Raw genomic sequence first — 114284 nt, 5'->3', positions numbered from 1 at the left:
GGGTCCAGCGCTTCGCCGGGCCGCACTTCCGCACAAGGCGTGTGAGGTGTGTGGGGGCCGCCCGCACCCTGCGCGGGCGAGGCGATCGGGCCGGTCGTAGTGTGCGCGCCCGCCGTCGGGGGGCCGTCCGCGCGGGTCCGTGCCATCTGTGTCATGCCGTCGCTCCGGTCGGGTTAGGCTGCGCGCGTGGCGACGCCGGGCGGAAGCCGTTTGGCCTCCACCAGTTTCAGCGTCGCCGACACGCTGCCCTCGCGTCCGTCCTCGAACTTGACGCGCGTCTCGATGAACTGCTCCGGCACGCCCGCATAGAGCGCATCGACGAGCACCGCATACTTCTCCGCGATGAACCCGCGGCGCACCTTGCGCGTGCGCGTGAGCTCATCGTCGTCAGGGTCCAGTTCCTTGTGCAGGATCAGGAAGCGCGCGATCTGCGAGCCCGCCAGCATCGGATCGGCGGCAAGGTCCGCATTCACCTGCGCGACGCATTCCGCGATCATGGCGATCACATCCGGCTGTCCCGCGAGATCGACGTAGCCTGCATACGGCAGATGGCGCCGTTCGGCCCAGTTCCCGACCGCGTCGAAGTCGATATTGATGAAGGCGCAGACGTGTTCGCGTCCGGCGCCGAAGGCCACCGCCTCCTTGATGTACGGAAAGAACTTGAGCTTGTTCTCGATGTACTTCGGCGCGAACATCGAGCCGTCGGCGAGCTTGCCGACGTCCTTCGCGCGGTCGATGATCTTCAGGTGGCCGTCGGCGTCGATCACGCCGGCGTCGCCGGTCATGAAATAGCCTTCGTCGTTGATCGCCTCCCGCGTGGCGTCGGCGCGCTTGTAATACTCCTTGAGCAGGCCCACGCCGCGCACGAGCACCTCGCCGTTCTCGGCGATGCGGATCTCCATGCCGGGCGCCGCCGGTCCCACGGAATCGAACTTCACCTGTCCGTCGGGCTGCAGGCACACGTAGGCGCAGGTCTCGGTCTGCCCATAGAACTGCTTGAGGTTCACGCCGATCGAGCGGTAGAAGCGGAACAGGTCGGGACCGATCGCCTCGCCGGCGGTGTAGGCGACGCGGATGCGGCTCATGCCCAGCACGTTGCGTAGCGGACCGTAGATCAGCACCGCGCCCACCGCATAACGCAGCCGATCGGCCAGCGCGACGGCACGGCCGTCCAGCAGGTCGGCGCCGCAGCGGCGCGCGACGGCCATCGCCCAGTGGAACAGCTTGCGCTTGATCCACCCCGCATCTTCCATGCGGATCATCACCTGCGTGAGCAGACCTTCGTAGATGCGCGGCGGCGCGAAGTAGTACGTCGGGCCGATCTCGCGCAGATCGGTCATCACCGTCTCGCGCGACTCCGGGCAGTTGACCGTGAAGCCCGCCACCATGGCCTGCGCGTACGAGAACAGGTTGTCGCCGACCCATGCCATCGGCAGGTATGACAGCACGTCGTCGCCGGGACCGAGTCCGTCGAACCCGCAGCCGTTTTGCGCGGCGCCGATCAGCCCTTCATGCGCGTGGCACACGCCCTTCGGCTTGCCCGTGGTACCGGACGTATAGAGGATGATCGCGGTATCGCCGGGCTGGCCCGCGGCCACCGCTTCGTCGAACAAGCCGGGATGCGTGGCATCGTATTCCCGCCCGATTTCCTGCAGGCGTTCGTACGACAGCAGCGACGGATGATCGTAGTCGCGCAGGCCGCGCGTGTCTTCGTAGATCAGATGCCGCACGGCGCGGCCGCGGGCGGCGAGCTGCGCCTCGACTTCCAGCAGCTTGTCGACCTGCTCCTGGTCCTCGACGACAGCGAAGTCGATCTCCGCGTCGTCGAGCACATAGACCATCTCGTTGGCGATCGCGTCCTGATAAAGCGGCACGGGCACGCCGCCGAGCGCCTGCGCGGCGGTCATGGCCCAGTAGAGACGCGGCCGGTTGTCGCCGATCACCGCGAGGTTCATGCCCCGCTTGAAGCCCAGCGCGGCGAGACCGCACGCAACTTCGCGCACCTCCCGCGCCACCTGGGCCCAGTCGTGGGTCTGCCAGATGCCGAGGTCCTTCTCGCGATAGGCCGGATGCGACGGGCGTTGCCGCGCGTGCTCCAGCAGTAATCGCGGGAAGGTCGCCGCCGACGGCGTCGCTGCAAACGACTGCTGCATCGCTTCACCTCCTGTGCCGCCTGTGGGGGCACGCCCGGGTATCAAGCCATTGGCGCGGTGGCTATACTGGGCGATGCCGTGCGCTCTGCCGCACCGCATCAATTGCCCGCCGTGCCTTGTCCTGTCTGGCACGCGCCCCGCTGTCCCTGTGATGTATCGGTACGATAGCCCATGGAATTTGGCGGGGTTGTCGCGCCGGTGACAATCTCGGGTTAATCCCTACGGGAGAGCCGCGCCGATGCAGAATGTCAGCACCAACGATTTGATCGACCGCTGCGTATGGGCCCGCGATCTGAGCGCGGCACAGCGCGAACATGTCCGCGCCGTGACAGTGGTGCGCGAGTACGAACAGGGCGACTACGTCGTGCACAAGGGCGATATGGCCGAACACTGGCTCGGCGTGGTCGAGGGCATCGTCAAGATCACGACCGTTTCGCCATCGGGCAAGTCGGTGACCTTCACGGGCGTGCCCACCGGCGGCTGGTTCGGCGAAGGCGCCGTGCTCAAGTCGGAAGTACGGAAGTACGACGTGATGGCCCTGCGCCGCTCGCGCATCGCCTTCATTCCGCGCGAGACGTTCCAATGGCTGCTTGAAACGAGCCTGCCGTTCACGCGCTTCCTGCTGACGCAGTTCAACGAGCGGCTTGGGCAGTTCATCGCCGCCGTGGAATACGAACGGCTGCTAGACATCGACTCGCGCGTCGCGCGCGCGGTGTCGTCCCTGTTCAACGAGCAGCTCTATCCGGGCCTCGGCAACACGATCGAGATCTCGCAGGAGGAGATCGGCCTGCTCGCGGGCATCTCGCGGCAGCGCGCGAACCAGGCGCTCAAGGTACTCGAGCAGCAGGGGCTCGTGCGGGTGGACTATGGCGTGATCGAGGTACTGGATCTGGAAGGGCTACGGCAGTACGGCGAGTAGACGCACCCTCGGCGCGCTCAAGGCGCTCGAGGCGCTCAGCGCTTGCCGCCCGCCTCGCGCAGGAACGCCAGCGCGCGCGGTTCGCTCACGTACGCCGAATTCACGCGCACCCATGGCGTCGTTTCGCCACCGGGCCGGAAGAAATTGCCCGGCGCGATCTTCACCTCATGCCGCTCGCCGATCGCCAGCAGTTCGCGCGAGTCCTCGATGCCCCGCGGGCGCGTCCACAGGAAGTTGCCGCCCGCCGGTTCGCAGAATACTTCCCAGCCGCAGTCGGCAAGTGTGTCCACCGCATGCGCGGTGACCTCGCGCGTGCGCAGCCGCAGGCGGTCCACGTACTTGCGATACGAGCCGCGCTCCAGCAGGCAGGCCGTGACGGCTTCCGCGAAATAGGACCCCGCCACGCTTGTGAGCACCTTCACATCGGCGAGCGCCTTGATCAGCGGCTTGCTCGCGACGACGTATCCCACGCGTAGCGCGGCGGAGATGGTCTTCGAGAATCCGCCGATATAGATCACGTGCTCGAGCTGGTCGAGCGTGGCGAGCCGATCGGTGAACTGCGTCTGGAAGTCCGAGAAGATGTCGTCCTCGACGAAGCGGAAGTCGTGCCTGCGCGCGAGCTCGAGCAGCCGGAACGCGACGCGCGGCGCGAGCGTCGAGCCGGTCGGGTTCTGCAGGATGCTGTTGGTGAAGAACAGCTTGGGCTTGTGCTCGCGGAGCAGCGCCTCCGCCGCGTCGGGATCGGGACCGTCCGGCGTCTGCGGCACGCCGACCAGCTTGACGCCATGAAGCCGGAGCAGGCCGAACAGGTTGTAGTAGCCAGGATCTTCGACGAACACGGTGTCGCCGGGCTTCAGCAGATGACGCACCACGAGGTCCATCGCCTGGCTCGCGCCATTCGTGATCAGCACCTGCGAAATCTCGGCCTCGACGCCCACCTGCCGCACGCGGTTCAGCACGTGCTGGCGCAGTTCGGGCAGGCCCAGCGGCGTTGCGTAATGGATGAGGCTGTCGACATCGTGCCGCGAGACGTGGCGGATGGCCGCGGTCAGTCCGTCGATGTCGCGCCACGACTCGGGGACGAAGCCGCCCGCGAGCTTGAGCCTGCCGTAGGGGTGATGGAACTGCTCGATGATGTGGTCCGACAGATCCTCGGCGAGGCTGGGATCGGACCAGCCGCGCATCGCGCGGCCGGAGAGCGGGCTGTCCGCGACATAGAAGCCGGAGCCCTGCCGCGAGTCCAGCAGCCCCTGCGACACAAGGCGATCGTAGGCTTCGATGACCGGAAAGCGGCTGATGCCGTGGTCGGCGGCAAGCTGGCGGATCGACGGCAGCTTGGCGCCGGGCCGCGCTTCGCGCGAGCCGATCCACGCGCGGACCGCGTTGACGATCTGTTCGGTCAGCGGCACGCCGGTCGTGGCGTCGAGCGTCAGCTTCATGAATCCCCTTGCTTTGTCGTCCAGCACATCAACTGTCAGAGAAAACTACTGAACAGTGCATCTAAAACTGTTCGGAACTGTACATGGGATTGTAGTGCAGGCCATGAATAATGGCAGCATGGCTCCGCTGTCGCGGCGCCTTGGCTGCAGAAGGAGATTGGCCATGCGAGAACTGAGGACATTCGAATTGAACGAACCGGGCGCGCTCGTGAACTGGCGCGCGGCGCACGATCAGCGCGTGCTGGCGCTGGAGGGCATGCTGTGGCTGACGGTGGAAGGCATGCCAGCGGATATCTGGCTCCGGCCGGGCGCCGAGCACATATTGCGCGAAGGCGAGATGGTCTGGCTGTCCGGCGAGGGCGGCCCTGCCCGCTTCGTCCTGTCGGAGCCCGCCGCGCGCTGGTCGACGTGGCGCGTGCTGCGGCTTGCGCGCCGCGCGGTGGCGCGCATGACGCGCACGGTCGCCTACGGCGCCTGCCCGCGCGTGTCGTGATCGGCGTTCGCCAGGCGGGCAGTCGAAAACTTGCGCGCCGTCCAAACGTTACGTTTACGTAAGCGTCAAGTAACGTCATATAATCCACCGAACCCGGCCAGAGCGACCCCAGATGTCGCCGGCCGGCGGTTGCCCAGTCACAGACCGAGCGGTGGAGACCATGACTGATCTTTCGGATGTCAGCAGGACGGCGGCCCAGCCCGCGTCCGCGCAGGATGCCAGCCGGACCCCGGCCAACAAGGTGCGCTTCGTCACGGCGGCTTCGCTGTTCGATGGCCACGACGCGTCGATCAACATCATGCGGCGCATCCTGCAATCGCATGGCTGCGAGGTGATCCACCTCGGCCACAACCGCTCGGTGCGGGAAGTGGTGAACGCCGCGCTGCAGGAAGACGCGCAGGGCATCGCGATCTCGAGCTATCAGGGCGGGCACGTCGAGTACTTCCAGTACATGATCGACCTCTTGCGCGAGCATGGCGGCGAACACATCCAGGTATTCGGCGGCGGCGGCGGCGTGATCGTGCCCGAAGAAATCCGCGCGCTCCAGGCGTACGGCGTCGCGCGCATCTACAGCCCCGAAGACGGACAGCGCCTCGGCCTCGCCGGCATGATCGCCGACATGGTCCAGCGCTGCGATATCGACCTCACGCGCTATGCGCCCACCACGCTCGACGGCGTTCAGGCGGGCGACCGCCGCGCGCTGTCGCAACTGATCACCGCGCTGGAAAACGGCAAGGCCGATCCGGCGCTGGTCAGCGCCATGCACACGCAGGCGAAGGCCGCGAAGGTCCCCGTGCTTGGCATTACGGGTACGGGTGGCGCCGGCAAATCGTCGCTGACCGACGAACTGATTCGCCGCTTCCGCCTCGACGAGCGGGACGCGCTGTCGATCGCCGTGATTTCGATCGACCCGTCGCGCCGTAAATCCGGCGGCGCGCTGCTCGGCGATCGCATTCGCATGAATGCCATCGACCATCCGAACATCTTCATGCGTTCGCTGGCCACGCGCGACGCGGGCTCCGAGATTTCTCAGGCGCTGCCCGACGTGGTGGCGGCGTGCCGCGTGGCGGGCTTCGACCTCGTGATCGTGGAGACGTCCGGCATCGGCCAGGGCGACGCGGCGATCGTGCCCCACGTGGATCTGTCACTCTATGTGATGACGCCCGAGTTCGGCGCCGCGAGCCAGCTCGAGAAGATCGACATGCTCGACTTCGCGGACTTCGTCGCGATCAACAAGTTCGACCGCAAGGGCGCGCAGGACGCGTGGCGCGATGTGGCCAAGCAGGTGCAGCGCAATCGTGAGCAGTGGCATGCGAAGCCCGACGAAATGCCCGTTTATGGCACGCAGGCGTCGCGCTTCAATGACGACGGCGTGACGATGCTCTATCAGGGCCTGCGCGAAGCGCTGGCCGCGCACGGGTTGCCGGCACCCTCGGCCGGCACGCTGCCGAAGCCGGCGGGACGCATCTCGACGGGTCAGAACGTGATTGTGCCGCCGGCACGCAACCGTTACCTTGCCGAGATTGCCGACAGCGTGCGGGGCTATCACCGGCGCGTGGCCGAGCAGTCGCGGCTGGCCCGCGAACGGCAGCAGCTGCGCGAGGCGCATCGCATGCTCACGGCCTCCGAAAGCGGGAACGGCGATGATCGCCTCGTTGCGCTTGCGGCGGAACGCGATGCCGCCATGGGCGCGGTCGAACGCAAGCTTCTCGCGATGTGGCCGCAGATGCGCGCGGCCTACAGTGGCGACGAGTACGTCGTGAAGATCCGGGACAAGGAGATTCGCACGGCCCTCGTCACAACGACACTGTCCGGCACCAAGATCCGCAAGGTCGTGCTGCCGCGCTTCGAGGACGACGGCGAGGTGCTGCGCTGGCTCATGCGCGAGAACGTGCCGGGCAGTTTTCCGTACACGGCGGGCGTCTTTGCGTTCAAGCGCGAGAACGAGGACCCGACGCGCATGTTTGCCGGCGAGGGCGACGCCTTCCGCACGAACCGCCGCTTCAAGCTGGTCTCGGAAGGCATGGACGCCAAGCGGCTGTCCACCGCGTTCGACTCCGTCACGCTGTATGGCGAGGACCCGCATCTGCGGCCGGACATCTACGGCAAGGTCGGCAATTCGGGCGTGTCCATCGCCACGCTCGACGACATGAAGGTGCTCTACGACGGCTTCGACCTCACGAGCCCGAGCACTTCGGTGTCGATGACGATCAACGGGCCCGCCCCGACGCTGCTGGCGATGTTCATGAACACGGCCATCGACCAGCAGCTCGAGCGCTTCCGCGCCGACAACGCGCGCGAGCCCACGGCCGACGAGGAAGCGAAGATCCGCGCCTGGGTGCTGCAGAACGTGCGCGGCACGGTGCAGGCGGACATCCTCAAGGAGGATCAGGGCCAGAACACCTGCATCTTTTCCACCGAGTTTTCGCTGAAGGTGATGGGCGACATCCAGGAGTACTTTGTCCACCATCAGGTGCGCAATTTCTATTCGGTGTCGATCTCCGGATATCACATCGCCGAGGCCGGCGCGAATCCGATCTCGCAGCTTGCCTTCACGCTGTCCAACGGCTTCACGTATGTCGAGGCGTACCTCGCGCGTGGCATGCATATCGACGACTTCGCGCCGAACCTGTCGTTCTTCTTCTCCAACGGCATGGACCCCGAGTACAGCGTACTGGGCCGCGTCGCGCGCCGCATCTGGGCCGTGACGATGCGGGACAAGTACGGCGCGAACGAGCGCAGCCAGAAGCTCAAGTACCACATCCAGACCTCGGGCCGATCGCTGCATGCGCAGGAGATCGACTTCAACGATATCCGCACCACGTTGCAGGCGTTGATCGCCATCTACGACAACTGCAATTCGCTGCACACCAACGCGTACGACGAGGCCATTACCACGCCAACGGGAGAATCCGTGCGCCGCGCGCTCGCGATTCAGCTCATCATCAATCGCGAGTGGGGCGTGGCCAAGTGCGAGAACCCGAATCAGGGCGCGTTCCTGATCGAGGAACTCACGGACCTCGTCGAGGAGGCGGTGCTGCGCGAGTTCGAGCGCATCGCCGAGCGCGGCGGCGTGCTCGGCGCGATGGAGACGGGCTATCAGCGCGGCAAGATCCAGGAGGAGTCGCTCTACTACGAGCAGCTCAAGCACGACGGCACGCTGCCAATCATCGGCGTCAACACGTTCCGCAATCCGGAATCGGACCCCGTGCCGCAGACCATCGAACTCGCGCGATCGAGCGAGGAAGAGAAGCAGAGCCAGCTGCGGCGGCTCGAGGCCTTCCAGCGCGACCACGCCGCCGACGCGCCCGCGATGCTTCAGCAGCTGCGTGAAGCCGTCATCGAGAACCGCAACGTGTTCGCCGTGCTGATGGACGCCGTGCGCGTGTGCTCGCTTGGCCAGATCACGCATGCGCTGTTCGAGGTGGGCGGACAATATCGCCGCAACATGTAAAAGGCGGGTTTCGGCAAGGGGAGCGCTGCGCTACACTCGAAGGCTGCGCCCCCTGCCATGAACCCGTCACGAGATTGCCATGTCTTACCAATCCCCTGAATACAACGCCGCCAACATCTTCGCGCGCATCCTGCGCGGCGAACTGCCCTGCTACAAGGTCTATGAAGACGCGCACACCATCGCATTCATGGACATCATGCCGCAGGCCGACGGCCACACGCTCGTGGTGCCGAAGGAAGGCGCGCCCGACATCCTGACCCTCTCGCCGGAAGCCGCCGCCGCCGCGATCCACACCACGCAGCGCATCGCGCGGGCGGTGAACAAGGCATTCTCGCCGGACGGCCTGCTCGTCACGCAGTTCAACGGCGAGGCCGCGGGCCAGACCGTGCCGCATATCCATTTCCACGTGCTGCCGCGCTACACGGACCAGTCGTTCCGCCGCCATGCGCGCGAACAGCAGGAAGCGGACGTGCTGAAGGACCACGCGCAACGACTCATCACCGCGTTGTCGGAACTGAACGGCTGACGCCACGATCGACACGCGCATCCATTCATCGAAGGGATCCAACATGCAGATCAAGACAGTGGGCATCGTCGGTGCCGGCACCATGGGCAACGGTATCGCGCAGGCATGCGCGGTGGCGGGACTCGATGTGGTGATGGTCGACATCAATGACGCGGCCGTGCAGAAAGGCATCGCCACCGTGGCGGGCAGCCTGGACCGGCTGATCAAGAAGGAAAAGGCGACGGAGGCCGACAAGACCGCGGCGCTGTCGCGCATCCAGGGCAGCACTGCCTACGATGACCTCAAGCGCGCCGACATCGTGATCGAGGCGGCCACCGAGAACCACGAGCTCAAGGTCAAGATCCTGAAGCAGATCGACGCGCTGGTCGGCGACGGCGTGATCATCGCATCGAACACGTCGTCGATCTCGATCACGAAGCTCGCCGCCGCGACGGCGCGCGCCGATCGCTTCATCGGCATGCATTTCTTCAACCCGGTGCCCATGATGGCGCTGGTCGAACTGATCCGCGGTCTTGCAACGAGCGATGCCACGCATGCGGCCGTGGAAGACCTCGCGAAGCGCCTCGGCAAGTATCCGATCACGGTGAAGAACAGCCCGGGATTCGTCGTGAACCGCATCCTCTGCCCGATGATCAACGAGGCGTTCTGCGTGCTCGGGGAAGGCCTGGCATCGGCCGAGGAGATCGACGAAGGGATGAAGCTCGGCTGCAATCATCCGATCGGCCCGCTGGCGCTGGCCGACATGATCGGCCTCGATACGATGCTCGCGGTGATGGAGGTGCTGTACACCGAATTCGCCGATCCGAAGTATCGGCCGGCGATGCTGTTGCGCGAGATGGTCGCCGCCGGATACCTCGGTCGCAAGACCGGGCGTGGGGCTTACGTGTACAGCAAAGCGTAAAGAAGGCGCAAAAGAAGGCCGGGCAGAGCCTCGACTCCACCCGGCCTTTTTTACGCCCCCGCTTCAATCGACCTGCGCGTTGCTCTTCTTCACCACCTCGGTCCACTTGCGGACCTCTCCATCCACGAAGCCCTGCAACTGCCCGGGCTCGAGCGTATTCGCCTCCAGCCCCTGCGCCACCAGCTGCTGATGTACCGCCGGGTCCTGCAGCACGTTCGAGACGGTCTGCAGCAGTTTGGTCCGCGTCGGCGCATCGAGGCCCGCCGGCGCCGCGAGGATGAACCATGCGGTCAGGTCGAAGCCTGGATAGCCTGATTCCGCGACGGTCGGCACGTTCGGTGCCGCCGACGAGCGGCGCTGGCTGCTGGCGGCCAGCGCGCGCAGCTTGTTCGCCTTCAGGTACGGCAGCACCGCCACCGGGTGATAGAACATGAAGTCCACCTGTCCGCCCAGCACGGCCGTCAGTGCCTGACCGCCTTCCTTGAACGGTACGTGCGTCATGTTCACGCCCGCCATCGACTTGAGCAGCTCGCCGGCGAGATGGCCCGAGGTGCCGTTACCGGCCGACCCGAACGACAGCTTGTCCGGATTGGCCTTCGCATAGGCCACGAGTTCGGCGAGGTTCTTGTAGGGCGCTTCCGCGCGCACCACGAGCAGCGTCGGCGTGTAGCCCGGCATGCCCAGGTACGTGAAGTCCTTGTCCGGGTCGTACGGCAGCTTGCGATACAGCGCCTTGTTGATCGCGTGCGTGCCGACGGTGCCGAGCGTCAGCGTGTACCCATCCGGCTTCGACTTGGCGACGAAGTCGGTGCCGATCGCGCCGCCCGCGCCCGCGCGGTTTTCCACCACCACGGGCTGCCCGAGCTTCTTCGCCATGCCTTCGCTGACGACGCGCGCGATCAGGTCGGTGGAAGTGCCTCCGCCGAACGGCACGATCATCCGGATCGGACGCGTGGGATAGTCTTCGGCGTGGACCGGCGCGCTCACCAGTCCCGATGCCATGAGGCATGCGGCCAGCGCCGCGCGTATGGTTTGTTTCATGTCTCCTCCGTCGTGCGGTGGTTGTTATTCAGGTACGGCGTTTCAACTGCGCGCGAATCTCCTCGTCATGTTCGCCCAGCAACGGTGGCGGCGTCACGTCCAGCGCGCGCTCGCCATCGAACGACACCGGGCTGCGCACCGTGCGAAACTCCCCGAGCGTCGGATGCTGGCCCGTGACCAGCAATTCCAGATGCCGGGCCTGCGGGTCCTCGAGCGCCTCGCTCGTGTCATACATCGGCGCATGGGGCACGTCCTCCGCTTCGAGCCGCGCGCACCACTCCGCGCGCGTGCGTTGCCGGAACAGTTCGCCCAGCAGTTCGATGAGCGTCTCCTGATGATCGATGCGCGCCTTGCGTGTCGCGAAGCGCGGATCCTGGAACAGATCGGGCCGCTCGATGGCATTGGCCAGACCCTGCCAGAACTTCTCGGGCGACGACATGTGCAACGCGACCCATTTGCCGTCCGCGCATTCCAGCACATACGACTGCGACACGCTCGGCCGGCTGTAAGGCCCCATGACCTCGCCCGCGGAATAGTAATGCGTGAAGGCGTCCAGATTGAAGTGGCTCATTGCCTCGAGCATCGACACCTCGACCTTGCGGCCGACGCCGGTCCGGTTGCGCTCGTAGAGCGCGCCGAGGATGCCGTAGGTCGCATAGAAGCCGGTCATCGAATCGGCGATGGCGGGACCGACCACACGCGGATTAGCGGGGTTGACGAGCAGGCCCAGGAAGCCGCTCGCCGCCTGCGCCACGGTGTCGTAACTCGGCCGCCTGGCGGCCGGGCCCGTCGCGCCAAACCCGCTGATCGCGCAATAGATCAGCCGTGGATTGATCTCGCGCAGGCGCGCCTCGCCCGCATTGAGCCGCTCGGCCGCGCCGGGACGAAAGTTCTGGATATAGACGTCCGCCTCGCGAATCAGCTGGTCGAAAACCTCGAGATCTTCGGGGTTCTTGGTATTGAGCGTGAGGCTACGCTTGTTGCGGTTGTACGTCTGGAAGTGCGGGCTGTAGAGGCCGCCTTCGAAGGCACGGAACGGGTCGCCCGTCTCCGGCTGTTCGATCTTGATCACGTCGGCACCGAGGTCGCCCAGCAGCATGCCGCAGGCGGGACCCGTGATGAAGGTGCCTTGTTCGAGGACCTTGAGGCCCGCGAGTACTTTGCTCATGGTGTCTCCGAAATCGATATCGCTCAGGCGTCGCGGTCGAAGCCGGCCGGCGTGTCGCCCGTGTAGACGAGTTCCCGCGTGGCCTGGTACGACAGCGCGAAGCCGATCGACTGACGCAGCTCCTCGCTGAGGTGGGCGATGAGGCCGCCCGTGCGCGCGAGGATCGGCACGCCCTTGAGCGCATTGAGCGGAAAGCCCACGCCGAGCAGCACGGCCGGGATCGCGGCCGATACGTTGAGGCGCAGGTCCTTGCCGACGATGTCCGGAATCACGGTCTCGATCGCTTCGGCGATATCGACGTACACGGTATCGGCGCCGGCCTCGCGCGCCACGGCAAACAGCGCGGCCACGCGCGGGTCGCGCGATTTGTGCAGCGGATGGCCATAGCCCGGAATCGCGCGGCGCTCGGCGCGATAGGCGGTGATGACCGCGCGCGCGGCATCGTCGATCGACTCGCCGTTCTGTACGCGTTGCAAGACCTCGTGCAGCATCACGCCCGCGGTTTCCGATGCACCCAGAATCACCGAGCCGCAGCCGAGGATGCCCGCGGCCACCGCACCCTGCAGCGCATCGGGTGCCGCGGCGAGCGTCATGCGGCTGGCCTGCACGCTCGGGACAAGGCCATGCTCCGCGATGGCGACCAGCGTGGCGTCGATCACGCGCACGGCCGCGCGCGTCGGGCGTTCGCCGGTGACGAGGAAGTAGAAGTATTCGGTGAAGCTGAGCTTGCCGATCAGGTCCCGGCACAGGTCCGCGCCGCGCACGACGATGGTTTCGGTGTTGGAAGTGCTGATCGCGGTACGCGGAATGGTTTCCTTGCCAATCTTCATGGCGCATGTCTCCGTGCATTGTTGTGGCAACCAGTCTATGGGGTGCGATGCACAGATAACAGTGATGAATTTCTCTGCTATGCATCGACACCATCGATGATGACGCGCTACCATCGCGGCATGGAACTCCGACACCTTCGCTACTTCGAGGCGCTGGCCGACACGCTGAGCTTCACGCGCGCCGCCGAGCGCATGCACGTGACGCAATCCACGCTATCGCACCAGATCCGGCAGCTGGAGGAGGAGATCGGGCAGGCGCTGTTCAACCGCATCGGCAAGCGCGTGACGATGACCGAGGCGGGAGAGACGCTGCTGCTGCATATCGGTCCGGCGCTGAGGCAGGTCGATCAGGCATTGCATGCGGTGCGCGACGAGCAGGGGCCGCTCGCGGGCGAGATCCGCGTGGGCGCGACCCACAGCTTCAATATCCGCCTGATCCCGCAGTGCGTCTCCTCGTTCCTGACGCGCTATCCGTCCGTCCGCGTGATCGTGGAAGAGCTGTCGGCCGCGGAGATCGCCGCCCGTCTCGCCAACGGCGAGCTCGACCTCGGCGTCTCATACCGTCCCGCGCAGACCGATGCGTTGCGCTTCGAGCCGCTGTACAACGAGGAGCTGAAGCTCGTGGTTGCCGCCAATCACCCGATGGCGGGCCGCCGGCGCGCGCGCATGGTCGAACTGCATGGGCTGCGCATGGTGCTGCTGCCGCGGTACTTCGCCACGCGGCAACTGCTCGACGAATGCTTTCGCGCGGCGGGCGCGGAGCCTTTGGTCATTGCGGAACTGAATTCGATCGCGCCGATGCTCGAGCTGGTGCGGCAGGCGGGGGTGGGATCGGCGGGGGGACTGGATATTGCGGCAGTGATCGGCGAGAGCGCCGACCTCGGCAACGAAGACTTGCGCTTCATCCCGCTGGAAAGCCCGACGCCGCAGCGGACGCCGGGATTGCTGTGGCGGCGTGGGGCGCCGCGGGCGGTAGCGGTGAAGTACTTTGCTACCGCCGTGCGGCGCGTGGTGGAGTCGATGGAAAAACGCTGAGGGCGACTTTACTTCGCCACCGGCATCGTGAACTCCGCACCCTTGGCGATGCTGTCCGGCCAGCGCTGCATCACGCTCTTGTAGCGCGTGTAGAAGCGGACGCCTTCCTCGCCGTAGGCGTGGTGATCGCCGAACAGCGAGCGCTTCCAGCCCCCGAACGAGTGCCACGCCATCGGCACGGGAATCGGCACGTTGATGCCGACCATGCCCACCTGGATCTGGCGCGCGAACGCGCGGGCGATGCCGCCGTCGCTGGTGTAGCAAGACACGCCATTGCCGAACTCGTGCGCGTTGACGAGCGACACGGCCTCGGCAAAGTCATGCACGCGCACCACCGACAGCACGGGCCCGAAGATCTCTTCCTTGTAGATCGTCATGTCCGGCTTGACGTGGTCGAACAGCGTGCCGCCGACGAAGAAGCCGTTGGCGTGGCCATCGACCTTGTGGCCGCGGCCGTCGGTCACGAGCGTCGCGCCCTCTTCCACGCCCTTGGCAATATAGCCTTCTACCTTTGCCTTGTGCGCGCCCGTCACGAGCGGACCCATTTCGGCGTCGGACTCCATGCCGTTGCGTATCTTGAGCGCTTTGGCACGCTCGGCCAGACGCGGTACGAGCTTGTCGGCGACATCGCCCACCGCCACCGCGACCGAGATCGCCATGCAGCGTTCGCCGGCCGACCCGTAGGCCGCGCCGATCAGCGCGTCGACGGCCTGATCGAGGTCCGCATCGGGCATCACCACGAGGTGGTTCTTCGCGCCGCCAAGGGCCTGCACGCGCTTGCCATGCTTCGTGCCTTCCGTATAGATGTACTCGGCGATCGGCGTCGAGCCGACGAACGACAGCGCCTGCACGTCCGGATGCGCGAGCAGCGCGTCGACGGCCTGCTTGTCGCCCTGCACGACATTGAACACGCCATCGGGCAAACCCGCCTGCTTGAGCAGGTCCGCGATCAGCAGGCTCGGCGACGGATCGCGTTCGCTCGGCTTGAGCACGAACGTGTTGCCGCAGGCCAGCGCGACCGGGAACATCCACATCGGCACCATCACCGGGAAGTTGAACGGCGTGATGCCGGCCACCACGCCAAGCGGCTGGCGCAGGTTCCAGTTGTCGATGCCGCCGCCGATGTTGTCGGTGAAGTCGGTCTTCAGCAGATTGGGAATACCGCAAGCGAATTCCACCACCTCGATGCCGCGCGTGACTTCGCCCTTCGCGTCGGAGAACACCTTGCCGTGCTCGCGCGTGATCAGCGCCGCGAGGTCGTCGTGGTGCTTGTCGAGCAGTTCCTTGAACTTGAACAGGATGCGCGCGCGGCGCAGCGGCGGCGTTTCCGCCCACGCGGGCGCGGCGGCCGTGGCCGCCGCCACGGCGGCATCCACATCGGATGCCGTGCCGAGCGCGACGCGTGCCGCGACCTCGCCGGTGGCGGGGTTGAACACGTCGCCGAACCGGTCGCTACCGGCCTTCCGGATGGCGCCGCCAATGTAGTGATGGATCTCGGTGATCTGCTTGTTTTCTGCGATGTTCACTGCAATGTCCCCTCGGTTTCCGGATTACTTCACGTCCTGCAGCGCGGCGCGCACGGTATCGAACAGCTGGTCGATCTCGGCCTCCGAGATGATCAGCGGCGGCGAGAACGCGAGGATGTCGCCCGTGTAGCGGATGAGCACGCCGCGCTCGAAGCATTTGACGAACGCTTCGTAGCCGCGCGCGCCGGGCGCGCCCGGACGCGATTCGAGTTCCACGCCGGCCATCAGGCCCAGGTTGCGGATGTCCTTCACGTACGGCGCGCCACGCAGGCCATGCACCGCGCTCTCGAACTTCGGCGCGAGTTCCGCCGCGCGCTCGAACAGCTTGTCGCGCTTGTACAAGTCGATAGCCGCGATGGCGGCCGCGCAGGCCAGCGGGTGGCCCGAATACGTGTAACCGTGCGGCAACTCGATCGCGCCCGGGCCCGCGCCGTTGACGACGGCGTCGTGCACCTCGCGGCGGACCGCCACCGCGCCCATCGGCACCGCGGCGTTGTTGATGGCCTTGGCCATCGTGATCAGGTCCGGCGTGACCTTCAGGCGCTCGGCGGCCGTGGCGGCACCGAGGCGGCCGAATGCCGTGATCACTTCATCGAAAATCAGCAGGATGCCGTGCTTGCTGGTGATCTCGCGGAGCTTCTCGAGATAGCCGACCGGCGGAATCACGACGCCCGTGGAGCCGGCCACCGGCTCCACGATCACGGCCGCGACGTTCGACGGATCGTGCAGCGCGAGGATGCGTTCGAGGTCCTCGGCGAGGTGCGCGCCCCATTGCGGCTGGCCCTTCGAATACCCTGCCTCGGCGATGTTCAGCGTGGCGGGCAGATGGTCGGTGTTAGGCATGACGTTGGCCGACCAGATCTTGCGGTTCGGACCGATGCCGCCGACGCCCATGCCGCCGAAGCCCACGCCGTGATAGCCGCGCTCGCGGCCGATGATCTTCACACGCTGGCCTTCGCCACGCGCGCGGTGATACGCCAGCGCGATCTTCAGCGCGGTATCGACGGACTCGGAACCGGAGTTCGTGAAGAAGATGCGGTCGAGACCCTGCGGCATCAGGCTGGCCACCTTGGTCGCGGCCTCGAACTCGAGCGGATGCCCCATCTGGAACGGCGGCGCATAGTCCAGCGTGGCGGCCTGCTGCGCGATCGCTTCCACGATCTCCTTGCGGCCGTGGCCGGCGGCGACGCACCACAGGCCCGCGCAACCGTCGAGCACCTGGCGGCCGTCATGGGTCGTGTAGTACATGCCGCTCGCCGAGGCCAGCAGGCGCGGGGCGGCCTTGTACTGCCGATTGGCGGTAAACGGCATCCACAGCGATTCGAGGTCGGGGATCACGGTCTTGGCGGCGTCCATAGGGTTCTCCAGATGTCGGTGTCGGTTCGGGGGGCGATTCAGTGCAGTCACTCTACCGGCGCGTGGCGGACCACAGAATATACGGTTGCCAGATCGCGCGCTCACCGTATCGTTTCGGCGCCCTGAACTGTACAGGTCCGATGTCGTCATGTCCGCCCGGCGCTGGTGCGGATGCACGCTCCCGTGGCACGTAATCGCGCCCGTAATCGCGCCTGCATGCGCCAATCTGGGCACCACTCGCGCTGCGGCGCACCATCGCAAGCGTCTCCCCACAGGGGCGCGAGTCCAGCTAAACTGTGCAGGTCTTCGCGCCGGATACCGTCCCGCCCATGCCCGCTCCGAGTCTCGCCCCGCATCTCGCCATTCACCTCGCCCGCAGCCGCCGCGGCACCGACACGCTGACCGACCAGATCGTCGCCGGCATCGTCGCGCTGATCGACAGCCGTGCGCTGCGCGCGGGCGCGGCCGTGCCATCGGTCCGGCGGCTCGCGCAGCAGCACCAGGTGAGCACGTTCACGGTGGCGGAAGCCTACGCGCGGCTGACCGCGCTAGGTTATTTGAGCGCGCGGCCGGGATCGGGCTATACGGTCGCGCATCGGCACACGCCCGCCGGGCAGGCGCGCACGCCGCAGTGGCAGGCGCCCGAACTCAATGCGGCCTGGCTGCTCGCGGACGTGTTCGCCGATCATTCGGTGCCGATCAAGGCCGGCGCGGGATGGCTGCCCGGCGACTGGCTCAACGAGGAAGGCCTGCATCAGGCCATGCGCACCGCATCGCGCGTGCCGGCCGGACAGGTCTCGGGCTATGGCCATCCGTATGGCTTCGCGCCGCTGCGCGAGCACATCGCCACGCATCTGAGCCAGTACGGCATGCCCGTGCAGTCGCAGCAGGTGGTGCTTACGCAGGGCGCGACGCAGGCGCTCGACCTTGTCGTGCGCACGCTGCTGCGGCCCGGCGACACGGTGCTCGTGGAGGCGCCCTGCTACTGCAATCTCCTCCAGATCCTGAAGCTCGCGGGCCTGCGGGTGGTCGGCGTGCCGCGCACCGCCGCGGGCCTCGATACGGATGCGCTCGAGGACGCCATCCGCACGCAGTCGCCACGCGCGCTCTTCGTCAACACGGTGCTGCAGAACCCCACGGGCGCCACGCTGACGAGCATGACTGCCTACCGCGTGCTGCAACTGGCCGAAGCCCACCGGTTGCTCGTGGTCGAGGACGACATCTATCGCGAACTCGCGCCTGCCGGCTCTCCGATGCTGGCCGCGATGGACGGCCTGTCGCAGGTGGTCTACGTCAACGGATTCTCGAAGACGATCGCCCCGTCGGTGCGCGTCGGGTACCTCGCCGCGAGCCCCGATCTCGCCAAGGCCTTCGCGCAGACGAAGATGGCCGTGGGGCTGACCTCATCGGAGGTGACCGAGCGGCTCGTGTATTCGGTGCTCACGGGCGGCCATTACGCGCGCCATGTGACCGCGCTCGGCGAGCGGCTGCGCGCGCAGCAGGATCTCGTCACCGAGAAACTGGAAGCGCATGGCATGGAGGTATTGCTGCGGCCGGAAGGCGGGATGTTCGCGTGGGCACGGCCACGCTGGGAGGATGGGGGAAATGCAGGGCAGGGGCAGGCGCTGGCCGCCCGTGCGTTGCGGCATGGCATCTGGCTCGCGCCGGGCGTCTACTTCGAGCCCGACGGCAACGACTCGCCGTGGATCCGCTTCAATGTCGCGACGAGCGATGCGCCGCAGTTGTGGTCGTTCCTCGACGCCTGCCGCGCGGGGCAGGACGCCGAGTCGAGCCTGGCGACCGCCTGAATCAGAAGCGGTAGCGCACGTAGCCCGTGTAGAAATTCGCGCCCGGGTTCGGTTCGCGAATGCCCGCGTTGGAGATGTGCTGGAAGCGGAAGCCCGCTTCGGTGTTCTGGTTCTTGCCGAAGGCCACGCCCACGCCGATCATGTCGCCGAACTGGAACGCGCTGCTCATGTTGTGTTCGTCGGACGTGTGCGTATGGGTCAGCAGGCGCAGGCCCAGGCCGCCTTCGATGAACGGCACGAACGCGCTGCCGCGTTTTTCCACGCGCAGGATCGGGGTGAAGCCGAACTCCTGGAGGTTCTGCGGATTGGTGCCCCCGCGCGACTGCCAGTGCGCGATATTGAATTCGACCTGCACCCGGAACAGCCAGCTGTCGGGATTCCCGTACTGCAGCGGCGTGTTGAAGTTGATGCCGAGCTCGTACTTGTTGACGTCGTGACTCGTGTCTCGGCCGTATGCAACGTGGACACCCGGATCCGTGAACCACGGCGCGGCTTGCGCGGCGGTCGAGGCGCCCGCGGCAAGCGCGGCGGCCACGAGGCAGCGGACGGCGAGGGAAACGGACGATGCGCGCGAGGCAGGCGCGCAAAGGGAACGCTGTTGTAGTTGTGAATGCATGAGAGAGCGTCGGCGATGAAGAGAGGACCCGGCAAAGGGGACGACAAAAAGCCAGACATGCCGAGGCTCTGCGAGACATCGCGCGCGGGGAATGGGGCATGGGTGGATGTCCCCATGGCCCCATGGTGTCAGCGCCCGGTCCCTCCCAGAATCCGGTACGTCAGGCCCAAAGCCGCTCCGCCACCCAGTTCGCGAATACACAGATCGAGAGCCAGACGGCGAGGCAGCCTGCAATAAAACGGTACGTCATCGGTATTTCTTCTTGTGAGGTTCTTCGTGAGACGCGCGATTATACATTCATTCATGGATGTATGTTCAGCGCCTACCCCTGCGGAACTTCACAAAGAAACGATGATGCCAGCGTGTGAGAAACCGTGCACGCGAGCGGTCAAATTCTCTTTTCAAAAATTTTGTTCGTACCGCTACAAATGCACGATGGCGCGCCGCCTGGCGCGCCATCGGAGTCCCCGTCTGGAAAGATCCGAACCCTTTCTGGTATTACCTCTTGAGGAAAGGAAGCACTTCCTCCAGTAACCGCTCGGGAATTTGCTCGGCAATGTAGTGGCCGCTTGGGAGTGCGTGGCCCGTGACATGCCGCGCAACCTTGCGCCACTCCTCGAGCGGCTGGAAGCATTGGCCGACGGCGCCGTCCGCGCCCCAGAGCGCAAGCATCTCGCACTCGACCTGGCGGCCCGCTTCGAGGTCTTCGCGGTCATGTTCGAGGTCGATGCCGGCGCTCGCGCGATAGTCTTCGCACAGGCCATGCGCGGCGCCGGGCAGCTTCAGGCAGCGTAGATACTCCGCCATGGCGGCATCCGTGAACGGCGCAAGCCCGGCGCTGCGCGTGCCCATGGTCATCCGCAGATAGAGCGCGGGATCCGCCTCGATGAGCGTTTCCGGGAACGGGGCCGGGCGAATCAGGAAGAACCAGTGATAGTAAGCGCGCGCAAATGCTTCATTGGTCTGGGCGTACATGGCGAGCGTGGGCGCGATATCGAGCGTAACGAGCTTCTCCACCGCCTGCGGATGGTCCAGCGCGAGCCGGTGCGCCACGCGGCCGCCGCGGTCGTGGGCCAGCACGCGGAAGCGCTCGAAGCCCAGCGCGCGCATCACCGCGAGCTGGTCGGCCGCCATCGCGCGCTTGCTGTAGTTGCTGTGGTCGGGCAGGCCGGCCGGTTTGTCGCTGTCGCCATACCCGCGCAGGTCCGTGGCCACCACGGTGAAGTGCCGCGCGAGCTCGCCCGCCACCTTGTGCCAGATCACGTGCGTCTGCGGATGGCCGTGAAGCAGCAGCAGGGCCGGCCCCTGCCCACCCACCACCGCGTGAATCCTGACGTCGCCGCAGTCGAAGCTGCGCTCGGTGAATCCTTCGAACATCTCGTCTCCTTGCCCCGGCTCGGATTGCGCCGATGGCGGACAGTGTAATCACGACGGTGGCCGATATAATGCCCCACATCGACTTTCATTCAGTCACTGGTTTCACGAATCGATGGATCCGTTCTCCGACGTCGCGTTTTTCGTGCTGCTGGTCAAACGCGGCAGTCTGGCCGGCGCCGCGCAGCAACTCGGCATCACGCCCTCCGCGGCCAGCAAGCGGCTGGCCGCGCTGGAGGCGCGCCTCGGCGTCCGACTGCTCCAGCGGACCACGCGGCGGCTCTCGGTCACGCCCGAGGGCGAGTCCTACCTGGCGCAGGGCGGACGCATCCTGGCCGAACTCGAAGAACTGGAACAGGGGCTCGGCGGCAGCCGCGTCGCGCCGCGCGGGCTGCTGCGCGTCAATGCCTCCCTCGGCTTCGGGCGGCGGCACCTCGCGCCGGCCATCGCCGACTTCCTCGTGGCGTATCCCGACGTCGAGGTCCAGCTCCAGCTTACCGACCGCGCGCTGAGCCTGGCCGAGAGCGGCCACGATGTCGGCATTCTCGTCGGCGAGCCTCCCGATGCGCGTCTCAACGCGCGGCGGCTCGCGGCGAATCGCCGCCTTCTGTGCGCCGCGCCCGCCTATCTGGCCGCCCATGGCGAGCCCGCGTCCCCGCGTGCGCTGCAACGTCACCGTTGCCTCGTGATCCGGGAGAACGAGTCGGCCTACGGCACATGGCATCTGGAATCGGGCGGGCACCACGAAACCGTAAAGGTGCGCGGTCCCGCCGCGACCAACGATGGCGAAGTCGCCGTCGGCTGGGCTCTGCAGGGCCACGGCGTGCTGCTGCGCTCGGAATGGGAGGTGGCCCCGCTGCTGCGCTCGGGACGGCTGCGGCAGGTGCTGCCGGACTGGACCTCGCCGCCCGCGGACATTCATGCGGTCTATCTGGGCGGCGACAAGCTGTCCGCCCGCGTGCGCGCGTTCGTCGATTTTGTCGCGGCACGCTTCGCGGGGCACGATGAGGGCGCCACGTATCATGGATGGTGACCGGCGACGGAGGGTGGCGCGCCTCGGGTGGTGACCACCGCGCCCGCGGCTCAGGGCACGAGCAGGATCGCGCCTGTCGTCTCCCGGCGCTCCGCCGCTTCATGCGCGCGCGCGACATCCGCAAGCGGAAAGCGCTGGCCGATCTCGACCTTCACATGCCCGGCCGCGATCGCATCGAACAGATCTTTCGCGTTGGCGCGGAAGCGCGCCGCGTCCGCGTTGTGCGGAAACACCGAGGGCCGCGTCAGGAACAGGCAGCCCTTCTTCGCGAGCAGCTCGGGCTCGATCGCCGGCGCCGGACCCGACGCCGCGCCATACAGCACGACCAGGCCGAACGCCTGCGCGCAATCCAGCGAGCCCAGAAACGTCGACTTCCCCACCGCGTCGTAGACCACGCGCACGCCCGTGCCGCCGCTCGCGGCACGCACCTGCCCGACCCAGTCGTCCTGCGAGTAGTCGATGGCCACGTCGCAGCCCATGCGTTTCGCGATCTCGCACTTGGCGGGGGACCCCGCGGTGCCGATCACGAACGCGCCGAGAGCCTTGGCCCAGCTGCTCAGAATTTGACCGACGCCACCGGCCGCGGCATGCACGAGCACCTTGTCGCCGTGTTGGATCGCGTAGGTATGGCGCACGAGGTATTGCGCGGTCATGCCCTTGAAGATGATCGCGGCGGCCTGCTCGTCGGACACGTTGTCCGGCAACGCGACGAGCTTGTCGGCCGGCACGTTGCGCGCTTCCGCATAGGCGCCGAGACCGGCGTTCATGTACGCCACGCGCACGCCCGGCGCGATGTCGGTCACGCCCGGACCGACCGCTTCCACCACGCCCGCCGCCTCATGGCCGAGACCGGTCGGCGAGGGCAGCGGATAAATGCCGCGGCGCTGGTACGTGTCGATGAAATTGAAGCCGATCGCTGTCTGCCGGACGCGCACTTCGCCGGGGCCCGGATCGGGCAGCTCGACCGCTTCGAGCCGCATTACCTGCGGGGCGCCGAATTCATGAAGGCGTACGGCACGAACGGTGGTCGGCATGCTGGTCTCCTTTGGTCTGGACGAGTCTGATCGCTGAGCGATGGATCCGGGATTATCGAGCGATTCCGCAAATCTTGCCGAAGAGAATCCGCACAGCCGATCGTCCCCGAGCAGCGATCAATCCAGCTGCGCGCACATGCACAGCGCCGAGCCGCTGCTCTGCCTTCGGAAAGCTTCGGAGTCGCGCACCTCCGCCGGCAGGTGCGAGGCCTGCACGAGCGAGAAACCGTAGCGCGCGAAGTAGTCGGGACAACTGGATGTGAGCAGCACGGCGCGCCGGCTGCCATTGGCGCGCGCGCGCATCATGGCGGCGCGCACGAGATGGGTCGCGATGCCCTGGTCGCGGCATTCGTGCAACACCGCGACCGAACGGATCATCGCGGTATCGCCGAAGCGTTCGGCACACGCGCATCCGACCACGCGCGCCTCGAGCACCGCCACGTGGAACTGGTCCACGAGCAGCGCCACATCCCCCGCCGGCAGGCCGCATCGCTCCAGGACGGCCTCGATGGCAGGGATATCGGCCGCCTGCGCGGCACGGATCTGCATGTCTTTGATCATCGGGAGCCTCGATATCGCTGAACGCTGTGGACGATATTCACCATGGAAGCCCAGCATGGATGCTGCATCCCACGTCGTACGACAACGCACGACGCGCGGCCAATCCAGACGCGCGCCAGCGAGCGGTGACATGCTGACAATCGCGGCGCGCGGCCTCACAGTAGCGCAATCGGCCGCAGCTTGCCAGAGGCAAATGCACACTTGTGGTTCACGGTGGCCCGCCGTGCATCCCGTTGCGGATTTCGTACGGGGAACGAGCACGAACCGCGCCAGAAACGTAGAAAAAACGTGGGTAGAAAGAAGCGAAGGGGGGAGAAGGAGAGGTAGAAGGAGAAGGAGAACGCAGAGAAAGGAAGCGATGGAGGCGGGGATACGGAATCGAACCGTCGTAAACGGCTTTGCAGGCCGTCGCATCACCACTCTGCCACCCCGCCCCGGATGGCGTCCGCATGGACGCGCGATGTGTTGCGGGCCGCAGTGTAGCCGAAGATGGAGAATCGTGCAGGAACGCGCGCGGCTCAGTGACCCCCGCCGATCTCGCCCATTGCCGACTGCTGGTAGTTCTGCAGGCCAACCTTGCGGATCAGTTCGAGCTGCGTCTCGAGCCACTCGATATGGTCTTCGGTATCGTCGAGGATCGGCGTCAGGACATCGCGCGAGACATAGTCGCCGATCGACTCCAGATACTTGATCGACTCCTTGAGGTTTGTCTGGGACACGCGCTCGAGCTTGAGGTCGCAGCCGAGCATCTCCTCGGTGTTCTCGCCCAGCAGCAGCTTGTCGAGGTCCTGCAGATTGGGCAGACCGTCGAGCATGAGGATGCGTTCAATGATCTGATCCGCGTGCTTCATCTCCTCGATCGACTCGTCGTACTCGTGCTTGCCGAGCGCGTTGAGTCCCCAATGACGGTAGATGCGCGCATGCAGAAAATACTGATTGATTGCCGTCAGCTCGTGCTTCAATTGGGTATTCAGCAGCTGAATCGCCTTCTTGTCGCCTTTCATGGTCATCCCCGTCTCTTGTCTCTTCATTACCATTTCATGGTAATGGGTCATCTCGCAAGATCAAGTGGGGATTGGCATTGCGGGCATAACGCGGCATTTTCCGTGGATATTTCCCCGCAAATGCATCTGATTTTGATTCACGTATCGATTCACGTTTGCGGATAAAAAAAGGCGTTCCGAAGAACGCCTTTTTTCAATTACGCGCCGCTCGCGCGATAACGATTACGCAGATCGCGGATCAGGTCGTGATTGCGCAGCACGCCCTGGTACTGGCGCTCGATCAGCGCGCGGATGTCGAAGCTCAGGTCCGCGTCCTGCAGCGCGTCGCCATACTTCTTCTTCGCGACGTCCTCGCCCTTCTCCGTCTCTTCGAGGATCGCGAGGTCCGAGCGGTCCGACACGGCGCTGCGCAGGCTCACCCAGCCACGGTGCAGGGCACCGGCCACGCTGCCGTGGTCCTCGGGCTTGCCGCCGAGGGCGGCGACCTGGCTTTGCAATTCACGCACGGCTGCGCCACATTCGGTGGCGCGGCTCGAGAACAGCGTCTTGAGCTCTGGATTCTTCGCGTCTTCGGCTGCCTTGCGGAAACCTTCCTCGCCGTCGCGCGACACCTCGATCAGATCGTTCAGCACGGATACGTTGTTGTCAGCCATCGCTCTCTCCTTTCTTGAATTGCGTTGAATTGCGCCCTGCGTCCATCGCGAGGCGCGGCATGCATTCAAGATAGAAGAGCGAGCGTTCGCAAACTGTCGGGTGCGCTCGCAACCCGCTGTCGGTCTTTACCTACACCCTCAGTCCAGCAGGTGACCCATGCGAGACCGCTTGGTGGCGAGGTATTTTTCGTTCTCGGAATTGGAGGGGACGATGTGACGCATCTGCTCGGCGACGACGATGCCGGCATCCTCGAGGGCGCGCTGCTTGACGGGATTGTTGCTCATCAGGCGAATCGACTTGACGCCCCATTGACGCAGCAGATCGGCCGCAAAAGCATAGGTGCGCGAGTCGATGGCCTGACCCAGCGCCAGGTTAGCGTCGACCGTGTCGAGGCCGCCGTCCTGCAGCGCATACGCGCGGATCTTGTTCGACAGGCCGATGCCGCGGCCCTCATGGCCGCGCAGATACAGCAGGATGCCACGGCCTTCCTCGGCGATCTTTTGCATCGCAAGGTCCAGTTGCTCGCCGCAGTCGCAGCGGCACGAACCGAAGACGTCGCCGGTCAGGCATTCGGAATGCAGGCGTGTCAGCACGTTCTCGCCGGAGATGTCTCCGATCGTGAGGGCCAGGTGCTCGGTGCCCGTGTGCGCGCCCTTGAAGGCATGCGCGGTGAACTCGCCGTACCGTGTCGGCAGGCGCGCGGAGCCGATCAGCTCGCTTTCTGTGTCATTCATGTTGTCAATGTAGTGCGGTGACCGCCGAGGCGGCGCATGGCGGCAAGGATACCGCACCACGGGATGACATGCTCGCGGCAAGGGATACCGGTCTGCCCTGCGGCATGCCGGTCCCCCTCTCCATGCGGGAAAGCGAGAAAAACCGTGCGCCTAGGCCGGCACTCGCAGCGCGTCCGGGCGATCCCACCATCGATGCTGCCCGACCGCCTCGAGAAACCCCTTGTGGCCCGCGGCGTCGTCCTTCTGCGCCACCAGCACGCCGGGGCCGCCGAAGCCGCCGAAGCCGCCGTCGAGACCCGCCGCCCGCGCCGCGGCAGCGACCAGTCGCGCTCCGGTGCCGCCCGCGCCGATCGCCTTGTAGTGCTTGTAGGCTTCGTTGACGAACAGCAGCGCGGTGGCGTCCGGAACCGTCGGCGGATTGTCGCCATCGGGCACGTACACCGCGTCGAACAGCACGGAGCCGACCGAGTACAGCGCATGATCGATGGGCAGCGTCGCGCCCTTCGCCGTGGTCACCGCATTCGCGCGTGGGCCGATGATCTTCACCACCGCGCCCTGCTGATCGGCGAGCTTGCGCAGCGAGTCGATGGCGTCGTCCCGCACGCCGTCATTGACGAGCACCGCGATCTGCCGCCCCTTGATCACGCCCTTGGGCTGCGCATCGAGGCTGAGCGATGGCGACGATGCGATGCCGTAGTCGTCGATGGGCACATCGGGGCCGACCGGCACCACGTCGATACCGAGCTTGCCCGCGACCTGATCCGCGAGTTCCGGCGCGATATGCACGAGCTGGCCCACCACACGCTGGCGGATCTCGGGGCTCGACACCTTCGAGAGTTCGAACGTGTAGGCATCCACGATCTGCGTCTGCTCCACCGGCGACTGGCTGCGCCAGAACAGGTTGGCCTGCGAGAAATGATCGGCGGTGCGCCATGTCCGTGGCTAGACGTGGCGAATCTGTGGCGAACCTTTGCCCGTTGGGACCCGGCGCGCGCTATGCGTCCCGCGCACGCGCTCCCTCGCCGCGCATCGCATATGGCCAGCGTTTTTACATCGCCATGTAAATGCTGCGGGAATGCAAGCCTCAGCCGCGCGCGAATGCTTCCACGAGAAAGTCGATGAACGCCCTCGCGCGCGCGCTCTGGTTACGGCGGTCCGCGTAGTACACGAAGAGGTCCGCCGAGGGCAGCGTGAACTCGGGCAGCACCACGCGCAGACGCCCGCTTTCGAGATACTTCGCGAGGTCCCATTCCGAGCGAATCAGGATGCCGTGCCCATCCAGCGCCCAGCCGAGCACGATGTCGCCGTCGTTACTGGACAGACTGCCCTCGACCTTGATGGCCTCGCTGTGATCCTGATGCGTGAAGCGCCAGATGCCATAGGCATCGTCGTTCTGGCGATGAATGATGCAGCGATGCCGCGCGAGATCCGCTAGCGTGCGCGGCATGCCATGCCGCTCGAGGTAACCGGGCGATGCGCACAGGAACCGCCGGTTCGACATGATGCGGCGCGCGGCAAGCCTGCTGTCGGGCAGCGTGCCGAAGCGGATGGCGAGGTCGAAGCCGCTCTCGACCAGATCGATCGGGCGGTCCGTCACCTGCAACTGCACCTCGACTTCCGGGAAGCGGCGCGCGAACTCGGAGACCAGCGGGGCGATCGTGGTCCGGCCGAAGCCGAGCGTCGCGTTGACGCGCAGCAGTCCGCGAGGCGCCACGCCACCGCTCGATACGGCTTCTTCCATCGCGCGTAGCTCGGCGAGGATGCGCGTGGCATACGTGAGGTAGGTTTCGCCCTCGGCGGTCAGGCTTGCGCTGCGGGTGGTGCGGTTGACGAGGCGGACGCCGAGGCGGGCCTCCATCTGCGCGAGCCGCTTGGTCGCCGCGGGCGGCGTCAGATCCAGATCGCGCGCGGCGGCGGCGAGGCTGCCCCGTCGGGCAATCAGCACGAAGAATTCCAGTTCGGACGCGAGATCGGACTTCATGGCCGCATGCGGTATTCACCGTGGGTTACTAGTCAATTGACTTTCGGTGAATTCTAGGCGCATTCCGGGCTCCTATGCTACCGACTCGTTCCCGCCATCCTGGTCCGGCGGGCACCTATGGAGACGTGATGAGAATCGTAGAAATTCGCGAGAAGACGCTGCCGATCAGCTCGCCCATCCGCAATGCCTATATCGACTTCAGCAAGATGACGCTGAGCCTCGTCGCCGTGATCACCGACGTGATCCGGGACGGCAAGCCCGTCGTCGGTTACGGTTTCAATTCCAACGGCCGCTATGGCCAGGGCATGCTGATGCGCGAGCGCTTCATCCCGCGCATCATGGAAGCGGACCCCGACTCGCTCGTCGACGCGACCGGCAACAACCTCGATCCGCACGAGATCTGGGACACGATGTTCACGAACGAGAAGCCCGGCGGCCACGGCGAGCGTTCGGTGGCCATCGGCACGATCGACATGGCCGTGTGGGACGCCGTGGCGAAGATCGAGGGCAAGCCGCTGTTCCAGTTGCTGGCCGATCGCTATGGCGACGGCAAACCGAACCGCAAGGTATTCGTCTACGCTGCGGGCGGCTATTACTATCCGGGCCAGGACCATGGCAAGCTCAAGGACGAGATGCGCAGCTATCTCGATCGCGGCTACACCGTGGTGAAGAAGAAGATCGGCGGGGCATCGCTCGACGAGGACCTGCGCCGCATCGATTCGATCCTGAGCATCCTGCAGGATGGCCAGCGTCTGTGCGTCGACGCGAATGGCCGCTTCGACCTGGACACCGCGGTTGCCTACGCCAAGGCGCTGTCGCAGTACGATCTGTTCTGGTACGAGGAAGCGGGCGATCCGCTCGACTACGAGCTACAGGCCACGCTGCGCAACTACTACGACAAGCCGATGGCCACGGGCGAGAACCTGTTCTCGATGCAGGACGCGCGTAACCTCATCCGCTACGGCGGCATGCGTCCCGATCGCGATTGGCTGCAGTTCGATTGCGCGCTGTCGTATGGCCTCGTCGAGTACCTGCGTACGCTTGACATGCTCAAGCAGCACGGCTGGTCCGCCAGCCGCTGCATTCCGCATGGCGGGCACCAGATGTCGCTGAACATCGCCGCGGGCCTCGGCCTCGGCGGCAACGAAAGTTACCCGGACCTGTTCCAGCCGTATGGCGGCTTTCCCGATGGCGTGAAGGTTGAAAACAGCTACGTGACCATGCCCGATCTGCCGGGCATCGGCTTCGAGGGCAAGTCCGATTTGTATAGCGTGATGCAGGCGTTGTCGGCCTGATATCTCCCCCGATCCCCGCTTGCGATGCAGGCGGGTTTCGTCGTTTGTAGTCCGCAGTACACCCGGCAGTACCACCATAACAATCAGGAGACACCATGCTGAACCCGCGCGCGATCCTTCGCGCCGCAGGCCTCGCTGTGGCCTGTGGTATCGCTTTCACCCCGGCAATCGCCTTCGCCGACTTTCCCGACAAACCCATCACCCTCGTCGTGCCTTTCGCCGCCGGCGGTCCGAGCGACAAGATCGCGCGCGATGTGGCAGAGGCCCTGCGCAAGCAACTGAACCAGACGGTCGTGGTGGAGAACACCACGGGCGCGGGGGGCACCATCGGCACCGCCCGCGTGGCGCGCGCGACGCCCGATGGCTATACGCTGCTCGTCCACCATATCGGCCTGGCCACCGCGCCGTCGCTGTACCGCAAGCTGGGCTACAAGACCTCGGACCTCGAGTTCCTCGGCCTGATCAATGAAGCGCCTTCGACGCTGATCGGCAAACCCCAGCTTGCACCGAACACGCTGGCGGAACTGCGGAAACTGATCTCCGCCGACGGCGACAAGCTCAACCTCGCCAACGCGGGCGTGGGTTCGGCTTCGCACCTGTGCGGGCTGATGCTGCAGAGCATGCTCAAGAGCAAGATGACCTTTGTGCCCTACAAGGGCACCGGCCCGGCGATGTCGGACCTGATGGGCGGACAGGTAGACCTGATGTGCGAACAGGCGACCAACAGCACGCCGCAGATCGAAGGCAAGAAGGTCAAGGCCTACGGCGTCAGCAGCCTCCAGCGCTCCGCCGTTCCCGCGCTGGCCAATGTCCCCACGCTGAACGAAGCGGGACTGCCCGGCTTCAACTTCACGGTGTGGCACGGCCTCTACGCGCCGCATGGCACGCCACCGGCTGTCCTCACCAAACTCAACACCGCCCTCCGCGCCGCCCTGAAAGACCCCGACCTCATCAAACGCGAAGAGGCCCTCGGCATCACGATGATCACCGACGAACGCCTCTCGCCGGCGGGCCACAAGAAGTTCTATGAGTCCGAGGTGGCGCACTGGGGCAAGATCATCCAGGACGCGGGGATCCAGCCGGAGTGAACGAGTAAGGCGATTTCGTAGCGCGGCGATTTACGCGCGCCGCGCCGTTTCATAGAGTTGCTGCCACGCATCGGTCGGCCTGTCGACACGATGCAGAAGGTGAAGGGCCTCTCAGCGGGAGGCCCTTCTTTTTGCGCAGCCGACATGGAACAAGCAGTTCCCATCGACGATGATCGTCATCCTGTACGAAGAGGCCACGGTGGAGGCCGCCACCGGTGCTCGTATCTACGTTCCTCTCGGATACGAACTTCATCACGGCATCGATGAAGTACTTTTGCCCACCGACCCCGGAGCCAAGAACCCAGTCTTCTTCACGAAGAAGTTTGCTGGAAGCCCTGAACACCGGTGGCAAGTACAAAGCGTCCGTCATCAGCCATCCATTGATCCGACTACCTATGTCGTCCGACTCATTCGACGCGCTCAAATCGACCAGCAGCATTACCTGAGGGACATCCTCGCCGTTCGCAACAAGAAGGCTCGAGCGGTGCTGCACCCATGGGCAATCGTAGAGGTGGAGTTCGGCCAACACCTTTCCGTTGGAACATCAAACGGGGATATCGAAGTCGGCAAGCGCTATGTGGATACCGTGCAGTTGTACAGCATGCCCAAGCGGCGACTCGCCATCGTGACGCAAGTCCTCCAGCGAAACGCCGAAGATCTGGTGCAGGTAGTCCCCGTCAGTTCGAAGCAACCCGATGCCGCGGACAAAGCAACCGTCGAGGTGACGTCGCAGTTGGCCAACATGGCGGATTACCGAAAGCCCAGTTGGGCAATCTGCACAATGATCCAGACGATCACCGCCAGCCGTATCATCGCGCCACTCGTAGTGAATTCTCCGCGCCGTCAATCGCGGGACCACACATTCCGCACGGCCGTGCGGGGCCATACGCGTACGCAGTTGAAACAAGCAATACTGTACGGTATCGGTGCAGGAGACCGGGCCGAAGACACCGAGCGCTTGGCTACTGAACGAGCACAATCGTTGCAACTACGATCGGAGATCGAGGCAATGCAGGAGCGGCTGAGACTTTTCTCCCTCTACGAGCGGGTGGCGGCAGACTCGAAGCTGACGCTGGCCGAGATGCAGGAGTTGTTCCCCGTAGACGCCATAACGGGGGACACTGACCACATCTTGTGATCGGCTGCGCCTCGGGCTATACTCGACTCACTTTGGTGATGGGGCCCGGGCAGGACCGGCCATCGCGACGGTTAAGAGCCTCCTGCGTAGCACTACAAAATCCGCCTCCGTGGCGGATTTTGTTATTGAGGCTTTCCAATTTCAATGAGATGAATATCTAGTAAGACCGCGATTGCGATAAGCATCCCATCTAGTTATCTTCGGTTTCGTTTGGTGATGGATCCCGGGCAGGGCCGGCCATCGCGACGGTTAAGAGCCCCCTGAGCGGTACCTTCTGTAGAAAAAAAATGGCCTCCATGTGGAGGCCATTCTTCGCACATTAGCGAGCATTGAATCGGCAAGCAGGCGTTTGAGCTTGTTGTTCTCCTGCTCCAGCCCCTTCAGACGCTGCGCGTCGGACACGGTCATCCCGCCAAACTTTGCCTTCCACTTCCAGTTGTAGTAGTGGCCTCCGAGATGCCGTGTTTGCGGCAAAGCTCCGCGTGCTTCAGCACTGCCTCGGCCTCCTTCAGCACGCCGATGATCTGTTCTTCGGTGAATCGCTTCTTCATGACCGTTCCTCCTGGGAACGGACTCTACACCGTCACGATACTAAACACGGGGAGCAGGTCAGTCCTGCCCCAATTCCACCAATTGAGGCTATCCGGCGCTCAGTCGTTGCCCGACGCGGAGGTGAGCACCGTACTTCGTCACCAGGTTTCAAGTACTGGCTTGATAACAGTTCAGCCTGCTGGACCAGAGAAGGCCATTCTCATCCAGTTGCACCAGGCTTAGCCTCTGCTCCAAAGCATCAACGCACGGTCCAGCAGCTCGCGTCCGCGTATCTCGATTGTCGACTCGTCCCAGATGAGGAAGCGATTAAGCACACCGTTTATCGGTGACACGGAGTGCGTGAGAATCGCATCGCGCTTGGTGGCCCAAGCACTGTTCTTCAAGGCACTATTAAGACTTCCAGTGATAAGCGTCAGGTTACCGAACGTCTGAATCAGCTCGTTTCGGCGCCGGCTTTCGGCCACTCCTGGCGCTGCTTCGTCGGCGAACCACGCATGCTCAACGCCCTGCGAGCCGTCTGCGAGCGGCCAGTGAGGTACCCAACCTTGCGGCATAATGTGCTCGACCGTGAGCGGAGAGTTCGTGCTTACGTTCTCTGATTTGGACGACCGATACGTTTCGCTGATGCGCCAGAGAACGTGTGTCAACCTCAAATTGTTGAGCGACTGGTATGCATTGCGGCTCATCCAAGCTGCGGACACAGCATCGTCGCTGGGCCATTCATCAGTCGCACTCCGGAGTGCCGTCAGGAATGCGCGGACAACCTCGGCGGTAGCTCCTTTGCTGCGTACCGTCCGCGTAAGAGCCATAAAGATTCTGTTGTAAGCCTTCGTCTCACCGCCACAAACGGCTCGACGCACGAGATAACTCTCGAGCATCTTGGCCGTTTCCGCCATGTCAGCGTCACTGGCGTTCAAGTCGAGCATTGCCAGTAACGGCGGGTAGGCCGTACTGACATCAAAGAGGTTCAGGAAATGGGCCAGGTCACCAAGTAAAGGAGATTCGTGAGAAACCGAAATCTTCCGGAAATTGTCACGCTGCCGGGCAAGTTCCGAAAGCTCGTCCTGGACGCTTGAGAAAGGCTTATCACGCTCCACCCAGTGCTTGTACTCGACGAATAGGTGCTTGATTGGGATGTCCCTCGCCTGCTTGCTGGCGAGGTAGTGCTGGATGAAAAGGTCGCTTCGGGGTCGACGCAGTCGACCTTGTGTCACCTCTTCGCGCCAGAACGGCTCATCAAACGTTGACCAGTACTGCTCGTAGAGCTCTTCCTGCTTTTCGCCATATCTAGCGGCCCGCAAGAAGATGTAGTTTCGCAAGAGGTCCGCCGGCAGAAGCGGCTCGCCTCTCGCATTAAGCGTTTCGAAGATGACCTGTGCGTCATCTCCGTCGCCCAGGTCAATCGCTACGACTTTCAGCGCTGTCTTGAGCGCTTCAAAGCATGCTTCGACGCGATGCTCCATCGCGATGTCTTCGCCAACCGGAGGCTCGTCTGGCGAGCCCTTGAAGTAGGCAAATATCTGCTCATGGAAGAAGAGATACGCTTCAACCATGCGGGGCCGGGGATTGTACTTTCTCGCGTACGGTCGACGAGTGAGAGGATGAATCTTCTCGAGGGACGGTTTCGAGCCCGCCGTCAGCACGTCCATGAACTGCGAACGGTCGGAGAGAGTCGGCCAGACCTTGAACTTCTCAACTTCGGGTTCAGCCATCCGGCCCGAGTTGAGGGTGTACTTCTCGCACTCCTCGGCGAACTCTTCGAGACCTTCCTCGCGACAGAAGTCGCGAAATGCCGCGAGGAAAATCTGCAGCGTGGTCAGACGCTGTTGGCCGTCAATTACGCTCCGTCTCTCGACGCGACCGACATGCGTCTGCTTCTGGTCCAGCACCATTGCACCCAGAAAGTGGACTGGCGCGTCCCGACGGTCCTCAATAAACTCAGTGAACTTGCGCGATATATCTTCCCAGAGAGGCTCCCACTGATGCTCCTGCCCCCAGACATACTGCCGCTGGAACATTGGGATTTCGAGTCGCATCTTCCTTTCGAAGATGTCCAGCAGCGCGATGGCATTTGCATCCATTTTTGGTCTTTTTGGTTTCGTTTGCTTCTGTTAATTGTCTCAGATGAGGTCGTTCAAGACCTCATCAAACTCATGATTAGATACTGGGTGAGCGCCTATAAGCTCTTCCAGACGGGACCTAGTCACTAGCAAAACCTGGTTTGCCTCAGCCTGAGTCACCGCGGCACGCGTAAAAGCTTGGTTTGTCACAGCGAGTCTACGGAATTGTGTGCCACGGAACCGCGCTTGATAGCGCGCGGCGCCTGCCGTTACCTCTTTGATGGCGTCCCAGCCAACTTCGGCAGACTTCGAGCTCTTGCACTGGAGCAGCTCTCCTCCCCGGCCTCTGAGAGCAACGACGTCGATTCCTCCGTCTCCACCAGCCTTGGGTGTCACAGTGGCCTGGAATCCTTGCTTGTTCCATAAGAGGCAGCAAAAAACCTCAAAGGCCTCACCATCCATGCGGTCGACGTCATCCATCGTAAGGTATCGCTTCGGGATGGCCGCGGCGGCGCCACCCTCATCAACGAGCTCCTTGAAGCTTGCGTCTTTGCCGGCGCCATTCAGCATAGCCGTCAACCCTCCGTCATCGAGGGTTGCTCCCGCCAGACCTGCTTTGCGCTTGAGAAGCTCATCTAATCTGACTTCAAACGTGTTGAAGTCGTCGGCAACTACGGTCGGGCAATACACGAAGACATCCCGCTCCTGCCCAATGCGAAACGCCCGGTCGGTCGCTTGAGCCTCCTTGGAAGGGTTCCAGGCACGGGTGAAGTGGAAAACGTGATTTGCCGCGGTAACGTTCAATCCAGCGCCAGCCGCAAGGGTAGATAGGATGATGACGTCGAATCCCGGCTTTGACGAAAACTTGTCTATGTATCCTTGACGGCCCTGAGAATCGCCGTTGATGATGTACGGGCGGATACCGAAGGTCTCTTTGAGGAAGTAGTACAGCGCTGCCTGAGCCTCGCGAAGCTCCGTGAACACAATGGCTTTTTCACCTGCCGCTTTGACCTCAGCGAGATGCTCAAGAAGCCAATCCAATTTTGGCGAGTTGGCAAGATGCACTTCTCGTCCAGACCTATCGACGAGGAATTTCGTGCCCGGCAGACAGTACGGCTCGGCGCAAACCGCCTTCATGAGATGTAACGCACCAAACGACAACTGTGCGCGCTTTCGCCCATTTGCCTCCTTGGCGGCGTCCTGAAGTTTCTTCAAGCCACCTTTGTAGAGGATGCGCTGGTGCTCTGTGAGAGCAATTTCCAGACGTTCTTCAGTGTCAAGCGCAGGCTTAAACTCCAGCTTGGTCTGCGCGGCCTTCTTCATCGCGAAGTACTTCAACGGCAGGTCAGCCGCAATATCAGCCTTCGTGCGACGCAATGTCTGGGGTGCGATGGCAGTCTGGAGACGCTTGAGTGTGTCCTTCTGTTCATCGGTCTCACATTCAATCGGGCGCCGATAGGTCTTGCCAAAGTCCTCCAGGGCACCCAACAAGCCCGGCTGGACCAAGTCAAATAGACACCAAAGGTCGGCCAGCGAATTCTCCACCGGTGTACCCGTACACGCGATGCGGAAATCGGCCTTCAGCTTTTTCGCTGCGAGCGTGACTAACGTCCCTGGGGTTTTGATGCGCTGAGCCTCATCGCAAATGAGAAATGCAAAAGGCTGCTTGGCCAGCGAGAACTCGTATGAGGTCAGTACCTCGTACGTGGTGATAATAACCTTCGCCGTTCCGACCCAGCTTGGCTTCAGCAGGTCCTCAATGCCCTTGTCCCGGAGCTGGCTGTCAATGAGGCTAGGCGGTTGCTTACGTTCCTTCAGTTCATCGCCGTAAAGAACCAAGACTTCCGGAAAGGAGTCATTGAAAAACTTCTTGGATTCGTTGGCCCAGTTTTCGAGAAGGCTCTTGGGTGCGAAGATGACCGAGGGAGCGGCATTGCGGTTGCCCTCATAGTACCAAGCGAGTACCGACAGCAGTTGCAGTGTCTTCCCCAACCCCATGTCGTCCGCCAACAAGGCACCACGGCACTCGGCGGGAGCCTTCGAAACCAGGTGCTGAAACCAAGCCACACCGTAGTGCTGGTGCCTCTTGAGCTCAATGCCAGGTCGCAGACACTTGGGCAACTGGGCTTGCCAGTCGTCCGGCAGCGCCAGCGATGTCCTGCGCTCCTCGAAATAGTCAACGTCATGGAAATTGGTCTTGACCAAGAGCGTTTGACGGGCCTTCTTTTCCTTTTTCGCCTGAGAGGTATTCTCTTCTTCAACTCTCTCTTGGGCTTCGACCATACTCTTGAAACTATCAGCGAGCGTCCGCGCTTGTGCGGTGGCAATCGAAGTCGGCAAACTGGAATTTTTGACGTCTGGAAGCCCCTTTTCCTCGGCCTCCTGCACCTGCTTGTCGAAGTCCCGCACCCACTCCTTCGTGAGAGGCACCAGCACCTGGCCTTCGTGCCCTTGCAGGGTCACCTTGACCATCGGCGTCAGGTCCGATGGCAGCCAACCGCTATCCCCCTCTTCCTTCTTCTCCTTCTGGAAAACGGGAACGTAGATGGGCTTGGCTGCGCCAATCCCCTCGACACGTCCACTATAGCCGTCTAGCTCATAGACGTCGTCGAAGCTGATTCGCTCGGCTGGCTGTGTACGCCAGAGGTGGGCCAACTGAAGTCCCTGCTCAAGCTGCACGGTCGATTCTGCATCGAGGGTCAGGTCGTACTCGTCCCAGGGAAACCGTTCCCGGTCTTGCTCCAGCGCTTCCTTGAGCGTCAGGAGGAACGCATCCAGTTCGTCAACAGTCTTGCAGGCTTTGCAATCAGTTCTAGCCGAACCGTCCCCGAAATGCTCCGTGACCACGAGTTCGACCGCATTTAGTCGTCCGTTCTCGGTCCTAGCGACAATGTTGAATACTGCCGCCACCGCGCCGGCCTCCGCACGGTCTGCCTCGAACTCATCCGTCTTTAGTACTTCGTGTGCTGCGTCACCAAGGAATGCGAACGGATTGTGGACAAACTTCTCAGCCTTCGCCCCGGCTACGCGGCGGTTAGGCATCTCACGTTTGATAACGTTGAGCACTTTCCGAACTGGCTCGGAGATGACAACTCGTATGCGCCCCGAGCCCCGCGTGAGGTCGTAATGGGGCTGAACCGAGTTGAACCCGTCGAAAGCAGTCAACCAACCGTCGGGAGCTCCCTCAAAAGTTGGAGAAACGGTCAGTACTCGCCCGAATGGTGTGTCGTGCTTTGAAAGAGGGAGCCGCAGCGTGTCGGGAGTCAGAACAAGGGTCGTCTCGAGGTAGGGGCTCGCATAGAGGGCTCCAGCCCGGTCAGCAATTCGGCGAATTCGGCCCCAGGCTAGCTCCTGGGCGTGTTGCGTCCTCTCGCTATCATCTCGGTTGCGAAATGCGGATACCTCTGCTGCCGTAGCCCATGCAGCGGCCGACAGCATCTGCGACTCGCCATGCACTGTCGCCACCGCACCATCCAAGCGTTCCAGGTGAACTTGCTTGGCGCCATCGGTCCATCCTGTCACCGTAAGCTCGAAGTCTTGACCGGACAGCGTTCCCGAGCTGTCAAGCACAGGACGCAATGGCCCTTGCGGAGGAAGGCCTAGTAGCTTAAGTGCGCCGACGTGTTCCGCAGAACCCTGCAAGTCATAGAGGTCACCCCATGGAATTAGGGCTCCCTTACGGTCTAATCGACAACGGTTTTCTGCTGCAAGCTGGGCCAGATATGCCCCCAAGACGGAGTCATCCGGACCGGCTTCATGTATGGCATCGAGTAATCCGTCGGCCGTAGACTCCGCCAATTCCCGCGCGAACTCAATACGCACCCCCTCCAGTTTCCAGGAGGTCATCAAAGTCGGTTTATCGGCCTTGGCTGCGGCCGCCCGCTTAAAGAAGTCGAACAGCCCCATCAGTTCTCCGGGAGGTACCAAGCCTGCCTGTTGTTTGCCCACCTGAAGCCCAGCGCCTTTAGCTCCGAGCCGAGTGTCGTCCTCTGCAGCGGGTCCTCAACCCAAAGCCTGCCGCCGCTTGCGTTGTTCCGCCTGTCATCTATCGATGCGCCACGGAAGCGAGCTACCAATGTCCGCAGCGCTGCCATGTCCGGGCCTGTGGACGTGGCCACCGCACGTCCTGATACTGCTCCGGAACTCGTAGTTCGACTCCCAGCCGCCGAAGTAGTAGCAGCGCCAGCAGTCGAGACTCTTTGCGCCTCCGCGCGGTCGGGCCGAATTCCCAATTGACGAAGTTCGACCTCTGCTCTTTCACCCCACCCTTCTCGATGCACGATTCTAAGAGCGCAATCTACGTTTTGGCGGTAGCCGGCGGCCAAGTCAGCTGTACCTCCCTCGTAGTGCCGGTCATAGGGCTCGAACGGAAGCTGGTCGGCCTGGTAGACGTAGCATGCATTCGGCTTTTTGCTGAACTCGATGATGAGATAGGAGCCAATCTGCATCATGAAGGCATCCACCTCAGGTTTGCTCGTTAGCTGCGCATATGCGCCCTCCTCTCGAGCAATCAGGTCCCGAATTCCGGGGTTGCTGCGCTTGAGTGCCATCGTGTCGGCACCAAACACCAACCTCGTCCAAGCGATTTGCTTGAGATACTTTGACCAGAAAGCAAGTCGACCTTCGTCCGCGTTGTTTCTGGCAGCCAATATGTCGAAGAAGTCCTTCAGATTTCGCTCATTTACCCAACTGAGCACCATCTTCCATACCGGGTCAGGGACTCTGTTCCAGGCTGTGGCTATCCCTGCTGCTTTCAGCTTCGGATTCTTCCACACCGTGGGCTGACACACGTAGTCCCGTAGCCGTTCGTCTTGCGGGGCACCCTTGCAGGCGTGGTACCGAATGAGAAGGACTTCCAACGCCTCATCGCGGAAGCCAGGCTTTCCTTGGATTAGCTTGAGTAGTTGGGGAATGAGTCTTCTGAACTCCGCATCGCTCTCCGCAGTCGCGCGCCGCACCACTCCAAGGACCAGGGCGTGCCAGAACCAGCTCGACGGCGGAATACCCAAATCCTCAGCGAGTTGGTCGGTGGGCCCGGTTTCGCCTCGAAGATATAAGTTCGAATACTTGTCGACGGGCTTCGCTGAGAGTACCTCTGATTCCTTGCGAAGGACGTTGACCCAATCCGGAACCTGGTTCTTCCCAGCCTGTTTGTCAATCAGGGGCCAAGTCCTCTCGAGGAATGACCGAAGGGCCTCCCAGCCGGACCGAGTCGTATCATCTTTCGCAAGATTCGGGTCGAAATTAAAGTATGAGTACAGCAGTCCGTGCCAAGTAAGTCGCCAAAGGTCTCCACGCTTAGCCTCGGATTCGTACAAGCCCAAAAGCGCCGGGAACCGCCTGCCCCCTAGCACCATCGCGCCATCCTGCTCGCGGATAGGCTCGCCAATGGCAGAGGCCACCAAGTCTCGTTGCCATGAGTCGAGCTCCTTCCCTCTGAGAAAGCTCAGCGCAGCAGCGTATGCGTCTTCTTTCCTGGGCTTCGCTGCTGCAAAACCTTGGAAGATGCGTTCTGCTTCCCGGGTTGGCTTCTCAACGAGCTCAGGTTTGCCAAACTCACCGGAAAGCAACCCCATCGACTCGATGGCGGCGATGAGGTCCCGATTGAGCTGGTGCAGCGCGGCAGCAGCTAGCACTTTCCGAACTCCTTGCCTTTGAGCACGTCACTGGCCTCTGGCTGCCTTTCATCCAGCCCCCAAAAATCCACCTTGAACTCAACCCGCCGGCTCGCTGCTTTGTCCTTCTTAATGGAGTTGAAAGAGTAGCCTCCAACCAGGAACAGCTCCTGGGCCTTTCTGAGCTGCTCCGAGGTCAGAGCGTCACCAGATGAAGTACTCTGAAACAGAGCACAGACCACGCTGCGACTTCGGTCTAGGCTCAACTGCAGGTTATAGAGGTATGTCCCATCCTCGTCCGTGAAGCCCTCAACCACGACGCTTCGCATCCAGCGTTTGCCCTCGGGGGTGTCTTTCGCCTTCAGCAAGACTGGAATGTAGCTACGCAAGAACTGCCCGGCTGGAACGCTTATGGTGTAGCTGCCGCTATCAAAGCGAACCTCTTTGCCTAGGTCGATACGGTAGTTCTGTTGGTCAACGCCCACGCCACGGCTCTTCGGGTCATTAGCAATCATTGCCATGACTTTGTTGATAGCCGCAGCTCGCTCGATGGTCGCACGTGTCGCTGCGTCAATGCTTTGTGTTACTGCAACCAGCGTCACAGCCATCACCACGAGGAAAAGCACCATCAGCGCGGACATCAGGTCCGAGAAAGAAATCCAGAATGGACTCTCCCCTTCATGTTTGCTTCCTCGCTTGAGGAAGATTCGTGCGAACATGTCAGGCCCTCTTCATGCGCTGAACAGCATTCGCTAGTTCCTGCACAACCCCATTCAGATGCCCGGTGCCCTGTGCGAGATGGCGGTCGGTCTCAGCTATTGTGGACTTCACTTGGCTGACCAGGGAATTACCAAAATCGGCGAACGCCTTCACCAACGCCGCGTTGACTTGGTCCAGGTGCAGGCGAGCCTCTTGCTCTGACTTCCGCATCGCTTCGGCACTCGCCTTGATGCTGGAAACAAGCTCTTGGGACACACCAGCCTCCCTCTTGACCGTCTCTATGAGCCCCATCAGGGCAGCTACCTGAGTGTCGACGGTCTTCCTGGTCGAATCGTACTGCTCGAACCCACGTTGCACCGCAGTCGATGCCACCTGCAACGAAGCAGCGGCCGACGACAGCGTGTCGGCGACTTTGGTCGAACGCTCGAACACAGCCGAAACCGCGCCACCGGCGGTCTCGAAGCGCTGAGCTGCGGAGCCCATGGTCAATGCGCCTTGATTCATGCCATCGATTGCGCGAAGCGACACCATTCCAAGTGCGTCGACATTCTGTTGAGTCTTCGTGACCTGCTCCGAAACCGCGCCCAGCAGAGTCTCAACCTGTGTAGTCAAGCCGCCGACCAACTGATTGGTCTGGGTAGCGAGCCGGTCATTCCTTCCGGTCTCCTCTGCAGCTGCGGCTTTGCGCGTGCCCTCTAGGCTCTCCATGGCGACAGCCACTTCGCTGAGGACCTTCATCACCGCCTCGTCCATGGCCTGCGTGGACTTATTCTGCTCCTCAGTCACCAGTCGTCGGAAGTCCTGGACGAACTCGCGCATTTGGTCCGTAAGAAGCTGCTGGTTGTCCGCAGCCTTCTTCATGGCGTCCTCAAGCGTGCCGCTCATCTGATTGGCGGCCTGCTCGTTGGTCTGTTTGATGTCTGCAAGGAGTCCCTGAAGCGACGACTGAACAGCAGACATCGAGTCCATTGAGCGCTGCATCTGTTCGTTGATGCTGCGCATTTGCCCACCGAAGGTGTCTTCCAGCTTGGCCATGAAGCCGGTGAGCAGTGTTTCAAGCATTGAATTGACCTGCTCGCCATTACCACGTGCCGTGACTTCCATTGCCTCGCCAACGCGCTTCATCGGTTCCGCAATTGCCGAGGAGATAGACTCGCCAATATGCTTACCGAGTGCCAAGGTTGACGCTTCCTGGGCCGCAATCTGACGGTCAACCAGGTTGGTCATCATCTTGTGGAGGTCCTCCACAAGAGCGTCCTTCAATTGAGCGGTGCTGGTAGCGTTTTGCTCCGACGACTTGACCAATCGAGCCAGATACTCCTCGCCTGCGCCAGTCGAGTAGAGGCTGTCGATGGTATGAGTGAGGTGCTCAACCAGCCGATATAAAAAGGCCAATACGAGACGACTGATGAAGACTACCAGCATTGCGCAAGCAATCGCCGTCCCCGAAGCGACGAAGGCGTGCTGAACACCAAGCAGCAATGGACCCAGACCGTTTACTGCATCCTCAATGGGGGTCGGCTTGAACTGTTGAAGGCCATCCAAAAGTCCCGCGAAGGTACCAATGATGCCCAACCCGGTCAGCACACCGGGAAGATGCCGCGTGAAGTCGTCGAACAGGCGCCCATCAACCAGCACGTCGCGAGTAAACATCGACTCGGCGGGCACGGTCGCACGGACTTCAGTCAACGCTGCGCCGCCAGAGCCTGCTATACGCAGCTCATGCAGTGTGTCGGCGTACTCCGTCCAGAGATGCTTGAGTGGCTCCCAGCTGAACGCGCGACCAACCTGGGCAGGGTCGGGAGCGCCGTGGTCCTTGCGGAGCGAGCGAATTGCCCGAAGGGCCGACCAAATTTGCCACCAAACTTGAGTTCCCTTGAATGCATAGCCAACCAGGAAGGCTACTGTCAGCAGCGCGACAATAAGGAACACATATAGCGGTACACCGTGGAGGCTGGCAAGCGATGGATGGATTACCGCCAGCAGCTTCGTTATTGCATTCATGCCTTCTTTTTCCCCGTGGAAACAGCCTTTCTCTGGCTACCAACCTCATCGTCGCTAATGCCGTGCGTCCGGCAATAGTCGTCCACCAAGACTTCAAACATATTTGTCAGGCTCCTGCGCTCCCGCGCAGCGGCCGTCTCGAGCTTCCGCTTCATCGCGGGAGTGACCCGAAAGCTCAGGGCCACAGTCTTTTCTGCGTCCATGGACGGCATTAACGTTTGCATAGCGAACCACCATATATTCCACCCTTCAAGAAGTCCAACCCCCGAACGGGGTAGCCAGAACAGATGGGCCAGCGCGGCAAGACTCTCGCAACGTCAAGATGGGCACCACACGATCGCCGGGTTGGCGTTATTCAAAACTGTTCCGCCATAGTGTGGCCAGACTCCCGACAGAGCGCGGCAAAATGATGCATATCAGTCACTCATAGACAAAAAAATGGGCCGACCTATGTAGGTCGACCCTCGCTTTTTGCTATATGCCAACTCGGCGGGAACAGTTAGATAAATGGCGTCTGGCTGCGGTTCGTAAGGAGTTTCTTGTGCTTGTTATGCGAATCTTCCGCTGGGCATTATGCAAATCTGTTTGTAGATGACAACAGCGTGCAGCAACACTAACCCGCCTTACTCCACCGTCACCGACTTCGCCAGGTTCCGTGGCTTGTCCACGTCCGTGCCACGTGCACATGCCGTGTGGTACGCCAGCAATTGCAGCGGCACCACGTGCAGGATCGGCGAAAGCGCGCCGTAGTGCTCGGGCATGCGAATCACCTGAATGCCGTCCGACGACTGGATGTGCGTGTCCGAGTCCGCGAACACATACAGGCGGCCGCCACGTGCGCGGACTTCCTGGATGTTGGATTTCAGCTTCTCGAGCAGCGCGTCGTTGGGGGCGACCGTCACCACAGGCATGGCTTCGGTGACCAGTGCCAGCGGGCCGTGCTTCAGTTCGCCTGCCGGGTATGCCTCCGCGTGGATGTACGAGATTTCCTTCAGCTTCAGGGCGCCTTCCAGTGCGATCGGATAGTGCAGCCCACGGCCGAGGAACAGCGCGTTTTCGCGTCGGGCGAAGTCTTCCGACCACGCGATGATCTGCGGCTCCAGGGCCAGCACGCCGTGCAGCGCGGCCGGCAGGTGGCGCAGGTTGGTCAGTGCCTTGGCTTCGTCGTCTTCGCTCAGGTAACCGCGAACCTTGGCCAGCGCCAGCGTCAGCATGTACAGCGCCGCCAGCTGCGTTGTGAAGGCCTTGGTCGAGGCCACGCCGATCTCGGTGCCGGCGCGCGTGAGGAAGCGCAGTTCCGTCTCGCGGACCATCGCGCTCGTGGCGACGTTGCAGACCGCGAGCGTATGCGTATGCCCCAGCGACCGCGCATGGCGCAGCGCGGCCATCGTGTCGGCCGTCTCGCCCGACTGCGAAATCACCACCACCAGCGCGCGCGGGTTCGGTACCGTGTCGCGATAGCGGTATTCGCTGGCGACCTCGACCTGCGTCGGGATCTTGGCGATCGACTCCAGCCAGTACTTGGCCGTGCAGCCCGAGTAGTAGCTCGTGCCGCAGGCAAGGATCAGCACACTGTCGATTTGCGAGAACACGGACTCCGCGGTCTCGCCAAACATCGCCGGCGTGATCGCGTCCACGCCCTCGAGCGTGTCGCCAAGCGCGCGCGGCTGTTCGAAGATTTCCTTCTGCATGAAATGGCGGAACGGCCCGAGTTCGACCGCGGCCGCGTGGGCTTCCACCACACGCACTTCACGCTCGACCACATGGTCCGACCCATCGCGAATCGTCACGCCGTCCAGCGAGATCTCGGCGACGTCGCCCTCTTCCAGATAGACGATGCGGTTCGCGGTACCGGCCACGGCCAGCGCATCCGACGCGAGGAACGCTTCGTTCTCGCCCAGCGCCACCACCAGCGGCGAACCGGCACGCGCGCCTACCACGCGCTGCGGCTGGTCCTTGGCGATCACGGCGATTGCGTACGCGCCATGCAGCCGCTTGGTGACCACGCGCACGGAGGCGAACAGATCGCCGCGCGTCGCGCTGCTCGGATACGTGTAAGCCTGATGAATCAGGTGGGCCACGACTTCCGTATCGGTCTGCGACTCGAAACCGTACCCCGCCGCGCGCAGCTCTTCACGCAGCGGCTCGTAGTTCTCGATGATGCCGTTGTGGACAAGCGCGATCGTCTCGTCCGAGAAATGCGGGTGAGCATTCAGCGTGTCGGGCTTGCCATGGGTCGCCCAACGCGTATGCGCAATCCCCGTCTGGCCGCCGAGGCCCGACGACTGCGTCTGCGTGTCGAGATCCGCCACGCGCGACACGGTGCGCGCGCGCTCGAGCATCTCGTCGCGCACGATGGCCACGCCACAGGAGTCATATCCACGATACTCGAGGCGCCGCAGGCCCTCGATCATGACCGGTACGATATTGCGGGTAGAAACCGCGCCGACAATGCCACACATTTTTGAACCCCCGTAATTTGCTTGCGTTACTTCTTTGCCGGCTTGACCGGACGCGTCCACCCGTCCAGCGTCATCTGCTTGGCGCGCGACAGCGTCAGCTTGCCTTCCGGCGCTTCCTTGGTCAGCGTCGTTCCCGCGCCAATCGTCGCGCCACGCCGCACGGTCACCGGCGCCACGAGTTGGGTGTCCGAGCCGATGAACACATCGTCCTCGATCACCGTGCGCAGCTTGTTCGCGCCGTCGTAATTGCAAGTGATGGTACCCGCGCCGATATTGACGCGCTGCCCCACCGTCGAGTCCCCCACGTAAGCCAGGTGATTGGCCTTGCTGTGGTGGCTGATCTGGCTGTTCTTGACCTCGACGAAGTTGCCGATGTGCACGTCTTCACCGAGCTCGGTGCCCGGGCGCAGGCGCGCGTACGGCCCAATGCGTCCGTCCGGCCCGATTGTTGCTTCGTCGATATGGCAGAAAGGTTGCAGACGCGAACCCTTGCCGATCTTCGCATGACGAATCACGCAATGCGCGCCGACATGAACACCGTCTTCCAGATGCACGATGCCTTCGAACACGCAGCCGACGTCGATCGTCACATCGCGGCCGCAGGTCAGCTGGCCACGCACGTCGATGCGCGCGGGGTCGAGCAGCGTCACGCCGCTCTCCAGCAGTTGCTGCGCGATATTGCGCTGGTGGATGCGTTCGATCTCGGCAAGCTGGACCTTGCTGTTGACGCCCAGCGTCTCCCACAGCGCGGCAGGCTGTGCCGACACGACTTCCACGCCGTCCTGCACCGCGCGTTCGATGGTATCGGTGAGGTAGTACTCACCCTGCGCGTTATCGTTGCGCAGCGTCGAGAGCCACGAGCGCAGACGCGCCGTGGGGCAGACGATGATGCCGGTATTGATTTCGCGGATCGCGCGTTCGTCGTCGCTCGCGTCCTTCTGCTCGACGATGCGGGTGATGCTGCCCGCCGCGTTCCGTACGATGCGGCCGTATCCGGTAGGATCGGACATCTCGACGGTCAGCACGCCCAGGCGTTCGCTGCCCGCCGCGTCCAGCAGCGCCTTGAGCGTGGCGGCGCTCGTCAGCGGCACGTCGCCGTACAACACCAGCGTCGGCTGGCCGTCGTCGATCAGCGGCAGTGCCTGCATGACCGCGTGGCCCGTGCCCAGCTGCTGGGCCTGTTCGGCAAACTGGACGTCGCTGGCGCCGACCGCCGCGCGAACCTGCTCGGCACCGTGGCCCACCACGACGACGAGCTTCGTCGGCGAAAGCGTGCGAGCGGTTGCAATGACGTGGGCCAGCATGGGCTGGCCGGCAACCGGATGAAGTACCTTGGGCAGCGCCGAGTTCATGCGCTTTCCCATGCCCGCGGCAAGAATGACGATATTCACAAGGAGGTCCTAAGTGAGTGTGTCCGGAGAGAAACTTGAAAATCCGCGCCACGGATCGTTTCACCGTCCAATGCGGCGAAATCGTTGTCAGGACTGGGTTGCGGGACGTTCTGCGGCCCCAGTAAACATGCGCGCCGATTCTAGCATGGCGGGTTATGCCCGACGTCCCGTGGTTTCCGATTCTCACAAAACGCAACATATGCAACGACAGCGCATTTTTTCATGGTTTGCAGCTATTACCGCCTGTGTGGTCCTCGTGGCACTGGGCGGTTGCAACGCAATGAAGCTCGGTTATCAGCAGGGCGACCGGCTGGCATATTGGTGGGTGGACCGGTATGTGGACGTCTCCGACGCCCAGGAGCCGCCCACGCGCGAGGCCATCCAGCGTTTCTTCAGCTGGCACCGGCGGCAGCAACTGCCTGAGATCGCCACCGTGCTGACGCGTGTCAAGGGCGAAGTCGCCCAGCCCGTCAACGCCGCGATGGTCCAGCAGGTCCAGCAGGACACGCAGCGCCTGGGCCGCCAGGCGTTCGAGAACGCGGTGCCCGACCTCGCCAACCTGCTGCTGACGCTCACGCCCGAGCAGACGGACCGGATGCAGGCCAAGTTCGACGAGAGCAACGCCAAATACCGCAAGGAGTTCCTGCGCGGCAACGAGGCGGCGCGGCTCGATGCGCGCTTCGACAAGGTGATGGAGTACGCAAAGCTGATCTACGGCCGGTTCTCGACCGAGCAGGAGCGCGCGATCCGCGACGCGATGGGGCCGTACATGCAGGGGGCGGATGCCCGCTACGCGCAGCGCGTGCAGCGGCAGAAAGAGTGGGTGGCGCTGGCGAAGGAAGTCCAGAGCACGCATCCGCCCAAGCCGCAGGTGGAGCAAATGCTGCGGCGGTATGCGGATCACTGGCAGCGCCCGGGCAAGGACAGCAATCAGGCCGGCGTGGACCTGACGGTCACGATCGCCAACCTGACCACGCCCGAGCAGAAGGCCCACGCGGTGGACCGGTTCCAGAAATGGATCGACGACACGCGCTCGCTGATTCGCGAGGGCAACAACGGGGCGCCCTCGCAGGCGTCCAACAACTGAGTGTTTGAGACGGCCGCTTGAAATGCGGCCGTCCCGCTCAGGCCGATATCGGACTGATATCAGGTCGATTTCAGGCTCAGGCGATGGCCGGCGCGCGCGCAACCCGGCGCACCGGCAGCAGCCCGAACAAATCCTTCGGATCTGCCTGCCGCGGCACTAGGTCGAGCGTCTGCCCGAGGCCGAGCGCGTCCGCGCTGTCACGCAGATAGCGCAGCGCCGAGTAGTCCTCGAGCGCGAACCCCACCGAATCGAACACGGTGATCTCGCTCGCCTCGGTCCGTCCGGACAAACGCCCCGCCAGAACCTGCCAGAGCTCGGTGACCGCGAAGTCGGCCGGCATCTGCTGGCAATCGCCCTCGATGCGGCTCTGCGGCTCGTATTCGACGAACACGCGCGCGCGGCGCAGCACATCCGGATGCAACTCTGTCTTGCCCGGGCAGTCTCCGCCGACCGCGTTCAGATGCATGCCCGGCGCGAGCATGTCCGGCGTGACGATCGTCGCGTAGGCCTTGTCGGCGGTCACCGTCGTCACGATGTCCGCGCCGCGCACGGCCTCCGCGGTACTCGCGCACGGCACCACCACGAGTCCCTCGATGTCCCGCAGGTTACCCGCCAGCTTGCGCGTGGCGGCCGCATCGGTGTCATACACCCGCAGCGTGCGGATGCCGAGCAGATAGTGGAAGGCCAGCGCCTGGAACTCGGCCTGCGCGCCGTTGCCGATCAGCGCCATCGTCGCCGCATCCTGCCGCGCCAGGCGGCGCGCCGCCACGACGGAAGTCGCGGCCGTGCGCAGCGCGGTGGTCAGCGTGAGTTCGGACAGCAGCAGCGGCATGCCCGTGGAGACGTCGGCAAGCGTGCCGAAGGCCATCACGGTCGGCAACCCATCGGCGGTGTTGGCCGGATGGCCATTGACGTACTTGAAGCTGTAGTGGCTGTCGTCCGCGATCGGCATCAGCTCGATCACGCCGCGCGCCGAATGGGCGGCGGTGCGCGCGGTCTTGTCGAAGTCCTGCCAGCGCAGGTAGTCCTGCTCGATATAGCGCGCCATGTGCCGCAGCACGTGGGGCAAGCCTTGCGTCGCCACGATATGGGCGACATCGGCGGGAGAAAGGAAGCGGGTCATGATCCGGCAGTCAATGCAGTGGTAACCGGATGCATTGTTCCAGCGGCGCGTGCCACGCAGAAGCCACCGTTTCGAACGAAAACGCCGCCCGGCTGACATTTCGTCAGCGGGCGGCGATCGTTTATGTCAGAGGCTCAGACGCTGGCAGGGTTGTCAGTGCTGGCGACGCGACTGTCACCGCGCTCGAACCGCACGAACTCGATGCGATTCTCCTCGGCGCTGCCCGCGAACTGCAGCGGCTGTTGCGAGTACGTGGTCTCACCGAACAGCGAGGCCTCGTCCACCTTGGCCAGGCCCGTGGCCAGCCCCGTGAACGGGAACAGATCCGTATCGGCCAGATGGGACGGCACCACGTTGCGCAGCGACGCGAAGATGTTGTCGATGCGGCCGGGATGCTCGCGCTCCCACTGCTGCAGCATCTCGCTCACCTTCTTGCGCTGCAGGTTTTCCTGCGAGCCGCACAGATTGCACGGGATGATCGGGAATGCCATCGCGCGCGCATAGCTCGCGATTTCCTTCTCCGGGCAGTAGGCGAGCGGGCGAATCACGATATGCTGGCCATCGTCGGTCGCGAGCTTGGGCGGCATCGCCTTCATCTTGCCGCCGAAGAACATGTTCAGGAAGAACGTCTGGACGATGTCGTCGCGGTGGTGCCCCAGCGCGATCTTGTTCGCCCCGAGCTCCTTCGCCGTGCGATAGATCACCCCACGGCGCAGGCGCGAGCAGAGCGAGCAGGTCGTCTTGCCCTCGGGCACCTTCTCCTTGACGATGGAATACGTGTCCGCCTCGACGATCACGTACTCCACGCCCGTGGACTTCAGGTATTCAGGCAGCACGTGTTCGGGAAAGCCGGGCTGCTTCTGATCCAGATTCATCGCGATCAGCTTGAACTGGATGGGCGCGCGCTTCTGCAGCGCCATCAGGACCGACAGCATCGTGTACGAGTCCTTGCCCCCGCTCATGCACACGAGCACGGTATCGCCGTCCTCGATCATGCCGAAGTCGCCAATGGCCTTTCCGGTCAACGACTGGAGGCGCGTTTCGAGACGATAGAAGTTAGCGGAGTGACTCATAGGGCATTGCTGTGGGGGTTCGGGCGGGCCAGTATTCTACTTGACCCCCTCGAAACGTTCAGACGGGCTTGATGTGGAAGACCTCGACGCCCACCGAGTCGCAATCGGGATAGACGTCCGGCTTCTCCGTGGACACGCGTACCGCCCGCACCTGCGGATGCTGCAGCATCGCGCGCGCGAGGTCGTCGCACAGCGTCTCCTGCAGATGGATATGGCCCTGCGCCATGCGCGCGGCCACGGTGCTGCGCATGAAGTCGTAATCCACGACCTCGTCGAGCTTGTCGGCGTGCGGCGTGCATTCGGCCAGCGGCACGAACAGGTCGATATTGACCAGCACACGCTGCTCGCCTTTCTTCTCGAACTCGTGCACGCCGATGTTGATCTGCACTTCATAGTTGCGCAGGAACATTCGGCGGCAGTCGGTCAGGCTGGGATGGGATAGTGCGGCGAGCATGGTCATGAGGTCATTCTGTAAGGAACATCACGTCGCGGTGCAGCGGCATCAGATGCTGCCCCCCGTCGACGTACAGCGTGGTGCCGGTCACCGCGCGCGCCGCGGCCAGATAGGCCACGGCCTGCGCGATATCCTCCGGCGTGGAAGACTTGCCGAGCGGCGTCATCTGATGCGCGCGGCTGAAGCCGGTGCCGGTCTGCTCGCCGGACACCATGGTGATGCCGGGCGCGACGCCCACCACGCGCAAGCGCGGCGCTAGGGCCTGCGCCAGCTGCATCGTGGCCGTTTGCAGCGCGGCCTTGGACAGCGTGTACGACAGGAAGTCCGGGTTCAGGTTGTCGAGTTTCTGATCGAGCAGGTTGATCACGACGCCCTTCGGACCTTCGTCGGCATCGGCGGCCAGCGCCTTGTGCATCTCGCGCGCGAGCAGCAGCGGCGCGGCCACATTGGTTCGCATGTGCGTGTCCAGCGATGCATAGGAAAAACTGGTTGCCACGTCGTACTGGAACAGCGACGCGTTGTTGACGAGGCACGTCGGCGTGCCGAGCGCCACGGCGCAGTCGGCGATCAGGCGGCCCGTTTCGGCCTCGTTAGCGAGGTCCGCGCGCAGCACCGCCGCGCGGCGGCCCAATGCGCGGATCTGCACGGCCAGCGCCTCGGCCTCCGCCACCGAGCGGTTGCAGTGCACGGCCACGTCCCAGCCATCGGCGGCCAGTTCGAGCGCGATAGCGCGGCCCAGCCGGCGCGCGCCACCAGTGACCAGCGCGACGCCGCGCGGCGTCGCGGTAGCGTTGGCGATGGAGGTGTCAGGGGTCTGGGAAGCGGGCATTGCTACAATTCGCGGTATGCAGAAAGTCGCTAGTCTACCCCTTCCCCCCCAGGACGCGCTCGAAGCGTCGAATGCCCTTGCCCTGTGTATTGGCGATGCCATCGACGCGGGCGGCGGATGGATCGGTTTCGATCGCTACATGTCGATGGCGCTCTACGCGCCGCGCCTCGGGTATTACAGCGGCGGCGCCGCCAAGTTCGGCCGCGACGCGCGCGATGGCAGCGACTTCATCACCGCGCCGGAGCTCACGCCGTTCTTCGCGCGCACGCTGGCGCGCCAGTTCGCGCCGCTGATCGCCGAACGCCTGCCCGCGGTCATGGAATTCGGCGCGGGCACGGGCCGTCTGGCCGCGGATCTGCTGCTGGCGCTGGAAACCGAAGGCGCGCTGCCGTCACGGTACGCGATCGTCGAGCTGTCGGGCGAGCTGCGCGAACGCCAGCGCCAGACGCTCACCGAGCGCGCGCCGCACCTCGCGGACCGCGTGGTCTGGCACGACACGCTGCCGGAACGCTTCGAAGGCGTGATCGTCGGCAACGAGGTGCTCGACGCCATGCCCGTGCGGCTGTTCGCGCGCGAAGGCGGGCGCTGGTATGAGCGCGGCGTCAGGCGGGAAGGCGCCGCGGGCTTCGCCTATCAGGACCGCGTGCTGGCCGATGCCGAAATCCCCGCCGCGATCGCCGCCATCCCGGGCGACCACGACATGGTCACGGAGACGCACGCGGAGGCCGAAGGCTTCATCCGCGCCGTGGGCGCGATGCTCGCGCGCGGGGTCGCATTCTTCATCGACTACGGGTTTCCGGCCAGCGAGTATTACCACCCGCAGCGTTCGGGCGGCACGCTGATGTGCCACTACCGCCATCACGCGCACCCCGATCCGTTCCTCTACCCAGGCCTGCAGGACATTACCGCGCACGTGAACTTCACGGGCGTGGCCGAGGCGGCGGTCGAGGCGGCCATGCAGGTCGCGGGCTTCTGCTCGCAGGCGCGGTTCCTGATGAATGCCGGCATCACTGAACTGCTGATGACGCTCGACCCCAACGACACGCGCGCCTTCCTGCCGGCCGCCAATGCGGTGCAGAAGCTGCTGTCGGAGGCGGAAATGGGCGAACTGTTCAAGGTCATCGCGCTGTCGCGCGGCATGCGCATGATAGACGGCGACGACCATGACGCCCCCGCCCTCGCCGGATTCCAGCGCGGCGACCGCACTCACTCCCTCTAAGCCATGCTGCGCTGGACGCTGACCATTTTCTTCTGCGTGATCGTACTGTCCGCCACGCTGCCATGGCTGCAGAAGATCGGGCTCGGCCGCCTGCCTGGCGACCTGCGCTTCCGCCTGTTCGGCCGCGAATACGTGCTGCCGTTCGCGTCGACCATCCTGCTGTCGCTGGCCGCGCTGGTGATCGGGCGGCTGCTGTAGCCACCCGTAGCGGCTCCGGGCCACCCGATTTCAGGCCACCCCGAGCCGTTCCGCCACCGCCGCCACGCGGGCCGCATGCACGCGGCTCTTGATCTGCGAGACATCGTCGGCGCATTCCCGCGCAATGGCGCCCGCATCGATCGACGCCGCCGCATCCAGTGCATCCAGTAGCCGCGCCGACTGCGGATAGTCGCGGTCCTCGAAGCCTAGCCGGCCGCGCGCATCGGCCTCGCACGCACGCAGCGCCTCGGCGAACCGCTCGGGCTTGCGCAGCGCATCGCAGCGCTCGAGCAGGCGCGTGACCGCCGCCGCGCCGAACTCCAGCGAACGATGGATATTGCCGTGCTCGCGCGCCACCACGAGCGCGAGCTCTCGGCATTCGTTGGGCACGCGCAGGCGCTTGCAGACCTGCTCGAGCAGCGTCACGCTACGCTCCTCGTGGCCGAGATGGCGGGGCAGGATGTCGGCGGGCGTGGTGCCCTTGCCAAGGTCGTGGACGAGCGCGGCGAATCGTACCGGCAGCGACGCGCCGATCGACGCGGCGTAGTCGAGCACCATCATCACGTGCACGCCGGTATCGACCTCCGGATGATAGTCCGCGCGTTGCGGCACGCCCCATAGCCGATCCAGCTCGGGCATCAGCCGCGCCAGCGCGCCGCATTCGCGCAGCACGTCGAACATGCGCGAGGGCCGTGCTTCCATCAGGCCACGCGCCAGCTCCTGCCACACGCGTTCGGGCACCAGCGCATCGACCTCCCCGGCCTCGACCATCGCGCGCATCAGCGCGACGGTTTCCGGAACGACCGTGAAGTCATGGAAGCGCGCCGCAAAGCGCGCCGCGCGCAGGATGCGGACAGGGTCCTCGGCAAACGCGTCGGACACATGGCGGAACTGCCGCGCGGCGAGGTCCCGCTGGCCGCCGTAAGGATCCACCACCGGACCGACGAGGTTGCCCTCCGCATCGACCGCGCGCGCCATCGCGTTGATCGTCAGGTCGCGCCGCACGAGGTCGTCCTCGAGCGTCACGTCGGCGCCGCAGTAGAACGCAAACCCCTTGTAGCCGACCGCGGTCTTGCGCTCGGTGCGCGCGAGGGCGTACTCGGCCCGGGTCTGCGGATGCAGAAAGACCGGAAAATCCTTGCCAACGGGCTTGTAGCCAAGGCGCTCCATCTCGTCGGGCGTGGCGCCCACCACCACGTAGTCGCGATCCTGGCTCGGCTTGCCGAGCAGTTCGTCGCGAATGGCGCCACCCACGGCGTAGACCTGCATGTCGCGCCGCTCCGTTCAGAGCACGATCGCGTCGTCGCGATCGGGCGTCGTGCGGTACGGTTCGTCGGCCAGCAGGAAGTCGCGCTCCTCGCGCGCGGCCGTCACCCACTCCTGCATCGATGGCAGCGAAAGGATGAAGTCCGCGTAGGCCTTGGCGTCATCGGGCAGATGAATGCCGTATGTCGCGAAACGCGAGACCACGGGCGCATAGAACGCATCGGCGACCGTGAACGTGCCGAACAGGAACGGACCCTTGTCACCATGCCGCGCGCGCAGTTCGCTCCAGATCGCGGCGATGCGATCGACGTCGCGCTGCACGGCGGTGTTCCACCCCATGCCCGGCAGGACCGCCGTCACGTTCATCGGCAGCTGGTTGCGCACCTGCTGGAAGCCGGCATGCATTTCCGCGCAGACCGAGCGCGCGTGCGCGCGCGCCGCGGCATCCGCGGGCCACAATTGCTTCTCGGGGAAACGCTCGGCCACGTACTCGCTGATGGCGAGCGAATCCCACACATGCAGGTCGCCATCGATCAGCACGGGCACCTTGCCGGAAGGCGAATGCTTGCGGATCTCGGTCGCGAATTCCGGCGTGGACAGGCGCACGTTGATTTCTTCGAACGCGATGCCGGCCTGACGCAGCAGCAGCCACGGGCGCAGCGACCAGGACGAATATTTCTTGTTGCCGATGACGAGCTTCATGACGCGGATCCTTGGGGGAGTGTTGTTGCCTGCAGCCGGCCATTGTAGCCAGCGTCACCGCCAGCTATCAAACGAATTGCTCTCGCAACGGTGTGAGTCCGGCTCACATCAGCGGTGGACGCTCCCGCGCATGCCCTGCAGTTGCTCCTCGCGATTGCGGCCGGCCAGCACGTCCGTCATGACCGATTCAAGCGTGGCCGGACGCAGGTTCAGCTCGCGTGCGAGCGGGGCATCCAGGACATTGTCGAGGCGCATGGAATCGAGGTTGTCGCGCGTCATCACCGGACCGCCCGGCATATGCTCCAGCACCGCGGCCTGCACGCGCGCGAGCGCGTCCGGCAGCGCGATGACGGGTCGCGGATGCCCGGATGCCCGGCCCGCGAACCGCACGAGTTCCTCGAGCGTATAGACCTGCGGACCGCCGAGATCGTACGCTCGCCCAATCGTCTGCGGCGTGACCATCGCGTTCAGGAAGGCCTGCACGACGTCCTGCACGAACACCGGCTGGAAACGCGCGTGCGCGCAGGCCAGCGGCACCACGGGCGCCAGCTGCTGCATCTGCGCGAACAGGTTGAGGAAATGGTCGTCGGGACCGAATACGACGGAGGGACGGAACACGGTCCAGTCGAGCCCCGACTCGCGCACAAGGCGCTCGCCATCGCCCTTGCTGCGCAGGTACATCGAGGGGCCGGAGGAATCCGCGCCAAGCGCGCTCATATGGATCAGGCGCCGGACGCCGGTGCGCTGGCAGGACTCGACAATCTGCCGCGGCAACTCCACGTGGGCCGTGGCGAACGCCTCGCCATACGGATCGCCCCGCTCCCCGTGCAGCACGCCGACGAGATTGACCACGATGCCATCGACGCCAAGCGAGCCGATCGCGTCGTCCAGCGCGGCGCCGTCGGCAAGCCCGAGTTCGACCACTTCCACGCGCGGCAGCAGCAACAGGTGCTGCGCGTGCTCGACGTTGCGCGACCCCGCGAGAATGCGCTCGGGGGCGAGAGGACTATCGGGGTTGGAAGCGGGATCGAGCGGCGCGCCCGATGCGGAAGCCGCGCCGGCCAGGCGCGAAATGAGGTGACTGCCGATGAAACCGGCGCCCCCGATGACGAGGACATTGCTGGTCTGCATGGTTGGCTCCGTGTCGCTGATCTACATCAATGCATTCACGCGATCACGGAACCGATATCGAACCGATATCATGCCGCCCGGCGGCGGTTGCCTCAGGGCAGGCTGGTCGTCGTGACCGAGGATGGTGCAACCGAACCCAGTCGATCCTTCAGCGACTGGGGACGGCCACTCATCAATGCAGCATAGTACGTCGCATTGGAGAGCACATTCTTCACATAGGTTCGCGTTTCCGTGAACGGAATCGTCTCTGCAAAGATTGCGCCTTCCACGGTCCTGTTCAGCGAACTGCGCCAGTTTTTCGGCCGGCCGGGGCCCGCGTTATAGGCGGCCGAGGCGAGCGTCCACGAACTGTCGAGGTCCGTCAGCACCATGCTCATGTAATTCGTACCGAGCAAAATGTTGATATTGGGATCCCCCATCATGGACGGCGAGAAGTCGTTCATGCCGATCTTGCGCGCCACATACTTCGCGGTAGCAGGCATGACCTGCATCAGGCCGTGCGCGCCCGCGGAGGATCGTGCATTCATGATGAAGCGCGACTCCTGACGGATGAGGCCATACGCCCATGCCATGTCGAGGCCGACGTCGTCGGTCGCGCGCTGCATGATGTCCCGATACGGCATCAGGAAGCGCAGCGAGAAGTCGTGCTCGGTCCGCGTGCGGTCGGCCGTGTTCACCGCGCGGTCCAGCAGCTCGATACGGCGGGCATAGTCGGCAGCGGCGATCAGCTCACGGTCGCTCATGCCGCGCAGCTCCCAGTTCCACTCCCGATTGCCTTCGAAGCGCAGGTTCAGGTCATAGAACTTCTGCGCGCGCACGAAACCGGGGCGCGTGCGCATGGCCATCGCCTCGGCGTCGCTGACCGTCGTGCGAACCGGCAGCGCGATGCGGTTGCCCAGCTCCTCGCTGGCGAGCTGGCCGTAGAAATTGAACTGGCCGGCAATCGATTCGTACTGGGCGCGCGCTTCGTCCGGACGCTTGTCGGCGGCCAGCGAACGGCCGTACCAATACGTCCAGGCCGGGTCCTTCGCGCGCAGCTCCGGACGCATGAGTTCGATCGACTGGCGCACCTGTCGCCAGTCGCCCTGGCGCAACGCCGCGCGCACGCGCCATTCCTGCGTTTCGTCGGAGAGCCACTGGTTGCCGCCGAGGTCGATCTGGCGGCGGTAATAGCCGGCGGCCTCGGGCGCGAGCTTCTTGGCCGCGTACTGTCCGACCACCCCCCACGCGGCGCCCTGCTCGTCGCGCGACAGGCTCGAGGCGCTGGCGTTCAGATACGCGGCCGCCTGCGACGGATCGTTACGCGCCATCTTCACGATGGTCGCGAGCGTATCGCTGTCGCCGCGCGCGTCCGGCACGGTCGCCGCGATACGCGCGGCCAGCGTCGTGTAGTTCTGCTCGAGTGCCTGGCGCGCCTGGAACGCGACGTCGCTGCGCTGGATCTGCTGGCTCTGCGCGAGGTATCCGATCAGGTCAACACAGCCTTCCCCGTAATAGCGCACGTCGGACAGGGCCGCGCGCGACTCGGCCGCGACGTTCTGCCCCTTGAGCGCGCGCGACAGCAGCGCGTAGCACTCCACCTGCGTGTCGTCCTTGAGCACGAACTTCGGATACTCGGCGTCGAAGTTGGCCCAGTCGCGTTTCTTGCCGAGCACGAGCAGCCAGTCGTTGCGCATGCGGTCGGCGATCGCCTCGCCCTGATACCGCTGGAGGAACGTGCGTACCTGCTCGTCGGGCGCGTCGATGCGCGCGAGGCCGCTGCTGTCGAACATCTGGGGCTTGATGCGGAAGTATTCGACGTACGACGGAATCGGGTAATCGACGAGCGCCGCCGACAGCGTGGCCGCGCGGTCCGCGTCGTTCTTGCGCGCAGCTTCGCGCAGCGCGACGAACGCGTCGTCGGGATTGCCTGGAATCGTGGGCGCCGGCGCCGGAGCGGCGGCCGCCGGGCGTTTCTGCGCATGGGCCGGTGCAGTCAGGAGCGTTGCCCCGATCGCCGCCGAAAATGCGATCCATGCGGCACGCCCGGCATGGCGCAGATATACTCCCTTGAACATGCTTCGTCTTCCTCGTCGATGGCGCGCGGCCGCAAGGTCGCTGGCCGCACCGCCTGATATTCAGTGTGGGTCCCGGGTCGGGACGAACCTGTCCAGACATTTGGCCGAACATTATTGCACGCCATGCCGCCCGCCAAAGCCGCAGACAACCCGCCCGACAGCCCTCAATTCCCATTCAGCGAAGATCGCCGCACGCTGCGCGCACGGCTGCTGGCGGCGAGGGCATCGCTGCCCGGCCGCGACGCCGCCGATGCAAGCATCGCCACGGCGCTCGCCGCGTTGCTCGAGCGCCTTGCCGTGCAGTGCGTGGGATTCTATTGGCCGATTCAGCAGGAATTCGACGCGCGGACGGTCGTGACGCGCTGGCTCGGCGGCATGCCCGGGCGGCGCGCGGCCCTCCCCGTGGTCAGCGCGCCGGCCACGCCGCTCGATTTCCATCTCTGGACGCCCGGCACGCCGATGCGCGAAGGGCGCTACGGCATCCCGGTGCCCGATGGCACCGAGGCGGCAACGCCCGACGCACTGATCATTCCCTGTGTCGGATTCAGCGCCGATAAGTTCCGTTTGGGCTATGGCGGCGGCTTCTACGACCGCACGCTGGCGGCCCTCGCGAAGCCGGGGCCGAGACCCGTAGCCATCGGCATCGGGTATGAAGCGTGCCGCGTGCCGCTGGAAGCCGCGGCACATGACCTGCCCATGGAGTGGATCGTCACCGAGGCGGGGACGATGTAAGACACTCCCGGCGGCGTCTTACAGCTTCAGCCGTTCCCAGATCGCCTTGGTGGCGCCCGCGGTGTTGAGCGTGTAGAAGTGCAGGCCGGGCACGCCGGCGGCCAGCAGACGCTCGCACAGCGCGGTCACCACGTCGAGGCCGAACGCGCGGATCGACTCGCGGTCGTCGCCAAAGCCTTCCAGCCGCTTCGCCACCCAGCGCGGCACTTCGGCGCCGCACATCTCGGAGAAGCGCATCAGCTGCGAGTAGTTCGTGATCGGCATGATGCCCGGCACGATCGGCACCTCGACCCCCTGCGCGCGCACGTCATCCACGAACCGGAAATACGCATCGGCGTTGAAGAAATACTGCGTGATGGCGGAATCGGCGCCGGCCTTGACCTTGCGCACGAAGTTCTCGAGGTCGTGACGCGGCGAGCGCGCCTGCGGGTGGTACTCGGGGTACGCCGCCACCTCGATATGGAACCAGTCGCCCGTTTCCTCGCGGATGAAGCCCACGAGTTCGTTGGCGTAGCGGAATTCGCCGATCTCGCCCATGCCCGACGGCAGGTCGCCGCGCAGCGCGACGATATGGCGGATGCCCGCGTCGCGATACGTCTTGAGGATCTGGCGGATGCTGTCGCGCGACGAGCCGACGCAGGACAGATGGGGCGCGGCATCGATGCCCTCGCGCTGGATCTCCAGCACGGCATCGAGCGTGCCCTGCTGCGTGGTACCGCCGGCGCCAAACGTCACCGAGATGTACTTCGGCTGCAGCGGCGCCAGCTGCGCGCGCGTATTGCGCAGTTTCTCCGCGCCCTCGGCCGTCTTGGGCGGGAAGAATTCGAAGCTGTAGTAACGGTCAGTCATGGAATGTCACGACATAAGTCAGTCGCGGTCCCGCAGCAGGAGGCTGGACAGGATCCACGAGATCACGCTGTACAGGATGGACCCGAGCAGCGCGGCACCAAAGCCCTGCACGACAAAGCCTTGCAGCAGGTTGCCGACGAACAGGAACAACAGCGCGTTGATGATGAAAATGAACAAGCCCAGCGTCAGCAGCGTGACCGGGAGCGTGAGGAGCACGAGGATCGGCCGGATCAGCGTGTTGACGAGACCCAGCACCAGCGCGGCGATCATCGCCGAGCCGAAACCACCGAGTTCGATCCCATTGATGACGTTGCCCACGAGAAACAGCGACGCGGCATTGATGATCCAGACGGCCAGCAATCTCATATCGACTCCATGCTGAAGGGAAAGGCGAATACGGGGCACAAACGAGACGTCGCGCCGTCCGGACCGCCGCGAAGCGGTCCGGACGATGCAGGGCCGATCAGTAGCGGTAGTGGTCGGCCTTGTACGGGCCTTCCTTCTTCACGCCAATGTACGCGGCCTGCTGCTCCGTCAGTTCGGTCAGCTGCGCGTTGAGCTTCTTCAGCTGCAGGCGCGCGACCTTTTCGTCGAGGTGCTTCGGCAGCGTGTAGACGCCCACCGGGTACTTGCCGCTGTCACGCTCCTGCCAGAGTTCGATCTGGGCGATCGTCTGGTTGGCGAACGAGCTGCTCATCACGTACGACGGATGGCCCGTGGCGCAACCGAGGTTCACGAGGCGGCCCTTGGCCAGGATGATGATCTTCTTGCCATCCGGGAAGATCACGTGATCGACCTGCGGCTTGATCTCGTCCCACTGGTACTTCTCGATCGAGGCGATATCGATCTCGTTGTCGAAGTGGCCGATATTGCAGACGATGGCCTGGTCCTTCATCTTGGCCATATGGTCGTGCGTGATCACGTGGTAGTTACCCGTGCAGGTCACGAAGATGTCGCCGTGTTCGGCGGCATAGTCCATCGTCACCACGCGGTAGCCTTCCATCGCCGCCTGCAGCGCGCAGATCGGGTCGATTTCCGTGACCCACACCTGTGCCGACAGCGCGCGCAGCGCCTGTGCGCTGCCCTTGCCCACGTCGCCGTAGCCCGCGACGATCGCGACCTTGCCGGCGATCATCACGTCGGTGGCGCGCTTGATGCCGTCCACGAGCGACTCGCGGCAGCCATACAGGTTGTCGAACTTGCTCTTGGTCACCGAGTCGTTGACGTTGATGGCCGGGAACTTGAGCTCGCCGCGTTGCGCCATCTGGTACAGGCGGTGCACGCCCGTCGTCGTTTCTTCGGTCACGCCGCGGATGGCTTCCAGGTTACGGCTGTACCAGCTCGGATCCGTGGCGAGCTTTTCCTTGATCGCGGCGAACAGGAACGTTTCTTCTTCGCTGGTCGGCTTGGCGATCAGCGAGGCATCCTTCTCGGCACGCGCGCCGAGGTGCAGCAGCAGCGTGGCGTCGCCGCCGTCATCGAGGATCATGTTCGGCGTGCCGCCATCGGCCCAGTCGAAGATGCGGTGCGTGAAGTCCCAGTATTCCTTGAGCGACTCGCCCTTGAACGCGAACACCGGCGTGCCCGACGCGGCGATCGCGGCGGCGGCGTGGTCCTGCGTCGAGAAGATGTTGCACGAAGCCCAGCGCACGTCGGCGCCGAGCGCGCGCAGCGTCTCGATCAGCACGGCGGTCTGGATGGTCATGTGCAGCGAGCCGGCGATACGCGCGCCCTTCAGCGGCTGCGCGGCGGCGAATTCGTCGCGAATGGCCATCAGGCCCGGCATTTCGGTTTCTGCAATCGCGATTTCCTTGCGGCCCCAGCCTGCGAGGTTGATATCGGCGACGATGTAATCCTGCTTGAGGTCGGTCACGGCGTTCATGTTCACTCCGGGTGAAGAGTGGCAACGGTGACGAGTGGAAATGCGCCCCGGGCAGCCATGGACACGAGGGGTGACATCCTCGATGCTGCGGGCGGAAAGGTCGACTCGCCTCCGTGTGTGCCACGGATCAGCGAGCGCCGTTGAAGACATCCGAGCCTGGCGAATGACGCGGGGGTCATCCGTTGCAACGCTCCTCGGAGTGGCGGTATTGTAGCGTGCCCGGCGGCGCCGTGTCGCCAATCCCAGATTTTATTTTGTCGCGCAACCCTATGTCCTCCACGCCACCCCGGCCCCCTCGTCTGCTCACCATCGCCGGCTCCGACTCGGGCGGGGGCGCCGGCATCCAGGCGGACCTCAAGACCTTCGCCGCGCTCGGCGGGTTCGGCATGAGCGCGATCACGGCGATCACCGCGCAGAACACGCTCGGCGTCACTGGCGTGCACGCGATTCCCGCCGACATGGTTGCCGCGCAGATCGATGCCGTGGCGGGCGACATCGGCGTGGATGCGGCCAAGACCGGCATGCTCGGCACCGCGGCGATCGTGGAGGCCGTGGCCGGCGCGGTGGATCGTCACGGGATCCGCAGGCTCGTGGTCGATCCGGTGATGATCTCGACGTCGGGCGCGACGCTCTCCGATGACGCGACGAGCCAGGCCATGGTCCAGCGGCTGTTTCCGCGCGCGATGCTCGTCACGCCGAACCTGCCCGAGGCGTCCTATCTGCTCGGCCGCCGCATCGCGCGGCGCGCGGACATGGAAGATGCCGCGGCGGAACTGCTGGCACTTGGCTGCCGCGCGGTGCTGCTCAAGGGGGGCCATCTGGAAGATGGGGAGGATGGTCGGCTCGACGATCTGCTGATGACGGCGGACGGTATCGTGCGTGTCTTCACCCATCCGCGCATCGACACCCCGAACCTGCACGGCACGGGCTGCACGCTCGCCGCGGCCACCGCGGCGCAACTGGCACGCGGCGATGGTCTCGAAGACGCGGTCGGGGTCGCGCTCGACTACGTGGCCCATGCCATCGCGGCCGGCGCGTCCCTGCGCCTCGGCGCCGGCAACGGCCCGCTCAACCATTCGTTCGCGCCGCGCGCGCTGGGCTGAACTCATGACCCTGCTGGACAACATCGACCTGCGGCACGACGCTGCCGCCGCGCTGTACGTGAAGGAAGAAACGGTGCAGGTTGAATTTGCCGCCGAGCCCGGCGAGCTCGTCAGCCGCGAGGGACCGAACCGCTATCGCGTCGGCGATGCCATCGTCACGGGCAGCACGGGCGACCGCTGGTGCGTGTCGCGCGATCGCTTCGATGCGCGCTATGACGCGTTGGCCGAGCCCGGTGCGTACCGCAACAAGCCCGTACCGGTCCTCGCGAAGGAAATGACCACGCCGTTTTCGATCGCGCGCTCGGCCGGCGGCGACGTGCTGCATGGCAAGGCCGGCGACTGGCTGATGCAGTACGCGCCCGGCGACTACGGCATTACCGAACGCGCGCGCTTTCTTGCGGTGTATCGCCTGGCCTGAAAGCGGGCTTAGTTGCCGCCCGCCGACATCGGCACGAGCTTGAACGCGGCACGGGCCACGCACACGACGTTGCCGCTCGCATCCTTCGCCTCGCCATCGCAGAACGCGATCTTGGCGCCGCGGCGGATCAGCCGCGCTTCGAACGTCAGCTCGCCGCGCGCACCCGCCAGGAAGTGCGTCGACATGTCGATGGTGATGACGCCGACGTCGAGCGGCGCGTGCGAGCGCGCGGCACCGCTCAGCGTGAAGTCGAGCACGGCCATCAACGTGCCGCCATGGACGTCCCCGCGGCTGTTCACGATCTTGTCGCTGGCCGGCAGCCGCGTGCGGCACAGGCCCTCTTCCATATGCATCGGCTGCAGGCCGAGCAGCCGCATCAGCGGCACATCGATACCGAAATAGGGGCGGTCGGGCGTGCCGGGGGCGGCCGGGATGATCTGCGTGTCCAAAGCGAGTCCTCTGTAGTTCCGCACACCGGAACCATGGTCCGCTGCGCGCGACTCAGAGGATATGCGCAATCGGCGCCGCGCTCCAGTACCGGGCACGGCGCCGGCGCAATCAGCGTTCGAACATCGCCTTGAGGCGCGCCACGGCGGCCGGCACATCCGACGCCTCCGTGATCGCGCGCACCACGGCCGCGCTACGCACGCCGACGTCGAGCACTTCGGGCAGGTTGCCTTCGTTGACGCCGCCGATGCCCACGAGCGCGGGCATGACGGGCTGCATCAGTTTCACGTACGCCTGGAAGCGTCCCATGCCTTGCGGCGCGGTCGGCATGACCTTGGTCGTCGTCGGGAAGATCGCGCCGAGCGCGAGGTAGCTCGGGGAGATCGCGGCCACGCGCAGCATCTCCGCATACCCGTGCGTGGACACGCCGAGGCGTAGGCCGGACGCGCGAATCGCGTCGAGGTCCGCGTCGTCGAGGTCTTCCTGTCCGAGGTGGATGCCATAGATGCCGCTGTCGCCGCCGAGCCGCCGATGCAGCTCGATGGCCACGCGCCAGTGGTCGTTGATGAACAACCGTGACGACGCGCCCGCGGACGCACGAGCGGCACGGGCGGCACGTTCCACCTCCGCCCGCACCGCCTCGCCGTCGGGCGACTTGAAGCGCAGCTGCACGGTTGGCACGCCGAGCGGCACCAGGCGTTCGATCCATTCGGCGGTCGGCACCACGGCGTAGAGGCCGAGGTCGGCCGGGCACGGCGCGAACGGCGGCGGCAGTTGCTCCGGCGCAGCCAGCGCGGCGTGGCGCACGCGCGGAAAGCGTTGAAACGCGCTCGGCCATTCGGGCTCGCCCGCCCGCCATGCGCGCGCGAGGCACAGCGCATCGTGCGCGGGGAAGTGCAGCGCGCGCGCCGCGAGCAGCACGGCGACGAACGCGGGCGAGTGGGGCGCATCGCTATCGGCCTGCGATTCGAAGACCCACGTGCCCATCGGCGAGCGCACGGTATCGATCCAGCGGCCGCCCTCGCGTTCGGTGGCGATCAGCGTCGCCCCGGCGAGCGCCACGCGGGCGATCGCCTCTTCCGCCGGTCCATCCTCCGACGGTTCATCCTCCGCCAGCAAGATGTCGTGCGTGCCCAGGGCGGCGGGCGCATCGGCCGCCGGCCATACGCGCCACGGCGTGTCGTCACGGCCGAATGTCGCGCCGAAGCGAGCCAGCAAGGCCTCGTGCAGCGTCGCGTCGAAGATGGCGGCCACGCCAGTCGAATCCTGTTGGGTCATGCGCGATCCTCCGCGCCGGCCGCATGCCAGAACGGCATGCCGACCACGGGTGTGCTCGCCTGCGCGACGTCGCGCTCGGGAATCGGCCCCGCAAGATACGCGGTGCGGCCCGCCTCCACGGCCTGCGCGAACGCGCGGGCCATGTTGACGGGATAAGCGGCCTGCGCGACCGCCGTGTTCAGCAGCACGCCGTCATAGCCCCACTCGAGCACCTGCGCGGCATGCGACGGCAGGCCGAGGCCCGCGTCGACGATCAGCGGCGTGTCGGGCAGCCGCTCGCGCAGCGTGCGCATCGCGAGCGGATTGATCGCGCCACGGCCCGTGCCGATCGGCGCGCCCCACGGCATCAGCGCCTGACAGCCCACGTCGACAAGGCGCCGGCACAGCACGAGGTCTTCGGTGCAGTACGGCAGCACCTTGAAGCCTTCGCGAATCAGCGTCTCGGCCACCGACGGCAGGTTCAGCGTGTCGGGCTGGAGCGTGTAGTCGTCGCCGATCAGCTCGAGCTTGATCCAGTCGGTCTCGAAGACCTCGCGCGCCATCATCGCGGTGGTGATGACTTCCTGCGCGGTAAAGCAGCCGGCGGTGTTGGGCAGCACGGGCACGCCGAGCGTGCGCAGCATTTGCCAGAACGCCTGACCACCGAGGGTCTGGCCCTCGCCGCTGCCGACCGCGCTCTGGCGGCGCAGTGCCACGGTGATCATCGCGGGACGCGAGGCCTCGATCGCGGCCTCCAGGGTTGCCGGCGACGGATAGCGCGCGGTGCCGAGCAGCAGCCGCGACGCGAACGACTCCCCATAGAGCACGAACGGATCGCGCAGGCTATCGGAAGAATATTGGGCGGGTTCGAACGCCATGGTTCAGCCTCCGGTCACGGGTTGCACGAGGTCGATCTTGTCGCCCGCGGTGAGCGGCGTCGCCGCATGCGCGGCGCGCGGCACGAACTGGCCGTTGACGGCCGCCGCGAATGGCGGCGCAATCGCAGCCGCCGCCACCGCGTCCGCGAGGGTCGCGGCATCGGCGAGTTCGAGCGAGCGACCGTTGAGCAAAATTTCCATCATGCGTGTGTCAGTGAATCGTGTCGCCGCCGTCGATGACCGATGCCGCCGGCGTGACGGCCGCGATGGCCGCCTCGTCCACGGCTTCGATCATGCCGGGCCAGCGCAAGGCAGCGGGCACCGCGTGCGCGGCCAGGTCGCCGTTGAGCATCGCGCGCACGACCTCGCACGCGGCTTCGGTCACCGCTGGCGAGATCATCCAGCCATGCCGGTACAGCCCGTTGACGCGCACCACGCGCGCCTGCTGCTCGACGCGGATCGACGGCAGATGATCGGGGCGCGTGGGCCGGCGCTGCACGTTCATCTCGAGCACGCGCGCCTCCCCGAATGCGGGATGGAGCGAATGCGCGGCCGACAACAGCTCCAGCGCGGAACGTACGCTCATCGGCGACTCGTCCTCGCTCTCGATCTCCGTCGCGCCAATGACGTACAGGTCGTTCGGCTTCGGCGCGATGTAGATCGGATAGCGCGGATGCAGCAGCCGAACCGGCCGGCGCAGCGAGACGTCCGGCGCATGCACGCGCACGACTTCGCCGCGCAACCCGCGCAGGCCCGGCATGGTCCCGCCCGACGCGCGCTTGCCCTGCGCCGGGACGTCCGGCCACGCGGCCCGCGCACCGAGTCCGCGGCAATCGAGCACCACATTCGCATGGATGCCGAACGACGTCAGCATGTGCTCGTCGATCTCGCCCGCTTCCCAGACGCACTGCAGCCCTTCGCTCACGGCACAGGCCAGCAACGCCCGCATCGCGCCGCGATTGTCGATCTGCCCTTCGCCCTGCAGCAGCAGGCCCTGCGTGAAGCGGCCCGCGAGATCGGGCTCCACTTCGGCCACGCCACGGCCGTCGAGCGTGCGCATCTGCCCGGCCACCATCTCGGGCGGCGCCACCGCGCGCATGCGGCTCGTGAACATCGCCAGCTCGCCGCGATCGCGCGCGTGCCAGACGACGAGCGTGCCGTTCTGCTGGAAGAACACGGGTTCGGGCAGCTCTTCGATCCAGCGCCGCCACAACGTCAGGCTGGCCACGCCGAGATCGACGATGCGGCGCTCCGCGATGGCCGACTCGGCCAGCGGCGCGAGCATCGCGGCCGAGACGTGCGCGGCGGAGCCGGTGCCGTCGGGCCCGCCACGCTCGACGAGGGCCACGCGCGCGCCGGCGCGCACGAGCAGCCAGGCGGAAAGCCGCCCGGCCAGGCCACCGCCGAGAATGGCGACGTCAAAGTACTGCGGTGCGCTCATTGCGTTACGAGTAGATCTTTCCGCCCTGACGGACGAATTCGATCGACTTCTCCTCCATGCCCTTTTGCGCTTCCGGCAGCGATGCCGCGTAGTCGCGCACTTCCTGCGTGATCTTCATCGAGCAGAACTTCGGACCGCACATCGAACAGAAGTGCGCGATCTTCGCGCCTTCGGCCGGCAGCGTCGCGTCGTGGAACGAGCGTGCGCGCTCGGGATCGAGGCCCAGGTTGAACTGATCCTCCCAGCGGAATTCGAAGCGCGCCTTCGACAGCGCGTTGTCGCGCAGCTGCGCGCCGGGCCAGCCCTTTGCGAGGTCGGCCGCGTGCGCCGCGATCTTGTACGTGATGATGCCTTCGCGCACGTCTTCCTTGTCCGGCAGGCCCAGGTGCTCCTTCGGCGTGACGTAGCACAGCATCGCGGTGCCCATCCAGCCGATGTTCGCGGCGCCGATACCGCTCGTGATGTGGTCGTAGCCCGGCGCGATGTCCGTGACCAGCGGTCCCAGCGTGTAGAACGGGGCCTCGTAGCAGTGCTTGAGTTCCTCGTCCATGTTCGCCTGGATGCGCTGCAGCGGCACGTGACCCGGACCTTCGATCATCACCTGCACGTCGTGCTCCCACGCCTTCGCGGTCAGCTCGCCGAGCGTGCGCAGTTCGCCGAACTGGGCGTCGTCGTTCGAGTCCGCGATGCAACCCGGACGCAGGCCGTCGCCGAGGCTGAACGACACGTCGTACGCCTTCATGATTTCGCAGATCTCGTCGAAGTGCGTGTACAGGAAGTTTTCCTTGTGGTGGGCGAGGCACCACTTGGCCATGATCGAACCGCCGCGCGACACGATGCCCGTCACGCGGTCGGCGGTCAGCGGCACGTAGCGCAGCAGCACGCCCGCGTGGATGGTGAAGTAGTCCACGCCCTGCTCGGCCTGCTCGATGAGCGTGTCGCGGAACATTTCCCACGTCAGGTCTTCGGCGATGCCGCCGGTCTTGTCCAGCGCCTGGTAGATCGGCACCGTGCCGATGGGCACGGGCGAATTCCGCAGGATCCATTCACGCGTTTCGTGAATGTGCTTGCCGGTGGACAGATCCATGATGGTGTCGGCGCCCCAGCGGATCGACCACACCATCTTCTCGACTTCCTCCGCCAGCGACGACGTCACCGCCGAGTTGCCAAGGTTGCCGTTGATCTTCACGCGGAAGTTGCGGCCGATGGCCATCGGCTCCAGTTCCGTGTGGTTGATGTTCGCGGGGATGATCGCGCGGCCCGCGGCGATTTCCTTGCGCACGAACTCCGGCGTGATGTCTTCCGGACGCAGCGGCAGCGCGGCGCCGAGCGCGTTACCCGGATGCTGGCGCAGCAGCGCGCGGTATTCCGCCTTGTCGTACAGCGCCTGCAGGTTCAGCGATTCGCGCAGCGCGACGTATTCCATTTCCGGCGTGACGATGCCGCGGCGCGCGTAGTGCATCTGCGTCACGTTGGCGCCGGCCTTCGCGCGGCGCGGGTTCGTCAGCTGCGCAAAGCGCAGGTGCGCCGTGGCGGGATCGTGCGCGCGCGCCTGGCCATATTCGGACGACAGGCCCGGCAGCACGATCGTGTCGTTGCGCTCTTCGATCCACTTGGCGCGGACGGGCGGCAGGCCCGCCTTCAGGTTGATGTGCACATCCGGATCGCTGTACGGACCCGAGGTGTCGTACACGGGAATCGGCGGATTGGGCATGTCGCCCTTCTCGGTCTTCGTCGACGTCTGCAGGATCGTGCGCATCGGCACGCGCAGGTCCGGACGGCTGCCGGGAATGTAGGTCTTGCTGGAAGCGGGATAAGCGAATTTCTGGTCCAGATCGCTCTCGAGCGATTCGAACGATGCGGCGGGGGCAGTATTTCGGGCCATGAGTGTCGTCCTCTCTCTTGCGGGGATGGACGAAACCAGGAGCCCTGTGAGCCTGCCCGGAGCACTGAATGGATCGGTGCCTGGGACGGGGTCCTGCAGCGCGGCGTGCGTGCGGGACTGGAGCGGTTCGGTTCTGATTGAAACTTCCCACGCCGGTACTAGCCGGATCGGGTTCGAAGGGACTCTCTCAGCCGCACGGCCCATCCGTACGGCACCCCTGTTTCATCCAACGGGGTGAATTTAAGCACAAGGGGGCGCTCGCCGCCACCGGGAAATTTGTTTCAGCAGCATTGCGATGCGGTTTCGAATCCGCCGTCTCTCCGCCAACAGCTCCGCCAGCCGCTTCGCCAGCACGCATGGTGCGCCGCCGCATTCCGGACGCCGCAGTTGCCGTACCATCGTGCCAGCCACGGCTCGGCACAACGCTCAGGGAAATGCCATGACCACTGAAACGCATCGCGTGTTCAATCAGGTACCGGACCTTGCGGACTACAACCTTTTCGAGACCGATCCCGGCCTGCGGGCCGCACTGGCGCGCCTCGGCGGCGAATGGCACGCCGACGCGCTCGCCGCATACGGCGCGCGGCTCGGCGAGCCGGAAGTGCAGCATTGGGCAGCCAACGCGAACCGCCTCACGCCGGAGCTTCATACACACAGCCGGACGGGCGAACGTATCGACAGCGTCACGTTCCAGCCCGACTGGCACGCGCTGCTCGGCCTGCTGCGCGGACAGCAGCTCCAGGCGCTGCCGTTCGCGCAGCCGCGCGCGGGCGCCTGGGCCGCGCGCACGGCCGGATATTTCCTGCAGGCGCAGGTCGAGGCGGGCTCGCTGTGCCCCATCACGATGACCTTCGCCAGCATTCCGGTGCTGCGCAAGGAGCCCGCGCTGTTTGGCGACCTCGAACCGCGCCTGTTCGCGCGCGAGCACGATGCGCGCGACGTCCCGTGGCGCGACAAGGCGTCGATCATGGTCGGCATGGGCATGACCGAGAAACAGGGCGGCTCCGATGTGCGGGCCAACACCACGGTGGCGCTGGCAGTGCGTGGCGACGGACGAGGGGCGGAGTATGCGTTGACCGGCCACAAGTGGTTCTTCTCGGCACCGATGTGCGACGCGCATCTGGTGGTCGCGCGCATGGGCGCGGAAGACGGCCCGATCTCGTGCTTTTTCGTGCCGCGCTTCCGCGACGACGGCAGCAAGAATCCGATCCTCATCCAGCGGCTCAAGGACAAGCTCGGCAACCGGTCGAATTCGAGCAGCGAGGTGGAGTTTCGCGATGCCACGGGCATCCTGATCGGCGAGGAAGGCCGCGGCATTCCGACGATCATCGAGATGGCCACGAACACGCGCCTGGACTGCGTGATCGGCAGCAGCGCGCTGCTGCGCGCCGGGCTGGTGCAGGCTGTGCATCACGCGCGACACCGCATGGCGTTCGGGCGGCGGCTCGCCGACCAGCCGCTGATGCGCAACGTGCTGGCCGATCTGGCGCTGGAAAGCGAGGCCGCCACGCTGCTGATGATGGCGCTGGCCGACGCGTTCGAGCGCGCCGACACCGATCCCCTCGCCGCCGCGTGGAAGCGCGTGCTGACGCCCGCGGCCAAGTTCTGGATCTGCAAGCGCGCGCTGGAGGCAACGGGCGAGGCGATGGAAGTCTGGGGCGGCAACGGCTACGTCGAGGAAGGACCGATGGCCCGGTTGTATCGCGAAGCCCCGGTCAACTCGATCTGGGAAGGGTCGGGCAACATCATGTGCCTCGACGTGCTGCGCGCGCTGCAGCGCAATCCCGAAGACGGCGCGCGCATTCTGCAGGACCTCGCGCGGCTGTCCAACGGCAACCCCGCCGTGCGCGCCGAACTCGCGTCGCTGCAGGCGATGCTGCGCGAGGCGCCCGACCAGCTCGAGGCGGGCGCGCGGCGCTTCGCGCAGGGGCTCGTGCTGACCGCGCAGGCCGCGCTCATGATCGCGCATGCGGACGCGGAAAGCGCCGCGCAGTTCGTTGCGAGCCGCCTCGGCCGCCAGCATGGCCGCGTGTTCGGCACGCTCGACGCGGATCCGGCCACGCTGCAACGCGTCGTCGAACGCGCCTATCCGGCCTGATCGCCCGAGGCAACACGGCGCTGGCCCTCAAGTCCGGCGGGCGCGCACCGTAAACACGGGCGTACGCCCGGCATGTGCATGGTCATGCCACCGGGTATCCATGGCCGCCTCAGCCGTCAAACCCCATGAACATCAGCAAACGTCTGCTTCTTACGCTAACCATCGCGATTCTCGCCCTGCTCTTCGTCGGCCTGGGCGGCATCTGGCAACTCAATAAATCCGAACGGCGCTTCGAGTATTTCAACGACAACACGTTGGCGAGCGTGCGGCACCTGAACGACGTGGTCGATGCCTTCAGCGACATGCGCGTGGCCGCGCTGCACCACGCCATGACCGACGACATCGTCGCCAAGGGCGAGGCCGAACACAAGATCGCCGCAGCCGACAAGCGCTTCGACGAGACGCTCGCGCGCTACGAGCGTGACGACATCTCCGACGAGACGGACCGCAAGCTGCTGGCCGCCGACCGCGACGCCGTGAAGCTGTACCGCGCGGCACGCGTGAAGTTCCTGGCCAAGTCCAACAACAACGACTACGCGGGCTCGCAGGAGATGGCGACCACGGGCGAGCTCAACACGGCCGCGATCGCGCTGCGGAAGGCCATCGACGAACATCTGGCGTACAACGCCAGGCTCGGTGCGGATGCCGTGGCCGAGAATGCCTCGCAGCATCGGTGGTCGGTGCGCGTGTTTCTGATCGTCATCGGCGTGACGGCGCTGTTCCTCGGCGCCATGGCTTTCACGCTGTACCGCCGCATCCATCGCAGTCTCAACGATATCCAGCGCACGCTCGAGTACGTGAGCGAGTCGCTCGACCTCGACCGCCGCGCGCATGTCGGCCGGCTCGACGAGATCGGCCTGACGGCGCAGGCCTTCAACGCCCTGATCGCGCGCGTGTCGCACGCGATGCGCGACGTGCGCCAGTCGAGCGAGTCCGTGGGCGTCGCCGCCGCGCAGATCGCGGCCGGCAACACGGACCTCTCGGCGCGGACCGAACAGCAGGCCGCATCGCTGGAGGAAACCGCATCGAGCATGGAGGAACTCACCGCCACCGTGCGTCAGAACGCCGAGAACGCGCGGCAGGCCAACGCGCTCGCCACGAGCGCGGCCGACGTCGCCGACACGGGCAGCCTCGCGGTCAGCGAAATGGTGGGCACGATGGGCGAGATCAGCGGCAGCTCCACGCGCATCGCCGAAATCACGAGCCTGATCGAGGGCATCGCGTTCCAGACCAACATCCTGGCGCTCAACGCCGCGGTGGAAGCGGCGCGTGCCGGCGAGCAGGGCCGTGGTTTCGCGGTGGTCGCGGGCGAGGTGCGCAGCCTCGCGCAACGCTCCTCCACGGCGGCGAAGGAAATCAAGGAACTGATCGAGGCGTCGGTGACCACGGTGCAGACGGGCTCCGCGCAGGCACAGCGCATGGGCGCGACCATGGACGAGATCCGGCAGGCCGTGAAGCGCGTGGCGGACATCATCGCGGAGATTTCGGCCGCGTCGCAGGAGCAAAGCGCCGGCATCGATCAGGTCAACCACGCGGTGGGACAGATGGATCAGGTGACGCAGCAGAATGCGGCGCTCGTCGAGGAAGCCGCGGCCGCGGCGCAGTCGCTGGACGAGCAGGCGCGCCGGCTCAGCGAGACCGTGGCGCAGTTCCATATGGCGGAGAGCGCCGACCGTGGCTTCGATAGCGTCGGTGGCAGCGAAGGCCGTCGCGCGCGCGCCGCGCTGCCGCGGCCGTCCGCCGCCTGATGCTCTCGGTGCTCGGTTGGGTCGCTCAGTCCGCCTCCGCGACCTCGCGCAGCCTGAGCATCACGCGCGGCGCGTAGCGGATGAGGTCGTGCGCGCGCTCGCCGATCATGATCGCGGGCGCGTTGGTATTGCCCCCGACGAGGGTCGGCATGACCGACGCATCGACCACGCGCAGGCCCTCCACGCCCCGGACCCGCAACTGCGGGTCCACCACCGCCATCGCATCCATCCCCATGCGGCACGTGCCCACGGGGTGATAGATCGTATCCGCATGCGCGCGGATATGCGCGCGCGCGGCATCGTCGTCGCTGCCATCGAGCCGCAGATGGCCCGAATACAGCTCCCTTCCGCCGAAGCACGACAACCGCGGCTGCGCGAAGATTTCGCGCACGATCCGCAGCCCGCTCAGCATGTCGTCCACATCCGCGGGGTCCGACAGATAGCGCGGGTCGATGCGCGGGGCCTCCCGCATGTCGGCCGAACGCAGCCTGACTTCGCCCCGGCTGCGCGGCCGCAGCACGCACACATGGCAGGAATACCCATGGCCGAGATTGAGATGGCGCATATGGTCGTCCGCCATGCCGACGACGAAGTGCAGCTGCAGGTCGGGCTCCAGCAGGTGCGGATGGCTCCGGACGAAGCCGCCCGCCTCCGCGAAGTTGGACGTCAGCATGCCCGAGCGTTCCTGCCGGTAGCGGCGCATCTCTCCCATCAGCCGGCCGATCGCCTTGAACGACACGCCGAACAGATCTGTCGTCGCCACACGCTTGTGCAAGGCGATGTCGATGTGGTCCTGCAGGTTCGCGCCGACGCCGGGCAGGTCGTGCACGAGCGGTACGCCATGCTCGCGCAGATGCGCGGCCGGCCCCACGCCCGAGGCCATCAACAGCTGCGGTGATCCGAACGCGCCCGCGGAAACGATCACTTCGCGCCGCGCGCGCAGCACATGCTCGCGACCATCGCGGAGCACCACCACGCCCACCGCGCGGCGCCCTTCGAACAGGATGCGCCGCACCTGCGTGTCGGTCAGCACATGCAGATGCGAGCGGCCGCCGTTGAAACCGCGATCCGCCACGTTGCCGCCATGCAGATAGGCGCGCGACGCGTTCCATCGCTCGCCGTCGTGCTGCGTGACCTGATACCAGCCCACGCCCTCCTGCTCCACGCCGTTGAAATCGTCGTTGCGCAGGTGGCCCGCCTGCTCCGCGGCGTCGATGAAATGCTGTCCGAACGGATTCGGCGTGCGCAGGTCGCTGACGTGCAGGGGCCCCGTGCCGCCGTGGACCGGATCGTCGTCATGCCCGGCCACTCGCTCGTTGCATTCCGCGCGACGGAAATACGGCAGCACGTCGTCCCACGACCAGCCGTCGCAGCCGGCGCTTGCCCAGTCGTCGTAATCGTTGGGGCGACCGCGCGTGTAGACCATCGCATTGATTGACGAGGACCCGCCAAGACCGCGGCCGCGCGGCTGGTACCCGCGGCGGCCGTCGAGGCCCGCCTGCGGCACGGTCTCGAAGCCGTAGTTCCGCGCGCCGGCGCGCGGGAGGATGGCGGCGGCGGCGGCCGGTATGCGCACGAGCGCGTGGTGGTCGTGTCCGCCTGCCTCGATCAGCGCGATGGTGTCGCGGCCGCTGTCGGCCAGCCGGCCAGCCAACGCACAGCCGGCGGACCCGGCGCCCACGACGAGATAGTCAAAGCTGGTGGTGTCCATCCGTCCCCTCGTGTGCTGGTATTGTCGTCGGGCCGCCACGGTTCCCGGTCACGAAAATTCAGTGTAGGCGCTTGGCGTAAGGCGGTGAAGCGGTCAGCGGGTATTGCGGTGCCCGCGATGTTTGGTAGCGCTCCTCCATTGTCCCCGCGCGGCGGCTGCCTTATGGTGTCGGTCCCGGGAGACGCCCATCAGAAGATGTCCATGAGGAGACGCACATGATAAGAGAACTGCCCGCCACGCCGCTGCTGTCGATGCAGTTCGATGCCATGCGCGCCGCCTCGCGGCACGACCAGTATCCGGCGTGGACCGTGCGTGCAGACCGTCTGCGGCGGCTGCGCGCGCTCGTGCGCGACAACCAGCCCGCCATCGCGGCGGCCATCGACGCGGATTTCACGAATCGGCCGCGGCAGGAAACCGCCTTGCTCGAGGTGTTCCCCAGCATTGCCGGCATCGATGATGCGCTGCGGCACGGCAGACGCTGGATGCGCATGCGGCGCGCGCGCACGGGCCTATGGTTCCTGCCGGGCCGATCGCGCCTGCTGCCGCAGCCGCTCGGCGTGATCGGCATCGTGGTGCCGTGGAACTATCCGCTCTACCTCGCCGTGGGGCCGCTGGTGGGCGCGCTCGTGGCGGGCAACCGTGCGATGGTCAAGCTGTCCGAGTACACGCCGCGCTTCGCCGCGTTGTTCGAGGCGCTGATCGCGCGCGCGTTCGCGCCCGACGAGGTCGCGGTGGTCAATGGCGATGCGGAGGTCGCGCGGCAATTCTGCGCGCTGCCCTTCGATCATCTTCTTTTCACGGGGTCCACCGCCGTCGGCCACGAGGTCATGCGCGCGGCGGCCCGGCATCTCACGCCCGTGACGCTGGAGCTGGGCGGCAAGTCCCCGGCAATCGTCGGCCCCGATGCCGACCTCGAGCAGGCGGTGGAGCGTATCCTCGTTGGCAAGCTCGTCAACGCGGGCCAGACGTGCATCGCGCCCGACTACGTGCTGGTGCCCCATGCCGACCGGCAGCGTTTCGCGGAGGCCGCCATCCGCTGCGTGGCGCGGCTCTATCCGGACCTCGCGCGCAATGGCGACTACACGAGCATCATCAGCGCGCGGCATTTCACGCGGCTACAGTCGATGGTGGGGGACGCCGAGGCGGCCGGCGCGCGGCGCATCGCGCTGTCCGATGCGGTGCCGGACGCGGGCTCACGATGCTTTCCGCCGGAGCTGCTGCTCGACGTACCCGACGATGCGATGGCCATGCGGGAGGAGATCTTCGGTCCGGTGCTGCCCGTGGTGGGGTACGACTCGCTCGACGCCGCCATCGCGTACGTCAACGCGCGCCCGCGTCCGCTGGCGCTCTACGTGTTCGATCGCCGCCGCGCGCACCTCGATGCCGTCACGCGCCAGACGGTCGCGGGCGGCGTCACGGTCAACGACACGCTGTTCCATATCGCGCAGGACGACCTGCCGTTCGGCGGCGTCGGCGCCAGCGGCATGGGCGTCTATCACGGGGAGGCGGGCTTCGATACGTTCTCGAAGCGCAAGCCCATCTTCCTGCAGTCGCGCCTGAACGGCGCCGGCCTGCTCAAGCCGCCTTACGGCAAACGCTTCGAGGCGATGCTGAAGCTGCTGATCCGCTAATGGCGTAGAAAGCGGTTCAGGCGGCCACCATCGGCCGGCCCAGCATCCGCGACAGCACGGCCTCGGGCGAGTGCGTATGGTCGCCGATCGCCTTCGGGTCGAGGTAGATGGTCTGCTCCATCATCGCCTTGCCGCGCATCGCGGCGTGCAACAGCTGGTCGCTAAACACGATCCACGTGGCGCCGGGCGGAATCTGGAATTCCTGCTGCGGCACGGTCTTCTGGTATTCGAGATCGGCCTTGGCCAGATCGTGCAGCTGCAGCATGCGGTGGTCGTACTCCGAGCGCAGCCGCTTGGTCACGTGCAGTTGCTTCATCAACCAGGCCTGCCCGGGCCACATGCCGTGGGTCTTCGGCACGAAGCGCGCGGCAAAATCGGCGAACGGCTCGCCCACGCGCCACATGCGCGGCGCCTCCGGATCGATATTGTGGAACACGCGCAGCAGGCGCTTGCCGCGCATGGGATTCGACGGAAACGCGTCCACATGCAGCCGCGTGTCGTCCTTGCGCCAGCTGACGGGGCGCCCGGCAATCTCGCTCGGCCGCAGCGACGTGCCCGCGCGCGTCATGTACGGCTTGTACTCGGGAAATAGCGCGTGGATCAGCGATTCGCTCGCTTCGGCATAGCGGCGGATCAGCGCGTGGATGTCGGCGAGGTCCTGCGGGCTGCCCTTGGCGCCGCGCACCGCGGATTCATCGGCGCGCAGATTGATGTTCTTGGACTTGCCATCCGACCAGCGGCTGTCGAGGAAGCGTTCCTCGCCGGGCTCGAAGCGGAAATGGAGATTCGGGAAATAGAGTACCGCGCCCTGTTCGAGCTCGCGGCGCAGCTGCGCGCGCGTCTCCGCGGTGACGGCGGGGGCCCAGTCGGTATAGGGCTGCGTGCGGATCAGGTCCAGCTTGCCGGTGGATGTAGCGGTAGCGGCGGCAGTCTGGGCGGGCGTGGCGACGGTCATGGCGAACTCGAAGACTGGAGTTGCCCGGATTCTACTACCGTCGCCGCCCGGGCCCCTCCCCCGGCGGGAGAGGGGCGGGTACCGATTACAGACCGGCGGCGGCGCGCAGCACGGCGGCCTTGTCGGTCGCTTCCCACGAGAATTCCGGCTCTTCACGGCCGAAGTGGCCGTAGGCGGCGGTCTTCTGGTAGATCGGACGCAGCAGGTCCAGCATCTGCACGATGCCCTTCGGACGCAGGTCGAAGTGCTCCTGCACGAGCTCGGCGATCTTCTCGTCGGAGATCTTGCCGGTGCCTTCCGTGTACACGGTCACGTTGATCGGGCGGGCCACGCCGATGGCGTAGCTCACCTGCACCTGGCACTGACGCGCGAGGCCGGCCGCCACGACGTTCTTGGCCACATAGCGCGCGGCGTAGGCAGCCGAACGGTCCACCTTCGACGGATCCTTGCCCGAGAACGCACCGCCGCCGTGCGGCGAGGCGCCGCCGTACGTGTCGACGATGATCTTGCGGCCGGTCAGGCCGCAATCGCCCTGCGGGCCACCGATCACGAAACGGCCGGTCGGGTTCACCAGATACTTGGTGTCCTTCAGCATGTCCGCCGGGATCACGGGCTTGATGATCTCTTCGATCACGGCCTCGCGGATCTGCGCCTGCGTGACGTCCGGGTGGTGCTGCGTCGACAGCACCACGGTGTCCACGCTGTGCGGGCGGCCGTCGACGTAACGCACGGTCACCTGCGACTTCGCGTCCGGACGCAGCCAGGGCAGACGGCCGTCGCGGCGCAGTTGCGACTGGCGCTCGACCAGGCGGTGCGAATAGTAGATGGGGAACGGCATCAGTTCGGGCGTCTCGTCGCACGCATAACCGAACATCAGGCCCTGATCGCCGGCGCCCTGGTTCAGGTAGTCGTCGGAGGCGCGGTCCACGCCCTGGGCGATATCCGGCGATTGCTTGTCGTAGGCGACGAGCACCGCGCAACCCTTGTAGTCGATACCGTAGTCGGTGTTGTCGTAACCGATTCGCTTGATCGTGTCGCGCGCGACCTGGATGTAGTCGACGTTTGCCGACGTGGTGATCTCGCCGGCCAGCACCACGAGGCCCGTGTTGCACAGCGTCTCGGCGGCCACGCGGGCGTACTTGTCCTGCGCCAGGATGGCGTCGAGGACAGCGTCAGAGATCTGGTCGGCGACCTTGTCGGGATGGCCTTCGGAAACCGATTCCGAAGTGAACAGGAAGTCGTTTGCCACGAGTTGTTTCTCCAGGTTGGCAGGTTAGCTATTGCGTGCCAGCCTTGGGAAACGGCGCGGCGACGCTTTAGCGGTATTTTCAGGCCGCGGCCACCGGTCCATCGGACCCGTGTGCCGTAGCATCGCCCCGCAAGTTGTCAGTTAACTCGGCGATAGGCGGTATTATACGCGCCTGCTGGCGCCCTTGCAGCGTATCCATCGTATCCGGCGAACCCGTCCCGGCAGGTTGTATCCCTACCGCCAGCCATTTCATTTGTCCCTGATGGCGTCATGACCTTTCTTTTCTGGCTGATCTCCCGCTTGCCGCTGCGCGTGCTCCACGCGCTGGGCGGTGCCCTGGGTCTGCTGGTAGCGCGGCTGCCGGGCCGCTATGGCCGCCGGCTGACGGAAAACTTCCGCCACGCGTACCCGGATGCCACCGATGCCCAGCTCGCCGAAGCGGCGCGTGCCACGGGCCGCATGATCCTGGAAATGCCGTACTTCTGGAGTCGCCGGCGCCTCACGGTGCCGCTGCATGGCTTTAACGACTATCTCTGGCCGGAACTTGAGAAGCTCCAGGCGCGCGGCAAGGGCGTGATCGTGCTCACGCCGCACCTCGGCTGCTTCGAGGTGTTGCCCCAGTCCCATGCGCTCCTGCGGCCAGTGACCGCGCTGTTCAAGCCGCCGCATCAACCGTGGCTGCGTGAGTTCGTCGAGCGCATGCGCACGCGGCCCAACATGGCCATGGCGCCCGCCAACCCGCGTGGCGTACGCATGCTCGTGAAGGCGCTGCGCCGCGGCGAAGCGGCGGGTATCCTGCCGGATCAGGTGCCGAGCGGCGGCGAAGGCACGTGGGCGCCCTTCTACGGGAAGCCCGCGTACACGATGACGCTTGTGCAGCGCCTTCAGCAGATGAGCGGCGCGCCGATCGTGCTCGTCGCGGCCGAGCGGCTGCCGCGCGGCGCCGGCTACCGCGCCCATCTGCGCCTGGTGGCCGGCGGCGGCATGCTGCCGGACGATCCGTCGGCCGCCGCGGCCATGATCAACGCGACCATCGAGGACTTGATCGCCGTGGCGCCGACGCAATACCTGTGGGGCTACAACCGCTACAAGACCCCGGCGGGCGCGGGCCAGCCCGGCGAGGCTGCCGGCACCGCGGATGCCGAGATGTCGCCCACGCAACCCTCCGAACGCCAGACAAGCTGATGAGCCGTATTTTCACGTGGCTGGGCATCGCGTTCCTGACGCTGCTCGGCAAATTGCCGTACCCGGTCGTCGCCCGCTTCGGCGAAGCGCTCGGCGGCCTGCTTCACAAGCTGCCGCACGGCCGCCGCAAGGTCGTGGAGGCCAACCTGCGCCTGTGCTTCCCCGAGAAGACGGACGCCGAGATCAGGGCGATGTCGCGCGACGTGTTCCGCAACATCTTCCGCAGCTTTGCGGAGCGCGGCATCTTCTGGACCGGCAGCGAGGCGCAGATGCGCCGCTGGGTCCAGATCGACGATCAGGCGGACCTCGTGTCGCTGGACGGCACCCCGCATATCCTCGTGACGATGCACCTGTCGGGCGTGGAGGCGGGCGCGATCCGGCTGACCATCCACCTGCGCGACCACGTTGGCCGCTCGGGCGCATCGCTCTATACGAAGCAGAAGAACGCGCTGTTCGACGACTTCCTGAAGCATGCGCGCGGCCGCTTTGGCGCCAACATGATCTCCCGCAACGACAGCGCGCGCGAGATCCTGCGCAGCCTCAAGAAGGGCGAGGCGCTGCAACTGATCTCCGATATGGATTTCGGCGAGCGCGACTCCGAGTTCGTGCCGTTCTTCGGCGTGCAGGCGCTCACGCTCACCGCCGTGTCGCGGTTCGCGCGGGTATCGGGCGCCAAGGTGGTGCCGATCTACACCGAGATGCTGCCCGACTATCAGGGCTACGTGCTGCGCATCCTGCCGGCCTGGGAGAACTATCCCGGCGAGAGCGTGACCGAGGACACGCGCCGCATGAACGCGTTCTTCGAAGACGCCATCCGCCCGCGCGTGACCGAGTACTACTGGGTCCACAAGCGCTTCAAGCATCGCCCGCCGGGCGAGCCGGAAATTTACTGAGACGGTAGAATCGCTGGCATGAAACTCCAGTTCACCAAGATGCACGGCGCCGGCAACGATTTCATCGTGCTGGACGGCATCCATCAGAAGCTCGACCTGACCGACGCCCAGTGGCGCGCGCTGGCAAGCCGCCATTTCGGCATCGGCGCGGACCAGATCCTGATCGTCGAGCCGTCCACGCGCGACGACGTCGACTTCCGCTATCGCATCTTCAATGCGGACGGCGGCGAGGTCGAGCACTGCGGGAACGGCGCCCGCTGCTTCGTACGCTTCGTTACGGACAAGGGCATGACCGACAAGCGCTCGGTGCGCGTCGAAGTCATGAACGGCGTGATCACACTCACGTTGCAGGACGACGGGCAGGTCACGGTGGACATGGGCGCGCCCGAACTGACGCCCGCGCGCGTGCCGTTCCTCGCCGAAGGCCTGCCGACGCGCGTCGAGGGCGGGGACACGGCGTTCGGCCTCGAGATCAACGGCCGCACCGCATGGTTGTCCGTCGTGTCGATGGGCAATCCGCATGCGGTGCAGGTGGTGGACGATGTGGAACGGTTCCCGGTGCTGCAGGACGGTCCCGTCATCGAGCATCATGCGACGTTCCCCAATCGCGTCAATGCGGGCTTCATGCAGATCGACGACCGCCAGACGATTCACCTCCGCGTGTTCGAGCGCGGTTCGGGCGAAACGCTCGCGTGCGGCACCGGCGCGTGCGCGGCCGTCGTCGCCGGCATCCAGCGCGGCCTGCTGGACTCGCCCGTCAAGGTGCACACGCATGGCGGCGCGCTCTCCATCGCGTGGGACGGCATTGGACAGCCCGTGCGCATGACCGGTCCCGCGACGACGGTATTCGAAGGCACCATTGACCTGACGACCCTGCCCGCGTAACCATAGGGGCGTTGCCTTCGATGGAGCGCCCCTATGTCGCTGGACGATTTCCGCATCACCTCTGGCAAGCGGTTCCGGCTTGCCGACCATGACGCCGACAGCAAGCCGCTGTCGCGCGGCAACAAGAACGCCGACCTGCAACGCCTGAGCGAACTGGGCGAATGGCTCGACACCCAGCAGGACATCTTCTACGCGCAACACAACCGCAAGCTGCTGGTGGTCCTCCAGGGCATGGACACCAGCGGCAAGGACGGCACCGTGCGCGGCGTATTCCGGAGCTTCGATCCGCTCGGCATCCGCGTGGTCAGCTTCAAGGCGCCTACCGCCGAAGAGCTCGCGCGCGACTACCTGTGGCGCGTGCATGCGCAGGTGCCGCGGCTCGGCGAGATCGTGGTGTTCAACCGCAGCCATTACGAGGACGTGCTGATCACGCGTGTGCACGGCTGGATCGATGAAGACGAATGCGCGCGCCGCTACAAGCAGATCCGCGCGTTCGAGACGCTGCTCACCGAGACGGGCACCACGATCGTGAAATGTTTCCTCCATATCTCGAAGGACGAGCAGAAGTCACGGCTCGAAGCGCGGCTGGCCGATCCGGAGAAACACTGGAAGTTCGATCCGAAGGACCTCGAGGAGCGGAAGTACTGGAAGTCGTATGAGGCGGCCTACGAGTCCGCCATCGCGGCCACGAGCACGCCCGAGTGCCCGTGGTACATCGTGCCGGCCGACTCCAAGACCCATCGCAACCTGATGGTCGCCGAGATCCTCGCCGACGTCTTCAAGCGGCTCAAGCCCGCGTATCCGCCCCCGAATCCCGAACTCGGGAAACTGAAGGTCGACTGAGCATACTTCCGGGTCGCTCGAGCCTGGTTATTCGCCGGTTCCGTTGCCCCGATGCACGTCGTGCGTGACGAACGGATGATCGGGCCCCGGCATCGCGAGCCAGTGCGGATGCTTGAGCGTGTCGCGGATATCGTCGAGCCCGCTGGCCCAGTGCTCATGCATGGTCAGCGCGCCAAACTGGTAGTCCTTGGCGCTGCCCTCGAACGACTTGTCGCGGTAGATCAGCTGGATCACGTTGCGGCGCGCGTCGCACGCATGATCGGCCGCCTTGCGGTAGGCGGGATCGTCCCGCCTGGCCGGCGGCACGAGCTTCATCAGTTCGCTGAGCATGCGCCGGTAATTCTGCTGCTCGCGCATGACGTCCGTGATCGCGCGCGTGCGGCTCGAGTACTGGATGTCCTTCTGGCGCTCGGCCACGTCGAGCAGGCTGTGCGGCAGCTTGCCGCGCGCGCTCCACAGGTCCACCTGAAAGATCAGCGCATCGCGCCGCGGCTGCGCGGTCAGCACTTCCTGCAGCGGCGTGTTGGATACGAGGCCGCCGTCCCAGTAAAACTCGCCATCGATCTCGATCGCCGGAAAGCCCGGCGGCAGCGCGCCCGATGCCATGAAGTGCTCGGGCCGCAGCCGCGTGCGCGTGTTATCGAAGTACGCGAAATTGCCGGTGCGCACGTTGACCGCACCCACCGACACGCGCATTTCCCTGGGATGATTCAGTCGGTCGAAATCGGCGAACTGCTCGAGCGTGGCCTTCAGCGGCGAGGTGTCGTAGTAGCTCGCGTTGCCCGCATCGGCGCAGCGTCCCCAGATATCGGTCACCGAACGCGGGCTGAAAAAGCCGCGCTGGCCTTCGATCAGCGCGCGCGCCGCATGGATGCTGTCGAACCAGATGCGCACGGGCTCCGGCCAGTTGGGCGCGGCCTCGGTGAGCAGGTCGACGGGCAGGCCGGGCAGCCACGGCTGCTGGCAGATGTATTCCCAGAACGCGCGCAGCTGCGCCACGCGCGTCTCGGGCGGGTTTCCAGCGATGATCGCCGCATTGAGCGCGCCGATCGAGATACCCGCGATCCAGTTCGGATGGATCCCGCCTTCCGCCAGGCCCTGGTAAACGCCGGCCTGATAGGCGCCTAGCGCGCCGCCGCCCTGCAGCACGAGCGCGCGCACGGCATACGACTCATGCGCGGGGCCATCGGTGGGCTTCGCCTCGGGGGCGCAATGCTCCGGGGGGAGTTCGTCGGGACTGGCGCGGCTGCCCCGGCGGGCGCGGACGGTTTTCGCCACCGCCCCGCGCTTCGATGCGGGCATTTTCTGCGCCGGCGCCAGCATGGCCGGAGATACCGAATCCTGCGGGGCTGGCCCCTGTTCGCCAACCGCCTGTTCGACGGCCGCTACTTCCGATTTTCGCTTCTCCGCCACGCCCTGCTCCCCTTTGTTGTCACACGCCGTAGCGCTGACGATACGCCGAAACGGCCTCGCGATGCGTGCCGAGCGAGGCGTCCTGCGATGCATCGAGATACGCGAGCAAGTCCTGGAGGCTCGCGATCGCGATCACGGGCACGCCATATTCGCGCTGCACGTCCTGCACGGCCGAATGGGTGCCGATGTTGTCGGCGGTGCCGCTCTTTTCCATCCGGTCCAGCGCAATCAGCACGGCGGCCGGCTCGGCGCCCGCGGCGCGGATCATCTGCATCGACTCGCGCACCGACGTGCCGGCCGAGATCACGTCGTCGATGATCACGACCTTGCCTTGCAGCTTCGCGCCGACGAGCGTGCCGCCTTCGCCGTGATCCTTGGCTTCCTTGCGGTTGTACGCAAAGCCCACGTCGCGGCCCATGCCCGCGAGCGCCACCGCGGTGGCCGAGGCCAGCGTGATGCCCTTGTAGGCCGGCCCGAACAGCACGTCGAACTGCACGCCCGAGGCCAACAGGGTTTTCGCATAGAATTGCGCCACCTGACCGAGCATCGCCCCCTGATTGAACAGGCCGGCGTTGAAGAAGTACGGAGACTTGCGACCCGCCTTGGTCACGAACTCGCCGAAGGACAGGACGCCCGCGTCGAGCGCGAAGCGAATGAAGGTCTGGCTGAGGTCGTCGGGGCTCGTTTGCTGCGTCATCTTTTCTCTCTGAATACGAAAATTTCCCGAGATGTTACGGATTATCAGCGCCAACCTCAACGGCATCCGCTCCGCCTCCAAGAAAGGCTTCTTCGACTGGATGGGCAAGCAGGACGCGGACATGGTCTGCGTGCAGGAACTCAAGGCCCAGGCGGCCGACATGACGGACGCTTTCCTCGCGCCGCACGGGTATCACGGCTTCTTCCACTACGCGGAGAAGAAGGGCTACAGCGGCGTCGGCCTTTATACGCGCCACAAGCCCGAGCGGGTGATCACGGGCTTCGGCAACCCCGAGTTCGACAATGAGGGCCGCTACGTCGAGGTGCAGTATCCGCACCTCGCGGTGATTTCGGTCTACGTGCCATCCGGCTCCAGTTCGGAGGAGCGCCAGCTCGCAAAGTTCCGTTTCATGGAAGCCTTTCTGCCGCACCTGCTGCAGCTGAAGGCCAGCGGACGCGAGATCGTCCTGTGCGGCGACGTCAACATCGCCCACAAGGAAATCGACATCAAAAACTGGAAGGGCAACCTCAAGAATTCGGGGTTCCTGCCCGAGGAGCGCGCATGGATCGGCGCGCTGTTCGACAGCCACGGCTATGTGGACGTCTTCCGCCAGCTGGACCCGCGCCCGGACCAGTACACGTGGTGGAGCAACCGCGGCCAGGCCTACGCGAAGAACGTCGGCTGGCGCATCGACTACCACCTGGCCACGGCGAGGATCGCGGAAACGGCAAAGGCCTGCTCGATCTACAAGGACGAGAAGTTCAGCGACCACGCGCCGCTGTCGATCGACTACGACTACCCGCTATAAGCCCTCAGGCGCCGCTTGCGCCACTGCAAACGCCCGCGTCTGTCACGCAACGTCGTTACAATGTGGGTCCCTCGCATTTTTCAGAGTGAGACCGCCATGGTTTTCAAAGTATTCGTCGATGGTCAGGAAGGCACCACCGGTCTCCGGCTGCTCGACTATCTGTCGGGCCGCACCGACGTCGAACTGCTGCGCATTGCCGACGACAAGCGCAAGGATCCCGCGGAGCGCGCGCGCTTCCTCAATGCCGCGGATGTCGCTTTCCTGTGCCTGCCGGACGTCGCCTCGCGCGAAGCCGTGTCCCTGGTGACCAATCCCGACACCTGCGTGATCGACGCCAGCACGGCATTCCGCACGGCCGACGACTGGGCCTACGGCCTGCCCGAACTCACCCGCGGCCAGCGCGAGAAGGTCCGCGCGAGCAAGCGCATCGCCGTGCCGGGCTGCCACGCGAGCGCCTTCGTGCTCGCCGTGCGTCCGCTCGTGGAAGCCGGGCTGCTGCCGCGCGACTATCCCGTGACCGCGTTCTCGCTGACGGGCTACAGCGGCGGCGGCAAGAAGATGATCGCCGAGTTCGAAGCGGGCGGTAACCCGCGCCTCGAGAGCCCGCGTCCGTATGCGCTCGGCCTCGAGCACAAGCACCTGCCGGAAATGCGCGTGCAGGGCGGCCTGTCGCAGGCGCCGATCTTCAACCCGATCGTGGGCAACTTCCTGAAGGGCCTCGCCGTGACGGTGCCCGTGTTCCCGTCGCTGCTGTCGCGCAAGGCCGATGCCGAGGCGATCCTCGACATCTATCGCAAGCACTACGAGGGCGAGCAGTTCGTGAAGGTGCATCCGTTCAACAGCGATGCGAATCTGGACGGCGGCTTCTTCGACGTGCAGGCGAGCAACGATACGAACCGCGTGGACCTGTTCGTGTTCGGCAATGCCGAGCGCCTGAACCTGGTCGCGCGCCTCGACAACCTCGGCAAGGGTGCCGCGGGCGCGGCCGTGCAATGCATGAACGTGCACGTGGGCGCCGACGAGGCGACCGGCCTCGCCGCGTAAGCCTCCGAAAGTAATGAGAAACGCCGGGTTCTCCCGGCGTTTTTTTTGGCTTACTTCCGCGTCGTGCCCGCCACCGGCGGCTTCTTCAGCGGATGCATGCGGTCGTCGTCGCCCTCGTCCACGGGCGCATCGCCGAGGTTGGTCATGTTGGTCTCATGCGCGGGCAGCATCTCCATCGGCATGTCCTTCGCGCGTGCGAACAGCCGCAGCGCCTCCTTCATATGCTGCTCGAGCACCGCGATCCGGCTGCGGCCGGACGGGTGAGTGGACAGCATCTCCTCGCCGGGATCGAGCATCGTCCCCATCTTGCGCCAGAGCGTGATGGACGCACGAGGGTCATAGCCCGCGCGGGAGGCCATGTCGAGACCGATCAGATCGGCTTCCGTTTCTTCCAGCCGCGAGAACTTCAGCGTGATGAGGCGCGCGCTGTTGCCGATGTCCATGTTGCCGAGATTGCCGAAGCCCGTGAGCTGCGACATCACGTTGGCGCCGAGGTTGGTGACCTCCGCCTGCGCCGCGCGCTGCCGGGCATGCTCCTCCAGCGCGTGCGAAATCTCGTGGCCCATGACCATCGCGATCTCGTCGTCGGTGAGCTTGAGCTTGTCGATCAGCCCCGAATAGAACGCGACCTTGCCGCCGGGCATGCAGAACGCGTTGATCTGGTTCGAGTGGATGAGGTTGATTTCCCATTGCCACTTTGCCGCGGCGGGATTCCACCGCAGCGTCTCCGGCAGCAGGCGCTTGCCGATCGCGCGGAGGCGTTGCAGCTGCGGGTCCTGATCGGATGCCAGCGCGCGGCGCACGATCGCTTCCTGCTTGATCTGCTCGTACTCCCGCGCGGCCTGCTGCTCGATCATGTCGCTCGGCACGATCTCGCGAATGCGCGACCTGCGCAGTTCCACCGACACGCCGGGGTCGCCCGGCATCGTCGCGGCGGCGGGGACCTCCACACCCGAGGCCGGTCCCTGCGGCATCGGCGGCATGGTGGGCTCGGCCGGCGCCGTCGGCGTGGATAAGGCCGCCGCCGGCCCTCCTTGCGCGAATGCGGACCTCGTCCCCATGCCGAGGGTTGCGATCATCACCATCGCCACTATCGCAACCGCCGCCGCCATCGCGCGCGGACCGCTCGCGGGCCATCGCTGGCCAGAGGGACGCGGGCGTTGCGGCAGGCGGACAAACACGGAGGAATAGCGGGTCACGGTGCGTGATCTCGTGAGAAATGGGGGCGGCGCGCAGGCGTGGTGCAATAATACACGGCAGCCCTGCCAGCGCTCACTCCCCACGCCCGCGCCCATTCATGACGTTTCAAGCCTACCTCGATATTTTTCGTAATCGCCGGATCGGCGCCATGCTCACGCTCGGCTTTGCCTCGGGGCTGCCGCTGGCGCTCACGTCGGGCACGCTGCAGGCATGGATGACGGTCGAGGGTCTCGACATCAAGACCATCGCGTTCTTCTCGCTGGTCGGCCAGGCTTATATCTTCAAGTTCCTGTGGGCGCCGCTGATGGACCGCTTCACGCCGCCAATGCTCGGCCGGCGGCGCGGCTGGCTGCTGCTCACGCAGATCGGCCTCGTGGCCAGCATCGCGGGCATGGCGTTCTGCCCGCCGCACGAGGCGCTCTGGATGCTGGCCGCGCTCGCGACGCTCGTCGCGTTCCTGTCGGCGTCGCAGGACATCGTGTTCGATGCGTACAGCACGGACGTGCTCCGCACGTCGGAACGCGGCGCCGGGGCTGCCGTCAAGGTGCTCGGCTACCGGCTGGCAATGCTGGTGTCCGGGGGGCTCGCGCTGTATCTGGCCGATCGCGTGATGGGCTGGCCGCAGATGTACCTGTTCATGGCCGCGCTGATGGGCGTGGGCCTGCTCACGCTGCCGTGGGCGCCCGAGCCCGACACGCCCGCACGCGCGCCGCGCACGATGGAGGATGCGATCGTCGGTCCGCTGCGCGACTTCTTCTCGCGCAAGGGTGCGTGGTGGCTGCTGCTGCTGATCGTGCTCTACAAGCTCGGCGATGCGTTCGCCGGCAGCCTCTCGACGACATTCCTGATTCGCGGCCTCGGATTCGATCCGGGCGAGGTCGGCATCGTCAACAAGACGCTGGGCCTCGCCGCGACGATCATCGGCGCGCTATTCGGCGGATCGATGATGGTCCGGCTCGGGCTCTATCGCTCGCTGATGCTGTTCGGCGTGCTGCAGGCCGTGTCGAACCTCGGCTACTGGATCCTCGCGGTCACGCCGCCCCATCTGTGGACGATGGGCGCGACCATCGCGGTGGAAAACCTGTGCGGCGGCATGGGCACGGCCGCCTTCGTGGCACTGCTGATGACGCTCTGCAACCGCTCGTTCTCGGCCACGCAGTACGCGCTACTGTCCGCGCTGGCGTCGATCGGCCGCGTTTATGTGGGTCCGACCTCGGGCTATATGGTCGAGGCGTGGGGCTGGGCGCCCTTCTATCTCGCCACGGTCGTGGCGGCGGTGCCGGGCGTGGCGCTGCTATGGGCGATGCGCGGGACCGTGCATCGGTACGAGGCGCAGGCGCGCGCGCCGGAAGATACCACGGTCGCGCGGCCGGCCTGATCGTTCCAGCGCAAGTTGCGCGGTCTCTTACTCTTTGTAGTAGACGATCTGATGGGAGGTGGCGAGCAACTCGCCGCCCGCGCTCCAGATCTGCGCCGTCTGGTCGAAGAAGCCCTGCCGGAACACCTGCGCCCGCGCGCAGCCCAGCGCGTGCTGGTCGCCCAGCGCCGCCAGCGTGGCCGCGTCGGCATGGAAATACGTGGTCAGCGACACCGTGCCGGCCGGCACGAAGCCGGCGCGCTTGAGGAAGATGCGTGGGTAGAAGCTATCGCACCACGACGCCAGGGCCGCATAGTCCGGCGTGCGGGCCGGCGCGTCGCGCAGCCAGAACTCGGTGATGCTGTCGGGATGTTCCGTCCCCGGTGAAGTCCCCGGCTTGGCCCCGCGCACCGCGCGGATATCGTAGGACGACAGCCACTTCACGGGCGCAAACCCGGAGATCGGCGGGAGCGTGTCGGCGGGCGGCGCCTCGGGCATCACGGCTTCGGGCGAGCTCCACGTCTCGCGCCGCACGGCGAACACCGCGCTGCCCGTGGTCGTCACCGCGCCGTTCTGGCGCACGGTGAGCGTCCAGTGCTGGGTGGACCGGTTGGTGCGGGACGGCACGGCCTCCACCTCGAACGGGCCCTCGGCGATAGGCCCCGCGAAGTTCACGGTCAGCGCGATCGGATCCCCAAGGCGCTCCGGATGCTGCAGGGCGGCCTGCAGCATCGTCGCGGCCGTGATGCCGCCGAACGGGCCGATCATGTTCCAGTAGTTGGGCGTGGTACGCCCGTCGAAGCGGTGCTCGCCAACAGGCGTCAGTTGCAGCGCGTCGTCGAAGGGATGGAGCTCAGGCGATGGGGACATGAAAAAGCACGCTCGTTCGATAATGCTCTGAACGATAGGCCGCGCCTGCGATTTCGTCAATGAGGTAAGGCGCGGGGCCTCCCTTAGAGTCTCCCCCGAGAGTCTCCCCTTAGAGTCTTCCCTTAGACGTCACACCGCGCAGACCCGATACACCGCGAGGCTGCCGCGCCAGTTCACGCCCCAGTTCACCGTCACGCCTTCGTGCATGACCACGCGATCGACCACGCGCAGGCCCACCTTCGGCGCCAGCGCTTCGAAGTCGCTGATCGTGAGCACGCGGACGTTCGGCGTGTTGTACCACTGGTAGGGAAGCGATTCGGACACCGGCATGCGGCCCCTGAACACCGACAGGCGGTGCGGCCAGTAGCCGAAGTTCGGGAACGAGACGATGCACTCGCGGCCCACGCGCAGCGTGTCGCGCAGCACCTGCGCGGTGTTGTGAATCGTCTGCAGCGTTTGCGAGAGGATGACCGTATCGAAGCTCTTGTCCTCGAACAGCGCCAGGCCGCCTTCGAGGTTCTGCTGGATCACGTGCACGCCCTTCTGCGCGCACGCGAGCACGCCTTCGTCGCGGATCTCGATGCCATACGCCTGCACGCCAAGCTCGCGCTGCAGCACGTGCAGCAGGCTGCCGTCGCCGCAGCCCGCGTCGAGCACCGTGGAGTTCGGCTCGACCCAGCGCGCGATCGCGCGGAAATCCGGGCGCAATGCCAGCACGTCGGGATGGGATGCGGCATTCATGCGCCAATCTCCAGGGCGATGCGGTCGTAATACGCGCGCATCAGGTTGTGATAGCGGGGATCGTCGAGCAGGAATGCATCGTGTCCGTGCGGCGCCTCGATCTCGGCATACGACACCGGACGCTTGTTGTCGAGCAGCGCCTTCACGAGCTCGCGACTGCGGCTCGGGGCAAAGCGCCAGTCGGTCGTGAAGCTTGCCACGAGGAAGCTCGCCTGCGTCTTCGCCATCGCGCGCGTCAGGTCGCCGCCGAAGGCGAGCGCCGGATCGAAATAATCGAGCGCGCGCGTGATCAGCAGGTACGTGTTCGCATCGAAGTATTCCGCGAACTTGTCACCTTGATAGCGCAGGTAGCTCTCGACCTGAAACTCGACGTCGAACGAGAAACGGATGTCCTCGGCCTTGAGCGAGCGGCCGAATTTCTCGGCCATGTCCTCGTCCGACAGATACGTGATGTGCCCGATCATGCGGGCGACGCGCAGGCCGCGCTTCGGCTTGACGTTGTGCGCGTAGTAATTGCCGCCGTGGAAATCCGGGTCCGACAGGATCGCGCTGCGCGCGACCTCGTTGAAGGCGATGTTCTGCGCCGACAGCTTCGGCGTGGACGCTACGACGATACAGTGCCGCAGCCGTTCGGGATACTTGAGGCTCCAGGCCAGCGCCTGCATGCCGCCGAGGCTGCCGCCCATCACCGCGGCGAACTGCGTGATGCCGAACGCGTCGGCGACGCGCGCCTGCGCATCGACCCAGTCCTCGACCGTCACCACGGGGAATAGCGCGCCATAGGGTGCGCCCGTATCGGGATTGATGCTCATCGGGCCGGTCGAGCCGAAGCACGAGCCGAGGTTGTTCACGCCGATGACGAAGAAACGGTCGGTATCGAGCGGCTTGCCCGGGCCGACCATGTTGTCCCACCAGCCGACATCGCGCGGATCGTGGGCATAGACGCCCGCCACGTGATGCGAGGCGTTGAGGGCATGGCATACCAGCACCGCATTGGTCCGCGCGGCGTTGAGCGTGCCATAGGTTTCGACCATCAGGTCGTAACCGGCAAGCTGGGTGCCGTTGCGCAGTTTCAGCGGCTCGGCGAAATGCATCCGTTGCGGCGTGACGATACCGACGGAGTCGTTCGGTACCTCGGGAACGCTCGTCTGGGGAACGCTCAGTACAGCGGCAGGGGGAGCAACATCGGTCATGGAACGGGCCCGTTGGCGACAGGCAATAAAAAACCCGACTGGCGATGCGTCATTGCAACGCGGCCAAATCGGGCTTTTCGCGGAGACTCCGCGCGGTGGATGCCGGGCATCGACCAACCTCTTTAGCCGCATTTATATTGGCGGCAAGGCTGGAACAGTCACTGCATCCTCGGATGCATCGTGGGTCCTTTCCCTGCTACCGCGCGCCCGCAAGCCAGTCTTCAAATCGGCGCGACACGGCGATTATAGTGCAAGTCGGCGATGCGGGTCACGGCGGAGGTTAGCCGAGCAGCACGCGCAGCTGGCCGTCGATGTACTCGCCCGGCAGCTTGCGGAAGCCGCTTTTCGCATAGCGGTGCCACTGGCCCTGGACGCTGGCCATGATCAGGGCCGCGCGCACCGGGATATCGGCATCGGCAGGAAATGCGCCCTGCGTGACGGCAACTTTCAGGCATTGGCGCAGCGATGCCTCGATGCGATCGACCATCTGGTTGATCCGCTCCTGTAGGCGTTCGTGCTCGCCGACCAGCGCCTCGCCGGTCAGCACGCGCGTCATGCCCGGGTTCTTTTCCGCGAACGACAGCAGCATGCGCACGATCGCCTGCGCCTGGCGCAGCCCATGCTCTTCCTGCAGCGTGATCTGGTTCACGAGGCCGAAGACGGTCTGCTCGATGAAGGCGATCAGCCCCTCGAACATCTGGGCCTTGCTGGCGAAGTGGCGGTACAGCGCGGCCTCGGACACCGAAAGGCGCGAGGCCAGGGCCGCGGTGGTGATCTTTTCCCCGCGCGGGTGCTCGAGCATGCCGGCCAGCGTCTGCAGGATCTGGATGCGGCGCTCGCCCGGACGCGGCCGCTTGCGCACCGACGTACCGTCCGCTCCGGTCTCCGTGTCGGTCAGTTCGGCGGCGCCCTGTGTCCCCGTATCGATCCCCGGCTGGCTCCCCGGCTGGCTCCCCATTTGTCGTGCGATGGTTTGATTCATGACCCGATACCCTTTGATTGTTTTATGAGGTGATCCAGCGATTGTACTTTTATGTTCACAAAACGTGGCCGGTTGACCACCCGGGCACGCACTCGCGGCGCCGAATCGGGCTGCGACTGTGGCGCGCGGACATCGCTTGTGCCCACTTCGCCTGCCTGCCGTCCCCCATTTGGGGGGATCTGGCTTTCCGCCGCCACCAGCGTCACCGAACGCTCCTGGGTCACGTGCGCGGCATGCCGCGCATCTTCCTCGGCGAGCGTCGCGCGCACGGCGGCGTCGTCACGGGCCGCGGGTGCCAGCGTGCGCAGATGTCCCGTAATCCATGCGGTGCGGATGCCCGTCGCCGCGTAGTGCTTCAGATGCGACAGCGTGTCCTCGACCAGCACCGCGCGGTGCGCGGGCACCCGCGCGCGCGCCAGCCACCGCCGCAGCATGCGCCGGTCGGGCTTGGGCCGCAGGTGGCCGTGCACCCACATGTCCTCCACGGCGATCACGCGCTCGAAAAAGCGGTCGATGCCTGCCATCGTCATCACCGCGTGCGCATAGTCGCGCGGCGCGTTGGTAATCAGAATCTTGCGTCCCGGCAGCCGGCGCAGATGCGCGGCCAGGCCACGCTGGACGCGCAGCATGCCCTCCAGCTCGGGAAACTCGTGGGCCGCGCGCAGGAAGTCGTCCGCGTCCACGCCATGATGCCGGATCATGCCCAGCAATGTCGCGCCGTACCGTTGCCAATAATCGACACGCACGCGGCTTGCGGTGGCCTCGTCGGTGTCGAGCACGCGCGCGACATACTCGGTCATGAGCCGGTTGATGGCCGGAAAGATCGCGTGGGAGGCATCGTGCAGCGTGTTGTCGAGGTCGAACAGCCACACGGTTGCGCCGGAAAGGTTGCCCGCCGGCCGGCGGACGAGGCGCGCGGCGAGGCGCTTGCCCGTGCGCGGCGTCCGCGTGGGAGCACGGCGCGAGATCGGTTGTCGGGAGTTCACGCCGGGAGGGAGCTTCAGGGGGGATGGGGTGGCCGGGCGCCGATGAGGGCGTCGAAGCGTCCTCATCGGGCGGGCATCGGATCAGTGCGAGCGGATCAGCGTGCCGAACGCCTGTTCCGTCAGGATTTCGAGCAACAGCGAATGCTCGATGCGGCCGTCGATGATGTGCACCGAGTTCACGCCGCTCTTGGCGGCGTCGAGCGCCGACGAGATCTTCGGCAGCATGCCGCCCGAGATCGTGCCGTCCGCGAACAGCTCTTCGATCTCGCGCGCCGACAGGTCGGTGAGCAGGTTGCCCTTCTTGTCCATCACGCCCGGGATGTTGGTCATCATGACCAGCTTCTCGGCCTTCAGGATCTCGGCCATCTTGCCCGCGACCACGTCCGCGTTGATGTTGTAGGCCTGGCCATCGTCGGAGAAGCCGATCGGCGAGATCACGGGGATGAACGCGTCGTCCTGCAGCGCGCGCACCACGGCCGGGTTGATCGCTTCGATGTCGCCTACGAAGCCGATGTCGAGGAACGCCCCCGGATTCTCGCGGTCCGGCATCTGGAGGCGCTTGGCGCGGATCAGGCCGCCGTCCTTGCCGGTCAGGCCCACGGCCTGGCCGCCATACTGGTTGATCAGCATCACGATGTCCTGCTGGACCTCGCCGCCGAGCACCCACTCCACGACTTCCATCGTTTCCTCGTCGGTCACCCGCATGCCCTGGACGAACGTGCCGACCTTGCCGATCTTCTTCAGCGCATCATCGATCTGCGGACCGCCGCCGTGCACGACCACCGGATTCATACCCACGAGCTTCAGCAGGATCACGTCGCGCGCGAAACCGTGCTTGAGCTTCTCCTCGGTCATGGCGTTGCCACCGTACTTCACCACGATGGTCTTGCCGTGGAACTTGCGGATATAGGGCAGCGCCTCGGCGAGAATCTCGGCCTTGAGCGCAGGCGCGATAGCGGCAATCGAGGTGGAGGCAGGCCCGGGGAGGTCGTCGGTCATGGCTTGAGGACTTGAATGGTTCAACAGTAGGATCACTATCGCCAGGCGCGCAGACGCGCTGAAGCGGCGTTTTCGCCGCATGGCGGCCGCGCACCAAGGCAGGCGCCGATTTTAAAACAAGTTCGCGTCGGCTCGACAACAATCGAGAACGATCGCGCCTGTAAAACATGTGACCACCCATGACTGACCCGAGCCGATGCAGCCAGTGCGGCGCGCCCTTCGTTTGCGGCTACGCCGCCGGGCATGCCGAATGCTGGTGCGCGCAGCAGCCGTTCCTGCCCGCCACGGACATTGTGCCCGACCAGTTGTGCCTGTGCCCCGATTGCCTCGGCAAAAAGAAAGCCGCGCTGGTCAATCGCCCCGACGAATGTCAGAATCTCGGCGACCAGACCTGACATTCGTCGGAAGAATAAACAATGAATAGCTTGCGCGGAATCGACCTCAACCTGCTCGTCGTGCTCGAAGCACTGCTGGCCGAACGCCATATCTCGCGCGCCGCGCTGCGCCTGCAGCTCAGCCAGCCCGCGGTCAGCCATTCGCTGGGGCGGCTGCGTCATCTGCTGGACGACCCGCTGCTCGTGCGCGGCCAGGGCGGCCTCGTGCTTACCCCGCGCGCGCACGAACTCGCGGGCCCGCTGGCCGAAGCGCTCGCGCAGGTGCGCATCCTGCTCGGCCCCACGGGCTTCCAGCCGGCCACCGCGCGCCGCACGTTCCGCCTCGCGATGTCCGACTACGGCGCGCTCGTGGTGCTGCCGCAATTGCTGCGCACGCTGCGCAAGGCCGCACCAAACGTCGACCTGACCGTGACGCAGGCGAGCCGCGAAGCGATGACCGCGCAGGTGGCCGATGGGGAGGCCGACCTCGCGATCGGCGTGTTCGCGTACCGGCCCGAAGGTGTCCGGGAGACGCCGCTGTTCGATGACGGCTACGCCTGTGTGGTGGATGCCGCGACGGTGCGCGACAGCGGGCGGCTCGACCAGGTGGCCTACCTCGCGCGCTCCCACGTGCTGGTGGCGAACACCAGCGAACGCATGGACGCGATCGACGCGGCCGTGGCAAAGTTGGGCGGACGCCGCAAGATCGCCTGTACGGTGCCGCACTGGAGCGTGGCGCCCGCGCTCATCGCGGGAACCAACCTCGTGCTGACGACCGCGCGCCGGACGCTCGCGGCGATCGAGGAAGACCCGCGCTACGCCATCTTCGCGCCGCCGTTCGCGCTGCCCGACTTCCACTGCGGCATGCTCTGGCATACCCGCGCGGAGGCGGACCCGGGGCACGCATGGCTGCGCGAGCGCGTGGAGCAGGCTGCCGCGCTCGCCGCGCAGGCCCAGACGCCGCGCGCGGCCGAGGCGCCGATCAGCCTGCGCGGCTGATCGGCGTTACGCGCTTAGTGCTTGTGGTCGCCGTGGGCCATGCCACCCGCGGCCGCGCCCGGTTGTGCCAGCTGCCCTGTCTGCGCGGTCAGGTCGCGCACTTCGGCGGTGACCTTCTGCTCGACGACCTTGCCGCCCTGCTCGATCTTGAGCGTCAGCGGCACCTTGTCGCCGGCCTTGAGCTGCGACTTCAGGTCCATCAGCATCACGTGATAACCGCCGGGCTTGAGTTCGACGTTCTGCATCTTCGGCAGATCGAGCCCGCCCACAGGGCGCATGCGCATCACGTTGTTCTCCATCTTCATTTCGTGCAGCTCGGCGGTACCAACCGGCGACGACACGCCGACGAGCCTGGCGGCTTCGTGCGCGTGGAGGGTCATGAACGCGCCCGAGGCGGTCTGCGCGGGCACCGTGCCGCGCACCCAGGCGTTGCTGACTTCGACCTGGGCGATCGCCGCGCCGCTGGCGAGGAGCGCGGCGGCGAACATCACGGCCGACGCCGCGCGTGGAATGGCTTGCATCTTGTACGTCTCCATGGAAAGCAGCCATTAGACCACGGGCGTGCGCCGTCTGGCAGCGCGGGAAATCGGTCAGAATGCGGCACGGTGTCGCATCGGCCAGCGCGGTGCGGCGGCATTGTTACACTCGCGTCATGGGCCGGGCGCCCCGCGTACGCGCCTCCATTCCAGTGATCAAGAACTTGCTCCCGTCCTCCATCGCCACGTGGATCTTCGGTCCCGGCGCCGCCACCGCGGCCGCCACAGAGGCCGCCACCAACGGCGCGGCCGTGCCCGAGGGCCACGGCCTCGTCAGCCTGCGGCGCCTGTCGCGGCTGCGCTGGGCGTTGCTCGCGGGGCAGGCGCTGCTGCTGTTCTCGTGCGAGTCCGTGGCCGGCATCATTCTGCCGTTCCAGCCTCTATTGCTGCTGTTCGTGCTGCAGACGGCGTTCAACCTGCTGACCACGCTGCGGCTTCGCGGACTGGCGGCGCGCAGGAGCGCGCCGGCCGACGGCGAGCTCATGGCGCAGATGATGGTCGATCTCACCGCGCTGTCGGCCATTCTGTTTTTCACCGGCGGCGCCACCAACCCGTTCGTGTCGTTCTATCTGCCGGGCCTCGCGATCGCCGCGGCGATCCTGCCGTGGCGGCTGGTGGCTGCCCTCGCGCTATACGCGCTGGCCTGTTACTCGCTGCTGCTGCTCGAGTACGTCCCGCTGAACCTGCACAACCCCGACAACGCGGTGAACTATCACCTCGCGGGTATGTGGCTGAACTTCGTCGCGAGCGCGGTGATGATCGCGTTTTTCGTCGCGCGGCTATCGGGCGTGCTGCGCCAGCGCGACGCGGAACTGAACCTCGCGCGCGAGCAGTTGCTGCGTGAGGCGCGCGTCGAAGCGCTCAACAACCAGGCCGCCGCGGTCGCGCACGAGATCGGCACCCCGCTGGCCACGCTGGCCGTGATCGCGGGCGAGTTGCGCGCGGATGCCGACGATGGCGCCGGTGAGGGTGGGCGCGGGGGTGGCCGTGGCGAGACCGCGATCGCCGCCTATCTGCAAGACCTGCGCACGATGGAGCAGCAGCTCGATCTCTGCCGCTCCATTCTCGCGCGGCTGCGCGAAGACCACGCCACGCTTGCACCCCAGCCCATCGGCACATGGCTTGCCGCGTTCGCCGAGCGCTGGCAGCTGCGTCATCCGCAGGCCGCACTGCGCGCGGTAGCCAGCGCCGAGGCCGCGCGCCACGCGGTGGATGTCGCGCGCGTCGGGCAAATCCTGACGATCCTGCTCGACAACGCCGCGCGCAGCCAGCAGGCGGTTGGCCTCGCGATGCACGCGGAGCCCGCGCTGCGGCTCGACATCACGCTCGTGAACGATCATCGCGGCGCGCAGGACGCCAGCCTGCCGGTGCTCTCGTGCTGCGTCACCGACCGCGGCACGGGCATCCCCGCGGCCGTTCGCGCGCGTCTGGGCGAAGCGCCCGTTGCCAGCACGCATGGCGGCCAGGGCATCGGCCTGTATCTCGCCCAGAGTGCCGCGCGCCAGCTCGGCGGACGGCTCGCGTGGCACGACAACCCGGGCGGCGGCACCGTCGCGGAGCTGCGCCTGCCACTCGCCAGCGCGATGTCCGCGCCATCCACCCCTTCGCCCGCATTCCAACCCTGAAGCCGCAATGACCGACGCAATCGTTACCGTGGATCCCCTCGCCGGCACGCCGTTCCTCGTCGTCGACGACGACGAGGTATTCGCGGGCACGCTGTCGCGCGCGCTCACGCGCCGCGGCTACGCGGTGCAGGTCGCGCACAACGGCGCCACCGCGCTCGCGCTCGCCGCGCGCACCGCGTTCGCCTACGTGACGCTCGACCTGCATCTGGGTCCGCCAGCGGAGGCCGCCGGCACCGCGCCGGCCGAATCGGGACTGCATCTCGTGGCGCCGCTACGCGCGGCACTGCCCGATGCGCGGATTCTCGTGCTGACGGGGTATGCGAGCATCGCTACCGCCGTGGCGGCGGTGAAGCAGGGCGCGGACGAGTATCTGGCCAAGCCGGCCAATGTGGATTCGATCCTGACCGCGCTGATGGCGGGGATCTCGGAAGATGCGGCCGAAGCCGCGCTCGAGGAGCCGGTCCCGCTATCGGTGGCGCGACTCGAATGGGAGCATATCCAGCGCGTGCTCACGGAGCACAACGGCAATATCTCCGCGACGGCGCGCGCGCTCAACATGCACCGGCGCACGCTGCAGCGCAAGCTCGGGAAGCGTCCCGTGCAGCGCTGAGCGGGCCGATGACCTGAGCGCTTACAGGCGCAACTGCACGTAGTCCCAGCCGAGGTCGTCGTGCGCGCCGTTGGCCTCCGACGCGATGCGCAATGCATCGCTCGCATGCCGGTCGGCGAGCGTGACGAGCTTGCCCGCATCCATCGCCATGGTCGCCATCTCCGCGGAGGACCCCGCATCCGCGGCCTTGCGCGCGCGAGGGTCGACGATGGCCGGAGCGGCCGGCGCGGAAGTGGAGCTGGAATTGGAAGCCGGCGATACGGACGACGCGGGCGGCGGCGCCGTGCGCAGTTCGGTGGGTATCGTCGAGGGAAGAGGCAGCGTGACCGATGCGGTGCCGCTGCCGTCGGATGCCGCCGTCGAGGCGGTCGCGGTGACCACCATCGGCCGCACGCACAGGAACACGGTGGCGGCTGTGACCGCGCTCAGCAGCACGGCCGTGACCAGCGCCACGCGGCGCGTTCGAACCCGATTGCGTTTGTAGAACAGATTGCGCGACATGAATGCTCCCCGGAGTCGTCTCGATGAGATGCCATTCGCTCTCATCGACGCTCGTTACCATTGAAGGTGCGCAAGCGTCGCATCCCGTAGGCCATGTGCGCCAGTGGACTTACCAAGTTTTACGAAGCTTACCGGGCGACGAGGTCCCCGTGCATTTCGATAAGCGAAGCGTTTCCGCTGCCGTGGGCAGCGGAAACGTGCCAGACCGGAACGCGCGTTACAGCACGTAGCGCGAGAGGTCCTCGTTGCCGGCGAGATCGCCCAGGCGTTCGTCGACGTACGCGGCATCGATCGTCACGGTCTGGCCCGACGACTTCGTCGCGTTGAACGACAGGTCCTCGAGCAGGCGCTCCATGACCGTGTACAGGCGGCGCGCCCCGATGTTCTCGACCTTCTCGTTGACCGAGAACGCGATTTCCGCGAGGCGGCGAATGCCGTCGGGCGCGAACGTGAGGTTCACCTCTTCGGTGCCGAGCAGCGCCTGGTACTGCTTGGTGAGGCTCGCGTCGGTCTGCGTGAGGATGGCCTCGAAGTCCTGCACGGACAGCGATTCCAGTTCCACGCGGATCGGGAAGCGCCCCTGCAGTTCCGGGATCAGGTCGCTCGGCTTCGACAGATGGAAGGCGCCGGAGGCGATGAACAGGATATGGTCCGTCCGGATCATGCCGTACTTCGTGTTCACGGTCGTACCTTCCACCAGCGGCAGCAGATCGCGCTGCACGCCCTGGCGCGACACCTCGCCGCCGCCGACATCGCTGCGGCTCGCGATCTTGTCGATCTCGTCGAGGAACACGATGCCGTTCTGCTCGACATTGGCGATAGCCTTGAGCTTTAGCTCCTCTTCATTGACGAGCTTCGCGGCTTCTTCGTCGATCAGCAGCTTGAACGCTTCCTTGACCTTCATCTTGCGGCGATGCTTCTTGCCCTGACCCAGCCCGGCGAACATCGTGCGGATCTGCTCGGTCATGTCCTCCATGCCCGGTGGCCCCATGATGTCCATGCTCGGCGCGCCCGCGGCCACTTCGAGCTCGATGTCCTTGTCGTCGAGCTGGCCTTCGCGCAGCTTCTTGCGGAAGACCTGACGGGTGTTCGAGTCCTTGTCCTCCCCCTGCGCGAAGCCGATATCGCGCGGCGGGGGCAGCAGCACATCCAGCAGACGGTCCTCGGCGGCGTCCTCTGCCTTGGTGCGAACCTTCTTGGTCTCCGATTCGCGCGTCTGCTTGACGGCCATCTCGGCCAGGTCGCGCACGATCGTGTCCACGTCGCGGCCGACGTAGCCCACTTCCGTGAACTTGGTCGCCTCGATCTTGATGAACGGCGCGTCGGCCAGCTTGGCCAGGCGGCGCGCGATCTCGGTCTTGCCGACGCCGGTCGGTCCGATCATCAGGATGTTCTTCGGCGTGATTTCCTGGCGCAGGGGGTCCTGCACCTGTTGCCGGCGCCAGCGGTTGCGCAGCGCTACCGCCACGGCCTTCTTGGCCTTGTTCTGGCCAATGATGTGCTTGTCGAGTTCGGAAACGATTTCCGAAGGAGTCATGGTATGCGACATGGGAATCCGTTCAGAGCGACGCTTACTCGAGCGTCTCGATGACGAAGTTGGTGTTCGTGTAGATGCAGAGCTCGCCAGCGATGGTCAGCGACTTCTCGACCACGTCCCGCGCGGGCAGGTCGGTGTTCTCCATCAGCGCCTTGGCGGCGGACTGCGCGTACACGCCGCCCGAGCCGATGGCCGCGATGCCGCCTTCGGGGTCGAGCACGTCACCGTTGCCCGTGATCACGAGCGTGGTGTCCTTGTCCGCCGTGATCAGCATGGCTTCCAGCCGGCGCAGCGCGCGGTCCGAGCGCCAGTCCTTGGCGAGGTCCACCGCCGCGCGCGTGAGATTGCCCTGGTACTTTTCCAGCTTGGCCTCGAAGCGGTCCAGCAGCGAGAACGCATCGGCCGTGCTGCCGGCAAACCCGACCAGCACCTTGCCGTTGTAGATGCGGCGCACCTTGCGCGCCGAACCCTTCATGACGATATTGCCCAGAGTGACCTGGCCATCACCGCCCAGCGCGACCTGGTTGCCGCGGCGGACGCTGACGATGGTAGTGCCGTGATACTGTTCCATGGTGCCTCGTTAATGTCTGTCAGGTCGGTAGGTGGCGCCACCGGCGCGGCTTTCAAGGGCGCGAAACACCCAATATAGGCACAAAAAAAAGGCCGCGCCTCGCGGCACGGCCTTTTCGGACATCGGTGATGCGCCAATCGGTCGGCGCAATCAGATGGGGCGCAATCAGAGGGGGCGCAATCAGTGGGCGCAATCAGTCAGCATACACGCCGGCCTTCTTGATCACCGGCGTCCACTTGTCGATTTCCGACGCGAGGAACGTGCGCAGCGATTCCGGCGTGGCACGCTGGGCCGGCACGGCCTCGGCGCCGAGTTCCGCCATCTTGGCGCGGAACGTCGGATCGGCCACCGACTTCTGCAGCGCGGCCGACAGTTTGTCGATCACCGGCTTGGGCGTGCCCTTCGGCGCGTACATCGCGTGCCAGATCTTTACCTCCACGCCCGGCAGGCCCTGTTCGGCCGCGGTCGGGATGTCCTTGAACGCTTCCACGCGACGCTGCTGCATGGCCGCGTACGGCTTCAGCGCGCCCGCCTTCAACTGGCCGGCGATGTTGGTCGTCTGGTCGCACATCAGGTTGACCTGGCCGCCGAGCACGTCGGTCAGCGCGGGCGCGGTGCCCTTGTAAGGCACGGTGGTCAGTTCGGTCTGGATCGCGCTCTGGAACAGCAGGCCGCACAGGTGCGAGGCCGAGCCGATACCGGCGTTGGCCAGCGACAGCTTGCTCGCGTTGGCCTTCACGTACGGCAGCAGTTCCTTGAACGTCGCGGGCGGCAGGTTCTTGTTGCCGACCATCACCATCGGGACGTCGGCGATCTCGCCGACCATCTCGAAGTCCTTGAGCGGGTCGAAGCCGAGGTTCCGGTACAGCGCCGGCGCCGTGGACATGCCGATATGGTGGATCAGGATGGTGTAGCCATCGTTCTTGGCCTGCACCACCTTCTTGGCGCCGATCGTGCCGCCGGCGCCACCGAGGTTTTCGATCACGATCGTCGTGCCCAGGTGCTTGGACATGATCGCCGTGAGTTCACGGGAGACCTTGTCGGTCGGGCCACCGGCCGCGAACGGCACCACTGCCTGGACGGGCTTGCTGCCCGGAAAATCCTGCGCGTATGCACCCGTCGAAGCTACCGCGCCGGCAACTGCCAGCACGGCCGCGAAATGTACTGCAACTCGTTTCATCATGCTCTCCTGTATTCCCTGCCAGTGCCTCTGAGACCGCCGTTTGCCGTCGGACGCCCGCGTGGTTGCGGATCTTTCCGGTCGTGCGATCCATATGGGAGCGGCACGAGTGACCATCGGCAAAATGTATGGGTGGAAGGCGGCCACCAGCCCCGCGTACAGGCGAGGCCGGGAGTGGATGTTAGCTGCCGCGAACAACGCGCAGATAGCGGGGTTAACCCGCGAGAAACGCACATCTGCCGGCATCGTTCCGCATGAGGCGCGCATGATGCGCGGGTGGACCGCTTCCGCAACTCAATTGCATCGAAGGGGGGCGTATGGTTAAATGAACCGCATGACCCGTCCCACTTCGCGTCTTATGTCGTCCCCCACGCCACAGCCGCCCGTTCCGTCCGGGCAGGAAGCCGCCCCGCACGACGCCGCGCAGGAGCGCCTCCGCCTGCTGGGCGCGCGCGTCACGCAGCCGCGCGTGGCGATCCTCGCGTGCCTCATCGGCAGCGGCGAGGCGATGACGCATCAGGCCGTGATCGATACCCTCCCCGCCGAAGCCGGCGTGGACCGCGTGACGGTCTACCGCGTGCTCGACTGGCTGGTCGAGCAGGGCATCGCGCAGAAGCGCGCCGGCAACGACCGCGTCTTCCGCTTCAGCCTCGTCGAGCACGAGGCCGCGCGCGCGCAGGTGCACCGCCAGCACAGCCACTTCCATTGCACGCGGTGCGACCGCACCTATTGCCTCGAAGCGGCCGGCGCGCCGCCGCGCGTGGCAACGCCGAAGGTGCCCAGCGGTTTCGCCGTCGAGCACGTCGAGCTGACGGTCAATGGCATCTGCGCGGAATGCGGCAAGCGGCACGACGCGGGCACGGCCACGCCGTCGGGCCATTCGCACTGAGGCCGCGGACCTCTCCTATTTTTTGCTATCGGACTCGGAGAACAACATGTCCAAAATGATCCCGGTCACGATCCTGACCGGCTTTCTCGGCAGCGGCAAGACCACGCTGCTGAAGCGAATTCTCAACGAACAGCACGGCATGAAGATCGCCGTGATCGAGAACGAATTCGGCGAGGAGAACATCGACAACGAGATCCTCGTGCAGGACGGCCGCGAACAGATCGTGCAGATGAGCAATGGCTGCATCTGCTGCACGATCCGTGGCGACCTCGTGCAGGCGCTCTCCGACCTGCTCACGCGCCGCGATGCGGGCGAGTTCGACTTCGACCGCGTGGTCATCGAGACCACGGGCGTGGCGAATCCGGGCCCTGTCGCGCAGACGTTCTTCATGGACGAAGAGATTGCCGCGCGGTATCTGCTCGACGCGGTCATCACCCTCGTCGACGCGAAGCACGCGAACATGCAGCTCGACAAGCAGGAAGAGGTGCAGCGCCAGGTCGGCTTTGCCGATGCGATCTTCATCACCAAGGCGGACCTCGTCGAAGAGAAGGAAGTGGCCGACCTGCGCCATCGCCTGCTCCATATGAACCCGCGCGCGCCGATCCGCACCGCGCATTTCGGTGAAGCCCCGATCGAGACGATCTTCGACCTGCGCGGCTTCAACCTCAACGAGAAGCTCGAGATCGATCCGGAGTTCCTGCGCACGGACGACCACGACCACGACCATGACCATGGCCACGTGCACGACGAGCACTGTGGTCACGACCATGGCCACGATCACGGTCACGCGCACGACCACCACCATCATCATCACCACACCGACCGCATCAAGTCGTTCGTCTTCCGCAGCGACAAGCCGTTCCACTATGGCAAGCTCGAGGAATTCCTGTCGGGCATTCTCTCGGTCTACGGCGAAAAGCTGCTGCGCTACAAGGGCGTGCTCTATATGGAAGGCGTGGACCGCAAGGTCGTGTTCCAGGGCGTGCACCAGTTGATGGGCAGCGATATCGGCGCCAAGTGGGGCGACGAGACGCCGGTCACCAAGATGGTCTTCATCGGCGTGGATCTGCCTCAGGAGGCGATCCTGAAGGGCCTGGAGAGCTGCCTGGCCTGATCGGGCCGGTTCGGCACCCACCGATGGGGGGGCTTCGCCGTTGGCGAGGCCCCCTTTTTTCTTTTTCGCCTGTCGCGTCACATATCGTGAGACGGTGATCAGGAAAAATCCTGTGGTCTTGTCCGGCTTTCTCCCATATCTCCGAAAAATTTGTTCAAGTACAATAAGCCGGATTTGATACGGGCGACGCACGTGCGCGTCCCGTATCGGCAGGGCGGCGGGTCGTCGTCTACACGAGGCGGGCCGCCTGCAGGTGCGGTCGCAGTGCTTCGTGCGGAGACCGCCTTCCGCCGTGGGGCACCACCCGGCTCGCGCCGTGTTACCGCAGTGCTACGTTCGTCAGCGATACGTTCGTCACTTACCGACGCGAGAGAGAGGTGTCCCCATGACAGCCGCAACAAAAACCAAGGAAAGCCGCAGCAAGACAGTTACTGCCGCGGCAGCGACACCAAAGGCGCAGCCTGCGAAGGCCGCGCCGACTCCACGTGGCAGTACGGCGCAGGCCGAGGCGGGGGAGGCCAAGGGAGGCACGCGAAGCAGCAAGACTGCAGCCAGCCAGAGTGAAACGACCGCACCGCGCAAGCGGGCGGCCACCGCACCCGAGCGGACGGAGACGCCGCCGGTCGCATCAACAAGAGAATCAGCAGCAACCATGAGCAGCAACAAACTTCTGACTGAAGCTGAAATCCTGAAGATGAGCGACAAGGATTACATGAACGAGGCGCAGTTGGCCTTCTTCAAGAATCGCCTTGAGCAGCTTCGCGACGAAATTCTCAAGAACGCCGACCAGACCACGGAACACCTGCGCGAAACGGTCATCGTGCCGGATCCCGCGGATCGCGCGACCATCGAGGAAGAGCATGCGCTCGAACTGCGCACGCGCGATCGCGAGCGCAAGCTGCTGAAGAAGGTCGAGCAGTCGCTGCAGCGCATCGAGTCCGGCGATTACGGCTGGTGCGAGGAGACGGGCGAGCCGATCGGCGTGCCGCGCCTGCTGGCCCGTCCGACGGCGACGCTCTCGCTCGAAGCGCAGCAGCGCCGCGAGCTGCGCCAGAAGCTGTTCGGGGACTGAGCCCTCCCGGATTGCGACGCCAACGGCCCGGACCCCTCCGGGCCGTTTGTCTTTTGGCGCCCCGCTCCTTTGTCGCCGCATTGCCACGGCCTACCATGAGGAAGCGCCGCGTGCGATTGTCGGCACCGCGGCCTTTCTGTTACAGTCGCAACCTTGTTGCAACTAACGATAGCGCCATGGCCGAACGCCTGCCCGTCACCGTGTTGTCCGGATTCTCCGGCGCCGGCAAGACCGCCCTGCTCGACCACGTCCGCGCGCATGCCGATGGCAGGCGCGTAGCGGCGCTCGTCGACGGTCCCGATCTGCTGGCCGATATCGGGCGCGTGGCGCGCGAGGGCGGGCACGATGCGGTGATCGTCGAAACGGATGCCACCGCCGAGCCGATCGCGATTGCCGAGCTCTTCGCGTTCGAAGATGCCCACGGGCACGATGGCGTGGCGGAAGCAGGTTACCGGCTCGATACGCTCGTCACGGTCGTGGATGCCGCCACGCTGCTGCGCGACTGGCACGACGCCGACTTCCTCGCCGATCGCGGCCTCGTGGAAGCCGGCGAGGATGACCGCACGGTCGTCGATGTGCTCGTGGAGCAGATCGAAGGCTGCGACGTCCTCGTGCTCAACCATATCGACGAGGCGGATGCCGAGACGCTGGCCCGCGCGCGGGCACTCGTTCGCGCGCTCAATCCGCGGGCGGAACTCGTCGAGAGCGTGCGCGGCGCGGTGCCGGCCGCGCGCATGCTGGACACGGGCCGCTTCGACGTCGATACGACCTTCTCGAACTCGGGATGGCAGCTGGCGCTGCGCGGCAAGCCGCTGCCCGCCGCAGATGGCATTGGCGCCTGCGTGTACCGGCGCCGCCGTCCGTTCCACCCGCAACGGTTTGCCGATCTGATCCATACCGAATGGATGCGCGAGCATGGCGACGTGCTGCGCTCCAAGGGCCTGTTCTGGCTCGCCACGCGCATGGATGTCGCGGGCGAGTGGGCGCAGGCCGGGGGCGTCTGCCGCCCCGGCGGCGCCGGCGCGTGGTGGTCCGCGCTCGACGCCGGGGACTGGCCGCACGATGCCGATGCGCGCGCGGAGATCGAAGCCGAGATGGAAGGGCCATTCGGCGATCGCCGGCAGGAACTTGTACTGATCGGGCGCGAGCTCGACGCGGACGCGTTGGTGGCGTTGCTCGACGCGTGCCTGCTGAACGACGACGAGATGGCGGCGGGTCCCGATGCCTGGGCAGCGTATGCCGACCCGTTCCCCTCGTGGGCCGATGATCACGACCATGATCACGGCGATCATGGGCACGATCACGATCATGACGATCAGTGCGGCTGCGGACATGCGCACTGAGCTGCTGTCTCGCATGCGCCATAGCGGGCTCGGTCTCTGGACCGCGCTGTGGCTGGTGCTGTGCCTGCTGCTCGCGCAGCAGGCGGGCGTCGTGCACCGCGTCGTGCACGGCGGGCTGCTCAACGCGCCGATCCTCGCCGCTGCCGTGCATGGGCAAGGAGATAGCACGGTCCGTGCGCCCACCGCGTCCGCCGATGCCACGCCGGACACCCACTTCCATCCGCTGGCGCTGAAGCTCGGGGCGCACTCGTGCGTGCTGTTCGACGGCGCGACCGTGGCGGACACGCATGTCGGCACCGTGGCGCTGCCCGCGCTGCGTTTCGGCAAGCCCGTCAAGCCCTCCGCGCTCGCGTGGCGCTGGCCCGATCTTCCCGCCCGTCATCCCTTCCATTCGCGCGCCCCACCGGCGCCGCTCGCGTTCGTCTGACCCGTCACGGTCCGCGGCCTTGCGCCGCGCCCGGGTTCCGGCCATCCCATGTGTCATTCCGCGTGCACGGTCACGTGTGCATTGCGCAGTTGCCCCGCGTCATAGCATGACGCGCGCGGCGGCATGCGTCGTGCCACGGGCGTGTCGCAACACCCGAATCGCGAGCCATGTCTCACAAGAACAAGTTTCCGCGCGCGCGCCGCCTGTCCGCGCGCAAGTCTCACCTCACCCCCCTCAAACCGGTTGCGGCGGTCGCCGCGCTGGCCGTGTCCGCGCATGCGTTCGGGCAGGATGCCGCGCCCGCACCGGCGCCGCAGGTGCTGAAGCCGGTGGTCGTCACGGCCAATCCGCTGGGTAGCGATCTCAACGACCTTGTGGCGCCCGTCTCCACGCTCGGCGGCGATGCGCTGACCGTGCGCGCGGACAGCACGCTCGGCGAGACGCTGAACACCCTGCCCGGCGTGTCGTCGAGCTACTTCGGTCCTAACGCGAGCCGTCCGATCATCCGCGGGCTCGATGCGGACCGCATCAAGGTGCTGCAGAACGGCGGCTCCACGATCGACGCTTCCACGCTGTCCTACGATCACGCGGTGCCCATCGATCCGCTCGTGGCGGAGAGCATCGAGGTCGTGCGCGGGCCCGCGGCGCTGATGTATGGCGGCAACGCGCTCGGCGGTGTGGTCAACGTCATCGACAACCGCATTCCGAAGGACCCGATCACGGGCGTCTCCGGCGCGGTCGATTCGAGCGGAACCATTGGCGGCGACAAGGGCCGCAATGCCAGCGGCCTGATCGAGGCGGGCAATGGCAAGTTCGCGGTGCATGCCGATGCGTTCGTGCGGCAGACCAGCGACCTGAAGATTCCAGGCTTCGCGCGCAGCGGGAATGCGCGCGCCACGCAACCGCTGCCCGAAGGGGAGACGGAGAGCTACGGCCATATCCCGAACACGAACGCGCATCAGGAAGGCGGCGCGCTCGGTGGCTCGTACACGTGGGCTGACGGCTTCATCGGCGCGGACTACTCGACGTATCGCAACGACTACGGTACGCCCGCCGAGGCCGATGCGCGCATCAAGATGCGGCAGGACCGCTTCGGCGTCGCCGGCGAGGCGCGCAACCTGAGCAACGCCACGGGCGGCATCATCGAATCGGTCAAGGGTAACTTCAGCTATACCGATTACGAGCATCGCGAGATCGAGGACGGCGAGACCGGCACCACGTTCAAGAGCCATGGCTGGGACGCGCGGCTCGAAGCCAAGCACGGCAAGATCGGCAACATGACGGGCGTGATCGGCACGCAGTTCGGCCACACGGACTTCTCCGCGCTGGGCGAGGAAGCGTTCGTGCCGAGCACGCGGACCGACAACGCCGCCGTGTTCGTCTTCGAGGAGTTGCCGCTGACGGCGTCGGGCGATCTCAAGCTCAATCTCGGCGGGCGGCTCGACCACACCACGGTCAAGGCCAGTGCGAATGGCAGCGACCGGTTTGCCGATGCGGAGCGCACGTTCAATGCGGGCAGCGCTTCGGCGGGCTTGCTGTACAAGGTCAATCCGATCTGGTCGGTGACCAGCAACCTGTCGTACACCGAGCGTGCGCCGACGTTCTATGAGCTCTACGCCAATGGGCCGCACCTGGCAACGGGCACGTTCGAGGTGGGGGATCCCAACGCGAACAAGGAGCGCGCGACGTCGATCGATCTGGGGCTGCGGTTCAATCAGGGGCCGCATAGCGGTAGCGTCACGGGCTACTACAGTCGTTTCCAGAACTACCTCGCTCTGGTCAACTCCGGTGAGTTCCGCGACGAGGAAGGCAACGCGGCGCCCGCCGGCAACGGCGCGCTGCCCGTGTTCCAGTACCTCGGCGTGCCGGCCACGCTGTGGGGCTTCGAGGCGGAGGGCAAGACGCGTCTGCTGCAGAAGATGCTGACCACGAGCGATACGCTGGATTTCGCCGCGCGGGCGGACTACGTGCATGGCGAGAACCGCGACACGGGCGAGGCGTTGCCACGGCTGGCGCCGTTGCGTCTGGGCGGGTCGCTGATCTATGCGGCGGGGCCGTGGGGCGCGCGCGTGAACGTCGACTGGTACGCACGCCAGAGCCGCGTGCCGACGGACGATACGCCCAGCGATGCGTACACGCTGCTAGGGGTGGCGCTGACCTACAAGTTCAAGGTCTCGCGGACGCAGACGCTCGTGTACTTGCGCGGGGATAACCTGACGAACACCGAAGCGCGGAGCGCGACGTCGATTCTGCGGGATATCGCGCCGCTGGCGGGGCGGAGTGTGAGGGTGGGGTTCAAGACGACGTTTTGATTGAGGGCTCCCCCTCCCCCCTATCCCCTTATCGCTTATCCCGGGATCATCGAGTACACGGCCGCCGCGATCGGGCGGCCGTTCAGGATCAGGCGGTTGCGTGCGATGCATTCGAACTGGGCGCCGATCTTCACCGCCACCGCGCGGCTGGCAGTGTTGTGTTCCGCGGCGACGATCTCGAGCCGCGTGAGGCCGAGTCCATGGAAACCGTGGCAGGCCATCATCGACGCCGCAGCCGCGGCGATGCCCTGCCGCTGGCGCGATTCGCGAATCCAGTATCCAAGATTCCCGAGGTTGTCCTCGCGCCGGATCTGGTTGATGGCCACCCCGCCATACAACACCCGCCCATCGGGCGAGAACACGCCGACGTCGAAGGCGACGCCTTCCTCCATGTTCACGTCGCAGCGCGCAAACCACTCGTGCGCGTCGTACACGCCGTAGTCGGGATGCGCCCATGGCATCCATACCCCAACCGTCGCCGTCGACTCCCGGACCGCGGTGACCATCTGCGACGCATCGCTCGCGCGAAAGGGCCGCAGCAGGAAATCGCGGGCCTTGAGCGGGGGCATCAGCATGGCGTCAGTCCCGGTTCAGCACACGATCGCCATCGATTGCCAGCGCGCCCACACGCGCGAGGCCCTGCAACGCGTCGTCGCAGAGCGAAGCCAGCGTGGCGTCCGGCATATAGCGCAACCGAATGCGGTCCATCAGCGGCGTGTCCGCGAACCACGCGCGCAGCGCGGCAAGCGTCATGCTCTGCTCGGCCAGAAGCCGGAATTTCACCAGCACCTTGATGGCATGCGTCGCGTTACGCAGCGGATCGCCGCGCAGATATGACAGCCGCCCGCGCGCGCGTTCGAGCGCGCCCGCGACGTCGGTGAACACCGCGCCATGGCCAGGAATCACGACACGCGCATCGAGCGAGGCGATGCGTGCGAGCACCGCCTCCTGCTCCGCGAACCCGCTCTCCCCTTCGAGCTCGGGAAAGATCACGCCAAAACCGTTTTCCCACAGCGCATCGCCAGAGATCAGGATGCCGTGCGCGGGCGCAAACAGCATGACCGCATGCGGATCGTGCCCCGGTGCCGCGACCACGTCCCAGTCAAGGCCCCCGAGCCGCAGCGTATCGCCATCGGACAGCACGCCATCGAACGTGAAACGCGCGCATTGCTGCCCCGTGGCGCGATAGGACAGCGCCTGCTCGTCCCACGCCGCGACGGCTTCCGCCTCGGCAGCGGGAATGCGCGTATGCAGCGGCCCCAGCGCCTGTAGCGCCGCGTTGCCGCCGCAATGATCGGAATGCAGATGGGTGTTGATGAGCTGGTGGAGCGGGCGCCCCGCCAGCGCGGCCTCCACGAGCGCCACGGTCTGCGGCGCGTGGGTGACGTAGCCGCTGTCGATCAGCGTGGCGCCGTCGTCATCGAGCGCGAGGATGTTGTTGGCCGACAGCCAGCCACGCTCGAAAACCCGCAGCGACGGCGGAATTGTCGACGGCATTGTCGACGACGGCGCCGGCCCGTTCACGATGCGGGCTCCCGTACCCAGCGCAAACGCCCGGGTAATTGCGCCCAGATCGCGCGGCGCGTCGCATCGTCGGCGCCGCCCCACGCGACGATCTCGTCGATCGTGCGCAGGCAGCCTTCGCAATATCCCGTGGCCGCATCCATGCGGCAGATGTTGATGCACGGCGACGGCACCGGCGAGACCTGCTGCGCGGCCTGCGCCAGGTCGGAAAATTCGGCGAGCGAGCGCGTGCAGAGGGTCATGGCATCAGCCCGCCATGCGTCCGGCCTTGGCCGCGATCTTGTCGTTGAAGCGCGCCGCGTCGATCAGATGCCGTTCGTGCACGCCCTCCGAGATCTTGTCTTCCCCGTCCCACGCGCTCAGCGCGAACCGCAGCTTGCGGCCTTCCACCGCGACGAGTTCGCCCTTGACCGTCACCGCCATGCCCGGCGGCGTCGCCGCGAGGTGCGAGAAATTCACGAGCGTGCCCAGCGACTGCTCGCGCGGCCAGTCGAGGTAGTCGCGCAGCATCTGCAGGCAGGCGCACTCCATGATGCCGACCATGTAGCCGGTGGCCAGCACGTCGGGCATCTCGGCGCAGCCGGGAATATCGTCGTACAGGTTCGGCACCGTGGCCTTAGGCGGCACCACGTATTGCCACTCGAACGTGATGCCCGGCTTCAGCCCGCTGGATGCGCTGGCACCGCTGGCGCTGCTCACGACGCCACCTCGTTGCTGGCGGCTTGCACAACCTGCGCCACATCGGCGACTTCCGCGCCCGTCATCGTCTGCAATTGCTGCGGCGTCAGATTGAACACCGCGTGCGGATGGCCGGCGGCGGCCCAGACGCTCTCGTACTGGAACAGGTCCTTGTCGAGCAGCATCACCGGCGCCACGGCGTGGCCGATGGGGCAGACGCCGCCGATCGCATAGCCGGTCTTCTCGCGCACGAAGCGCGCATCGGCCTTGCCGAGCGCGCCCACGCGCGCCGCGACCTTCGCTTCATCGACGCGATTGCTGCCGCTCGCGATCACGAGCACGGGCACGTCGTCCTCCACGCGGCGGAAGATGATCGACTTCGCGATCTCCGCCACGCTGCAGCCCAGACCCGCGGCAGCCTCCGCCGAGGTCCTGCCCGTTGCCGGCAGCATCACCACGGGCCGGTCATGGCCGATGCCGGCCAGCAGATCGGCCACGCGTTGCGCGGAGTCGGGCAAGGGTTGCTGCGAGGGGACCTGCACGACGTCGGGGTTGCTCATGTCACTGCTCTCCTGAGAAGGTAGGGTTCACACGCACGTGGCTTCCGCCGCCGACGCCCATTTGGTCAGCAGCGCCTTGCCCACGCGCGAACTGTTGGGGCGGCCGATCGCCTGCGAGATGAAGTCGCCGGTGCGCACCACGGCTTCGAGGTCGATGCCCGTGTGCAGGCCGAGGCCATGCAGCATGTACAGCACGTCTTCGGTCGCCACGTTGCCCGTGGCGCCCTTTGCGTAGGGGCAGCCGCCGAGGCCCGCCACCGAGGCGTGGAAGATCGCGATGCCGACTTCGAGGCTCGCGAGGATGTTCGACAGGGCCTGTCCGTACGTATCGTGGAAATGGCCCGACAGGCGGTCGATCGCGAACTCCGCCGCTGCCGCGCGCATCACGTCCTGCACCTTGCCAGGCGTGCCCACGCCGATCGTATCGGCGATATCGATCTCGTCGCAGCCCAGTTCACGCATGCGGCGCACGACGTCGACCACCGCGCTCACGGGGACTTCGCCCTGATACGGGCAACCGAGCGCGCACGAAATGCTGCCGCGCAGGCGCACGCCGGCTTCCTTCGCGGCGGCGGCCACCGGTTCGAAGCGGGCGATGGATTCGGCGATCGAGCAATTGATGTTCTTCTGCGAGAACGCTTCGCTCGCGGCGCCGAAGATCACCACTTCGTCGGCGCCCGCGGCCACCGCGCCTTCAAAGCCCCTCATGTTCGGCGTCAGTACCGAATACAGCGTACCGGGACGGCGCTGGATGCGCGCCATCACATCGGCGCCGTCGGCCATTTGCGGCACCCATTTCGGCGAGACGAACGATGCGGCCTCGATGTTCACGAAGCCCGCGTCCGACAGCTGGTTGACCAGTTGCACCTTCACGTCCGTCGGCACCATCGCCTTCTCGTTCTGCAGGCCGTCTCGCGGGCCCACTTCGACGATCTTCACGTATTGCGGCAAGTTCATCTCCAACTCCTTGTTCGGTGGGGCGCGCGTTCAGTATCCGCGGTCGATATCGACCACGCCGGCGATGGGCTTGCCCTCGCCGAGCGCGCGGATCTTTTGCGCGATCTGCGCGATGCTGTCCTCGCGGAGCGTCAGCGCCGAGATATGCGGCGTGATGGTGATGCGCGGCTCTTGCCAGAATGGATGCCCGGCGGGCAGCGGTTCCTCGCGGAACACGTCGAGCGTGGCGCCGCCGATCTTGCCGGACTGCACCGCTGCCAGCAGATCGGCTTCCACCACGTGCTGGCCGCGCGCGACGTTGACGAGGTGCGCGCCGTCGGCGAGCCTGCTCAGCAGGCTGGCGTCGATGATGTCTTCCGTGTCCGGCGTCAGCGGCAACACGTTGACGAGCACGCGCAGGCCATCGAGAAATTCGCCACGGCCGTCTTCGCCATGGAACGTCTGCACGCCTTGCACCTGCTTCGGCGAACGGCTCCAGCCGCGGACGGGGAAGCCGAATTGCGCAAGCGTGCGGGCGATGTGGCTGCCCAGCGTGCCGATGCCCATCACGCCGATGGTGAAGTCGGCGCGCCGGTGGGGCTTGATGAATTTCCACGTGCCGGCTGCGGCCTGCGCGGCATAGGCGTCGAGCTTGCGGAAGTCGCGAAGCACGGCGGCGGTCACGTACTCGGCCATCTGCGCGGCCATTCCGGCGTCGTCTAGCCGGACGATCGGCACGCCGTTGGGCAAGGCGTCCTTGTCTTCGTCACGCAGGCGCAGGATGCCGTCGACACCGGCGCCGAGATTGAAGATGGCACGCAGATCGGTGCGGCCACGGAGCATCTCTACCGGAGGACGCCAAACGACGGCATAGTCCACGCTCGCGTCACCCGATTCTTCCCACTTGAGACATTCGGCCTCGGGGAGGACCTCGGCGAATCCTTCGATCCAGGGGGCGTAGCGGCCGTCCGGCACGTACAACTGCAACTTCATCTCGACTCCGTGTGATTTTTTTAAGGGGATGCTTGGGATTTTGGCATGGAATGAGGGCGGGGACACTCTCCCCCGGCCCCTCTCCCCAAGGGGAAAGGGGCGGGAGGAGAGAACTACCTCACGCGTGCTCCGGCACGGCAAACGCCAACAGCTGCGCGCCTTCCGTCACCTGTTCCCCGACCCCATACAACACCTCCGCCACCACCCCATCCGCCGGCGCGCTGATCGTATGCTCCATCTTCATTGCTTCCATGACCAGCAGCGGCGTGCCGCGCGTGACCGATGTGCCCGGTTCCACCATCACCGCGATGACCTTGCCCGGCATCGGGGCGGTCAGCTTGCCGCCCTCGCCTTCGGCGGCATCGGACACCGCCAGCGGGTCGAGCCATTCGAGCACCGCGTGCCGTCCGCCGTGGAAGACGTGGAACGTGTCGCCTTCCACATGCACCTGCCCATGCGTGCGACGCGTGCCCATGTCCACGCGGATGTCGTCGGCACGGAACGTGTAGCCGAAGGGCGTGGCCTGGTCCATGAAGATCAGCGTCTTGCGGCGCGACTCGATGCGCAGGACGACTTCGAGCACGTCGTTGCCCGCCTTGAACCGCAGCGTGCGGTCATCGCGGCCATTCAGGCGCCAGGCCCCGGCATGCGTCCATGGCGAATGCGGATCCGTCGCGTCGACGCGCCGCGTCGCATCCTCGCGCGCCAGCAATGCCGCCGCCGCAAGGGCGGCCGCCTCCATGCCCACCGGGCGCGGCGGCGGGAACAGCGCATCGTGGTTGCGTTCGATCAGCCCCGTGTCGAGGTCCGCCGTGCGGAAGGCCTGCGACGTGACAAGGCGCTGCAGGAACGCGACGTTCGTGGAGAGCCCGACGACGTGGTAACCGGCCAGCGCCTGCGACAGCCGTGCCAGCGCCGCCTCGCGCGTCGGCCCCCAGACGATCAGCTTCGCGATCATCGGATCGTAGAACGGGCTGATGGCATCGCCTTCGCGCACGCCCGCATCGATGCGGACCCCT

Annotated in this window: 102 protein-coding genes, 1 tRNA gene, 2 pseudogenes and 2 riboswitches (1 of these 107 cut by a window edge); of the genes and pseudogenes, 37 read left to right on the top strand and 68 right to left on the bottom strand. The window is 65.6% G+C overall.

The window, feature by feature from the left end:
- Nucleotides 1–173: 173 nt before the first annotated feature.
- Nucleotides 174–2153, bottom strand: coding sequence for an AMP-dependent synthetase/ligase (locus tag KHP16_RS00800; protein WP_121492043.1), 1980 nt, complete (start codon nt 2151–2153; stop codon nt 174–176).
- A gap of 238 nt (nt 2154–2391) precedes the next feature.
- On the opposite strand from KHP16_RS00800, the gene KHP16_RS00795 reads away from it, so the two are divergent.
- On the top strand, nt 2392–3072 hold the full coding sequence (locus tag KHP16_RS00795) for a Crp/Fnr family transcriptional regulator (protein WP_109582268.1): 681 nt from the start codon (nt 2392–2394) through the stop codon (nt 3070–3072).
- Nucleotides 3073–3107: 35 nt separating this feature from the next.
- Here KHP16_RS00795 and KHP16_RS00790 read toward each other — a convergent pair whose 3' ends face one another.
- Nucleotides 3108–4511: an aminotransferase-like domain-containing protein gene (locus KHP16_RS00790; RefSeq protein WP_109582269.1), complete on the bottom strand. Its 1404-nt coding sequence runs from the start codon at nt 4509–4511 to the stop codon at nt 3108–3110.
- Between the two features lie 163 nt (nt 4512–4674).
- Here KHP16_RS00790 and KHP16_RS00785 point away from each other — a divergent pair, with 163 nt between their 5' ends.
- The 4 genes from KHP16_RS00785 (at nt 4675) to KHP16_RS00770 (ending at nt 9885) form a co-directional block, all read left to right on the top strand.
- Nucleotides 4675–5004, top strand: a complete 330-nt coding sequence (locus KHP16_RS00785) for a DUF2917 domain-containing protein (protein ID WP_179592695.1) — start codon at nt 4675–4677, stop codon at nt 5002–5004.
- Nucleotides 5005–5164: 160 nt separating this feature from the next.
- Nucleotides 5165–8458 (top strand): fused isobutyryl-CoA mutase/GTPase IcmF, encoded by a 3294-nt coding sequence (gene icmF, locus KHP16_RS00780; RefSeq protein WP_211959434.1) that lies wholly within the window; start codon nt 5165–5167, stop codon nt 8456–8458.
- A gap of 79 nt (nt 8459–8537) precedes the next feature.
- Entirely contained in the window at nt 8538–8984 is a 447-nt protein-coding gene (locus tag KHP16_RS00775) for an HIT family protein (RefSeq protein WP_109582272.1), read from the top strand.
- 43 nt (nt 8985–9027) lie between these two features.
- Entirely contained in the window at nt 9028–9885 is an 858-nt protein-coding gene (locus tag KHP16_RS00770; RefSeq protein WP_179592692.1) for a 3-hydroxybutyryl-CoA dehydrogenase, read from the top strand.
- A 63-nt stretch (nt 9886–9948) separates the two neighbouring features.
- Here the strand turns inward: KHP16_RS00770 and KHP16_RS00765 are convergent, their stop codons facing one another.
- From KHP16_RS00765 to KHP16_RS00755, 3 genes are read right to left on the bottom strand one after another with little or no spacing between them, the layout of a single operon-like run.
- Entirely contained in the window at nt 9949–10926 is a 978-nt protein-coding gene (locus KHP16_RS00765) for a Bug family tripartite tricarboxylate transporter substrate binding protein (protein ID WP_211959433.1), read from the bottom strand.
- A 28-nt stretch (nt 10927–10954) separates the two neighbouring features.
- The gene (locus tag KHP16_RS00760; protein ID WP_121492049.1) at nt 10955–12094 is read right to left on the bottom strand and encodes a CaiB/BaiF CoA transferase family protein; all 1140 of its coding nucleotides are present in this window, start codon (nt 12092–12094) and stop codon (nt 10955–10957) included.
- Nucleotides 12095–12117: 23 nt separating this feature from the next.
- Nucleotides 12118–12924 (bottom strand): citryl-CoA lyase, encoded by an 807-nt coding sequence (locus KHP16_RS00755; RefSeq protein ID WP_109582276.1) that lies wholly within the window; start codon nt 12922–12924, stop codon nt 12118–12120.
- A 120-nt stretch (nt 12925–13044) separates the two neighbouring features.
- Between KHP16_RS00755 and KHP16_RS00750 the strand changes: the two genes are divergently transcribed.
- Complete coding sequence (locus KHP16_RS00750) at nt 13045–13959, top strand: LysR substrate-binding domain-containing protein (protein ID WP_211959432.1); 915 nt, start codon at nt 13045–13047, stop codon at nt 13957–13959.
- 8 nt (nt 13960–13967) lie between these two features.
- Here the strand turns inward: KHP16_RS00750 and KHP16_RS00745 are convergent, their stop codons facing one another.
- Nucleotides 13968–15485 carry a CoA-acylating methylmalonate-semialdehyde dehydrogenase gene (locus KHP16_RS00745; protein WP_115953875.1) on the bottom strand — a complete coding sequence of 506 codons (1518 nt, stop codon included), beginning with the start codon at nt 15483–15485 and terminating at the stop codon, nt 13968–13970.
- Between the two features lie 24 nt (nt 15486–15509).
- Nucleotides 15510–16841: an omega-aminotransferase AptA gene (aptA, locus tag KHP16_RS00740; protein WP_109582278.1), complete on the bottom strand. Its 1332-nt coding sequence runs from the start codon at nt 16839–16841 to the stop codon at nt 15510–15512.
- Between the two features lie 329 nt (nt 16842–17170).
- Here aptA and KHP16_RS00735 point away from each other — a divergent pair, with 329 nt between their 5' ends.
- Nucleotides 17171–18649 carry an aminotransferase-like domain-containing protein gene (locus KHP16_RS00735; protein ID WP_211959431.1) on the top strand — a complete coding sequence of 493 codons (1479 nt, stop codon included), beginning with the start codon at nt 17171–17173 and terminating at the stop codon, nt 18647–18649.
- Between the two features lies 1 nt (nt 18650).
- On the opposite strand, the gene KHP16_RS00730 is transcribed toward KHP16_RS00735, so the two are convergent.
- Both KHP16_RS00730 and KHP16_RS00725 read right to left on the bottom strand, forming a co-directional pair.
- Nucleotides 18651–19265, bottom strand: a complete 615-nt coding sequence (locus KHP16_RS00730; protein WP_115953877.1) for an acyloxyacyl hydrolase — start codon at nt 19263–19265, stop codon at nt 18651–18653.
- A gap of 498 nt (nt 19266–19763) precedes the next feature.
- Nucleotides 19764–20642: an alpha/beta fold hydrolase gene (locus KHP16_RS00725; protein WP_109582281.1), complete on the bottom strand. Its 879-nt coding sequence runs from the start codon at nt 20640–20642 to the stop codon at nt 19764–19766.
- Nucleotides 20643–20754: 112 nt separating this feature from the next.
- Here KHP16_RS00725 and KHP16_RS00720 point away from each other — a divergent pair, with 112 nt between their 5' ends.
- A complete protein-coding gene (locus KHP16_RS00720; RefSeq protein WP_211959430.1) occupies nt 20755–21672 on the top strand; it encodes a LysR family transcriptional regulator in 918 nt (305 codons plus the stop codon).
- 50 nt (nt 21673–21722) lie between these two features.
- Here the strand turns inward: KHP16_RS00720 and KHP16_RS00715 are convergent, their stop codons facing one another.
- The 9 genes and pseudogenes from KHP16_RS00715 to KHP16_RS00680 all read right to left on the bottom strand — a co-directional run bounded on the left by KHP16_RS00715 (nt 21723) and on the right by KHP16_RS00680 (nt 27640).
- Nucleotides 21723–22706 carry a quinone oxidoreductase family protein gene (locus tag KHP16_RS00715; RefSeq protein WP_211959429.1) on the bottom strand — a complete coding sequence of 328 codons (984 nt, stop codon included), beginning with the start codon at nt 22704–22706 and terminating at the stop codon, nt 21723–21725.
- Between the two features lie 117 nt (nt 22707–22823).
- Nucleotides 22824–23267 (bottom strand): GNAT family N-acetyltransferase, encoded by a 444-nt coding sequence (locus KHP16_RS00710; RefSeq protein ID WP_109582284.1) that lies wholly within the window; start codon nt 23265–23267, stop codon nt 22824–22826.
- Between the two features lie 359 nt (nt 23268–23626).
- Nucleotides 23627–23701: transfer RNA gene (locus tag KHP16_RS00705), tRNA-Cys, on the bottom strand.
- 84 nt (nt 23702–23785) lie between these two features.
- The gene (gene bfr, locus KHP16_RS00700; protein ID WP_211959956.1) at nt 23786–24271 is read right to left on the bottom strand and encodes a bacterioferritin; all 486 of its coding nucleotides are present in this window, start codon (nt 24269–24271) and stop codon (nt 23786–23788) included.
- Nucleotides 24272–24468: 197 nt separating this feature from the next.
- Nucleotides 24469–24924: a PA2169 family four-helix-bundle protein gene (locus tag KHP16_RS00695; protein WP_109582285.1), complete on the bottom strand. Its 456-nt coding sequence runs from the start codon at nt 24922–24924 to the stop codon at nt 24469–24471.
- Between the two features lie 138 nt (nt 24925–25062).
- The gene (gene ribA, locus KHP16_RS00690) at nt 25063–25659 is read right to left on the bottom strand and encodes a GTP cyclohydrolase II (protein ID WP_109582286.1); all 597 of its coding nucleotides are present in this window, start codon (nt 25657–25659) and stop codon (nt 25063–25065) included.
- 150 nt (nt 25660–25809) lie between these two features.
- Complete coding sequence (locus tag KHP16_RS00685; protein WP_342344354.1) at nt 25810–26370, bottom strand: DJ-1/PfpI family protein; 561 nt, start codon at nt 26368–26370, stop codon at nt 25810–25812.
- A gap of 45 nt (nt 26371–26415) precedes the next feature.
- A pseudogene (locus tag KHP16_RS28495) lies at nt 26416–26571 on the bottom strand (catalase-related domain-containing protein); the annotation flags it as partial.
- 172 nt (nt 26572–26743) lie between these two features.
- Complete coding sequence (locus KHP16_RS00680) at nt 26744–27640, bottom strand: LysR family transcriptional regulator (protein WP_109582288.1); 897 nt, start codon at nt 27638–27640, stop codon at nt 26744–26746.
- Between the two features lie 128 nt (nt 27641–27768).
- On the opposite strand from KHP16_RS00680, the gene KHP16_RS00675 reads away from it, so the two are divergent.
- The 3 genes from KHP16_RS00675 to KHP16_RS00665 all read left to right on the top strand — a co-directional run bounded on the left by KHP16_RS00675 (nt 27769) and on the right by KHP16_RS00665 (nt 31161).
- On the top strand, nt 27769–28935 hold the full coding sequence (locus KHP16_RS00675; RefSeq protein ID WP_211959427.1) for a mandelate racemase/muconate lactonizing enzyme family protein: 1167 nt from the start codon (nt 27769–27771) through the stop codon (nt 28933–28935).
- Nucleotides 28936–29030: 95 nt separating this feature from the next.
- Nucleotides 29031–30023, top strand: a complete 993-nt coding sequence (locus tag KHP16_RS00670) for a tripartite tricarboxylate transporter substrate-binding protein (protein ID WP_211959426.1) — start codon at nt 29031–29033, stop codon at nt 30021–30023.
- Nucleotides 30024–30192: 169 nt separating this feature from the next.
- On the top strand, nt 30193–31161 hold the full coding sequence (locus KHP16_RS00665) for a type II toxin-antitoxin system PemK/MazF family toxin (protein WP_211959425.1): 969 nt from the start codon (nt 30193–30195) through the stop codon (nt 31159–31161).
- Nucleotides 31162–31479: 318 nt separating this feature from the next.
- Here KHP16_RS00665 and KHP16_RS00660 read toward each other — a convergent pair.
- From KHP16_RS00660 to glmU, 8 genes and pseudogenes are all read right to left on the bottom strand, one after another.
- Nucleotides 31480–31712 (bottom strand): annotated as a pseudogene (locus KHP16_RS00660) (transposase); the annotation flags it as partial.
- 219 nt (nt 31713–31931) lie between these two features.
- Entirely contained in the window at nt 31932–33794 is a 1863-nt protein-coding gene (locus KHP16_RS00655) for a DUF262 domain-containing protein (protein ID WP_211959424.1), read from the bottom strand.
- A gap of 39 nt (nt 33795–33833) precedes the next feature.
- Complete coding sequence (locus KHP16_RS00650) at nt 33834–37679, bottom strand: SNF2-related protein (RefSeq protein ID WP_211959423.1); 3846 nt, start codon at nt 37677–37679, stop codon at nt 33834–33836.
- Nucleotides 37679–39409: an EH signature domain-containing protein gene (locus KHP16_RS00645; protein WP_211959422.1), complete on the bottom strand. Its 1731-nt coding sequence runs from the start codon at nt 39407–39409 to the stop codon at nt 37679–37681. The genes KHP16_RS00650 and KHP16_RS00645 overlap by 1 nt, the downstream gene beginning before the upstream one ends.
- A complete protein-coding gene (locus tag KHP16_RS00640) occupies nt 39403–40107 on the bottom strand; it encodes an OmpA family protein (RefSeq protein WP_211959421.1) in 705 nt (234 codons plus the stop codon). Before KHP16_RS00640 ends, KHP16_RS00645 begins: the two co-directional genes overlap by 7 nt.
- A gap of 1 nt (nt 40108) precedes the next feature.
- The gene (gene zorA, locus KHP16_RS00635) at nt 40109–42112 is read right to left on the bottom strand and encodes an anti-phage ZorAB system protein ZorA (protein ID WP_211959420.1); all 2004 of its coding nucleotides are present in this window, start codon (nt 42110–42112) and stop codon (nt 40109–40111) included.
- A gap of 623 nt (nt 42113–42735) precedes the next feature.
- Nucleotides 42736–44574 (bottom strand): glutamine--fructose-6-phosphate transaminase (isomerizing), encoded by a 1839-nt coding sequence (gene glmS, locus KHP16_RS00630; protein ID WP_109582292.1) that lies wholly within the window; start codon nt 44572–44574, stop codon nt 42736–42738.
- 26 nt (nt 44575–44600) lie between these two features.
- Nucleotides 44601–45965 carry a bifunctional UDP-N-acetylglucosamine diphosphorylase/glucosamine-1-phosphate N-acetyltransferase GlmU gene (gene glmU, locus KHP16_RS00625; RefSeq protein WP_115953884.1) on the bottom strand — a complete coding sequence of 455 codons (1365 nt, stop codon included), beginning with the start codon at nt 45963–45965 and terminating at the stop codon, nt 44601–44603.
- 280 nt (nt 45966–46245) lie between these two features.
- Here glmU and KHP16_RS00620 point away from each other — a divergent pair, with 280 nt between their 5' ends.
- Nucleotides 46246–47052: a DUF6279 family lipoprotein gene (locus KHP16_RS00620; RefSeq protein WP_211959419.1), complete on the top strand. Its 807-nt coding sequence runs from the start codon at nt 46246–46248 to the stop codon at nt 47050–47052.
- Nucleotides 47053–47128: 76 nt separating this feature from the next.
- Here KHP16_RS00620 and KHP16_RS00615 read toward each other — a convergent pair whose 3' ends face one another.
- The 4 genes from KHP16_RS00615 to KHP16_RS00600 form a co-directional block, all read right to left on the bottom strand.
- Nucleotides 47129–48175, bottom strand: a complete 1047-nt coding sequence (locus KHP16_RS00615; RefSeq protein ID WP_211959418.1) for an ornithine cyclodeaminase — start codon at nt 48173–48175, stop codon at nt 47129–47131.
- A 134-nt stretch (nt 48176–48309) separates the two neighbouring features.
- The gene (ttcA, locus tag KHP16_RS00610; protein ID WP_109582295.1) at nt 48310–49248 is read right to left on the bottom strand and encodes a tRNA 2-thiocytidine(32) synthetase TtcA; all 939 of its coding nucleotides are present in this window, start codon (nt 49246–49248) and stop codon (nt 48310–48312) included.
- 58 nt (nt 49249–49306) lie between these two features.
- Complete coding sequence (locus KHP16_RS00605) at nt 49307–49708, bottom strand: dihydroneopterin aldolase (protein WP_109582296.1); 402 nt, start codon at nt 49706–49708, stop codon at nt 49307–49309.
- Between the two features lie 4 nt (nt 49709–49712).
- Nucleotides 49713–50531, bottom strand: a complete 819-nt coding sequence (locus KHP16_RS00600; protein WP_109582297.1) for an SDR family oxidoreductase — start codon at nt 50529–50531, stop codon at nt 49713–49715.
- A gap of 16 nt (nt 50532–50547) precedes the next feature.
- Between KHP16_RS00600 and KHP16_RS00595 the strand changes: the two genes are divergently transcribed.
- Both KHP16_RS00595 and KHP16_RS00590 read left to right on the top strand, forming a co-directional pair.
- Nucleotides 50548–51750, top strand: a complete 1203-nt coding sequence (locus KHP16_RS00595) for a class I SAM-dependent methyltransferase (RefSeq protein ID WP_211959417.1) — start codon at nt 50548–50550, stop codon at nt 51748–51750.
- 3 nt (nt 51751–51753) lie between these two features.
- Complete coding sequence (locus KHP16_RS00590) at nt 51754–51948, top strand: DUF2905 domain-containing protein (protein ID WP_109582299.1); 195 nt, start codon at nt 51754–51756, stop codon at nt 51946–51948.
- 30 nt (nt 51949–51978) lie between these two features.
- Here KHP16_RS00590 and KHP16_RS00585 read toward each other — a convergent pair whose 3' ends face one another.
- The 4 genes from KHP16_RS00585 to KHP16_RS00570 form a co-directional block, all read right to left on the bottom strand.
- Complete coding sequence (locus tag KHP16_RS00585) at nt 51979–53217, bottom strand: multifunctional CCA addition/repair protein (RefSeq protein ID WP_109582300.1); 1239 nt, start codon at nt 53215–53217, stop codon at nt 51979–51981.
- Between the two features lie 15 nt (nt 53218–53232).
- On the bottom strand, nt 53233–53916 hold the full coding sequence (locus KHP16_RS00580; RefSeq protein ID WP_121492056.1) for a glutathione S-transferase family protein: 684 nt from the start codon (nt 53914–53916) through the stop codon (nt 53233–53235).
- A 108-nt stretch (nt 53917–54024) separates the two neighbouring features.
- Nucleotides 54025–55047: a complex I NDUFA9 subunit family protein gene (locus KHP16_RS00575; protein WP_109582302.1), complete on the bottom strand. Its 1023-nt coding sequence runs from the start codon at nt 55045–55047 to the stop codon at nt 54025–54027.
- Between the two features lie 92 nt (nt 55048–55139).
- Nucleotides 55140–57104: a lytic transglycosylase domain-containing protein gene (locus KHP16_RS00570; RefSeq protein ID WP_115953888.1), complete on the bottom strand. Its 1965-nt coding sequence runs from the start codon at nt 57102–57104 to the stop codon at nt 55140–55142.
- Nucleotides 57105–57227: 123 nt separating this feature from the next.
- On the opposite strand from KHP16_RS00570, the gene KHP16_RS00565 reads away from it, so the two are divergent.
- A complete protein-coding gene (locus tag KHP16_RS00565; protein WP_179592682.1) occupies nt 57228–57836 on the top strand; it encodes a 5-formyltetrahydrofolate cyclo-ligase in 609 nt (202 codons plus the stop codon).
- A gap of 18 nt (nt 57837–57854) precedes the next feature.
- Here the strand turns inward: KHP16_RS00565 and metF are convergent, their stop codons facing one another.
- The 3 genes from metF to ahcY all read right to left on the bottom strand — a co-directional run bounded on the left by metF (nt 57855) and on the right by ahcY (nt 60567).
- On the bottom strand, nt 57855–58685 hold the full coding sequence (gene metF, locus KHP16_RS00560; protein ID WP_109582305.1) for a methylenetetrahydrofolate reductase [NAD(P)H]: 831 nt from the start codon (nt 58683–58685) through the stop codon (nt 57855–57857).
- 18 nt (nt 58686–58703) lie between these two features.
- The gene (locus KHP16_RS00555) at nt 58704–59051 is read right to left on the bottom strand and encodes a phage holin family protein (RefSeq protein WP_109582306.1); all 348 of its coding nucleotides are present in this window, start codon (nt 59049–59051) and stop codon (nt 58704–58706) included.
- A gap of 97 nt (nt 59052–59148) precedes the next feature.
- Entirely contained in the window at nt 59149–60567 is a 1419-nt protein-coding gene (gene ahcY / locus KHP16_RS00550; RefSeq protein ID WP_109582307.1) for an adenosylhomocysteinase, read from the bottom strand.
- Between the two features lie 125 nt (nt 60568–60692).
- Nucleotides 60693–60769: riboswitch (S-adenosyl-L-homocysteine riboswitch) on the bottom strand.
- A 67-nt stretch (nt 60770–60836) separates the two neighbouring features.
- Between ahcY and thiD the strand changes: the two genes are divergently transcribed.
- Nucleotides 60837–61670 carry a bifunctional hydroxymethylpyrimidine kinase/phosphomethylpyrimidine kinase gene (thiD, locus tag KHP16_RS00545; RefSeq protein ID WP_211959416.1) on the top strand — a complete coding sequence of 278 codons (834 nt, stop codon included), beginning with the start codon at nt 60837–60839 and terminating at the stop codon, nt 61668–61670.
- 4 nt (nt 61671–61674) lie between these two features.
- Nucleotides 61675–62088 carry a PGDYG domain-containing protein gene (locus tag KHP16_RS00540; RefSeq protein ID WP_115953890.1) on the top strand — a complete coding sequence of 138 codons (414 nt, stop codon included), beginning with the start codon at nt 61675–61677 and terminating at the stop codon, nt 62086–62088.
- A gap of 8 nt (nt 62089–62096) precedes the next feature.
- Here KHP16_RS00540 and KHP16_RS00535 read toward each other — a convergent pair whose 3' ends face one another.
- The 6 genes from KHP16_RS00535 to thiC form a co-directional block, all read right to left on the bottom strand.
- Entirely contained in the window at nt 62097–62537 is a 441-nt protein-coding gene (locus tag KHP16_RS00535) for a PaaI family thioesterase (protein WP_244835612.1), read from the bottom strand.
- 109 nt (nt 62538–62646) lie between these two features.
- The gene (locus KHP16_RS00530) at nt 62647–63813 is read right to left on the bottom strand and encodes a thiamine phosphate synthase (protein ID WP_115953892.1); all 1167 of its coding nucleotides are present in this window, start codon (nt 63811–63813) and stop codon (nt 62647–62649) included.
- On the bottom strand, nt 63810–64670 hold the full coding sequence (locus tag KHP16_RS00525; RefSeq protein WP_109582312.1) for a thiazole synthase: 861 nt from the start codon (nt 64668–64670) through the stop codon (nt 63810–63812). Before KHP16_RS00525 ends, KHP16_RS00530 begins: the two co-directional genes overlap by 4 nt.
- A gap of 3 nt (nt 64671–64673) precedes the next feature.
- Nucleotides 64674–64871, bottom strand: coding sequence for a sulfur carrier protein ThiS (gene thiS, locus KHP16_RS00520; RefSeq protein ID WP_109582800.1), 198 nt, complete (start codon nt 64869–64871; stop codon nt 64674–64676).
- A gap of 10 nt (nt 64872–64881) precedes the next feature.
- Nucleotides 64882–66111, bottom strand: a complete 1230-nt coding sequence (locus KHP16_RS00515) for an FAD-dependent oxidoreductase (protein ID WP_115953893.1) — start codon at nt 66109–66111, stop codon at nt 64882–64884.
- 4 nt (nt 66112–66115) lie between these two features.
- Nucleotides 66116–67996 carry a phosphomethylpyrimidine synthase ThiC gene (gene thiC, locus KHP16_RS00510; protein WP_109582314.1) on the bottom strand — a complete coding sequence of 627 codons (1881 nt, stop codon included), beginning with the start codon at nt 67994–67996 and terminating at the stop codon, nt 66116–66118.
- A 127-nt stretch (nt 67997–68123) separates the two neighbouring features.
- Nucleotides 68124–68225: riboswitch (TPP riboswitch) on the bottom strand.
- Nucleotides 68226–68435: 210 nt separating this feature from the next.
- On the opposite strand from thiC, the gene KHP16_RS00505 reads away from it, so the two are divergent.
- Together KHP16_RS00505 and KHP16_RS00500 are read left to right on the top strand one after the other, a co-directional pair.
- Nucleotides 68436–70094 carry an acyl-CoA dehydrogenase family protein gene (locus KHP16_RS00505; protein WP_208648254.1) on the top strand — a complete coding sequence of 553 codons (1659 nt, stop codon included), beginning with the start codon at nt 68436–68438 and terminating at the stop codon, nt 70092–70094.
- A gap of 125 nt (nt 70095–70219) precedes the next feature.
- Nucleotides 70220–71842 carry a methyl-accepting chemotaxis protein gene (locus KHP16_RS00500; RefSeq protein WP_211959415.1) on the top strand — a complete coding sequence of 541 codons (1623 nt, stop codon included), beginning with the start codon at nt 70220–70222 and terminating at the stop codon, nt 71840–71842.
- A 25-nt stretch (nt 71843–71867) separates the two neighbouring features.
- Here the strand turns inward: KHP16_RS00500 and KHP16_RS00495 are convergent, their stop codons facing one another.
- Complete coding sequence (locus KHP16_RS00495) at nt 71868–73553, bottom strand: GMC family oxidoreductase (RefSeq protein ID WP_115953895.1); 1686 nt, start codon at nt 73551–73553, stop codon at nt 71868–71870.
- A gap of 215 nt (nt 73554–73768) precedes the next feature.
- Here KHP16_RS00495 and KHP16_RS00490 point away from each other — a divergent pair, with 215 nt between their 5' ends.
- Nucleotides 73769–75184, top strand: a complete 1416-nt coding sequence (locus KHP16_RS00490) for a coniferyl aldehyde dehydrogenase (RefSeq protein ID WP_211959414.1) — start codon at nt 73769–73771, stop codon at nt 75182–75184.
- Nucleotides 75185–75200: 16 nt separating this feature from the next.
- On the opposite strand, the gene KHP16_RS00485 is transcribed toward KHP16_RS00490, so the two are convergent.
- Nucleotides 75201–76139, bottom strand: a complete 939-nt coding sequence (locus KHP16_RS00485) for a Kdo hydroxylase family protein (RefSeq protein WP_109582317.1) — start codon at nt 76137–76139, stop codon at nt 75201–75203.
- Between the two features lie 85 nt (nt 76140–76224).
- Nucleotides 76225–77388, bottom strand: coding sequence for a methionine adenosyltransferase (metK, locus tag KHP16_RS00480; protein ID WP_109582318.1), 1164 nt, complete (start codon nt 77386–77388; stop codon nt 76225–76227).
- Between the two features lie 270 nt (nt 77389–77658).
- On the opposite strand from metK, the gene KHP16_RS00475 reads away from it, so the two are divergent.
- Genes KHP16_RS00475 through KHP16_RS00460 form a run of 4 tightly spaced genes read left to right on the top strand, consistent with a single transcriptional unit; the run spans nt 77659 to nt 81194 of the window.
- Nucleotides 77659–78573 (top strand): lysophospholipid acyltransferase family protein, encoded by a 915-nt coding sequence (locus tag KHP16_RS00475; RefSeq protein WP_109582319.1) that lies wholly within the window; start codon nt 77659–77661, stop codon nt 78571–78573.
- The gene (locus tag KHP16_RS00470) at nt 78573–79466 is read left to right on the top strand and encodes a lipid A biosynthesis lauroyl acyltransferase (RefSeq protein WP_109582320.1); all 894 of its coding nucleotides are present in this window, start codon (nt 78573–78575) and stop codon (nt 79464–79466) included. Before KHP16_RS00475 ends, KHP16_RS00470 begins: the two co-directional genes overlap by 1 nt.
- 18 nt (nt 79467–79484) lie before the next feature.
- The gene (gene dapF, locus KHP16_RS00465; RefSeq protein WP_109582321.1) at nt 79485–80351 is read left to right on the top strand and encodes a diaminopimelate epimerase; all 867 of its coding nucleotides are present in this window, start codon (nt 79485–79487) and stop codon (nt 80349–80351) included.
- A 33-nt stretch (nt 80352–80384) separates the two neighbouring features.
- Complete coding sequence (locus tag KHP16_RS00460) at nt 80385–81194, top strand: polyphosphate kinase 2 family protein (protein WP_109582322.1); 810 nt, start codon at nt 80385–80387, stop codon at nt 81192–81194.
- A 27-nt stretch (nt 81195–81221) separates the two neighbouring features.
- Here the strand turns inward: KHP16_RS00460 and KHP16_RS00455 are convergent, their stop codons facing one another.
- Together KHP16_RS00455 and pyrE are read right to left on the bottom strand one after the other, a co-directional pair.
- On the bottom strand, nt 81222–82607 hold the full coding sequence (locus KHP16_RS00455) for a DUF3734 domain-containing protein (RefSeq protein WP_244835611.1): 1386 nt from the start codon (nt 82605–82607) through the stop codon (nt 81222–81224).
- A 19-nt stretch (nt 82608–82626) separates the two neighbouring features.
- Complete coding sequence (gene pyrE, locus KHP16_RS00450; protein WP_211959413.1) at nt 82627–83304, bottom strand: orotate phosphoribosyltransferase; 678 nt, start codon at nt 83302–83304, stop codon at nt 82627–82629.
- A gap of 31 nt (nt 83305–83335) precedes the next feature.
- Here pyrE and KHP16_RS00445 point away from each other — a divergent pair, with 31 nt between their 5' ends.
- Together KHP16_RS00445 and argC are read left to right on the top strand one after the other, a co-directional pair.
- Nucleotides 83336–84112 (top strand): exodeoxyribonuclease III, encoded by a 777-nt coding sequence (locus KHP16_RS00445; protein ID WP_109582325.1) that lies wholly within the window; start codon nt 83336–83338, stop codon nt 84110–84112.
- 96 nt (nt 84113–84208) lie between these two features.
- The gene (gene argC, locus KHP16_RS00440; protein WP_109582326.1) at nt 84209–85156 is read left to right on the top strand and encodes an N-acetyl-gamma-glutamyl-phosphate reductase; all 948 of its coding nucleotides are present in this window, start codon (nt 84209–84211) and stop codon (nt 85154–85156) included.
- A 50-nt stretch (nt 85157–85206) separates the two neighbouring features.
- Here argC and KHP16_RS00435 read toward each other — a convergent pair whose 3' ends face one another.
- Nucleotides 85207–86139 (bottom strand): M48 family metallopeptidase, encoded by a 933-nt coding sequence (locus KHP16_RS00435; RefSeq protein WP_109582803.1) that lies wholly within the window; start codon nt 86137–86139, stop codon nt 85207–85209.
- Nucleotides 86140–86453: 314 nt separating this feature from the next.
- Here KHP16_RS00435 and KHP16_RS00430 point away from each other — a divergent pair, with 314 nt between their 5' ends.
- Nucleotides 86454–87734 (top strand): muropeptide transporter, encoded by a 1281-nt coding sequence (locus tag KHP16_RS00430; protein WP_115953898.1) that lies wholly within the window; start codon nt 86454–86456, stop codon nt 87732–87734.
- A 27-nt stretch (nt 87735–87761) separates the two neighbouring features.
- Here KHP16_RS00430 and KHP16_RS00425 read toward each other — a convergent pair whose 3' ends face one another.
- The 6 genes from KHP16_RS00425 to argB form a co-directional block, all read right to left on the bottom strand.
- Nucleotides 87762–88583, bottom strand: a complete 822-nt coding sequence (locus tag KHP16_RS00425; RefSeq protein ID WP_109582328.1) for an acyl-CoA thioesterase — start codon at nt 88581–88583, stop codon at nt 87762–87764.
- Between the two features lie 129 nt (nt 88584–88712).
- Complete coding sequence (gene metW / locus KHP16_RS00420) at nt 88713–89324, bottom strand: methionine biosynthesis protein MetW (RefSeq protein ID WP_109582329.1); 612 nt, start codon at nt 89322–89324, stop codon at nt 88713–88715.
- On the bottom strand, nt 89321–90517 hold the full coding sequence (gene metX, locus KHP16_RS00415; RefSeq protein ID WP_109582330.1) for a homoserine O-succinyltransferase MetX: 1197 nt from the start codon (nt 90515–90517) through the stop codon (nt 89321–89323). Before metX ends, metW begins: the two co-directional genes overlap by 4 nt.
- Nucleotides 90518–90797: 280 nt before the next feature.
- Nucleotides 90798–91499 (bottom strand): nucleoid occlusion factor SlmA, encoded by a 702-nt coding sequence (slmA, locus tag KHP16_RS00410; RefSeq protein ID WP_244835610.1) that lies wholly within the window; start codon nt 91497–91499, stop codon nt 90798–90800.
- On the bottom strand, nt 91496–92485 hold the full coding sequence (locus tag KHP16_RS00405; RefSeq protein WP_415831316.1) for a pyrimidine 5'-nucleotidase: 990 nt from the start codon (nt 92483–92485) through the stop codon (nt 91496–91498). The genes slmA and KHP16_RS00405 overlap by 4 nt, the downstream gene beginning before the upstream one ends.
- An 81-nt stretch (nt 92486–92566) precedes the next feature.
- Nucleotides 92567–93484 (bottom strand): acetylglutamate kinase, encoded by a 918-nt coding sequence (argB, locus tag KHP16_RS00400; protein ID WP_109582331.1) that lies wholly within the window; start codon nt 93482–93484, stop codon nt 92567–92569.
- A 179-nt stretch (nt 93485–93663) separates the two neighbouring features.
- On the opposite strand from argB, the gene KHP16_RS00395 reads away from it, so the two are divergent.
- Nucleotides 93664–93879: a cysteine-rich CWC family protein gene (locus tag KHP16_RS00395; RefSeq protein WP_121492069.1), complete on the top strand. Its 216-nt coding sequence runs from the start codon at nt 93664–93666 to the stop codon at nt 93877–93879.
- 21 nt (nt 93880–93900) lie between these two features.
- Nucleotides 93901–94857, top strand: coding sequence for a LysR family transcriptional regulator (locus KHP16_RS00390; RefSeq protein WP_211959411.1), 957 nt, complete (start codon nt 93901–93903; stop codon nt 94855–94857).
- 14 nt (nt 94858–94871) lie between these two features.
- On the opposite strand, the gene KHP16_RS00385 is transcribed toward KHP16_RS00390, so the two are convergent.
- On the bottom strand, nt 94872–95378 hold the full coding sequence (locus KHP16_RS00385; protein WP_211959410.1) for a copper chaperone PCu(A)C: 507 nt from the start codon (nt 95376–95378) through the stop codon (nt 94872–94874).
- A 179-nt stretch (nt 95379–95557) separates the two neighbouring features.
- Here KHP16_RS00385 and KHP16_RS00380 point away from each other — a divergent pair, with 179 nt between their 5' ends.
- Nucleotides 95558–97018: an ATP-binding protein gene (locus tag KHP16_RS00380; protein WP_375153813.1), complete on the top strand. Its 1461-nt coding sequence runs from the start codon at nt 95558–95560 to the stop codon at nt 97016–97018.
- Between the two features lie 7 nt (nt 97019–97025).
- On the top strand, nt 97026–97628 hold the full coding sequence (locus tag KHP16_RS00375) for a response regulator transcription factor (RefSeq protein WP_109582335.1): 603 nt from the start codon (nt 97026–97028) through the stop codon (nt 97626–97628).
- Between the two features lie 21 nt (nt 97629–97649).
- Here KHP16_RS00375 and KHP16_RS00370 read toward each other — a convergent pair whose 3' ends face one another.
- From KHP16_RS00370 to KHP16_RS00355, 4 genes are all read right to left on the bottom strand, one after another.
- Nucleotides 97650–98129, bottom strand: a complete 480-nt coding sequence (locus KHP16_RS00370) for a hypothetical protein (RefSeq protein WP_109582336.1) — start codon at nt 98127–98129, stop codon at nt 97650–97652.
- A gap of 217 nt (nt 98130–98346) precedes the next feature.
- A complete protein-coding gene (gene hslU / locus KHP16_RS00365; protein WP_109582337.1) occupies nt 98347–99678 on the bottom strand; it encodes an ATP-dependent protease ATPase subunit HslU in 1332 nt (443 codons plus the stop codon).
- Nucleotides 99679–99700: 22 nt separating this feature from the next.
- A complete protein-coding gene (gene hslV, locus KHP16_RS00360; protein WP_109582338.1) occupies nt 99701–100237 on the bottom strand; it encodes an ATP-dependent protease subunit HslV in 537 nt (178 codons plus the stop codon).
- Between the two features lie 193 nt (nt 100238–100430).
- Nucleotides 100431–101417 (bottom strand): tripartite tricarboxylate transporter substrate-binding protein, encoded by a 987-nt coding sequence (locus tag KHP16_RS00355; protein WP_109582339.1) that lies wholly within the window; start codon nt 101415–101417, stop codon nt 100431–100433.
- A 334-nt stretch (nt 101418–101751) separates the two neighbouring features.
- On the opposite strand from KHP16_RS00355, the gene KHP16_RS00350 reads away from it, so the two are divergent.
- The 6 genes from KHP16_RS00350 to KHP16_RS00325 all read left to right on the top strand — a co-directional run bounded on the left by KHP16_RS00350 (nt 101752) and on the right by KHP16_RS00325 (nt 108574).
- Nucleotides 101752–102306 (top strand): Fur family transcriptional regulator, encoded by a 555-nt coding sequence (locus tag KHP16_RS00350; protein WP_109582807.1) that lies wholly within the window; start codon nt 101752–101754, stop codon nt 102304–102306.
- Nucleotides 102307–102352: 46 nt separating this feature from the next.
- Nucleotides 102353–103420, top strand: a complete 1068-nt coding sequence (locus tag KHP16_RS00345; protein WP_211959409.1) for a CobW family GTP-binding protein — start codon at nt 102353–102355, stop codon at nt 103418–103420.
- Between the two features lie 385 nt (nt 103421–103805).
- Complete coding sequence (dksA, locus tag KHP16_RS28240; protein WP_244214684.1) at nt 103806–104492, top strand: RNA polymerase-binding protein DksA; 687 nt, start codon at nt 103806–103808, stop codon at nt 104490–104492.
- A 176-nt stretch (nt 104493–104668) separates the two neighbouring features.
- The gene (locus KHP16_RS00335; RefSeq protein WP_211959408.1) at nt 104669–105835 is read left to right on the top strand and encodes a CobW family GTP-binding protein; all 1167 of its coding nucleotides are present in this window, start codon (nt 104669–104671) and stop codon (nt 105833–105835) included.
- Nucleotides 105768–106262 carry a hypothetical protein gene (locus KHP16_RS00330; protein WP_244835609.1) on the top strand — a complete coding sequence of 165 codons (495 nt, stop codon included), beginning with the start codon at nt 105768–105770 and terminating at the stop codon, nt 106260–106262. The genes KHP16_RS00335 and KHP16_RS00330 overlap by 68 nt, the downstream gene beginning before the upstream one ends.
- Before the next feature lie 167 nt (nt 106263–106429).
- Nucleotides 106430–108574, top strand: a complete 2145-nt coding sequence (locus KHP16_RS00325; protein WP_121492072.1) for a TonB-dependent receptor — start codon at nt 106430–106432, stop codon at nt 108572–108574.
- Between the two features lie 35 nt (nt 108575–108609).
- On the opposite strand, the gene KHP16_RS00320 is transcribed toward KHP16_RS00325, so the two are convergent.
- The 8 genes from KHP16_RS00320 to KHP16_RS00285 form a co-directional block, all read right to left on the bottom strand.
- Entirely contained in the window at nt 108610–109143 is a 534-nt protein-coding gene (locus tag KHP16_RS00320; protein WP_211959954.1) for a GNAT family N-acetyltransferase, read from the bottom strand.
- A gap of 10 nt (nt 109144–109153) precedes the next feature.
- Nucleotides 109154–110071: an MBL fold metallo-hydrolase gene (locus KHP16_RS00315; protein WP_109582343.1), complete on the bottom strand. Its 918-nt coding sequence runs from the start codon at nt 110069–110071 to the stop codon at nt 109154–109156.
- A gap of 23 nt (nt 110072–110094) precedes the next feature.
- Entirely contained in the window at nt 110095–110340 is a 246-nt protein-coding gene (locus KHP16_RS00310; RefSeq protein WP_109582344.1) for a DUF1289 domain-containing protein, read from the bottom strand.
- 4 nt (nt 110341–110344) lie between these two features.
- On the bottom strand, nt 110345–110797 hold the full coding sequence (locus KHP16_RS00305) for a thioesterase family protein (RefSeq protein WP_244214685.1): 453 nt from the start codon (nt 110795–110797) through the stop codon (nt 110345–110347).
- Nucleotides 110794–111336 (bottom strand): YbaK/EbsC family protein, encoded by a 543-nt coding sequence (locus KHP16_RS00300; RefSeq protein WP_109582345.1) that lies wholly within the window; start codon nt 111334–111336, stop codon nt 110794–110796. Before KHP16_RS00300 ends, KHP16_RS00305 begins: the two co-directional genes overlap by 4 nt.
- Nucleotides 111337–111363: 27 nt before the next feature.
- The gene (locus KHP16_RS00295) at nt 111364–112293 is read right to left on the bottom strand and encodes a hydroxymethylglutaryl-CoA lyase (protein ID WP_109582346.1); all 930 of its coding nucleotides are present in this window, start codon (nt 112291–112293) and stop codon (nt 111364–111366) included.
- A gap of 30 nt (nt 112294–112323) precedes the next feature.
- Entirely contained in the window at nt 112324–113265 is a 942-nt protein-coding gene (locus KHP16_RS00290) for a 2-hydroxyacid dehydrogenase (protein WP_109582347.1), read from the bottom strand.
- Between the two features lie 118 nt (nt 113266–113383).
- Nucleotides 113384–114284, bottom strand: the end of a protein-coding gene (locus KHP16_RS00285) for an acetyl/propionyl/methylcrotonyl-CoA carboxylase subunit alpha (protein ID WP_211959407.1). It continues 1127 nt past the right edge of the window; only the last 901 of its 2028 coding nucleotides appear in the window; its start codon lies off the right edge, out of view; the stop codon is at nt 113384–113386.

Origin of the sequence: Cupriavidus plantarum (genome assembly GCF_905397285.1) — a bacterium.
Lineage (GTDB): Bacteria > Pseudomonadota > Gammaproteobacteria > Burkholderiales > Burkholderiaceae > Cupriavidus > Cupriavidus plantarum.
Note: the sequence above shows the minus strand (reverse complement) of the source record. Positions and strands in the feature narration are given on the sequence as shown.

Coding starts and splice junctions, on each gene's coding strand:
- glmS (WP_109582292.1), bottom strand. CDS start 44,574: ATGTGTGGCATTGTCGGCGCGGTTTCTACCCGCAATATCGTACCGGTC.
- KHP16_RS00695 (WP_109582285.1), bottom strand. CDS start 24,924: ATGGCTGACAACAACGTATCCGTGCTGAACGATCTGATCGAGGTGTCG.
- KHP16_RS00585 (WP_109582300.1), bottom strand. CDS start 53,217: ATGCAGGTCTACGCCGTGGGTGGCGCCATTCGCGACGAACTGCTCGGC.
- KHP16_RS00355 (WP_109582339.1), bottom strand. CDS start 101,417: ATGAAACGAGTTGCAGTACATTTCGCGGCCGTGCTGGCAGTTGCCGGC.
- ahcY (WP_109582307.1), bottom strand. CDS start 60,567: ATGAACGCCGTGACCGACCTCAAGCAGGATTACATCGTCGCCGATATC.
- ttcA (WP_109582295.1), bottom strand. CDS start 49,248: ATGAGTCACTCCGCTAACTTCTATCGTCTCGAAACGCGCCTCCAGTCG.
- metF (WP_109582305.1), bottom strand. CDS start 58,685: ATGACTGACCGTTACTACAGCTTCGAATTCTTCCCGCCCAAGACGGCC.
- argC (WP_109582326.1), top strand. CDS start 84,209: ATGGTTTTCAAAGTATTCGTCGATGGTCAGGAAGGCACCACCGGTCTC.
- KHP16_RS00295 (WP_109582346.1), bottom strand. CDS start 112,293: ATGAACTTGCCGCAATACGTGAAGATCGTCGAAGTGGGCCCGCGAGAC.
- dapF (WP_109582321.1), top strand. CDS start 79,485: ATGAAACTCCAGTTCACCAAGATGCACGGCGCCGGCAACGATTTCATC.
- KHP16_RS00800 (WP_121492043.1), bottom strand. CDS start 2,153: ATGCAGCAGTCGTTTGCAGCGACGCCGTCGGCGGCGACCTTCCCGCGA.
- KHP16_RS00655 (WP_211959424.1), bottom strand. CDS start 33,794: ATGGATGCAAATGCCATCGCGCTGCTGGACATCTTCGAAAGGAAGATG.
- KHP16_RS00515 (WP_115953893.1), bottom strand. CDS start 66,111: ATGAGCGCACCGCAGTACTTTGACGTCGCCATTCTCGGCGGTGGCCTG.
- KHP16_RS00470 (WP_109582320.1), top strand. CDS start 78,573: ATGAGCCGTATTTTCACGTGGCTGGGCATCGCGTTCCTGACGCTGCTC.
- KHP16_RS00485 (WP_109582317.1), bottom strand. CDS start 76,139: ATGACCGTCGCCACGCCCGCCCAGACTGCCGCCGCTACCGCTACATCC.
- KHP16_RS00375 (WP_109582335.1), top strand. CDS start 97,026: ATGACCGACGCAATCGTTACCGTGGATCCCCTCGCCGGCACGCCGTTC.
- KHP16_RS00580 (WP_121492056.1), bottom strand. CDS start 53,916: ATGAAGCTCGTCATCGGCAACAAGAAATATTCGTCCTGGTCGCTGCGC.
- KHP16_RS00775 (WP_109582272.1), top strand. CDS start 8,538: ATGTCTTACCAATCCCCTGAATACAACGCCGCCAACATCTTCGCGCGC.
- KHP16_RS00680 (WP_109582288.1), bottom strand. CDS start 27,640: ATGAAGTCCGATCTCGCGTCCGAACTGGAATTCTTCGTGCTGATTGCC.
- KHP16_RS00785 (WP_179592695.1), top strand. CDS start 4,675: ATGCGAGAACTGAGGACATTCGAATTGAACGAACCGGGCGCGCTCGTG.
- KHP16_RS00675 (WP_211959427.1), top strand. CDS start 27,769: ATGAGAATCGTAGAAATTCGCGAGAAGACGCTGCCGATCAGCTCGCCC.
- KHP16_RS00530 (WP_115953892.1), bottom strand. CDS start 63,813: ATGACCCAACAGGATTCGACTGGCGTGGCCGCCATCTTCGACGCGACG.
- ribA (WP_109582286.1), bottom strand. CDS start 25,659: ATGAATGACACAGAAAGCGAGCTGATCGGCTCCGCGCGCCTGCCGACA.
- hslU (WP_109582337.1), bottom strand. CDS start 99,678: ATGTCGCATACCATGACTCCTTCGGAAATCGTTTCCGAACTCGACAAG.
- KHP16_RS00595 (WP_211959417.1), top strand. CDS start 50,548: ATGCAGAAAGTCGCTAGTCTACCCCTTCCCCCCCAGGACGCGCTCGAA.
- KHP16_RS00395 (WP_121492069.1), top strand. CDS start 93,664: ATGACTGACCCGAGCCGATGCAGCCAGTGCGGCGCGCCCTTCGTTTGC.
- KHP16_RS00475 (WP_109582319.1), top strand. CDS start 77,659: ATGACCTTTCTTTTCTGGCTGATCTCCCGCTTGCCGCTGCGCGTGCTC.
- KHP16_RS00670 (WP_211959426.1), top strand. CDS start 29,031: ATGCTGAACCCGCGCGCGATCCTTCGCGCCGCAGGCCTCGCTGTGGCC.
- aptA (WP_109582278.1), bottom strand. CDS start 16,841: ATGGACGCCGCCAAGACCGTGATCCCCGACCTCGAATCGCTGTGGATG.
- KHP16_RS00620 (WP_211959419.1), top strand. CDS start 46,246: ATGAAGCTCGGTTATCAGCAGGGCGACCGGCTGGCATATTGGTGGGTG.
- KHP16_RS00590 (WP_109582299.1), top strand. CDS start 51,754: ATGCTGCGCTGGACGCTGACCATTTTCTTCTGCGTGATCGTACTGTCC.
- KHP16_RS00770 (WP_179592692.1), top strand. CDS start 9,028: ATGCAGATCAAGACAGTGGGCATCGTCGGTGCCGGCACCATGGGCAAC.
- KHP16_RS00335 (WP_211959408.1), top strand. CDS start 104,669: ATGGCCGAACGCCTGCCCGTCACCGTGTTGTCCGGATTCTCCGGCGCC.
- KHP16_RS00600 (WP_109582297.1), bottom strand. CDS start 50,531: ATGCCCGCTTCCCAGACCCCTGACACCTCCATCGCCAACGCTACCGCG.
- KHP16_RS00735 (WP_211959431.1), top strand. CDS start 17,171: ATGCCCGCTCCGAGTCTCGCCCCGCATCTCGCCATTCACCTCGCCCGC.
- KHP16_RS00650 (WP_211959423.1), bottom strand. CDS start 37,679: ATGGGGCTGTTCGACTTCTTTAAGCGGGCGGCCGCAGCCAAGGCCGAT.
- KHP16_RS00435 (WP_109582803.1), bottom strand. CDS start 86,139: ATGCCGCCGATGCCGCAGGGACCGGCCTCGGGTGTGGAGGTCCCCGCC.
- KHP16_RS00490 (WP_211959414.1), top strand. CDS start 73,769: ATGATAAGAGAACTGCCCGCCACGCCGCTGCTGTCGATGCAGTTCGAT.
- KHP16_RS00720 (WP_211959430.1), top strand. CDS start 20,755: ATGGATCCGTTCTCCGACGTCGCGTTTTTCGTGCTGCTGGTCAAACGC.
- thiS (WP_109582800.1), bottom strand. CDS start 64,871: ATGGAAATTTTGCTCAACGGTCGCTCGCTCGAACTCGCCGATGCCGCG.
- KHP16_RS00755 (WP_109582276.1), bottom strand. CDS start 12,924: ATGAAGATTGGCAAGGAAACCATTCCGCGTACCGCGATCAGCACTTCC.
- slmA (WP_244835610.1), bottom strand. CDS start 91,499: ATGAATCAAACCATCGCACGACAAATGGGGAGCCAGCCGGGGAGCCAG.
- thiD (WP_211959416.1), top strand. CDS start 60,837: ATGTCCTCCACGCCACCCCGGCCCCCTCGTCTGCTCACCATCGCCGGC.
- KHP16_RS00725 (WP_109582281.1), bottom strand. CDS start 20,642: ATGTTCGAAGGATTCACCGAGCGCAGCTTCGACTGCGGCGACGTCAGG.
- metX (WP_109582330.1), bottom strand. CDS start 90,517: ATGACCGATGTTGCTCCCCCTGCCGCTGTACTGAGCGTTCCCCAGACG.
- zorA (WP_211959420.1), bottom strand. CDS start 42,112: ATGAATGCAATAACGAAGCTGCTGGCGGTAATCCATCCATCGCTTGCC.
- KHP16_RS00795 (WP_109582268.1), top strand. CDS start 2,392: ATGCAGAATGTCAGCACCAACGATTTGATCGACCGCTGCGTATGGGCC.
- hslV (WP_109582338.1), bottom strand. CDS start 100,237: ATGGAACAGTATCACGGCACTACCATCGTCAGCGTCCGCCGCGGCAAC.
- KHP16_RS00445 (WP_109582325.1), top strand. CDS start 83,336: ATGTTACGGATTATCAGCGCCAACCTCAACGGCATCCGCTCCGCCTCC.
- bfr (WP_211959956.1), bottom strand. CDS start 24,271: ATGAAAGGCGACAAGAAGGCGATTCAGCTGCTGAATACCCAATTGAAG.
- argB (WP_109582331.1), bottom strand. CDS start 93,484: ATGACCGACGACCTCCCCGGGCCTGCCTCCACCTCGATTGCCGCTATC.
- KHP16_RS00665 (WP_211959425.1), top strand. CDS start 30,193: ATGATCGTCATCCTGTACGAAGAGGCCACGGTGGAGGCCGCCACCGGT.
- KHP16_RS00710 (WP_109582284.1), bottom strand. CDS start 23,267: ATGATCAAAGACATGCAGATCCGTGCCGCGCAGGCGGCCGATATCCCT.
- KHP16_RS00370 (WP_109582336.1), bottom strand. CDS start 98,129: ATGTCGCGCAATCTGTTCTACAAACGCAATCGGGTTCGAACGCGCCGC.
- KHP16_RS00425 (WP_109582328.1), bottom strand. CDS start 88,583: ATGTCCCCATCGCCTGAGCTCCATCCCTTCGACGACGCGCTGCAACTG.
- KHP16_RS00575 (WP_109582302.1), bottom strand. CDS start 55,047: ATGCAGACCAGCAATGTCCTCGTCATCGGGGGCGCCGGTTTCATCGGC.
- KHP16_RS00555 (WP_109582306.1), bottom strand. CDS start 59,051: ATGAGATTGCTGGCCGTCTGGATCATCAATGCCGCGTCGCTGTTTCTC.
- KHP16_RS00750 (WP_211959432.1), top strand. CDS start 13,045: ATGGAACTCCGACACCTTCGCTACTTCGAGGCGCTGGCCGACACGCTG.
- metW (WP_109582329.1), bottom strand. CDS start 89,324: ATGAATGCCGCATCCCATCCCGACGTGCTGGCATTGCGCCCGGATTTC.
- thiC (WP_109582314.1), bottom strand. CDS start 67,996: ATGGCCCGAAATACTGCCCCCGCCGCATCGTTCGAATCGCTCGAGAGC.
- KHP16_RS00605 (WP_109582296.1), bottom strand. CDS start 49,708: ATGACCATGCTCGCCGCACTATCCCATCCCAGCCTGACCGACTGCCGC.
- KHP16_RS00390 (WP_211959411.1), top strand. CDS start 93,901: ATGAATAGCTTGCGCGGAATCGACCTCAACCTGCTCGTCGTGCTCGAA.
- KHP16_RS00385 (WP_211959410.1), bottom strand. CDS start 95,378: ATGCAAGCCATTCCACGCGCGGCGTCGGCCGTGATGTTCGCCGCCGCG.
- KHP16_RS00765 (WP_211959433.1), bottom strand. CDS start 10,926: ATGAAACAAACCATACGCGCGGCGCTGGCCGCATGCCTCATGGCATCG.
- KHP16_RS00790 (WP_109582269.1), bottom strand. CDS start 4,511: ATGAAGCTGACGCTCGACGCCACGACCGGCGTGCCGCTGACCGAACAG.
- KHP16_RS00320 (WP_211959954.1), bottom strand. CDS start 109,143: ATGCCCCCGCTCAAGGCCCGCGATTTCCTGCTGCGGCCCTTTCGCGCG.
- KHP16_RS00540 (WP_115953890.1), top strand. CDS start 61,675: ATGACCCTGCTGGACAACATCGACCTGCGGCACGACGCTGCCGCCGCG.
- KHP16_RS00570 (WP_115953888.1), bottom strand. CDS start 57,104: ATGTTCAAGGGAGTATATCTGCGCCATGCCGGGCGTGCCGCATGGATC.
- KHP16_RS00495 (WP_115953895.1), bottom strand. CDS start 73,553: ATGGACACCACCAGCTTTGACTATCTCGTCGTGGGCGCCGGGTCCGCC.
- KHP16_RS00330 (WP_244835609.1), top strand. CDS start 105,768: ATGATCACGGCGATCATGGGCACGATCACGATCATGACGATCAGTGCG.
- dksA (WP_244214684.1), top strand. CDS start 103,806: ATGACAGCCGCAACAAAAACCAAGGAAAGCCGCAGCAAGACAGTTACT.
- KHP16_RS00290 (WP_109582347.1), bottom strand. CDS start 113,265: ATGAAGTTGCAGTTGTACGTGCCGGACGGCCGCTACGCCCCCTGGATC.
- KHP16_RS00430 (WP_115953898.1), top strand. CDS start 86,454: ATGACGTTTCAAGCCTACCTCGATATTTTTCGTAATCGCCGGATCGGC.
- KHP16_RS00505 (WP_208648254.1), top strand. CDS start 68,436: ATGACCACTGAAACGCATCGCGTGTTCAATCAGGTACCGGACCTTGCG.
- pyrE (WP_211959413.1), bottom strand. CDS start 83,304: ATGACGCAGCAAACGAGCCCCGACGACCTCAGCCAGACCTTCATTCGC.
- KHP16_RS00565 (WP_179592682.1), top strand. CDS start 57,228: ATGCCGCCCGCCAAAGCCGCAGACAACCCGCCCGACAGCCCTCAATTC.
- KHP16_RS00715 (WP_211959429.1), bottom strand. CDS start 22,706: ATGCCGACCACCGTTCGTGCCGTACGCCTTCATGAATTCGGCGCCCCG.
- KHP16_RS00315 (WP_109582343.1), bottom strand. CDS start 110,071: ATGCCGTCGACAATTCCGCCGTCGCTGCGGGTTTTCGAGCGTGGCTGG.
- KHP16_RS00615 (WP_211959418.1), bottom strand. CDS start 48,175: ATGACCCGCTTCCTTTCTCCCGCCGATGTCGCCCATATCGTGGCGACG.
- KHP16_RS00325 (WP_121492072.1), top strand. CDS start 106,430: ATGTCTCACAAGAACAAGTTTCCGCGCGCGCGCCGCCTGTCCGCGCGC.
- KHP16_RS00300 (WP_109582345.1), bottom strand. CDS start 111,336: ATGAGCAACCCCGACGTCGTGCAGGTCCCCTCGCAGCAACCCTTGCCC.
- KHP16_RS00500 (WP_211959415.1), top strand. CDS start 70,220: ATGAACATCAGCAAACGTCTGCTTCTTACGCTAACCATCGCGATTCTC.
- KHP16_RS00310 (WP_109582344.1), bottom strand. CDS start 110,340: ATGACCCTCTGCACGCGCTCGCTCGCCGAATTTTCCGACCTGGCGCAG.
- KHP16_RS00760 (WP_121492049.1), bottom strand. CDS start 12,094: ATGAGCAAAGTACTCGCGGGCCTCAAGGTCCTCGAACAAGGCACCTTC.
- KHP16_RS00730 (WP_115953877.1), bottom strand. CDS start 19,265: ATGCATTCACAACTACAACAGCGTTCCCTTTGCGCGCCTGCCTCGCGC.
- KHP16_RS00640 (WP_211959421.1), bottom strand. CDS start 40,107: ATGTTCGCACGAATCTTCCTCAAGCGAGGAAGCAAACATGAAGGGGAG.
- KHP16_RS00345 (WP_211959409.1), top strand. CDS start 102,353: ATGTCCAAAATGATCCCGGTCACGATCCTGACCGGCTTTCTCGGCAGC.
- KHP16_RS00350 (WP_109582807.1), top strand. CDS start 101,752: ATGACCCGTCCCACTTCGCGTCTTATGTCGTCCCCCACGCCACAGCCG.
- icmF (WP_211959434.1), top strand. CDS start 5,165: ATGACTGATCTTTCGGATGTCAGCAGGACGGCGGCCCAGCCCGCGTCC.
- KHP16_RS00460 (WP_109582322.1), top strand. CDS start 80,385: ATGTCGCTGGACGATTTCCGCATCACCTCTGGCAAGCGGTTCCGGCTT.
- KHP16_RS00525 (WP_109582312.1), bottom strand. CDS start 64,670: ATGGCGTTCGAACCCGCCCAATATTCTTCCGATAGCCTGCGCGATCCG.